Consider the following 114526-nt stretch of genomic DNA (forward strand, 5'->3'; position numbering starts at 1 on the left):
GCATCGGGCGGCTTTGCATTTTATGGCGTCTGACGCTTCGACACCCACATGTTGCGATCCGCACCGCTCCGCGCCTTCTCCCACGCGCAGCTCTGCAGCCCTCTGAATTGCTGTGCTAAAGCGCGTGGCGGGCGAGCCCGTTTGTGCATGGCCCGCCTTCCCAATTTCATCCTTTCGGGCAATCGACATCGATAAATTCCTGTGGCCTCATCGATAATCAGGCGCGACACGCGACAGATACCGTTCAGGCTTCGGCGAACACCGCGCCATCGGGGAAGCGCCATGAGGCAGAAATTGGTAGTGAGTTTACTGCGAGCCAGCCTGATCATGTTTGCACCGCTGGCATCGATCGACGCCGTCGGCGCCGCGCCGATGCATCCAGCCATACCGACAGTCACGGTCGCCTCGGACCAACTGCTGCAGGTCGCGCAGAAGAAGATACCTTCACTTAACGGATATCGCGGCTACAGCAGTGGCCGGCCCGGCTATATCAAGAGCGCCAATGGTTATTGGTATCCCTCACGCGCCTTCGACGATTATACCGGCTCAATTGGAAGACCGCAGAGCCTGGGCAATAGCTGCAGTTACGGCTTCGCGCCGACCAACGGATCGTCCAATTGCAATTATTGACTGAAGGCTGCATGCCTCCGTCAAGTGCGGCCGCCCGGGTGATCTCTCCTCCGGGGCGACCGCTGATGCCCTCGATAGTGCTCAGAAGGCGGCCGTCATCGGATCCGGTCCCATGCGGGCGCTGGCGCTGTCGAGCTTGGCGATCGCGGCCATGTCGTCGGCATCGAGCTTGAAGTCGAACACCTGGAAGTTCTCCTCGATGCGCGACGGCGTCACCGATTTCGGGATGGCGACAAGGCCGGTGTCGATGTGCCAGCGAATGATCACCTGAGCCGGCGTCTTCTGATGCTTTTTGGCGATCTCGCCTATATCAGCGTTCGAGATGAACTTGCCCTGGCCGAGCGGGCTCCAGGATTCGGTGGCGATACCAAGCTTCTGATGAGCCTCCTGCGCCGCCTTCTGCTGGAAATCGGGATGCAGCTCGATCTGGTTGATGACGGGAACGACGCCGGTTTCGCCGATGATACGCTCGAGATGTTCAGGATAGAAATTCGACACGCCGATCGAGCGGGCGCGACCCTCTTCCCGGATGCGCACGAAAGCCTTCCAGGTCTCGGTATAAAGGCCGCGATGCGGCGACGGCCAGTGAATGAGATAGAGGTCGACATATTCGGAACCGAGCTTCTTCAGGCTGCCGTCGAAGGCGCGCAGCGTATTGTCATAGCCCTGATCGGTATTTCTGAGCTTGGTGGTGACGAAGATGTCCTTGCGGTCGAGGCCGGAAGAACGGATGCCTTCGCCGACGCCCTCTTCGTTGTCGTAACCGGAAGCCGTATCGATGTGACGATAGCCGGCGGCGATCGCAGTGCGCACGGTGGGAGCGGCAATATCCTGCGGCGTCTGCCAGACGCCGAGGCCGACTTGTGGAATGGAATGTCCGTCATGGAAAGTGATGATAGGTTGAGCGGTCACAATATATCTCCGGGAGTTTGAAGAATTGGACGAGGCATGAATTGCGCCCGCGCTTGCGGACGTCCCTGAACGCATTTCAGCCGGAGCGTTCGGTCACCGGAAGCATATAGGCGACCGCATCCGGAAGACAATCAGACGACGCGGACAATCGTTCCCTTTCGAAGGTGGGGCAGCAGGCGGCGCATGTCACGCAGGCTTACCGCCACGCAGCCTGCCGTCGGCTCGTAGCCTGGCCGGATGAGATGGAAGAAGATCGCCGAGCCGCGATTGCGCGCACGCGAGGAAATGTTCCAGTCCATTACCAGGCAGATATCGTAGAGCCCGTCGCTGCGCCGCATCTCCTCATGACTTGCCCGGAACGGCGCCCTGACGAGGCGGTTGTAGCTGGCATTGCCAGACTGATCGCACCAGAGCATGTCAGGACGGATGCGGCGGATGGAAAGCGGGGTGACGAGCCGGCCGTTCCGCTCGCCGCGCCGGAAGCCTGATATCAGCCTCATCGAGGCGATTGGCGTAGCGCCGTCACCCTCGCGTTTCATCACCGTGCGGCCGGAGCGGCCGATCGCAGCGGGCACGGTGATGGCGCCGAGCCGGACGATCGCCCGGCTCTTGCGCCCCGGCGCAGGACGCACCACGATCGTCGACGCCGTCATACTCGGCCTCTGCCTTGCTTTTTCCATTTTTCTCGCATGTCGTGCCTTGTCTGGGGCTTCGATTGAAATCATATCGAAACTGGCCCGGCAACAGCCCGTTGCCCGATCCTTGCCAAACCAGGAATTTGGCGTAGGACTAGGGGACTTAACATGAGGACGCAAACGGCATGACCGCACGCACCATTCTTCTGGTGGATGACGACGATGACCTTCGGCAGACGCTGACGGAGCAATTGTCGCTGTATGAGGAATTCACGGTTCTGCAGGAAGCCAACGCCGGCAAAGGTGTCGCGACCGCCCGCTCGACCCCGATCGACCTGCTGATCATGGATGTCGGCCTGCCCGATATGGACGGCCGCGAGGCGGTGAAGCTGCTGCGCAAGGGCGGCTTCAAGGCGCCGATCATCATGCTGACCGGCCACGATACCGATTCGGACACGATCCTCGGTCTCGAAGCCGGCGCCAACGACTATGTCACCAAACCTTTCCGGTTCGCCGTGCTGCTCGCGCGCATCCGCGTGCAGTTGCGCCAGCATGAGCAGAGCGAGGACGCGACCTTCACCGTCGGCCCCTATCTCTTCAAGCCGAGCCAGAAGCTCCTGACCACCGATAATGGCCAGAAGATCCGGCTGACGGAAAAGGAAGCGGCGATCATCCGCTATCTCTACCGCGCCGAACAGAAGGTCGTCACCCGCGACGTGCTGCTCGAAGAGGTCTGGGGCTATAATTCCGGCGTGACGACGCATACGCTGGAAACCCACGTCTACCGCCTGCGCCAGAAGATCGAGCGCGATCCCTCCAATGCCGAAATCCTCGTTACGGAAAACGGCGGCTATAAGATCATACCCTAGAGCATTTCCGTTTTTCTCCGAATCACGGAAATGCTTTATCTCTTTGTTTTCACGCAATTCCCGGCAAAAACGCTTCACGCTTTGCCTGGCAAAACCGCTAGGCACTTTTGCTGGAATTGCTCTAAGGCGAAAAGCCCGCATGGCGCTGACCGACGACATCCACATGCTCGCGCAGCTTCCTCTGTTCAAGGACATGAACGAGGATCAACTGCGGTTGATTGCCTTCGGCGCCGACCGGCGCATGATCGCTGCCGGCCAGATGCTGTTTCGCCAGGGCTCACCCGCCGAGAGCGCCTATGTCATCCTCAGCGGCAGCCTGGAGCTGAGCGCGACGAGCAGCGACGGTATGCAGAGGACAGGGGGGATCGCCGGTCCCGGAACCCTGGTTTCCGAGCTGGCGCTGGTGACGCTGGTGGAGCGCAAGTTCACCGCGGTAGCGCGCGAGGACACCAGTATCATCCGCATTACCCGCGCCCTCTTCCACCGGCTGATCGAAGAATATCCAGACGCAGCCCGACTGATCGAGAACCGGATCCGCGACAATCTCGCCGAGCTTGCGGCAAAGGCCGCAAGCCAGTTCTACCGCTTCAGCTGATCTTGATAGAGGCCGCGCCTCCGAGAGGATGCGCTAGAAATCGAAATGCGCCGTCACCGGCACGTGGTCGGAAGGACGATCCCAGCCGCGCGCCTCCTTCAGGATCTCGATTCGCTTCAGGTGCGGCCCGAGATCCGATGACGACCAGATATGGTCGAGACGGCGGCCGCGATCGGCCGCCTCCCAGTCCTTGGCGCGGTAGCTCCACCAGGTGTAGAGCTTCTCGTTTTCGGGCACATGCTGACGCATCAGATCGAGCCAGGCGCCGCGCTTCATCACCTCGAGCAGCCCCTCGGTTTCGACAGGCGTATGGCTGACGATCTTCAGAAGCTGCTTGTGCGACCAGACATCATGCTCCAGCGGCGCGATGTTGAGGTCGCCGACGAGGATGGCTGAGGTGTTGGCCTCGCCGTTGGCTTTCAGCAGCTTCATCTCCTCGATGAAATCGAGCTTGTGGCCGAATTTCGGATTGATCGTGCGATCCGGTTCGTCGCCGCCGGCCGGGACGTAGAAATTATGCAGCCGGACGCGACGATTGCCGTGCTCGAAGATCGCCGAGATGTGGCGCGCATCGCCGACGCCGCAATAATCCTGCCGGTGATCCTCGGTCAACGGAATGCGCGAGGCGATCGCCACGCCGTGATAGCCCTTCTGGCCATGGATGATGATGTGATTGTAGCCCATCGCCCGCAGCGGTGCCGCCGGAAACAGCTCGTTCGTCACCTTGGTTTCCTGCAGGCAGAGGATATCGGGCCTGTGCTTGAGAACGAGCTGCTCGACGATCGGCATGCGCAGCCGCACCGAGTTGATGTTCCAGGTGGTGATCGAAAAGCCCATGCCCATACCCTCTCACGCTTTCATGAAAGGGCTTTAAAACAAAGGCGGACGCGAGGGAACCGGCCGCGTGCAAAAGCGGCCGGCGATCAACCGAAAAGGTTTCAGTCGCGCGACTGAGGCGTGCCTGGAATGGTCTCATAGGGCACGCGGAAGACGCGATCGTCGAACTGCACGCCGGTTTTGACGTTGAAGATCATCACCGAGGTGTCCTTGCCCTGATTGTCGGTGATCGTCCACTGACGCAGGTCGTAGGTCTTCGGGTCGAACATCATGGTGATGGTAGAGTTTCCGAACACCGTATTGTTGCCGAGCGCGATCGTCGTCAGATCAGACTCTTCCTTCACGCCCTTCACCATGCCGGCCGACAGGTCGATATGCTGCGCCAGGAGCAGGCTGAGCGGGGTCTTGGAGAGCGGATAGAGATCCCAGGTCTTGAGCTTCGTATTGCCGATGGCGACATTCTTGCCGTCGGCGATCACCCGCATCGGCGACGGATCGTCATAGTTGAAACGCAGCTTGCCGGGACGCTGGATGAAGAACTTGCCGCCGGTCTGTTCGCCGCGCGGGCCGAACTGCACGAATTCACCCTGCATCGTCGTGACGCCGGAGAAATGATCGGCGATCGCCTGCGCCGTGCCGGAGGCGGGAGCTGCCGCCTGCGCGTAAGCGCCGAGGGGAATGGCGCTCGCCATCGCAGCAACGGCGAAGGCGCCGAGAAGGTCGCGGCGCGTTACCGTCAGGCCGGAGAGGAAGGTATCGGAGTGACTCATCTAAATCTCCTTTATGCCATCTGCATGCTGCCGAAAGGCGGCGTCTTCAAGGCGTTGCGATCGGCCTGCGAGAGGTAACGGCTTCGATGCTATCAGGTTTCCGCAAAAGCGGCTGCATCGGAAATATATGCCTGTTCTGTCAGCGGTCGAGGATGTCGCCTTCGGTGGGAACGAGAATCTCGCGCTTGCCGGCGTGGTTGGCCGGCCCGATGATGCCCTCCTTCTCCATGCGCTCGACGAGCGAGGCGGCGCGGTTGTAGCCGATGCCGAGCCGGCGCTGGACATACGAGGTCGACGCCTTGCCGTCGCGCAGCACGATGGCGACTGCCTGGTCGTAGGGATCTTCCGATTCGGAAAGATTGGACGTGCCGGCCGGACCACCGCCACCGCCGCCATAATCGCCGTCCTCGTCGTCATCGGCGGTGATCGCGTCGAGATATTGCGGCGAGCCCTGGGTCTTCAGATAGGAGACGATCTCTTCCACCTCGACATCCGAAACGAACGGGCCGTGCACGCGCTGGATACGCCCGCCGCCCGCCATGTAGAGCATGTCGCCCATGCCGAGCAGCTGTTCGGCGCCCTGTTCACCGAGAATGGTGCGGCTGTCGATCTTCGACGTCACCTGGAAGGAGATGCGGGTCGGGAAGTTTGCCTTGATCGTGCCGGTGATGACGTCGACGGACGGACGCTGTGTCGCCATGATCACGTGGATGCCGGCCGCGCGCGCCATCTGCGCCAGACGCTGGACGGCGCCTTCGATATCCTTGCCGGCGACCATCATCAGGTCGGCCATCTCGTCGATGATCACGACGATATAGGGCATCGGCCTGAGATCGAATTCTTCGGTCTCATACATCGCCTCGCCGGTATGGCGGTCGAAGCCGGTCTGCACCGTGCGCGAGATCGCCTCGCCCTTCGACAGCGCCTGCTCGACGCGGGTGTTGAAGCCATCGATGTTGCGCACGCCGATCTTCGACATCTTCTTGTAGCGCTCTTCCATCTCGCGAACGGTCCATTTGAGCGCGACGACGGCCTTTTTCGGATCGGTGACGACAGGCGAAAGCAAATGCGGGATACCGTCATAGACGGAGAGTTCGAGCATCTTCGGGTCGATCATGATCAGCCGGCACTGTTCCGGCGTCATGCGATAGAGCAGCGACAGGATCATCGTATTGATGGCGACCGACTTGCCGGAGCCGGTGGTGCCGGCGACGAGCAGGTGTGGCATCTTGGCGAGATCGGCGATGACGGCTTCGCCGCCGATCGTCTTGCCGAGCGCCATGGCGAGCTTCGCCTTGCTGCCTTCGAAATCCCTGGAGGCGATGAGTTCACGCAGATAGACGGTCTCGCGCGTCTGGTTCGGCAATTCGATGCCGATCGCGTTGCGGCCGGGCACGACGGCAACACGGGCGGCAATGGCGCTCATCGAGCGGGCGATATCGTCGGCAAGGCCGATGACGCGCGACGACTTGATGCCGGGCGCCGGCTCCAGTTCGTAGAGCGTGACGACGGGGCCTGGACGGACGTGGATGATCTCGCCCTTGACGCCGAAATCTTCCAGCACGCCTTCGAGCATGCGGGCATTTTGTTCCAGCGCATCGGCCGAAAGCGTGGAGTCGCGCACGACATTCTTCGGCTCGGCGAGCAGATGCATCGACGGAAGCTGGAAACCCTCGGGACGGATGAACGAGCCCTGCGCTTCCCGTTCGATGCGGGCGCTGGGCTTTGGACGTGCGACCACCGGGACGACGCGCGGTTCCGGCTTGCCGGCCGCCTTTGCCGGCGCGCGGATCATCCAGTCGTCGTCATCGTCGTCGGGCAGGATATCGGCCGGGCGCGGCGGCATGTCGCTATCAAAGGGCAGGTCGTCGTCATTGTCGTCGTCGTCATCGATCGACAGCGACGGCGCGGAAACGATGCGCCGCGGCGAAGCCGTCCTTGACCCCATCGACGGTTCCATCGACGGCTCCATGCGCTCGCCGCGGACGGTCGGCGCCTTGGCGCGAACGGGTTCGTTCAGCGTCCCGAACTCGTCATCGTTGAAATCATAAGGTGATTCGTAATCGCCCTGACGGCGCTTGCGCGGTCCCATGCCGAAGAGCCGGCGCAGCCGGCCCTGGCTCATGTACCAGGCATGCGTCACGGCCCCGCTGAAAGCGACCCAGCGGGACTCATCCTCCTCCTCGTCCTCGTCTCCGACGACGCGAGCCTTGCTACGCGTATCGACGTAATCTTCCTCGATCTCCTCGTCGGCGTCGCTGCGACCGACGAGGCCGGAGGCAAAGAGCATCATCCAGGCGGTCGGCGCGGCAAAGATGCAGCCGACGATCATGGCGAAGGTGCCTGTCGGATAAGCGCCGACAAAGAGTGCCGGAAAACGCAGGATCATGTCGCCGACGACGCCGCCGATGCCGTTCGGAATCGGCCAGGTGAGTGGCGGCGGAAAACAGCCGATGACGGCGGAAGAGAGTACCGAACCGGCAAACCAGGCGCCGATGCGGGCAGGAATACGGCTGAAGCGGCGGCCCGAGATCAGCGTCAGCGCCCAGGCGACGATCGGCAGCATCGAAACAACGCTGGCAAGGCCGAGGAATTGCATGACGATATCGGCAAAGGCGGCACCGCTGTAACCGAGAATATTGGTCGGCAGATTGGCGGTCGCATAGGAATAGCTCGGATCCGCAACATTCCAAGTCGCCAGTGCCGCGACGCAGAACGCCAGCAGCAGAAAGATCGCAAAGCCGATGAGCGCCTGGATCTGCCGCAGCATGAATGCCGAGAAGGAGAACCGATCCGGACGGCCATCCATTGCCGGCGACGTGCTTCTTGCCATGTGTCTAACCCGTCCAATGCCTGAGGACACGCGAATCGCTAAAGCTTCGCCGTGCCAAAATGCGTCCGCTCTACCTAATCAGAGCCGGGTTAAAGCGATGTTAACCATGCATGCTAGGACGTGCATTCCGAACCGGGAAATGAAAAAAGCCCGAACCTTGGAAGGTCCGGGCCAAATGCGGTCTATGGTTAGATAGGCCGCGACGGGCCGTGCAGCGGCGCCCTTCTGCCGGGCGCCGCAAACCCTGTGATCAGGAAGAGTGATAGGCGGCTTCGCCGTGGGTCGAAAGGTCGAGACCTTCGCGTTCGGCTTCGACGGTCACACGCAGGCCGATGACGACGTCGACGATCTTGTAAAGGATCGCCGAGCCGATGCCCGACCACAGCAGCGTCGTCAGCACGCCCTTGGCCTGAGCCAAGACCTGCGTTGCCGTGCCGGCATAGGAGGCTGCGAAATCGGCTGTGGAATAATCGACGATGCCTGCACCGCCGAGCGCCGGGTTGACGAGGATACCGGTGCCGAGAGCGCCGATGATGCCGCCGACGCAATGGACGCCGAAGACATCGAGGCTGTCGTCGTAGTTGAACTTGTTCTTCACGACGTCGACGAAGAAGTAGCAAACCGGCGAGACGATGAGGCCGAGAACGATCGAGCCCATCGGACCGGCAAAGCCTGCCGCCGGGGTGATGGCAACGAGACCGGCGACGGCGCCAGAAGCACCACCCAGCATGGAAGCCTTGCCGCGGGTGAGGGTTTCGACGATGCACCAGGACACAGCGGCGGCAGCCGTTGCGACGAAGGTGTTGATAAAGGCAAGCGAGGCATAGGCATTGGCTTCGAGGTTGGAGCCGGCGTTGAAGCCGAACCAGCCGACCCAGAGCAGCGAGGCGCCGACCATGGTCAGCGTCATCGAGTGCGGAGCCATGATTTCCTTCTTATAGCCCGTGCGCTTGCCGAGCATGATGGCGCCGACGAGGCCCGCAATACCGGCATTGATGTGAACGACCGTGCCGCCGGCGAAGTCGATTGCGCCATAGGAGAAGATCAGGCCGGCCGGCGAAGTGTAGGAGCTCGGACCGCCCCAGAACCAGACCATGTGTGCCATCGGGAAGTAGATGAAGGTAACCCAGAGCACGACGAAGAGCATGACGGCCGAGAACTTGACGCGTTCGGCGAATGCGCCGACGATCAGGCCGGGCGTGATGCAGGCGAAGGTCATCTGGAACACGATGAAGGTGTATTCCGGAATGGCGACGCCCTTCGAGAAGGTCTCGGCGAGCGACGACGTGTTAACGCCGGCCAGGAACGCCTTGGAGAAGCCGCCGACGAAGCTGTTCAGCGAGCCGCCGTCGGTGAAGGCGAGCGAATAGCCATAGGTCACCCAGATCAGCGCCACGACGGCCGTGATCATGAAGACCTGCATCAGCACCGAGAGCATGTTCTTGGCGCGGACGAGACCGCCGTAGAAAAGCGCAAGGCCGGGGATGGTCATCAGAAGGACGAGCGCCGACGAGACGAGCATCCAGGTATTGTCACCCTTGTCCATGGTGAAAGCAGGAGCAGCAGCAGCGGTGGCGGCAGCTGGCGCAGCCTCCTGCGCGAAAGCGACGGCCGGCGCCAGAAGGGCGGCCGAAGCTGCGCAAAGCCGCGCAAAGGTGGAAGAAAACTTCGAAATTGACATTGGATAAAGCTCCTTGATCTGCCGTTCTTACAGCGCTTCTGAGTCGGTTTCGCCCGTACGGATGCGCACGGCATGGTCGATCGAATAGACGAAGATCTTGCCGTCACCGATCTGGCCGGTCTTGGCCGATGCCGCGATGGCCTCGACCGCCCTGTCGACGAGTTCCGATGCAACCGCGATTTCGATCTTGAGCTTCGGCAGGAAGCTGACTGCATATTCGGTGCCGCGATAGATTTCGGTGTGCCCCTTCTGGCGCCCGTAGCCCTTCACCTCGGTTACGGTCAGCCCCTGAATACCGATCGCCGTAAGGGCTTCGCGGACCTCATCGAGCTTGAACGGCTTGATAATGGCCATCACAATTTTCATCTGGTTTCCCATCCTTCGTTATCCTCGGCGCGGAGCCGACTCTCCTTGCCGCTGACGTTCCTGAACAGCGACCGGCGATACACATTCAAGGGGCGTGCCAGATTCGAGGCAGATCGTAAGTTATTGAAAAGTAAAGGTTATAATAAAGAGTGCCAATAAACAGGCAAATGATCGGCCAATAAGCGCACAAATAACGCGCAAATTTACAAAGTTGCACAATTTTTATTCATTTGCCTTTTTCCGAATCAGGCCTTCCTGCGCGACCGATGCGATTAGGCGGCCCGATCGCGTAAACAGGCTACCCCGGGTTAATCCTCTGGCACCTGAAGCCGACGGACTGTCCTGCGTATAAAGCAACCAGTCGTCGAGCTTGCAGGGTCGGTGGAACCACATGGAGTGATCGAGGCTCGCCACCTGCAGGCTCTGGTCGAAGATGGACGTTCCGTGCGCATAGAGCGACGTATCGAGCAGCGTCATGTCCGAAAGATAGGCAAGCACCGCCGCCTGATAGAGCCGGTCGTCGGGAACCGGGCCGGTGGCGCGCACCCAGACGTCCTGTTTGGGATCGAGCTTCCTGTCGGAAAAATAATGGGTCAGCGAGACGGGACGGATCTCGATCGGCCGCTCACGCTGCCAGTATTTTCGGATCGCCTCCGGCGCATGCGCGAGATACTGCTCCTTGATCTGCTGCTCGCCGAGCAGCGCCTCCGGCATCTCGACCTCGGGCATCGCAGTCTGGTGTTCGAAGCCCGGCTCCTCCACCTGGAAGGAGGCCGACAGCGCGAAGATTGCCTTGCCGTGCTGGATGGCGACGACACGCCGCGTATTGAAGCTCGATCCGTCGCGAATGCGCTCCGCCTGATAGATGATCGGCACCGAGGGATCGCCGGGACGCATGAAATAAGCATGCAGCGAATGGACGAAACGTTCGCCCTCGATGGTGCGCTGCGCCGCCATCAGCGCCTGGCCGATCACCTGGCCGCCGAAGACCCGCTGCCAGCCGACCTTGGGACTGCGGCCGCGGAAGATATCGACCTCGATCGGCTCGAGGTCGAGCGTCGAAAGCAGCGTCTCCATCGCCGAAGGCCCGGTCGTCTCGCCTGTCATTTCTATGTCTCCCAGCGGTAGGAAGTGAAGTTGCGATGATCTATATAGATCACATCTGAGGCATAAGGTACGGGAGCGGCGCGATGCTGGACATGCTGGTTGTGGGCGGGGGTTATGTCGGCCTTTCCGCCGCTGTCGCGGTCAAACAGGCGGCACCCCATCTGAATGTCGCCGTCGTCGAGGCCGCCCCCGAACATGTCTGGAAAAACGATACGCGCGCTTCCGCCATCATCGCGGCGGCGGCGAAGATGCTCGAGGTCTTCGGCATCTGGAACGAGATCGAACCGGAAGCCCAGCCGATCACCAAAATGATCGTCACCGACTCCAAGACCTCCGATCCGGTGCGTCCGGTTTTTCTGACCTTCGACGGCGAAGTGACTGAAGGCCGGCCCTTCGCCCACATGATCCCGAATGTTGCCATGGTCGCAGCACTGCGCGGCGCCTGCGAACGGCTCGGCATCGACATCCGCCACGGGCTCGGCGCCACGGAGCTGAAGACCCACGACACCCATGTCACCGTCACGCTTTCGGACGGCAGCGCGCTGGAAACGCGGCTGCTGGTTGCCTGCGACGGCGTGCGCTCGAAACTGCGTGATCTCGCCGGTATCAGGACCGTCACCTGGGACTACGGCCAGTCCGGCATCGTTGCAACAGTCGAACACGAGCGGCCGCATGACGGATGCGCCGAGGAACATTTCCTGCCGGCCGGCCCCTTCGCCATCCTGCCGCTCAAGAACAACCGCTCCTCGCTCGTCTGGACGGAGCGGACGCCGGATGCCAACCGTCTGGTTGCCGCCGACGACTTGATCTTCGAGGAAGAGCTCGAACGCCGCTTCGGCCACAAGCTTGGGAGCCTGAAAGTCATCGGCGACAAGCGCGCCTTCCCGCTTGACCTGACGCTGGCGCGCTCCTTCGTCGCGCCGCGTTTCGCGCTGGCCGGCGACGCCGCCCACGGCATTCACCCGATTTCCGGTCAGGGTCTCAATCTCGGCTTCAAGGATGTGGCGGCACTTGCCGAAACCATCGTGGACGCGGATCGCCTCGGCCTCGATATCGGCTCGATCAATATCCTCGAGCGCTACCAGACCTGGCGGCGCTTCGACACTTTCCGCATGGGGGTGACGACCGACGTGCTGAACCGGCTCTTCTCCAACGATGCGACGCCGGTCCGCATCGCCCGCGACGTCGGCCTCGGCATCGTCGACCGGCTGCCGCGCCTCAAATCCTTCTTCATCGGCCAGGCGGCCGGAACGACGGCAAAGGACAATCCGCGCCTGCTTGCCGGAGAGACGATTTAATCTTTGTTTTTACGCAATTCCCTGGAATTGCTTTAGTCGTCGAGGCGGCGGGCCTCGGACACCAGCATGATCGGTATGCCGTCGCGGATCGGATAGGCAAGTCGTGCCTTTTCCGAGACAAGCTCATTCTGCTCGCGATCATAGGAAAGCCGGCCCTTGGAGAGCGGGCAGACCAGGAGATCGAGCAGCTTTGGATCGACGCGGCTGAGTTTTTCATCCATGGCTGAAGTCTACTGCAGAACCGTGTCGGAGTCACCGAAGACGCGCGCCAGCACGATTTCGGTAATGGCGATCAGCGTCTCGGCCCGCGTCTTCAGGTCCGGCGCCTCCAGCAGCGCTTGCTTTTCTGCCGGCCCGAAGGGCGACATCATCGCCAGCGAATTGACGAGCGTCAGATTGCTCGCCCGTTCGACGCTCTCCCAGTCGGCCTCGAGCTTGTTGGCATCGAGATAGGCCTTGAAGGCGGTCAGAAGTGCTGCCCGGTCGACCGCCTCCTCCTCGTTCGCGGCCGAGAGGTCGGCGATGAACGGGGCGATACGGAAGATGCGGAAGGGATCGTTGGTCGTTTTCTCCTCCAGCAGCCGGAAGCGGCAGACGCCGGTCAGCGATACGATATAGCGCCCGTCGCCGGTCTCCGCGAAGGAGGTGATCCGACCGAGGCAGCCGACAGCGGCAAGGTTGGGCTCGCCGCCCTTGTCCTCATGTTCGCCAAGCGCCGGCTGCACCATGCCGATCAGCCGGTTTCCGGTCAGTGCTGCATCCAGCATCGCCAGGTAGCGCGGCTCGAAAATGTTGAGGGGAAGCTGCCCGGCCGGCAGCAGGAGGGCGCCGGTCAGGGGGAAGACAGCGATCGCATCAGGCAGATCGCCCGGCTTCAGGTATCTGGCATTCCCGACTTGCATGAAACCGTCCCGCATTCTTGTAACGGGCATGCCCGTTCTGACGAGAATGTGGTGCCCTCGTCCGAAAACGCAAGGGCAGATGCTCGAAACTTAACGCATACCCTGAAAATCAGGATCGATGTTCGAGCAGGATTATACGTGGATTGAATGCGATAGCGCGCGGTTAGCGCGTCCTGTTGGACGCGCGGAGCCGGGAGCAATTCCGGGAAAAGTGCGAAGCGGTTTTCCCGGAATTGCGTGAAAACAAAAGGCTAGAGCGGTGCTGCGCTTCCAGGAAAGCTGGATCGCTTTACGAGAACAGCATGGCTGAAAGCTTGCGGCGCGCTGCAACCGTCGCCGGATCCTTGAAGCCCCAGACTTCAAAGAATTGAAGCAATTGGCGGCGGGCGCCATCATCGTCGAAGGCACGGTCCTTGCGCATGATCAGAAGCAGATGGTCGGCCGCTTCGTCGCGCCGGCCTTCGACATTGCGAATCTTGGCGAGCTTCAGACGCGACTCGTGGTCATCGGGATTGGCAGCCAGCTCGCGCTCGAGCGCAACGGGATCGCCGAGCTTGCGGGCCTCTTCGATCTGCTCGAGCTTCATCAGCACGGCCTGGATGCCGGCGTCTTTCGCCAGCTCTTCCGGCAATTCCGTCAGGATTTCGCGCGCCCGTTGATGCTGGTTTGCGGCGATCATGCATTCGGCCATTCCGGCAAGCGCCTTGGCATTCTCGGGGTCGGCCTGCATGACGGCGCCATAGAGCTGAGCAGCCTCGTTGATATTCCCGGCAGCAAACAGTTCCGCCGCTTCCGCAAGCACGGCTTCGATTTCCGCCGCCTCGTCGGCGCCGGCCGGACCGGCGATCCGGTCGATGAACTGCAGGATCTGGCTTTCCGGCACCGCGCCCATGAAGCCGTCGGCGGGGCGGCCGTTGACGAAGGCGATGACGGCAGGGATCGACTGGATGCCGAGCTGGCCGGCGATCGAGGGATGATCGTCGATGTTCATCTTGACCAGCCGGACGCGGCCCTTGGCTTCGTTGACCACTTTCTCCAAGACCGGCGTCAGCTGTTTGCACGGACCGCACCAGGGTGCCCAGAAATCGACCAGCACCGGCTGCTTGCGCGATTCCTCGATCACATCCTTGCCGAAATTCGCGGTCGTTGTATCCGTGATGTAGCTGCCGGCCGCAGCCGCGGGTTCCGGTGCCCCGCCGAAGCTTGTCGTCGCCGTCATCTGATTTCCGAAGGAACCGCTATAGGGGTTGTCGCTGCCGCTCATAGGTATCTCCCGCCGCGCCGATCCTTCCGGCGTCTTTGCTAAAGCATCTCGCGCAAAACTGTGGTGCGGTTTTGCGATAAAGACATGCGCAAAACCAAAGACTAAAGCGCGGCAAGCGAATCTAAAAGATCGCCACGCGCTTTAGCGCTAAAATCGTATGTCAGGACGTCACTTTCAAGACAAGTGGCTTATGTCCCGTCGCTTCCATGAAACGGATGAGGTCGCTGCTCGCAATCGAGGTCGTCGCATCATTGGATAGCGGATGGCAGTTGACGATCTCCTCGCGCATCAGCTCGGCATCGAGCACGAAGGTGACATTCTCCGCAGTATCGTTGATCGCGCCGAACGCCGTGACCGAACCCGGAGCCACGCCGAGATACTCCATCAGCTTCTCCGGTCTGCCGAAAGAGACCCGGCCGGACCCGCCGATGGCATTATGCACCTGCTTGAGGTCGACGGCAGCATTTTCCTCCACCGTCAGCAGAAAATACTTGTCCTTCTTGTCCTTGACGAAGAGATTCTTGGTGTGGCCGCCGGGGATCTCGTCGCGCAGGGCCACCGATTCGGCGACAGTGAAGACCGGCGCATGGTCCACCGTCTTATGGGCGATGCCGAGCCCGTCGAGAAAGGCAAACAATTCTTCTCTGGTCTTGGGGGCATTTTCGGACATGGGGCAATCCATTGGACGGGAAGGGAAAAAAGCGAGGCGTCCTGATTAAGTCCGTCCACATCGTTTGGCAATCTTTGCGACCGACGCTTTGCCCCGCATTTGCGGCCTTTCCGCCCGAGCTCTGCGAACACCAGAATTTTTCTTCGCCTCACCGTCATTTCCCTGTTGCATTTGAAAACCCGTTAGGCCATATAGCGCCGGTCGCCGCGAGGCGGCGCCCACGGTCCAACAACTACCCCGGACCGATGCGGATTGAGCGGGTGTAGCTCAGGGGTAGAGCACAACCTTGCCAAGGTTGGGGTCGAGGGTTCGAATCCCTTCGCCCGCTCCAGTTTCCAAATTGCCCATACCGAAGACACAGGTAACAGATTGTTCCTCAGACATGGGTGACAACCTCGTGCCAAACGAATTGTCGGTGGTTTGCAAAGTCCTCTGCTCCAGGTCGATATATCCCAGATCATAGTCCACCGACAGCTTCGACAGGTTGTAGAGCCCGTTGGGGCTGGCAAAGGGCAGGCCGTTTAAGCCAGGGTCATACCGCCATCGACGTGAAGCTCGATCCCGTTGACAAAGCTTCCCGCGTCGGAGGCGAGGAAGAGTGCGGCGCGCGCCAACTCTTCCGGTCGGCCGAGACGGCCGGCAGGGATCAGGGAAGCCATGTAATCTTCGAATGCCGGCCGCTCGGCCTCCGATACGCCCAGCTTGGCGAGGATTTCCGTCTCGACCGGTCCCGGGCTCAGGATGTTGACGCGGATCCGCCGCGGCTTGAATTCGATCGCCCAGTTTTTCGCAAAGGCAGCGGTTGCTGCCTTTGAACCGGCATAGACAGTATGGTCCGGGAGGACCTTCGTGGCCGCGAGCGAGCTCGTAACGATGATGTTTCCGCCGTCGCGGATCAGAGGGGCGATCGTCTGCACGCCGAAGAACACGCCGCGCGTATTGATTGCGAAGTGCCCGTCATAGTCTGCCGGAGTCACTTCGGCGGAGGGGGTGAGGTTGATGATCCCGGCATTGGCCATGTAGATGTCGAGCCCGCCGAAGCGGCTCTTCACGGTGTCCGCCAGCCTGCGATGATCTTCCAGGTCGGCGGCATCACCCACGAAGCCGATGGCCGACGGACCGATTTCTTGCACGGCGCGGTCGACAGCATCCTGCCGGCGCCCGGAAATGATGACCTGCGCTCCTTCTTCCGCGAACAGCCGAGCGGTCGCCTTGCCGATGCCGCTATTGCCGCCGGTGATGACGGCGACCTTGTCTTTGAGGTGTTGCATTGCTTATCTCCTTTCAACGAGAAATGAGATAAACGCTGCCACCCTTCGTCATTAGATCATGGGCGGGCACATGATCTGTGCCGCGGAGGTGCAAATGCCGAATCTGCTCAACGAGATGCCCGGATTGATGGCTTTCGTGCGGACGGTAGAGGCCGGATCGTTCAGCGCCGCGGCCCGCGATCTGGCGACGACACCGTCAGCAGTGTCGAAGAGCGTGGCGCGGCTGGAAAAGAAGATTGGCGCCCGGCTGTTCCTGCGCTCCACGCGCGCGCTGATGCTTACCCAGGACGGGCAACTTTTCTTCGACCGCGTTGCGCCGCTGTTGCGGGACCTGGATGCAAGTGAAGAGGCGATCAGGTCCGACGTTGCGCCCTCGGGTCGCTTGCGCATCAGCATGCCTAGCGAAATGGCGCCTCTACTGCTGCCGCGCCTCTTCGGAAGCTTTGCAGCCGACTATCCGAACCTGCATTTCGAAGTCGGACTTACGGATCGGTTCGTCGACCTGATCAGGGAGGACTACGACGTTGTGCTGCGCGTTGGAAATCCCGCGCCGGGGGACCTCATGGTTCGTCACCTGGCCGACCTGCCGATGACGATCGTCGGGTCTCCGACCTTTCTGAAGACCTGGGGCAATCCTGCAACTGCCGAAGCGCTGGCGGCTTTGCCCTTTGCCCGCTATGCACTGGGTGGTGTCACGCTGCCTCTGCGCCTGCCGGACGGGACGAGCTTCATTCCCTTCGGGCGCGTCGATTGCGACTCAGGGGCCGCACTCATTCAAGCTGCGCTCAGTGGGCTGGGAGCGGCCTATCTTCTGCGATGTCTGGTCGCAAAAGACCTGGCAGACGGCACGCTTGTTACACTCGCGGCGGGGTTTGCGTTCCCTAGCGCTCCCTTTAATGCACTGCACGCCTTTGGTCGCACCGTGCCGTTGCGCGTAAAGCTGGTCTGCGATTTCATCGCCGGCGAGGCAAAAGCCCTCGAAGCCATCTGAGCTTGACCGTGACTTCGCTGATGCCGAGGTCGAAAGCGATCTGTTTGTTGAGGCGTCCGCGCGTCACCACTTCGCGTAGGATCTCGCGCTCGCGATGCGTCAGCATCCCTAAACATTCAAGATTGCGCCAGACGACGATAGCTTCCGTGCGCCGGGGCCATCCAACGCGATACCGGCCCCACTGCATCGAGCAGCGTCTGGTCTGACACCGGCTTGGTGAGGAAATCCATAGCGCCCGACTTCATCGTTTTGACCCCTCCGCCTACTTGGGAAAGCGCGCCGAGCTTCAATCAACGGCCCCGAGATGTTGATGGCGCGGCCTATTGGAAAGGCCGCAGCACCAGCTTGCCAGACGAGTAACGTCTCGTTGCTATCTCAGATGGGGCGATGGTGTTCCAACTCGATATTGGATGCCGACCCTAAGGTCGAAGCAGTCGAGAACCACGTAAACGACGATCCCGAAGGCCAGGATGTCTTTGAGGATCATTGCCGGACGTTTCTCTCGCGGCTGCATCCAACAAACCGGCGAAACCCCGGGCGACTGCCGCATGCGCATGCGTCAACAGCAATTGCTCTGCAGCGGCAGCAATCGTTCTGGCGCAGCCGCAGATCGGTTTCGCTAGATCATTAGAGGACACGCCAGCAGTGAGTGTGTCGCCGACCGCTAGAGACTTCACCCGCATTGACCGCGCTTCCCGTCCAGGAAGCGTAAGCCACCCAGGATTAGCACCAGGATAGAACACAGGAGTTTTCAAAGATGAACCAGATGATCAATGACACTCAGAAGGCAAGCATGAAACTGGACAACAGCTCACATCCCAGCAGACCGGCGCCCGAAGAGCTGGTTCCGTCGCGCTATGCGGTACGGATCGGCGAGATTGACGTGCTGGTGATCAGCGATGGGGTGCTACCGCTCCCAACCGCGATGTTGGGACACAACGCCGAGCCGGCCGCCCGGGCCGCCTGGCTGGGCGACATGTTCCTGCCGCCGGACGCCTTCGACTGGGCACTGAACGTGGTCGTGGTGCGCAGCGGCGGGCAGACCATACTCATCGACGCCGGGTTAGGATTAGACCCGGACTTGAACTTGCCGCGGGCCGGGCAGTTGATGAAGCGCCTGGAGGCCGCCGGCATCGATCTTGGATCCGTGACCGACGTGGTTCTTACACACATGCACATGGACCACGTTGGCGGGCTGCTCGTCGACGGGGTGAAGGAACAGTTGAATCCGGACCTGCGGATCCATGTGGCGGCTGCCGAGGTTAAATTTTGGGAGTCGCCCGATTTCTCCCACGTCTCGATGCCGGCGGGCTTCCCCGACGCGCTTCGGGCGGCCGCCAAGCGGTTCGCCAAAGAGTATCGCAGCCATCTCAGGCTGTTCGAGGATGAGCATGAAGTAGCGCCGGGCGTGGTCGTCTCTCGTACCGGCGGGCACACCCCTGGGCACAGCGTGGTCCGCGTGGCCTCAGGCAACGACCGTCTGATGTTTGCCGGCGACGCCGTGTTCGCGGTCGGGTTCGACCACCCCGACTGGTACAACGGTTTCGAACATGACCCCGAGGAGGCTGCCCGCGTTCGGGTCCGGCTTTTGCGGGAGCTTGCAGCGACCGGCGAACTGTTGGTGGCAACGCATATGCCGTTTCCTTCCGTTGGCCATGTTGCGGTCGACGGCGACGCCTTTCGTTGGGTCCCGGTCTTTTGGGACTACTGACCGCTTGTTGAATTAAGGCCGAACCAAAGGGTGCATCCTTGAAGGCCGTGCCCAGCCCGGCCTTCACCATCCAGCTATTGAACCACGCGCACCGCATGGGCGCGCAGCAAATGGAGCGTCTTATGAAAATCGTGATTATCGGCGGAACCGGCCTGATCGGTTCCAAGACCGCAGAGCGCCTGCGCAAGAAAGGGCATGAGGTCATTGCCGCTGCCCCGAAAACCGGCGTTAATACCCTTACCGGGGAGGGCTTGGCGGAAGCACTGAAGAATACCGACGTGGTGATCGACCTCGCGAACTCGCCATCCTTCGAGGATAAGGCCGTGCTTGAATTCTTTCAGACGGCGGGCAAGAACCTGATGGCAGCGGAAATCGCGGCCGGCGTGAAACACCACATCGCGCTTTCCATCGTCGGCACGGATCGGTTGCCGGATAGCGGCTATCTTCGAGCCAAGGTCGCCCAGGAAAAGATCATCCGGGAAGCCGGCATTCCCTACACCATCGTGCGTTCAACACAGTTCATGGAATTTCTTGGCGGCATCGCCCAGGAGGGCACGGTTGGCGACACGGCCCGCTTGTCGACAGGTTCCCTGCAGCCGATCGCGTCCGACGACGTCGCCGATTTCGTGACGGACGCGGCGCTTGCCGCGCCGGCTAACGGCATTATCGAAATCTGCGGCCCCGAGCGCGCGCGTCTCTGCGATTTCGCCGCGCGCTACCTCAAGGCGATCGGAGATTCCCGCACCGTTGTCGCAGATCCGGATGCCCGCTATTTCGGCACCAAACTGGAAGACGGTTCACTCGTCTCCGACAATCATCCTCGCATCGGCCGCATCGGTTTCGATGATTGGTTTGCGACAACGCCCAGAAAATAACGAGTTGCGCATTGGCCGCCTGATAAGCGGCCCATGCGCCCGCAGCATTACATTTTGATGGCCATGTCAAACATAAAAAAGATGTATAAAAACAATATGTTATATAGAAACCGCGATCGACTCCAAGTCATGAAAGGACGATAAACATGATCAAGTCATTGGCTTTTGCCGTCGCATTGACGGCTCTCCTGTCAGGTTCGGCTCTTGCGCATGATGCGCCCGGTGGCGGAGAGGGCGCAAAGGTTACGCTGGTCTATGACCACAAACTGCCGAACGTAGCCGGCAAGAGCATGAAGGGCGTTCTCGTCGAATATGCTCCGGGTGGTTTCTCGGAGGGCCATACACATCCAGCGTCCGCCTTCATATACGCGACCGTTCTCGAAGGCGCGATCCGCAGTCAGGTCAACGATGGCCCCGTCACTGTCTATAGCGCCGGTGAAAGCTTTTCGGAATTTCCGGGCGATCGTCACGGTGTCAGCGATAACGCCAGCAAGACTAAGCCGGCAAAGCTGCTTGCTGTCTTCGTGGTCGATACCACTGAGCAGGAACTGACCTTCCCGATCAAGAAATAGGCGATCTGGCCGGGCACGATGCCGTGCCCGGCAGTTCATTGGCACAAACCATGATCGGTGAACCTAGCTATGTCTAGTGATGACAACTTCCAGCCGGTCGTCCTGATCAACACTCTGGGAATCGCCGGGATCGTCGTGTGGCACACAGGGCGGAAACCGTCCGACAGGTCGCCTGATCGTCCAGATCCTTTTCTTTAACGGCATGAGTCTCGTGCCTTTTATGGCATGCATCGCGCCGCACCAGCCCGATGGTATCGCACACCTTCAAAGATTGCTTACGAGCCGAAAGCGCTCGGGAAGAAATGATCGATGAAAAATGAGTTGCGTCGGGAACAAGCCGGAATATGGCAAGCTGCGCTCTTATTCAGAGCGCAGCCTCATCGAGGGATCCGATCACAGTTTGGTCACATGCTCCGGATCAGCTGAGGCCAGCGCAGCGGCGCGCTCGGGCTTCGGCGGATAGATCCAGACGGTATTGATCTCCTGCTTGGTCGCCTTCGCTTTCTCGCCGACCATCTCCACCTTGCGATCCCATCCTCGCGTAAAGAGGGCTCCGGCATCGCCGAGGTCGAGGCAGGTGACATAGGCTTCCTGATGATATCGCCGTGCTGGCACGCCCAACAGTTCAGCGGCGGCGTTGTTGCCCGCGAAGGCGCCCATGCGTGTGGCGTGCTGGCACGACATCAGCGCGTAGTTGCCGCAGTCGTCGCAAGCGGCGCGCGCCGCATCCCCGGTGGCGAAGACGCCGGGTACGGACGGCACGCGCAGGCAGCCATCGACCAGCAGCCGGTCGAACTTGTCACGCTCGCCGGGAATTTTGGTGGTCAGCGGATTGGCCCGTATGCCTCCCGCCCAGATGACGGTCATGGTTTCGATATGCTCACCGGTACTCAGCGTAACTCCGGATTTATCCAGCGATGAAACGCCGGCATTGAGCCGCATTTCCACGCCGAGCTTGTGAAGTGCTTCCTCGATGATCGGGCGCGGACCTTCGCCCATGTCGGGGGCTACCGCGCTGCTGCGGTCGACGATGATGACACGCGGATTGGCCGCCTTGTCGAACAGGGTCCGCAGCCGCGAAGGCATCTCGGTCGCCGCCTCGATACCTGTGAAACCAGCGCCGGCAACAACGATTGTGTCGCGCGCGGCCGAGGCCGGCATCTTCGCAAGCTTGTGCAGGTGGCGATCAAGGGCAATGGCGTCATCGATGTTATCGACGCTGAAGGCGTAGTCGGCGAGGCCGGGAATATTCGGACGGAACAGTCGGCTGCCGGTGGCGAGCACAAGGCGATGATACTGAAGGGACTTTCGTTCGCCCTTGGCATTGACGACGTCTACGGTACCGGCCTTCGTGTCGACCGCTTCAACGCTGCCCTGCACGTAGGCGACATCGACGGCGTCAAATACATCCTGCAAAGGTGCCGACAGACTCTCAGGCTTCGGCTCATAAAGCCGGGGGCGGATGACAAGCGTCGGTTCCGGGGACACCAGCGCGATTTCGAGCTCTTGGGGCGAAACGCCTTCGATATCGCGCAGGCGGGCTGCGGAAAGTGCGGCGTACATGCCGGCGAACCCGGCGCCTACAATCACAAGTCTCATGTTATTCACTCCGTGGTTTGTAGTTTCAAAGGGCCGCGCGTCACCGTCGCCGCTCCCGATGGGCGGCGAGATGGTCGGTAACGATGGCGCGCGGATTGGTGAAGCGATGTCGCTCAGGCGGTGATGAAGGCCAGCATGTCGGCATTGACGACATCTGCATGGGTCGTGCACAACCCATGCGGCAGTTTCTCGTAGATTTTCAGCGTGCTTGCCTGCAGCAGCTTCGCCGACAATGGAGCGGCTGCACCGATGGGAACGATCTGGTCGTCATCCCCATGCAACACCAGCGTCGGCACGGTGATGCCCTTCAGGTCCTCGGTGAAATCCGTCTCCGAGAATGCCCTAATGCCTTCGTAATGCGCTTTCGCGCCGCCCATCATGCCCTGACGCCACCAATTCGAGATCACCGCCTGCGACGGCTCGGCACCCGGGCGGTTGTAACCGTAGAAGGGGCCGCTCGGAAAATCGCGATAGAACTGCGAACGGTTGGCAGCGAGCTGGCTGCGCAATCCGTCGAATGCCTCGATCGGCAGACCGCCGGGATTGGCGCCGGTCTTCAACATCAATGGCGGCACGGCCGCAATCAGGATCAGTTTGGCAACGCGACCTTTGCCGTGCCGCGCGACATACCGCGCGGCTTCACCGCCGCCGGTAGAGTGGCCGACATGGATCGCGTTGCGAAGATCGAGGTAGTCGATCATTGCGGCAACATCGGAGGCGTAGTGATCCATGTCATGACCGTCGCTCACCTGGCTCGATCGGCCGTGGCCACGGCGATCATGAGCGATCACGCGAAAACCTTTGCCGAGGAAGAAGAGCATTTGATTATCCCAATCGTCGGAGCTGAGGGGCCAGCCATGGTGAAAGACGATCGGCTGAGCAGACTTCGGTCCCCAGTCCTTGTAAAAAAGCTGAACACCGTCGCTGGTTGTAATAGAGGTCATTGTGCTGATCCTTTGTGGAATATTTGTTTCGGCGCCCGTCCTCGCCGGACGGACAGTTGCTAAAATCGGGTATGCAAGCCGCTACGGGTCGCTTCGTTGCGACCGACCCGTAATCGGTGTCCCAGACCATCCCTTGTCTCCGCAGGATCCTTTGGCATGGGCGCAATGGTGGTTTAGCGAAACACGTCTACAGCTGCGCCAGAGGGATTGGCACCGTTGCAGAGCAATTGCGGTTTAGCGGGTGCGCAGCAGTTCATCGCCCGGCGTTTTACCGGTCAGCTTTCGAAAAGTGGCGGCCAAGGCTGTTTGCGCAGTCAAGTGAGGCTGCGACCAACGCCATGCCCGGGGGGATTGCCCGGCAGGGTCGTCGCGTGCTCGAGCCGATGGCGTGGAAGCGAAGAACGGGACAGTCCGGAATCTGAGGCGAGGGCCAAGGGAGATTGCGGTCAGCCGTGGCGGCGGCGCCAATCAGTCGGTGTTTCACCGGTCAATTTTCGGAATGCCGCTGCAAATGCTGTTTGCGAGGCATAGCCGAGGGAGGCTGCAACCAACGCGATCGAATTTTGAGGATCGCGCAGCATGTTTATGGCTTGCTCGAGCCGATATTGACGCAGCCAGTTGTGAGGTGAAAGCCCCGTGCTTTCCTTGAAAGCACGGCAGAAATGAAAACGCGACAGCCCGGAATCGGCAGCGAGGGCCGCGAGGGAGACGTCCGCGTCGGCGTCCGACCGCAATCGTTCGATGGCCCGGCGCAGCACGCTCGGCGCGAGGCCGCCGAGCGCCGGCTGATAGCTCGGTGCCTTGCCTGTGTGCGCAGCCAGCAGGCGCGTGGCCAGAAGGTCGGTCAACTGCTGCCTGAATAGTGTATCCAGTGCCGTATTGCCTTCCAGGACATCGGCTGCGCTCAGGAGCAATCGGGATGTAATGAGGTCCGGATGCGCCGTTCGCTCCACGAGATCGGTCGGCGTGAAAGTATCGGTTTCGTCGGCGATGCGCGTCAGTGTCGAGCGGGGAAGATAGAGCTGAACGACATCAACCGGTTTTGGAATATCCCATCGGGAGCTTGATCCAGCCGGGATGATGATCACAACCCCGCGACGAAACGTTCCGCTCTCGACCGATCGTCCGGACCGCCGTTCCATGCGCTGTATCACGCCGTTGTAAGCCATGATGACGTGGTCGGTCATGGGCTCGACGACATCATGCAAGGGGTCGTGATTCCAGTGGGCGATTGCACCGCCGGAGGGGTCGGCCGCAAGATGAATTGGCGCTGTCCTCAGAACGCGCGACATCTCGTTTGCAGGATTGTGGTCAGCAGCCGGCATTTCGTCCCGGCGAGCCTCGATTGTCTCAGCCGGCGAGCTCTCGAGAGGATCGCTGGAGCAAGGCACGCTCATGGTCGCCCGCTCGTTGACGAGCGATGCTTATGTGCGGTCCCGGCAACAATCGCGGGATCACTAAGCATCCGCCTATGCTGGCCGACGTTGTCAGTCCTACTACCCATGACATGCCCCAATGTCGCGAGCGATTTCGCCGTTCTTTTGGTTATTCGCGGTGTCTGATGCAGGGTAAATATCAAAAGCTTTCGAGGGGGAAAACCTATTCTCCAGGATAGGTTGCCTTCGCCATTGGACCTCGTTCTCAACCGATTACATGTTTGCATGGCGCCACGATTGATGCCCTTGCGCCGTACGGCAAGGGACCATATTCGTTCCGAAACTCATGGCAGGAGCTGATTTGACGCCTTGCGCTACGTTTCCGAGGTCATTTTGGCAGGAATCCGTGAGCTGATAGCCATTCTCGAAGAATACGACGGATAGCCTCCGAGTGGGCAGGCGCATCGACTTCCTGTTCGCTGAACCTGTCGAGCGCTTCGCTGAATTCATCGGCCAGCCAGACCCCCACCATAATCTATATAGCACTTCGGAATCCCGAAATTGGTTGCGGCGTTGAAATCATTGGATGTTTCCCCGCGACGACGCCGCCCAAAACGCGACGAATTTCGGAATCCCGAAGCGGGGGAATTTCGGGATCCCGAAGTGGGATTTTTTCTTCATGGCGACGCTGACGCGTTTGTCGGCAGCAATCGGCCCGCAGCATCCGACGGAAAAAACCGAGTCGGTCGGAGGCTCATCGATTAAGGCACCTTCAACCTCGACGCCGGCTTAGAAGATCAAGTTTGTAATTATTTTGGTTGATTGGTTCGTTTGTAAACTTATTGTCGAGGCAAAAAGGACGCGTCTTCGGATCGGACCCTGAATGTTCAGTTTATCGCAGCACAAACGCCTTCGAGCGACACCGATCCGCACCCAGCGCGTCGATGCCGGCGCTCGGGCCAGGGTGCCAGCATCGCCGTCAACACCTTCCTGATCGCTCCCAACATCAACTGAGGTTTCCCATGCGCATCGCCGTCGGTGGCATTCATACCGAATGCAGCACATACAATCCCGTCCTGAACGAAGAGAAGGATTTTCGCGTGGTGCGTGGCGAGGCGCTGCTGGAAGCACCGTATTTCGCCTTCCTCAAGGATTATGACGCCGACTTCTTGCCGACGATCCATGCACGCGCCATTGCCGGCGGTCCGGTTTCGCGTGCCACCTACGAGGCCTTCAAGGGCGAATTCCTCGAGCGGCTGAAGCCGATGCTGCCGCTTGACGGTCTCTATCTCGCCATGCACGGCGCCATGTATGTCGAGGGCATGGAAGATGCCGAAGGCGACTGGATCAGTGCGGCCCGCGCGCTGGTCGGCGAAGATTGCACCGTTTCGGCAAGCTACGACCTGCACGGCAACGTCACGCAGCGCATCATCGATACGCTCGACATCTATTCCACCTATCGCACCGCGCCGCATATCGATGTCGAGGAGACGATGCGCCGCTCCGTCTTCATGCTGGTCAAGAGCCTGAAAACCGGCGTGAGGCCGACCCTTCTCTGGGCGCCGATCCCGGTCGTGCTGCCCGGCGAGCGCACCAGCACCGTCGATGAGCCGGCAAAGAGCCTCTATGACATGCTGCCCGGGATCGATGCGATTGATGGCGTCTGGGACGCATCGCTGATGGTCGGCTATGTCTGGGCCGACGAACCGCGCGCCACCGCCGCCGCCATCATGACCGGCACCGACCGCGCCGTGCTGGAGCGCGAGGCTAAACGCCTCGCCAAGGCCTATTGGGATGCGCGCCAAGACTTTGTCTTCGGCTGCGAGACCGGCTCGGTCGAAGAATGCGTCGAAAGGGCGATCGCCAGCCCGACCGCGCCAGTGGTACTTGCCGAATCCGGCGACAACCCCACAGGCGGCGGCGTCGGGGACCGGGCCGATGTACTGGCCGAACTGATCGCCAGGGATGCCACCGGCGTCGTCTTTGCTGGCATCGCCGACAAGGCGGCGACCGAGGCCTGTTATGCCGCAGGCATCGGCTCGGAACTGGAGCTCAGCGTCGGCGCCTCGCTCGATACCAAGGGCAGCAAGCCGGTCATCGCCCGCTTCACGGTCAAGTTTCTGCATGAGACATCAGATCCTGCCGACCGCCAGGCGGTGGTTTCGGTCAGTGGAATTGATCTGGTGCTCTCCGCCAAACGCCGGCCCTATCACAATATCGTCGATTTCACCCGGCTCGGCCTCGACCCGCACCGGGCGAAGATCATCGTCGTCAAATCGGGCTATCTCTCGCCGGAACTGGCCCCGATTGCCAATCCGAACCTGATGGCGCTGTCGACAGGTGTTGTCGACCAGTTCGTCGAGCGCCTGCCGCGGCTGCGCAAGCAGCATCCGACCTATCCCTTCGACAAGGATTTTGCCTTCGAGCCGCAGATCTTTCTCTCCGCACGCTCGACGCCGGCCTGAGCTTCACCTGAACCAATTGCATTTTTCTGAATAACATTGTCGATCGCGCCGCCCTGCCGCCGCGGTCGACTGTTTTCCCGTATCGCGGCAATCGCGGGAATTGAGCAAAAAACGAGCAGATTTGGATTTGCACAAAAAAGCGCTTGACGCTCGGCGCGATTTGGTTTGCACTGAACCAATAGAAAATTGGTACGGACCATTTCAGCGAATGCCGATGGATGAGACGCAGGGCAATTCGAATTATGCGCTGGAGAGGCTGAGGGCTCTCCTGCGGTCCGACAGTCTCGACGCCGACGGCAAGCTGCCGACCGAGCGCACCCTTTCGGAAATGCTTGGCGTCGGCCGCCGTGCCGTCCGTCGCGCCCTCGAAGTACTGGAGGCCGAGGGCCGCATCTGGCGCCGTCAAGGCTCCGGCACCTATGCCGGCCCGCGCCCCGACGGCTGGAGCGATCATGTCGGCTCGATCGTTGCCGGCACCGATCTCATGGAAGTCATGGAAGTGCGCCTGCGCATCGAGCCGCAGCTCGCCCAGCTTGCCGCCATGCGCGCCAAGGCCGCCGATATCGAGCGCATGTACGATCTGGTGAAGAAGATCTACGAAAGCACCGATGCCGACGGACGCGAACTCTGGGACGGGGCGCTGCACCGCCAGATCGCCCAATGCGCCGGCAACGGTTTCTTCCTCACCATCTTCGACGTCATCAACCGAGTGCGGCAGGACGAGGCCTGGCAGACTATCCGTGAGCGCGCCCGCAGCGCCAGCCGGACGCGGCCCGTCACCTTCGGCCAGCACACGGCAATCGTCGATGCGATCGCCGCTCGTGATCCTGCCAGGGCGGGCGAAGCCATGCGCCAGCATCTGCTGACACTGCAGGAAAGCCTCATCCGCATCACCTCGCTCGATCATAGCGAAACGGAGGTCGACAAGACCCTCGCCTGACCGGGGTGAGCAGGAGAAAAAACACGGACTGGCCATAACCGCCGGAATGGAAGCAAAAACCAAACAAAACAGAACAGAGGAGAATGGAATGAAGATCGCCAAATTGCTGACCGCCACCGTTGCCGGCGCGCTGTTTGCGCTTCCTGCCTTCGCCGTCGACCTGAAGATCGGCCTGCAGGACGATGCCGACGTGCTCGATCCCGCGCAGTCGCGTACCTTCGTCGGCCGCATCGTCTACACCGCGATGTGCGACAAGCTCGTCGACGTCTCACCGGATCTGAAGATCGTGCCGCAGCTCGCCACCGAATGGAGCTGGTCGGCGGACGGCAAAGAGCTGACCATGAAGCTGCGCCAAGGCGTCAAGTTCCATGACGAGACCCCCTTCAACGCCGAAGCCGTCGTCGCCACGATCGAGCGCAACATCACCCTGCCGGAATCACGCCGCAAGAGCGAGCTCAGCTCGGTCGCAAAGGTCGAGGCGACAAGCGAATACGAGGTCAAGTTCACCCTCAAGGCGCCTGACGTCACCCTCCTTGCCCAGCTTTCCGACCGCGCAGGCATGATCGTCTCGCCGAAGGCCGCCAAAGAACTCGGCGCCAAGTTCGGCGATCACCCGGTCTGCGCCGGTCCGTTCAAGTTCGTCGAGCGCGTCCAGCAGGACCGCATCGTGCTCGAAAAGTTCCAGGACTACTGGAACAAGGACAAGATCTTCATCGACAAGCTGACCTATCTGCCGATCCCGGATACGACGGTGCGCCTCGCCAATCTGCGGTCCGGCGATCTCGACATGATCGAGCGCCTGGCGGCGACCGACGCTGAAGCGGTGAAGGCGGATTCGAGCCTCGTCTATGCCGACGCCGTCGGCACCGGCTACATGGCGCTCTATACCAATATCGGCAACGGCGCCCGCGCCGACAATCCTTTCGGCAAGGACAAACGCCTGCGCCAGGCCTTCTCGCTGGCGATCGACCGCGATGCCGTCAACCAGATCGTCTATGAAGGCACAGCCGTCTCCGGCAACCAGCCCTTCCCGCCGAGCAGTCCATGGTTCGACAAGGATATTCCCGTCCCCGCCCGCGATCTCGACAAGGCCAAGGCCCTGATCAAGGAAGCCGGCTTCGACCGCGTGCCGATCGAGCTGCAGATCCCGAACAATCCCGTCGCCATGCAGATGATGCAGATCATCCAGTCGATGGTCGGTGAAGCTGGCTTTGACGTCAGCCTCAAATCGACGGAATTCGCAACACTGCTGAGCGAGCAGACCGCCGGCAACTATCAGCTGAGCCGTTCCGACTGGTCCGGCCGCGTCGATCCCGATGGCAACATCCATCAGTTCATCACCTGCAAGGGCGGCATCAACGACACGAAATACTGCAATCCCGAGGTGGACAAGCTGCTGAACGAAGCCCGCGCCTCGACCGACGATGCCGTGCGCAAGCAGAAATATGATGCCGCCGCCGTCATCCTGAACGATGATCTGCCGATCATCTATCTCGGCCATCAGTCCTGGATCTGGGCGCTGCACAAGAACATCACCGGCTTCATCCCGTCGCCGGATGGCATGATCCGCCTCGTCGGCGTCAAGAAAGCCGGCTGATCATAAGCAAAATCATGTGGCGGAAACCTCCGCCGCATGATTCTAAAGCGCGTCGCAATCTTCAGATTCGCTTCACGCGCTTTAGCTTTTTGTTTTACGCATGTCGTTATCGCAAAACCGCTGCACACTTTTGCGCGACATGCTTTGGTCGTGTCAGGATCGCCCATGTATACCTACATCGCCAAACGGCTATTGGTCGCCATACCGACGCTTTTGATCATTTCGGTCTTCGTCTTCTCGCTGCAGAAGCTGCTGCCCGGCGATCCGATCCTCGCCATGGCCGGTGAGGAACGCGATCCGCAGGTTCTCGAATTCCTGCGCGAGAAATACCGACTGAACGATCCCGTGCCCTATCAGTATGTCCGCTGGCTGGGTGCCGCCCTTCAGGGTGATCTCGGCATTTCGCTGCGCACCAACCAGCCGGTTCTGCAGCTCGTCGGCGAAAAGCTGCCGGTCACCATCCAGCTCGCCATCATGTCGATGATCTTCGCCTTTGCGATCGGCGTGCCGATGGGCATCCTGGCGGCCGTCAAGAAGAACACGATGATCGACTATCTCGCCAACATCATCGCGCTGACCGGTCTGTCGATCCCGAATTTCTGGCTCGGCATCATGTTGATCCTCCTGGTTTCGGTCAATCTCGGCTGGCTGCCGGCATCAGGCTACGAACCCTTCTTCAGCAACCCACTGCGGTCGCTGGAAACCATGCTGATGCCCTCCTTCGTGCTCGGCAACGCGCTGGCGGCGACCCTGATGCGGCATACCCGCTCGGCAATGCTCAGTGTGCTGAGCGCCGACTACATCCGCACCGCCCGCGCCAAGGGACTGCCGGAAAGCACCGTCGTGCTCGAACACAGCTTCCGCAATGCGGTGCTGCCGATCGTGACGCTGACCGCGCTGCTCTTCGGCGAACTGCTCGCCGGCGCCGTGCTGACAGAACAGATCTTCACCATTCCGGGTTTTGGAAAGCTCATCGTCGACGCCGTCTTCAACCGCGACTACGCCGTCGTCCAGGGCGTGGTGATCTGCACCGCGATCGGCTTCATTCTGATGAACCTCTTGGCCGACATCCTCTACGTCCTGCTCAATCCGCGCATGAGGGCCGCCCTATGACCGCGATCGGAGAGACCGGCATTCCCTCCGCGGTCGACCGCACGCCGAGCCGCGCCTGGCGCAAGCTGAAGGCCAACAAGGGCGCCCTCGTCGGCCTTGCGATCATCGCCTTCTTCGCGATCCTCGCGGTTGCCGCCCCCCTTCTTCCGATTCCCGATCCGAACGCCACAAGCTGGTCGGCGATCCGCAAGGCCCCCTCCGCCACCCATTGGCTCGGCACCGACGACATCGGCCGCGACATTCTTTCCCGGATGATCTGGGGCGCGCAGGCTTCGCTGATGGCAGGCGTCTTCTCGGTGGCGATCGCTGTTGTCATCGGCGTGCCCTTCGGCCTTATCTCCGGTTATTTCGGCGGCTGGATCGACATGGTCATCTCTCGCATCACCGAAGCCTTTCTGGCCATGCCTTTCCTCATCACCGCGATCGCACTCGCAGCCTTTCTCGGTCCCAGCCTGACCAATGCGATGATTGCGATCGGCCTTTCGGCCATGCCCGTCTTCGTGCGGCTGACGCGCGGCCAGGTGCTTTCGGTCAAGACCGAGGAATATGTCGAGGGCGCCCGCTCGATCGGCCTCCGGTCCTCGAGCATCATCACCCGCTATATCCTGCCGAATGTCTTTGCGCCGATCCTCGTGCAGGCGACGTTGACGATCGCAACCGCGATCATCGCCGAGGCGAGCCTCTCCTTTCTCGGCCTCGGACAGCAACCGCCGGCGCCGAGCTGGGGCTCGATGCTGAACGTCGCCAAGAATTTCCTCTCCCAGGCGCCATGGATGGCGATGTGGCCGGGTGCCGCGATCTTCCTCGTCGTCATCGGTTTCAATCTTTTGGGCGATGGCCTGCGCGATGCGCTCGATCCGCGCGAAGCATGATTTCTCGAAAGGACATTTGACATGACCGCTTTCACGACCCGTCCAGAAATCCTCGGCACCTTCGGCGTCGTTACCTCGACGCACTGGATCGCCTCGGCGGTCGGCATGAGCATTCTCGAAAAGGGCGGCAACGCCTTCGACGCGGCGGTGGCGACGGGCTTCGTGCTGCAGATCGTCGAGCCGCATCTTTGCGGCCCGGGCGGCGACCTGCCGGCGGTGATCTATTCGAAGAAGAAGGACAAGGTCGAGGTCATCTGCGCGCAGGGGCCTGCCCCCGCCGGCGCAACGATCGAACACTACACGGCGGAAGGCCTGAGCCTGATCCCCGGCGACGGGCTGCTTGCGACCGTCATCCCCGGCTCCTTCGACGGCTGGATGCTGATGCTGCGCGACTACGGCTCGATGAGCGTGCGCGAGGTGCTCGAGCCAGCAATCTACTACGCCGAACACGGCCATCCGATGCTGCCGCGCGTCTCTGCCACCATCAAGGGGCTCGCCGCCTTCTTCGAGAAGGAATGGCCGACCTCCTACAAGACATGGCTGCCCAATGGCAGCACGCCCGAAGCGCATGCGAATTTCAGAAATCCGGTGCTTGCCGAAACCTGGAAGCGCGTCATCGCCGAGGCCGAGGCGAAAAGCGGCCGGGAAGCGCAGGTCGAGGCGGCCCGCGACGCCTTCTATCGCGGCTTCGTCGCCGAGACGATCGATGACTATCTCAAAACTGCAGAGGTGATGGATGCGAGCGGCAACCGCCACAAGGGCGTTTTGACTGCCAACGACATGGCGAACTGGTCGGCAACCATCGAGGAGCCGCTGACCTATGATTATCATGGCTGGACCATCGCCAAGATCGGCCCCTGGGGCCAGGGTCCGGTCTTCCTGCAGACCCTGTCGATCCTCAAGGGCTTCGATCTCGCCGCGATGAACCCCGTTGGCGCCGATTTCGTCCATACCGTCGTCGAGGCGATGAAGCTCGCCTTCGCCGACCGCGAAGTCTATTACGGCGATCCTGATTTCTCGGAGATCCCTGTCGCGCACCTGCTGTCGGAGACCTATGCAGCCGCGCGCCGCAAGCTGGTCGGCGCAGACGCCTCCTTCGATCTTCGCCCCGGCATCGTGCCTGGCTTCGAGGCGCAGCATGATCTGACGATGACGATGCTCGGCGCGGATTCGAAAACCGGCGCCGTCTACGAGCCGACCATGGCGCATCTTTCCGAAAAGCGCGGCGACACCGTGCATATCGACGTGATCGACCGCGACGGCAACATGGTCTCCGTCACGCCATCAGGCGGCTGGCTGCAATCCTCGCCGACCGTGCCCGGTCTTGGCTTTTGCCTCAATTCCCGCGCCCAGATGTTCTGGCTGAAACCAGGCCTGCCGACGTCGCTTGCCCCCGGCAAACGGCCGCGCACGACGCTGACGCCGTCGCTCGGCCTCTACGAGGGCCGCCCGACGCTGGCCTTCGGCACACCGGGCGGCGACCAGCAGGAGCAGTGGCAGCTCTCCTTCTTCCTGCGTTATGCGCATCACCAGCTGAACCTGCAGGCGGCGATCGACCAGCCGCTGTTCCACACCTCGCATTTTCCAGGCTCCTTCTATCCCCGCACCCGCGAACCCGGCAGCCTGATGGCGGAGGCGAATTTCGGCCCCGAGGTCCTTGATGCCCTGCGCCGCAAGGGCCACAAGCTGACGGTCGCCGATCCCTGGACGATCGGCCGGCTGACCGCCGCGAGACGCGATAGCGACGGACTGTTGCGCGCCGCAGCCACCCCGCGCCTGATGCAGGCCTATGCGATCGGACGATAACCATGACCTGGTCCATCGTCGCCCGTGATCCCTCGACCGGTCATCTCGGCATCGCCGTCGCGACCCGCTTCTTCGCCGTCGGCGCCCTCGTGCCGTATATTCGCGGCGGCATCGGCGCCGTCGCCACGCAAGCCTTCGTCAGCCCGCTTTACGGCGTCGACGGCCTGTCGCTGCTGGCCGCCGGCAAGGCGCCGGAGGAAATCATCGCCGACCTGACCGCGCGTGACGCCGGCCGCGATCAACGGCAGCTGCACCTCATCGATGCGAAGGGGCGCAACGCCGCCTTCACCGGCACCGCGTGCATCGACTGGGCCGGGCATCTGATCGACGAAAACGTCTCGGTCGCCGGCAACATGCTCGCGGGTCCCGACGTCGTCGCCGAGACGCTTGCCACCTACAACAAGGCGATGGACAAGCCGCTGGCCGAACGCCTGCTGCTGGCCATGCAGGCAGGCGAGGATGCCGGCGGCGACAAGCGCGGCAGGCAGTCCGCCGCCCTCGTCATCCATCGCGATCAGGATTATCCCTGGCTGAGCATCCGCGCCGACGATCATCCCGATCCGCTTGCCGAACTTGTCCGCCTCCATGCGGTGGCGGGTGAACGTTACCTGCATGTCGCCGAGACGATGGCCACGCGGCAAAATCCGAACGGCATGACCGACAGGCGCGAGATCGATGAAAAGATCGCGACGCTGGAAGCGGCCCGCATCACGGCAGGCAGGCCTTCCGCCTCCTTCGCCACACCTTTGAAGACGTGAATCAGATAAAACTAAGGGAACGACATGCGTGATGTTTCTTCGGCCCCCGCCTCTCCGGTTCTCTCCGTCCGGAACCTGACAACCTCCTTCCTCGTCGATGGCGACTGGAAGCCGGTGGTGCGCGACGTCTCCTTCGACGTCATGCCTGGCGAGACGGTGGCGATCGTCGGCGAAAGCGGCTCGGGCAAGAGCGTCACCTCCCTTTCGATCATGCGGTTGCTCGCCAAGGGATCGAGCCGCATCGATGGCGCCATCACCTTGAACGGCAAGGATGTTCTCACCCTTTCGGAAAAGGAGATGCGCCAGGTGCGCGGCAACGACGCGGCCATGATCTTCCAGGAGCCGATGACATCCCTCAACCCGATCTTCACCATCGGCCGCCAGATCTCCGAAGCGCTCACCTGCCACGGCGAGATCAGCAAGGCCGAGGCGCGGGCCGAGACCGTGCGCCTGCTGGAAAAGGTCCGTATCCCCAACGCCGCTTCGCGCTTCGACGAATATCCGCACCAATTCTCCGGCGGCATGCGCCAGCGCGTGATGATCGCCATGGCGCTCGCCAGCCGGCCGAAACTGTTGATCGCCGACGAGCCGACGACGGCGCTCGATGTGACGATCCAGGGCCAGATCCTCGACCTGATCAAGATGCTGCAGGAAGAAGAGGGCATGTCCGTTCTCTTCATCACCCACGACATGGGCGTCGTTGCCGAAATCGCTGACCGCACCATCGTCATGTATCGCGGCGAAGCGGTGGAAACCGGCACGACCGATGACATCTTCCATCGCGGCAGGCATCCCTATACCCGCGCTTTGCTCTCGGCCGTGCCACGCCTCGGCTCGATGGCCGACCGGAAATGGCCGCTGCGTTTCCCCGTCGTCGATACCACGACCGGCGAACGCCGCGAGCCGGTCGAGGTGGCCGATACCGTCGACCGCCGCCGGACACCGATCCTCGAAGTCAAGAACCTCGTGACCCGTTTCGATATCCGCGGCGGGCTGCTCGGTCGCAAGACGGGCGCGATCCATGCGGTCGAGGACGTCTCCTTCGATCTCTTCCAGGGCGAGACGCTGTCGCTCGTCGGCGAATCCGGCTGCGGCAAGTCGACCACCGGCCGCTCGATCACCCGCCTCGTCCAGCCGAACGGCGGCAGCGTCAGCCTCGACGGCTATGACGTGCTGAGCCTTGACGCGGTCAGTCTCCGACGGATGCGCCGCAGCATCCAGATGATCTTTCAGGATCCCTTCGCCAGCCTCAACCCGCGCATGACCGTCGGCGCCGCCGTCGCCGAACCCATCACCGAACACGGCCTCGGCACCGGCGCCCAGGCCCGCGACAAGGCCGCCGATCTTCTCGAACGCGTCGGACTGAAACCCGACATGATGAAACGTTACCCGCACGAATTTTCCGGCGGTCAGCGCCAGCGCATCTGCATCGCCCGCGCGCTCGCGCTCGATCCGAAGGTGATCGTCGCCGACGAAAGCGTTTCGGCCCTCGATGTCTCGATCAAGGCACAGGTCTGCAATCTGCTGATGGACCTGCAGCAAAGCCTCAACCTCGCTTTCCTGTTCATTTCCCACGACATGGCTGTAGTCGAGCGCGTCAGTCACCGGGTCGCGGTGATGTATCTCGGCGAAATCGTCGAGATCGGCCCGCGCGCGGAATTGTTCAGCAACCCGCAGCACGCCTACACGAAGAAGCTGATGGCAGCCGTGCCTGTTCCCGACCCCTCACGTCGCGGCATCAAGCGCAACCTCGGAACCGACGAGCTCAAGAGCCCCGTTCGCCCGGTTGGCTACGTCGCGCCGCCGCGTCGATACCGGGAAGTGACGGCGGGCCATCTGGTGCGGGTCGATGAAGCCGCCTGAGCGTGAAATCCACTCGATAAACAAGTATTGCGGGAAAATAACCCGTCCTGGTGGCGCGCGGGCCGTCTTTTTTGCTGCACCGCTTATATGACTTCTGCTAGATATTATTTTACCGATAATTATTAACGACCGATTCCACCCTTTTGTGTTCTCTTATCCTTGCGAATCAAAAAGGTTTGATTTGCCCGGGGACGGCCCCCATGTTCAAGCATGGGGCGATGCAACAGTTGGGTAGGAGCCTATGCTGCAACGGATTGAAGACATTGATGCAGCGCTCGTCGACAGGCTGCAGCATTCGGCGTTCAAGTACTTCCTGAAATATACCAATCCCGAAAATGGCCTTGTGGCGGACACATCGATCGGCGGGGTTCCGTGCAGCATCGCAGCCGTCGGCTTTGCGCTTTCCTCCTATCCTGTTGGTGTCGAGCGTTTATGGATCAGCCGCGAGGAGGCAGCCGAACGCACGGTCAATACGCTGCGGTTCTTCGCCGAGGCGCGCCAGGGCGAGGAACGCCACGCCACCGGCTACCGCGGCTTCTTCTACCACTTCCTGCACATGGATACCGGCCATCGCGCCTGGAACAGCGAGCTTTCGACCATCGATACGGCGCTGCTCGTCGCCGGCATCCTCACGGCCGCACAGTATTTCAATCGCGAAGACGACGAGACGGAGACTGAAATCCGTGAACTCGCCACCTTCATCTACGAGCGCGTCGACTGGCGCTGGGCGCTGAACAAGGGTGACACCATTTCCATGGGTTGGAAGCCCTCATCCGGCTTCCTGCGTTGGCGCTATCACGGCTTCGACGAGGCGATCATTCTCTATACGCTGGCGCTCGCTTCGCCGACGCACCCGATCCCGCAATCGAGCTACGACGCCTTCACGTCAAGCTATTCCTGGATGCTGCATGGCGAGCAGTCCTATCTCTATGCCGGGCCGCTCTTCATCCACCTCTTCTCGCATGCCTGGATCGATTTCCGCACCATTCAGGACAAGCCGATGGCGGAGCGAAACTGGGACTATTTCCGCAACACGCAGGTGATGATCGACGTCCAGCGTGACTATGCCGAACGCAATCCCGGCCAGTTCGTCGGCTACAACAAGAATATCTGGGGTTTCTCTGCCTGTGACGGCCCCCCGCCGACACGGCGTATGCGCGGCGGCCGCCAGCCGAAGGTTCTGGGCTATGCTGCACGTGGCGCACCGCTCGGCCCGGATGACGGCACGATCGCACCTTGGGCAGCACTTGCCTGCCTGCCCTACGACCGGCAGGCGGCTCTCGACGGCACCAAGGCGCTTCTGACCACCTATCCGAACCTGCTCTTGGAAGGCGGCTTCCCTGGTGGCTTCAACCCGACCGTCAAGACCAAGCGGCCGGAAGGCTGGGTCGACGACCGCACCGTCGGCATCGACCAGGGTCTTGTCGTCATGACCATCGAGAACGAGCGCTCCGACTTCATCTGGAAGCTGATGCGGCAATCGCCGGTCATCCGTCTCGGCCTCGAGCGCGCCGGCTTTACCGGTGGCTGGCTCGAAGGCATCGAGCCGGAAGAAGTGGTGCGCAAGTTCGGCTAGCGCACAAGCCCGGAAATCGAAGCGGATTTCCGGAGAGGATGACGCGAAAACGAAAACAACAGAGCCCGCGCGTCCGATAGGAGGTGCGGGCTCTTGGTTTAGCTCTCGAAGACATGCGCCTTGCCGGCGATGTCGAGGCGAACGAGGTCGCCTCGCGCCGGAAGCGCGACGCTCGAGGTCTTGATCAGGATTGGCGGCAGGGCGACGCCGTCGAGCGAAACCGCAACAGTGCAGACCGCACCGCCGAACTCCACCTCGACGACACGTCCGCCATAGTTGCGATCGCCGTCATCGGCAACGACACGAATCTGCTCGGGCCGCAGCATGATCTCGGCCTTGCCCTGACGACTGCCCTCGACGGCGACGCGGCCGAGGGCGCAGTCGGCAAGGCCGTTTCGGATGATGGCGGGAAGCAGCACGGCATCGCCGAGAAACAGTGCCGTCTCGCGATCGCGCGGATGCAGATACAATGATTGCGGCGATCCGGCCTGGATCAGCCGTCCTTCCCTGAGCACTGCGACCTGATCGGCAAAGGTCAACGCCTCTTCCTGGTCATGGGTGACGAGAATGGTGGTGATGCCGGCCGCCTGCAGCACGCGCGCAACCGCCTTGCGCATGTTTTCTCGCAGGCCGGTATCGAGTGCCGAGAAAGGTTCGTCGAGCAGCATCAGCCGCGGCTTGCGGCCGAGCGCGCGGGCCAGCGCCACACGCTGCTGCTGCCCGCCGGAAAGCTGATGCGGGCGCCGCGCCAGCATGCCGCGGTCGAGCTCGACCATGTCGAGCAACTCGACGATGCGCTTCTCGCGATCGGCTGCGCCTCGTTCGAAGCCGAAGCCGATATTCTCGGCAACGCTTAAGTGCGGAAACAGCGCGCCGTCCTGCGAGACGATGCCGATACCGCGCTTGTGTGCCGGAACTGTCGCCGGACCGTCCGCGAGCAGGTCGCCATCCAGCGTCACTCTGCCGACATCGGGTTGCTCGAAGCCGGCAATGATGCGCAGCAGCGTCGTCTTGCCCGAACCGGACGGGCCGACGACGGCCGTGCGGCTTCCGGCCGAGACCTCGAGCGAAATATCCTTCAGCGCCTGGACGGGGCCATAGCGCTTGCTGATGTTCTCGATCGTGAGCAGCGTCATTGGCCGGCGGTCCGTTTCGATTGGGTATAGAGCATCAGGGTGAGCGGCAGCGACAGCACGACCATCATGAAGGCGTAAGGGGCGGCCGAGACATAGTCTATCTCGCTGGTCAGCGACCAGAATTTCGTCGCCAGCGTATCGACGCCGTTGGGCGACAGCATCAATGTTGCCGTGAGTTCATTGGTGATGCCGAGTGCGGCCAGCGCGACGCTGGCGGCCGCTCCGGGTGCGGCAAGCCGCATGGTGATCTGCCGCACCGCCTGGCCTGGGGTGCGGCCGAGGCCCATCGCGGCGCGCTCCAGCTCCACCGGGGCCTGGGCTATGCTGGCGCGCAGCCCGACCATGGCCCGCGGCAGGAAAAGCATCACATAGGCGACGAGCAGCGTTGCGAAGGTCTGATAGAGCGGCAGCACGAGACGCACGGTGATCGTCACCAGCGCCAGCGCCACGACGACGCCCGGCAGCGAGCCGACATAATAATGGCAGGCTTCGAGCACGCGCTGGAGGCGGCCGGGCGCCCGCACGGAAAGCCAGGCCATCGGTGCTGCGGCAATCGTCGCCAGCACGCCGCCGACAATGGCAAGCACGATCGTCTGCAGGAAAGCGTTGCCGACTTCGATGCGCCAGATATCGGTGCCGCCGAGATAGAGCCAGCGGCCAAGCGTCACCAGCGGCACGCCGAGCGTCAGTACCGCCAGGATGACAGGTAGCAAAACGGCGGGCACCACGAACCAGCCCAGCCGGCGGCGGTCCGTTGGACGTGGCGAGCCGGAGCCGACGCGGGCATAACGTTCGTTGCCGCGCACCAGTACCTCGAAGCCGAGCAGAAATAGACAGCAGGCGACGAGCACGCCGCCGAGCATGTTGGAAGCCGGGCTGTTGTAGGAGGATTGAAACTGGTCGACAATCGCCGTCGCGAACGTGTCGAACCGGATCATGACGAACAGGCCGTACTCCGAAAGCAGATGCAGCGCGATCAGCAACGAACCGCCGCAGATGGCGAGTCTGAGCTGCGGCAGCACGGCGCGGAAGAAGACTCGCCACGGATTGAGCCCCAGCGAAGCCGCGGCATCCTCGATGGCCGGATCGAGGCGGCGCAATGCTGCGGCGACCGGCAGGTAGAGGAAGGGATAGTATGCGATGACCGAGACGAAGACGCCGCTCTGCAGGCCGCGCATGCCGGGAACGAGGCTGACCCAGGCATAGCTGTGCACGAAAGCAGGCACGGCGAGCGGAGCGATCGCAAGCCAGGCCCAGAGCCGCGCGAATGGAATGTCCGTCCGTTCCGTCAGCCAGGCAAGCGTCACCGCAAGCACGATCGACAGCGGGATGGTGATCGATTCCAGGAGAACCGTATTGACGAGAAGTTCGCCGACGCGTGGCCGGAAGACCAGGGCCTTCACTGTTTCCCAGCCGACATCGTAGGTTACCCAGCCGATGAAGCCGAGCGGCACGAGACTGAAGATCGCGACGATGGTTGCGAGGAGGATCACGGAAGCGTGCGGCATGCGTCCGCGTGGCAAAGCCATTCGCGTGGCCCTCGGCGCGACCGGCGCCTGGTTGCCGGATGCGAGCAATCTGTTGTCCTGCAGCAAGGCCGATGCCTTTACACGCTGAAAAAGGAAGGCAACCGCCTTGGAAAGGCGGTTGCCGGATATCGTCATGCCCTAAGGTTTTCTTGAGCCAAATGCAATAGTTTTGGCCGGAAGACGCCTGCGGCAGAAAGGTTAGATCAAGCCGGCGGCCGTCATCAGCTCCACGACCTTCTTGCTGTCGAGGGTCGAAGCTTCGACCTTCGGAGCATTGAGATCGGCAAGCGGAGTGAGCTTGTCGTTGGAAGGCGCATCCTTGCCGATGGCATATTCATAGGAATCGCCGTCCTTGAGGACTGCCTGGCCGGCCTTGCTGGTTAGGAACTTCAGGAAAGCCTGGGCTTCCTTCATGTGCTGCGTGGACTTCAGGATGCCGCCGCCCGAAACGCTGACAAAAGCGCCCGGATCCTGGTTCTTGAAGTAGTGCAGGCCGACATTCTTGCTGTTCTCACCGGTTTTGGCCTGATCGCCGAACCAATAATAGTGATAGATGATCGCCCCTTCGACTTCGCCGGCGTTGACCGCCTTCATGGCGACGCTGTTGCCCTTGTAGGGCGTGGCATTTTCCTTGAGAGCCTTCAGCCAGTCGGCCGTCGACTGCTCGCCCTTGAGCTGCAGCAGGGCGGCGACGATGGCCTGGAAGTCGGCACCGGCAGGTGCTGCTCCCCAGCGGCCCTTCCAAGCCGGATCTGCGAGGTCGAGCATCGACTTCGGCAGCTTGTCTTCGGTGAGCTTGGTCTTGTCATAGGCAAAAACGGTGGTACGGGCGGCAATGCCGGTCCACATGCCGTCGGCCGGGCGATACTGATCCGGAACCTGATCCAGCGTTTCCTTTTCGATGGGGGCGAAGAGGCCCGCGCCATCGACCAGCGTCATCGCCGGCGAATTCTCGGTCAGGAAGACATCCGCGGGAGAGGCGTCGCCTTCCTGGATGATCTGGTTGGCGAATTGCATGTCGCTGCCCTGGCGCATGGTGACCTTGATGCCGGTCTCCTTGGTGAAGGCATCGATCCATTCACGGCCCAGGCTTTCGTGCTGGGCATTGTAAACGACGAGACCTTCGTCCTGCGCACTAGCGCTGCCAGCGAGCGCAGTGGCGGAGAGAAGCGAAGCGGCAAGCGCGAGGGAAAAACGGTTAAGAGCAATGTTCATGATGGCCTCCGTGACGATGTCACCCGAGCTCTCCAAGGGCGATGAGAGGCGTATATTTTTCCTGACTGCGGATTTCAAGTTTGGCTTGGCCAGAAAAGCCATCACAATATCTTGACTAAATATTTCATATTACAGGGGAATAAATCTCGATTTGGCAAAAAAGGCGACGCTTCCCGAGCGCCGCCTCTCTTTGCAGACTTTTGCAGCCGGCTTATTCGACGTCGAACTTGACGCCCTGCGCAAGCGGCAGCGTCCTGCCGTAATTGATCGTGTTGGTGGAGCGGCGCATATAGGCCTTCCAGGAATCCGAGCCGGATTCGCGGCCGCCGCCGGTTTCCTTCTCGCCACCGAAGGCGCCGCCGATCTCGGCACCGGATGGTCCGAGGTTGACGTTGGCGATGCCGCAATCCGAACCGCGGGCGGACACGAAGGTCTCGGCCTCGCGCATGTCGTTGGTGAAGATCGACGACGACAGTCCCTGCGGCACGGCATTGTGCAGCGCCAGCACGTCGTCGAAATCGCTGTATTTCATCACATAGAGGATCGGCGCGAAGGTCTCGTGCTCGACCGGCCCGGTCTGATCGGGCATTTCGACAAGCGCCGGACGAACGTAGAAGGCGTCAGCCGAACCGCTTTCGACGCGGTCACCGCCGGTCACCGTGCCGCCGGCCGACTTCGCCTCGCTCAGCGCAGCCTGCATCTTCTCGAAAGCCTGGCCGTCGATTAGCGGTCCCACAAGCGTACCGCTTTCCAACGGATTGCCGATGGTGACGGAGCCGTAGGCCTTCTGCAGGCGCGGCACCAGCTGGTCGTAGACGCTGTCATGGACGAAGAGACGGCGCAGCGTCGTGCAGCGCTGGCCGGCCGTGCCCATGGCGGAGAAGGCGACGCCGCGCAGCGTCAGGTCGAGATCGGCCGTCGGGCAGACGATCGCCGCATTGTTGCCGCCGAGCTCGAGAATGGCGCGGGCAAATCGCTGCGACAGGCGCGGACCGACGGCACGGCCCATGGCCGTCGAGCCTGTGGCAGAAACCAGTGGGATCTTCGGATGATCGACCAGCACTTCGCCGACCTCGCGGCCGCCGATGATCAGCGTCGACAGATTGGCCGGTGCGCTACCGCCCTCGGCGACGAAACGCTTCAGCGCTTTTTCGAACAGCGCCTGCACCGCAAGCGCCGTCAACGGCGTCTTTTCCGAAGGCTTCCAGACCGTGGAATTGCCGCAGACCATCGCAAGTGCCGCATTCCACGACCAGACGGCAACAGGGAAGTTGAAGGCGGAGATGATGCCGATCACGCCGAGTGGGTGCCAGCTTTCCATCATCCGGTGCTCGGAGCGCTCGGTGGCGATCGTCAGGCCGTAGAGCTGACGGGAAAGGCCGACGGCGAAATCGCAGATGTCGATCATCTCCTGCACTTCGCCGAGGCCTTCGGAGGTGATCTTGCCGACCTCGATCGAGACGAGACGGCCGAGCGCCGTCTTTGCGGCGCGCAGTTCCTCGCCGAGCAGGCGGACCAGTTCGCCGCGCTTCGGCGCCGGCACGGCACGCCATTCGAGGAAAGCCTGGTGCGCCGCTTCGATCGCCGCTTTCGTTTCGGAAACGGAATGTTCCTTGAGTTTGCCGATTTCCTTGCCGGTGACCGGCGAGGTGACGGAAAGCGTGCCGCCGTGATAGCGGCTGGCATCGACGCCGAGTTCGGCAAGCAGCTTGGCGGTTTCGGTGGCGAGATCGAGGACGGCGATGGTCATTGTCGTGTTTCCAATCTTATTGTGCTTAGAAGCGTGCATCGGCGAAATGGGCGACCTGAGCGCCGGCTTCGTACCATATTTCCTTGAGCGCACGGAAGCTCGGTTCGCTGGGCGCGGTCAGCGGCAGCGGCAGATCGGCTTCGCCAATCCGGCCGAGGATATGCTCTGCCAGCGTGCGGCCAAAGACCGTGCCGGGCGCAATGCCGCGGCCATTGTAACCCGAAAAGCCGACGACATTCGGGGCGAATTTGTGGAAGCGCGGCAGCGCATTGTCGGTCATGCCGATCTGGCCATACCATTCGCACTCGAATTCGACATCGCCGATAATAGGGAAGAGCCGCTTCAAGGCGCGTTTGGCCCAGCCCTTGTGTATGGCCAACCCGGTATTGCGCAGCGCCCCGACACTGCCGAAAACGAGCCGGCCGGCCTGGTCCATGCGGAAGGAGGAGAGGATTTCCTTGGTATCCCATGCGCCTTCGCGCCCCGGCAGGATCGACTGACGCAGATTGTGGCCGAGCGGCACGGTGGCAAAATTGAAATAGGGCAGATGCACCTGTTCGCTGCGCACCTGCTCCCACGGACCGGTGCTGTAGGCATCTGTCGCGACGATGATCCACTCGGCGCTGACTTCGCCGCTTGCCGTCTTCACGGTCCAGCGGCTGCCATTCTGCTCAGTAGCGATGACCGGACTGGATGTATGAATGGCGACGCCGGCCTTGACGGCGGCATGGGCAAGGCCGCGCGCATAGGCAAGCGGCTGCAGCGTGCCGGCGCGTTTGTCGAGCAGCGAACCGGTATAGGCATCGCTGCCGATGCGTTTTGCCGTTTCCGCCGCATCAAGCAGCGTCACGGCTGCGCCGCGGGCGGACCATTGCGCCGCGCGATCCTCGATCTCCTTCAGCCCGTCCGCGCCGACCGCGCAATGCAGCGTGCCGTTCCGTTCGAGTTCGCAGGCAATCTGATGCTTGTCGATCAGCTCCATGACGAGCTTCGGCGCATTGCCGAGCAGATCGAGCAGACGTTCGCCATGCACCGGGCCGAGCACGCTGGGCAGGTCGTTGGGCATCACCCACATGCCGGCATTGATCAGCCCGACATTGCGCCCGGCACCGCCGAAGCCGATCTCCTTGGCCTCCAGCAACACCACCTTCGACCCGGCTTCGGCAAGATGAAGGGCGGAAGAGAGGCCGGTGTAACCGCCGCCGACGATGACGACGTCGGCCGAAATCGCGCCGTCGAGAGGCGAGGTCGTCGGCGCTTCGGGCGCTGTCTTTTCCCAGAGGCCGTGGGAACGCGGATCATTCAGCATGGCTCAGTCCGATCAGAGCGAAATCGCGGATACTCTAATGTATAAGAGAAAGTGTTGAACCTACCATTTCACGCAACGGTCTTCAGCGGCAGGCCCGCAAGGCCGAGCGCAGTCAGTGCCGAATCCAGCGATGCAGCCTGGCGCTCGGCGTAAAGTGCCAACTCATCCTGAACGGTAGCACCCAGTGCTGCCTCGAAGGCGTCACGGTTCGAGCGGGTCGCGTAGTTCTGCTGCTGGTCGGTGCCGAGGTTCGACTGGAAGATGCCGGCCGCGCTGACGGGCAGGAAGTCTTCGTAGACGATCGGGGTGAAGGCAAGGTAACCCTTGGCGATCAGCGCCTCCGGAATGCCGGGCAGCATGCTGCCGGCCGCGGCGGCAATGCCCGCAGGCGTCGCGGCATAGCGGAAGAAGGCCAGTCCCTCGCTACGCAACTCATCCCAGCTATCCGGCAGTACCTTAAAACGCGCGGCGAGTTCGTCGTCGTAGGCGCCGGCCTTGGCGCCGCCGGCGCCGACCTGCACCTCGCCGCGAACCGAGGCGAGCAGCCGGTCGTAGAGCGCCCGGCCCTTCGCCGTCAGCGCCACGCCGCGCTGTTCGATCTCGCCGAAGCGGGCGGTATGCGTTCCTTGAATCGCACCGTCATCATCGGAAAAGGCGATCGTTTCCTCCAGCGCCTTGAAACTCGTCTGCCGCAGCAGGATATCGCAATGACGGCGCGGCGGCCCTTCGATGACAGCCTTCGGCGTGATGCCGCGTTCCGGCATGCGGGCCTGGACCGCGTCGATATCGAGCGTGCGCGGCGTCAAATGGTTGATATGCGGCCCCTTGAAGCTGACGACGTCGGCGATCAGCCGATGCGCCTCGTGCAGCCGCTTATAGGTGTCGGCGCTGACTGTCGCTTCGCCATGCCAGCGGAAGGTTTCCAGCGCCTCGGCGACGAATTCCGTCGCTTCCGCCTCGGTCAGGCCGCCGTTCTGCTCGTGGCGCTCGATCAGCGCGACGGCACGCGGCGTGTAGATCCGCCGTTTCGCCAGAATGGCTTCGGCCTCGCCACGCAATCCCTCGTCCTCGATCAGCTCCAATCGCAACAGCGAGGTGAAGACGCGGAATGGATTGACGTTGAGCGCTGCCTCGTCGATGGGCCGGAAGCTGGTGGAATGAACCGGCACGCCGGCGACCGAAAGATCGTAATAGCCGACCGGCTGCATGCCCATGACCGCAAACAGCCGGCGGATGGTGAAGAGCTCGTCGGCCGTACCGAGCCGGATGGCACCGTGGCGCTCGACATCGATGCGCTCCAGCTCGCCGGCTTGGGCCAGACGTTCGCGCAGATCGGGATCGTTTTCGAGGCAGCCGGCATTCACATCCGCCACCAGTTCGATCAGCGTGCCGTATTGCGGCACCTCCGCCCGGTACATCTGCGACATCGCCTCGGTGAACAGCGATCGGATGCGGTCTGGGGAAACGAGGGCTTGCGGCATTGGGAAACTCCGGCTCATTCCGTTTTTGCAGGATGAACCTCTTTACACGCGCAACAAAGCCGCAAATATCGCTATTTCGGAAATAGCCCATTCTGAAACGGAATGACCATGCTGACGTCAAGACGTTTTCTGCCATCGATTTCGCATCTCGCCGCCTTCGAGGCGGTTGCCCGCACCGGCAGCGTGACCGCAGCGGCGCGCGAACTCGATCTGACGCAGAGCGCCGTCAGCCGCCAGGTAAGTGCGCTGGAGGAGCAGCTTGGCGTCGAGCTCTTCCTGCGCGAACGCCAGACCATGCGGCTGACGCTAGCCGGCGACGGATATGCCCGCGAGATTCGCGAGGCGCTGCGGCGGATATCGAGCGCCTCGCTCAACCTGCGCGCCAATCCGCATGGCGGCACGCTCAATCTCGCCATCCTGCCGACCTTCGGCACGCGCTGGCTGGCGCCGCGCCTGGGGCGCTTTCTCGCCGCCAATCCCGGCGTGACCATCAATCTGGTGACCCGGCTTTCGCCGTTCGATTTCCGCCTCGATTCGATCGACGCCGCCATCCACTTCGGCCATCCGCACTGGCCGGGCGCCGAACTCGCCTTCCTGATGTCGGAGCGCACGGTGCCGGCCTGCAGTCCGGATTTTCTGCAGCGACACGCGATCAAAGCGCCAGAGGATCTGCTTGCCGTTCCGCTTCTGCATCTGACGACGCGCCCCGACGCCTGGGAGCAGTGGTTCGCCAGCAACGACGTTTCCTTCGAAAACGTCCACGGCATGCTCTTCGACCAGTTCGCCACGGCCGCGCAGGCGGCGATCGCCGGCCTCGGCGTCGCCCTGCTACCAACATTCCTGATGCAGGAGGAGATCAGGCGCGGCGATCTCGTCGCCGCTGTCGACCGTGAAATGGAAAGTCGCGAGCGCTATTATCTCGCCTTTCCACCCGAGCGCGCCGATTATGCGCCGCTTGCCGCCTTTCGTGACTGGATCGTCGCGGAAGCCACCACCAACCCGTCTGTGTGACGAACGGCTTGCATCGGCATGGCGCTTTCGACCATTATGCCTACCAAACAACATTGCAGGAAATCTCCATGAAGCCGATCTTCGTCCAGCTCCAATGCGCACCCGGCAAGACCTATGATGTCGCCGACGCCATCTACCAGACCGAACTGGTCTCGGAGCTCTATTCCACAAGCGGTGACTACGATCTGCTGCTGAAGGTCTATATCGAGGAAGGCCAGGATATCGGCAAATTCATCAACGACAACATCGCCAATATTCCCGGCATCGTCCGCTCGCTGACCACGCTGACCTTCAAGGCATTCTAGAGCAATTCCAGCAAAAGTGCGTCGCGGTTTTGCCAGGCAAAGCGTGAAACGCTTTTGCCGGGAATTGCGTGAAAACAAAAGAGATAGAGCGTTTCCGTGATTCGAGAAAAACGGAAACGCTCTAAATTCCCGTCAGACACGGTTAACCCTTTTCGCGAAGATTGGCCCTCGCAAGCGGTCGCCTAAACCGCGCCTTAACGCCGGGCATATCTGGTCGTTGTTATCACGGGCCCGCATCAGCGCGGGCCGGCACGTGCAGCGATAGGTGGAAAATGTCGATCGTCGAGGCAGATAGGGTGCGCGCGAAGCCGAAGTTGGAAACAGCTCCGCTAATCGTCCATGTCGTGCGCCAATTCCTGCCCAATCGCGGCGGCTTGGAAGACGTGGTCGCCAATCTCGCCCGCCAGACCGTGCGCCGCGGTTACCGCGTGCGCGTCGTCACGCTGGATTCGCTCTTCACCGCGCCTGAAGACAAGCTGCCGCTTCGCGAAGATATCGACGGCATCGAGGTGGTGCGCATTCCCTGGTCCGGCTCCAGCCGCTATCCGCTGGCACCGCAGGTTTTCCGCCATCTCGCCGATGCCGATCTCGTCCATGTCCACGCCATCGACTTCTTCTTCGACGCGCTCGCCTGGGGCCGGCTGCTGCACAGAAAACCGATGATCGTCACCACCCATGGCGGCTTCTTCCACACGCGGAAATACGCGGCAATCAAGAAGATCTGGTTCCGGACGCTGACCCGCGCTTCAGCGATGGCCTATCGCCGCGTCGTCTGCTGCAGCGCCTCCGACCTCAAGCAGTTTTCCGAGATCGTGCCAGACAGTCTCCTGATCGAAAACGGCGCCGATATCGGCAAGTTCGCCGACACCGCATCACGCCGGGCAAAGCGCCGCATCGTCACGATCGGCCGGTTCTCCGTGAACAAGCGCATCGACCATCTGCTCGATGCGATGGCCGCGCTGAAGACCCGCGACCCGGAATGGCATCTCGACATCGTCGGCGCCGAATCCGACCTGAACCGGGCGGATGTCGAAGGCGCAATTGAACGCCGTCATCTTTCCGGCCGCGTCACCCTGCATGTGTCGCCCGACAACGACACCATCCGGCGCATCATCGCAGAATCCTGGATTTTCGCCTCCGCCTCGGAATATGAAGGTTTCGGCCTGGTGGCGCTGGAGGCGATGAGCGCCGGCCTCCTGCCGGTGCTGAACGCCAACGATGCCTTTGCGACGCTTGCCGCCCGGCATCCCGTTCTCATGCTTGCCGATTTCACGAATCCTGAGACCGCCGCCACGGCGATCGAAACGGCCTATGAAGACCTTTCACGCCAACCGGACGTGGTGCGGGCCGGGCTTCTCGAAGCCGCGCGCGGCTATTCCTGGGATATCGTCGCCGAACGCTATATCGATCTCTACAGATCGCTTGATGTCGTCGCCGCGGAAAACATCTGATCCCCTGCCTAACGGGCATCGAGATCTTTCAGATTCGCTTACTGCACTTTAGGTCTTTGCTTTCCGCATGTCTTCGGCGCAAACCGCTGCACACTTTTGCGCGACATGCTTCAGAGCAATTCCAGGAAAAGTGCGAAGCGGTTTTCCGTCCGGAATTGCGTAAAAACAAAAGGCTAGAGCGGTCCTGCGCTTCCGTTAAAAGCTGAACCGCTTTAGCTGAAATCCCGGTCACGCTCTGGCGAGACGGATGATCTCGTCGAGCACGAATTTGCGCGATTGCGGCGGCGTCAGATTGTGGTCGGCATCCGGCAGCATCAGCAGCCGTACGTTCGGATAGCGAGAGAGCCTGGCGCCGCGCGGCCCGAAGTGGAAATAGACGTGGTCGAGCCCGACATCGCCCTCGCTGTAGATCAGCGTCAGCGGCACCCTGCGCTTGCCGAACAGCGCGAAGGAGTGCCGGACCTCGCGGGCGATATGGCGCCGGTCGGGAAGCAGCTCGAGCACCGGCGCGATCCACGGCGACAGCCGGCGGCCGGCGGCGATGACGATATTCTGCAGCGCCGCAACGACATCCACCTGGCCGCGCAGCAGCCGCTTCAGCGTGTCGAGCCGCGCCAGGCGCTGGCTGTAATCATCCAGACTGCGGGGAACGGAGACGACATGCTCCCTGCGCACCGGCATGTCAGGATCCCAGTAATAGACGAAGGGATTGATCGACACGACAGCCTTCAAGCGCTCGTCGGCGACGCCGGCGCGGAAGGCGACATAGCCGCCGCTGCATCGGCCGGCGACCATGACGGGGCCGGCGACGACGCCTTCGAGCAGATCGAGCGCGGCGACCGCATCTCCGGTCTGCGTATCCGAATACAGTACCTGTTCCGGTGCATCCGGCCGCGGCGGGCTGTCGCCGACATTGGCGGAATCGAAACGCAGCGAAACGACGCCTTGGCGGGCGAGCTCGCGCGCCATGTCAACCGTCGTCCGTCCCCAGCCGGCATGCCGGTCATAGGCTGTCGACAGGAAGAGCACGGCATTGCCCTTGATCTCACCGAGCGGCCGGCTGACGACGCCGACCAGATGATTATGGCTTCCGAAACGGACCGGCGTTTCCGCAAAATCATCGCCGGCAAGCAACGGGTTGTCGATCGCCGCCGGCGAATGGGCGGCGGATGTCTCTGTCGTCGTTGCCTCCAGCCACGTCGTCAGCAGCGCGACGACAGCCATCGGCGTCTTGGCAAACAGCGGATTGGTGGCGAGTTCGTCATAGCCTTCGAAGGCCTTCTGCTCGACATCGGCGCCAAGCGCTATCAGCGCATCGGCAAAGCCGGTATCCTCGGCCTTGGCAGGACGTTCGAGGATCAGATAGCGCGAGGCTGCGAGCCCCTGCGGCGAGGTGATGTTGAGCTTGCCGAGCTCGGCAGCGATTTCCTCGGGCATGACGAGCCCGGCGATCTGCACCTTCGCGGTCTGGACATGCTCCTTGCCGAGGCCGAGATCGGCATCGATGATCTTGGACCACATGTTGAGTTCGCGCAGATAGGCCCTGCCGCTCAGCACCGGCGCCAGCATGACGAGGCTGTCGACGCCTTCGATCGAAGAACCGACGCGGTGGGCAAGCGTCGCGCCGAGGCCCTGTGCGATGAGGATGATACGGTCGCAGCCGCTCAGCGACTTCAGCTTGTCAGCGGCCGCACGGATCGAGTTTTCCCAGGTTTCCAGCCTTGCCGGCAGCACCCCGAAATCGAGCGCGTCACCGGTGCCGCGATAGTCGAAGCGCAGGCTCGGCACGCCGATATCCGAGAAATGCTCGGCCGCGACGCGGAAGAATTTGCGGCTGCACATCTCCTCGAAACCCCAGGGGCTGACGAAGAGCACGGCGGCCGAACGTTTCTTCGTGAGAGGATTCTCAGGCATGAACAGCCCGATCGTGCCGTCGAAGACGACAGGCAGGGCAGCGTTGCGTCCCGCCCCCTCGGCCGGTTCCAGCGAGAATTCGCCGGGCGCGACTTTGGCGCGATCGGGATCGCCGGGAAGCCGCGGCGCGATGAAATTGATCGCGTGGCCAACCGGTCGCCGCAGCAGGGACGGCATCTTGGCGAGAATGGAGCGCATGACTTCGACATCCTCGCCCGGCACGGCGCGCAGCACACGGAGCGCCGCGAAATAGGCGAATGCGCCGGCGATGATCGCGCCGACCAATCCGGCCGGACCTTGGACGAATTCCAGCACGGAAATCGCTCCGCAAGCACAGAGGACGGAGGCGAGCGTCACCTTCGTCAGGCTTGCGTAAAGACCCGAAAGCTGGGATCCGAATCCTGTCTGTCTGATCATCATCACCGACATCGCAACGAATACGAGGATGCGCACAAGTGCAGCACCCTCGGCCGCAAGCCTAGGTACGATCAGTAAACAACCCGCTACCATCAGTAGGCCACCTATCACACTGATGTTCAGGCGGGAGCGGGCCCTGTCCATCGACAGCAGGTAGAGGCTGAGGATCTGCATGAAAGTATAGGCGGGAGCGACGAGCGCAAGCAGCGCCACCACCGTTCCGCTGCGGCGGAACGCTTCGCCGAACACCACGAGCACCAGTTCGCTGGAGATCGCGGCAAGCCCGAGGCTCATCGGCAGCACGATATAGGCCATGCTGCGGGTGACGGCGGCGAAGACCTCGACCGGCAATGTCGAATCGTCGCTGCTGTGGCGCCGCTCGGAATAATAGGGCAGCAGGCTGCCGGTCATCTGGATCGGCAATTGCAACGCGATATTCGCGATCGACAGGCCGACGGCATAATAACCGACCATCTCCACCGACCAGAACTGCTGCAGGAAGAGCAGCTCGAGCCGGTTGAGGAAAATGGAATCGATGATGAACTGGATCGACAGGATGACGGAGGAAGAGGCGAGATATTTCAGCGAGACCCCGCACCAGTCGCGCCGTGCAAGAAGGATCGGCAGCGTGGCGAAAAACAGCACCAGCTGGCCGAGCGCATAACCGACGAGAACACCCTCGACGCCATAGAAAACGGCACCGACGGCAACGCCGGCAAGCTGCACGATCGAGACGGCGACCGTCAGCTTAAAGAAAGCGCCAAGCTTCTTTTCGCCGATCAGGTAGAATTTGACGAAGGATCCGATCGCCTGGATGAAGAACAGCACGCCGGTGACCAGAGCGACGGATGGCGCGGTGTCGGCCCAGTGCATCTTTTCGGACGTCAGGAAGAACAGCGCGTAGAGCGCCAGCAGCACGACGGTCGAGAACATCATGAAGCTGACGAGGATGGCGGCAAAACCCCGCCGGCGGCGCGCATCGAAACCCTCCGCCGAAAGTTGCGGCAACGTCTTCAGCAGTGTGATGCTGGAGCCGAGCTCGGCAATCGAGGCGCCGGTCACCACCAGCCAGAGCGAAAAGGCGACGATGCCGTTGGCTTCCGGCCCGAGCAACCGCGCGGTTATGATCGAGGAAACGAAGCCCGTCAGAAGCAGCAGCATGCCTGCCGCCGCGTTCATCACCGAGTTTGCGATAATACCCTTCGACATCTGTCCATCCGTCAGGATCGGCCTACCGCCGCATACCCGCCATCTCTAATGCGAAAATGTTAAAATAAAGCGGAGTGACGACCTCAGCTTAGCTGGCCTGCATCGCCGTCAATGTCTGAAGCGCCTTCTCGTAGCTGTTTTCCGCAAGGTAGCGCAGCAGGAACTCCCGCGCCTTCCCGGCCTTCTCTCGTGCACGCTCGGGCGCGCGGAAAATTTCCCTCAAGTACCCGGCCGCCGCCTCGGGTGAGGGGTCGGCCCAGACTGCACCCTCGAGCCCGGCAAATTCGGGATGGGTATCGACCACAGGAATAAGGGGAGAGCCAACCAGCCAGCTATTGTCGGGATCGCAGAAATCTACTGTTCCCGACCAGGCCGTGGAAATGATGGGCGTATGCTGCATGATCGCCTCGGCAACCGTCAGCCCGAAACCTTCGGAACGATGCAGCGAAAGATAGGCGTCGGAACAGCGGATGAGGCCGTTGATATCGGAGTTCGATAACCTGTCGGTGACGATCCTGATCCGGTTGTCGCCCTTAACCGAAGCGACCAGTTCGCGCAGGCCTTCGTCCTTGCCGATATCGCCGCTAGCCTTCATCAACAGGAAGGCGCTGGGGCATTCGGCGGCGAATATCCGGAAGGTCTCGATGACGGCCTGCGGATTCTTCCGGTTGATCGAGGAGCCGGCGCTGAAGATGAAGCTGACGAGAAAGGCGTCTTCCTCGATGCCGAATTTCTGGCGCATGCCTTCGGTCGCCGGCTTCTCGGTGACGGGATGCGGAACGACGATGACGGGCGCCGTGGTGAGAGGCGCAATCGCCCGCCTGGTGAATTCCGACGGCACGAAGACGGCATTCATGTAATGCATCGCATTGCGCCACTCCGCCGGCACGACTTCGAGCTCCCAGGCGAAATAGCCGATGTTGAAAGCGCGGCTGAAATTCGCAACGCCCTTCTTCAGGATGGCGCGCGGCAGCATCGGCGGATTAAGATGCCAGATCCGGCTTCCCGCCGGTTCGGTGGAAACATGCGACGGCGTCCATCCGGCGAAGGAATTCTCGTCAGGATGCGTGCTGACGTCGGAGAGCGAAATCGCCCGCCCCGCCTCCGACAATGCGTCGGCGCAGAGCCTTGCCGACTCGCCGACACCGACCGCCATCGAGAGATAACCGACGACTTCCACCGGCCTGCGTGGGTTGAAGGCAAGACGCGACCGCGGGATCAGCCGCTGCAGGACATGGGCGCGCAGAAGGCGGTATATCGTTCTCAAATCACGGTCTTTCCCAATGGATCGGCATCATCCTTCGCAGGGGCATCAGCCCTCTATTGCGACGCGATGCGAGCTGCCTAGACTTCTGATCTCGCCCGCAGGCGGAATATCGCTTTCCGCGCCGGACAGCGGGTGGAGCTTCACGCGCCGCATCGCACCGGGGGCAAGGTGGAACCAGTCGTCGTCGGCTCGATAGCCTTCGACATCGATATGCACCGATTGCGCCAGCCGGTCGGTCCTGAGATCGACGAACCAGTCGCCGTCGTCTCTGCCGAATGATGCTTCGATCCCTGCGTCATGCAGCGCCTTCCCCCGTCCGCAGGGGAAGTGGAAGCTCTCGGCGAGAATGGCGCCGTCCGCCAGCGAGCGCAGGCGCGCGACACTTGCATCATGCGCCGGCGGCCCGAAACGGAAAGCATAGGTCGTATCGAAGAAGGCGCCGAACAGCGCGGTGCAGGCAAGGCGCTCCGTGTCCCTTGCCGCCAGCTTGAAGGCCCTGCTGCCGCTGACGACCTGCTGTTTTCCCCCGCGCAGGCAGACGACCTCGAGCTCGACGTCGAGCGCGGCATCCGTCTCGTTGACGACATGCACGTCGAGACCGTTCGTTCCCTCGTCGGTGAAGACGGCCTGAACCGGCCGGAATGCACGGCGCATCGCATACCAGACGGGCTTCGGCTCTCCGGTGGAATCGATCACCCCCCAACCGGGGCCGGGCAGCAGGTCCTGCAGCGTCCAGACGAGCGCGCCATTGCAGGCCGAGCCCTTGCGCCGCCATTCGGCAAAAGTCTCTTCGATCACCTCGCCGGTGACGGCGCGGGAGAGATCGAGATAGCGTTCCGGATCTTCGCGGCGCAGCTGGGCCGGATCGAAACCGTAGAGAAGCTGCAGGTAGAAGTCGCGAACATCCTCGAAATCCCATGATGCGCTGCGGTCGCGGGGCACACGGGCCTTCCATAGCGGGCTGTGGACGGCGGGCACGTCGAGATGACGTTGCAGCGTCCTTTGCTGCGGGACATGCGCGAAGGCGAGGCTTTCGGAGGCAAAACGCACATCGGCGCGGCGCGCATCGGCAATCGGCAGCATATAGGCGCCGACGCCGTAATAATGGGCGATACCGGCATTCGGCGAAAAGGGCATCGCTCCACCATAGGGCGAGTTCGGGACATAGGGCACGTCGGGGCGCATGCGCGCGACGACCGCCGGAATGATTTCATCGGTGACCGGTCCGCTCCAGAATTCCGCCGGCAGACCGAGCATTGCCGCCTGCTGGTGGATTTCGCTGCCGCCGCAGAGCACGGCCAGCGAAGGCGCCGCCTGCACGCCGTGCAGGAATTCCTCGACCTCCGCATGCACGTGGCCGAGAAAAGCCTTGTCGTTGCGCGGATAGTCGAAATTGGCGAACATGAAATCCTGCCAGACGAGCAGACCGAGTTCGTCGCAGAGCGCGAAGAAATCAGGCGTTTCGTAGGCCATGGTGCCGCCGATGCGGATCATGTTCATGCCGGCTCCAGCGGCAAGCCGCAGGAACGGCTCATAATCCACCCGCCCGCCCGGCAATCGCGCGATATCGGCCGTCGTCCACACCGCGCCGCGGCAGAAGATGCGTTCGCCGTTGACGAGGAGCGCGAAGTCATCGCCATCCGCACCGCGGTCGACGTCGATGCGGCGAAAACCGGTCCTGCCGAGCGGATATTCCACGCCGTCGGAAACCAGCGTCAGCTCATAGAGACGCGCAGCGCCATGCGTGTGCGGCCACCAGGGCTCGATGTCGGAAAGCTTGAGGATAGCCGAGTAATGACTGTCGCCGACCTTCTCGAAGGGCTGCTCCATCCCAGCGCAGCGCAGCAGCATTGAGGGATCCTCGGCATTGCTATGCAGGGAAACGCTGAGGCGGCCGACGCCACTCTCCTCGAATACGGCGCGGACGGAGACATTGTCGATCGAGACGGGATTGCGCCGCACCATCGAAATCGGCCGCCATGGCCCGACGGCATGGATATCGGGGCACCAGCCCGGCATATGGCCGAGCAGCGTCGTGCGGAAATTCTTCAAGCCCGCCGGCGTGATCATCTGCGGCCGCCAGCGCGCGCGCGGCCCCGGCTCCGACAGGCGGGGGCCGAGCGCCCGGAAGCACAAAGCCAGTTCATCGCCGCCCGAAAGCGTCACCGGAATCTCGTGCGCCGTGAACATGCTCTCGGAAAACAGGATTTCCTGGCCGTTCAGGAAGACATGGCAGAGCGTCGCCAGTCCTTCGAAACGCAGGATCGCGTCGCCGGGCTCGGCATCGAAAAGCCGGCAGAGATACCAGGCATCCCGCGTGTTCAGCGGCTCGGGATTTTCACGGTCGAAGAGCCCGGCTTTTTCAAGCGCTGCGGCGACGGTGCCGGGAACGGGTGCGGGAATGAGCTGTGCGGAGAGCGGGATGTCGTGCGGCACGGCGCAGGCGCCCGGCTCCGTCAGGATCAGGTTCCAGCCTTCGGAAAGTAAACTTTCCTCGGCACCGATGCTCGCCAAACGCCCCCGCATGGTCAGATCTCCGGCCTCAGATTCGCCCCGCAAGCGATGCCATCATGGAATCCCATGCATCGGCGGCCGGATCAAGTGCTGCCTGCAACGGCTCGAACCTCCTGCGGGTGACGGCGCGGGCAAGCTGGAACTGCACCGATTTCGCCACCTCCGAAATGCGCCTGGCATGCTCAGCGGCAGCCGTGAATTCATCCGGGGAGAGCCAGCTGAGGTGATCGGCCGCCAGCTCGAAATTGGCGCCGACCTGGCGAAGCGTGTTGAAGGCGTATTTGTGGAAGAAGCCGAACGGCCGTTCCGCCACCGCCTCGACCTGTTGCGGAAAAACGCTTGCAAAGGCGCGGATCGGGTTTTCGCGGGGACGCCTGATGAAGTGAAAGCCGGCCAGCCGCCGCGCGGTCGAACGCAGATGCGCTTCATCAGCCGGTTTTTCCGGGAATCGGGCAAATTCCGTGTAGGGCAGGAACGGCGGGTCGTTTTCCGTCAGTTGCAGCTGGAACAAACCGTCGAAATCTTCGCCTTCGAGACGGAAATAACCGGCATTGTGGAAATAATCGACGCGCTTGGCCGCAACGTCCAGCCGGTTGATTGCAACCGTCGTCTTGCCGTGCTCCTGCCGGTAGGCGGTGCCACGGGTATCCGGCATGTAGAAGGAATCCATTTCGATCAGGCAGAGACGGCCCCGCGCGATCTGAACCTCAACATGGCGTTCGACACGGTCGTAGATGGCAAGCTCGGTCGCACGAATGCCGTAGAGCGCTTCGAGATCCTCGAGCGGCACCTTGAAGAAGGTAAACTGGTCGCCCTCGAAATCCTGCGTCAGGGTAAAACCCAGCATCGCCTCGGGCGCAACGCCTGATGTCGCCAGAACCTCGATCCAGAGATCGACATAGCAATTGGTTTCCGGCCAGGCGCGCTCGCCGGAATGCAGCGCATGCGCCCGGTAGGTTTCCGGGTCGATTCCCGAAAATACCCCCGAAAATACCGATGTCATCGATTTGCTCAGCCCCACAACGCTTTCCGTACGCTGGCCGGCCATTGCTTCACATCGAGCCCATGATGATGGAAGAGGGCAAGGGCGATGCGCTCCAATCCGAAGCCGACGCAGGCGGTGTGCGCGACACTGCCGTCTTCGAGATTGAGACCCCATTTCGTGCCGAAGGCATCCTGATGGTAGTTGAAGCTCATGCAGGCGGTCGGATTGGCAGCTGAGGTAATCGGGATCAGCAGCTCGAACTTCAGGTTCTGGTCGCGCTGATTATTGGCGAGCATCTTGCCGGCGCGGCCGAAGAACGGATCATTGGCGACGTCGATCGTCACGTCGAGACCGACAGCCTTCATCATCTCGACGCCGCGATCCATCCAGCGCTGGCGGAAATCGGTGACGTGCAGCTCGGTGCCCATGCAGACATATTCACGCATGCGGAACAACTGCTGGCGGGCCGGGTCCTTCGACGGCTCATGGCGGAAGCAATAGGATTGCAGGTCGAAGAGGCCGCCCGACTTCGGCAGGTTGCCGCGTTTGGCGATCGTCGGATAGAGCGGATAGCAGGCAGCCGGCGTCAGCACGATGTCGGTCGCCTCCTGCCCCTTGGTCCAGTCCTCGCCGACTTCCATGCATTGCAGCAGGCTGACATGATCAAGCTCGCTGCCGCAGAAGCTGTGCACCGTGCCGGCGAGCTGCGGAAAGCTCTTCATGTAGCCGCTCTTTTCGAAGAAGGCGCGGTTCATGCCGGGCGGAAAGCGCATGGCTTCGGCACCATCGGCGCCGCCGAACGTGTCGATCAGGCGCTCGAAGGCAGCGATCACGTCTTCGAACTGGCCGCTACGGCCGTAGAGCCCGTCGATGCCGGTATCGATCAGCAGGCCGGATTCGAAAAGCCGGTCCAGAAACGAGGTCTGCATATCCATGACTGTCACCCCAGTAGGCTAGTGTCCTGCTTATGGACAAGAAGCATGCTCGACGTGTTGCCGAGGATGCGGTCATTCGAGATCATGAGCTGTGCGGAATGCGCGTCGCGCAGATGGCGTCCGAGGCTGAAGGGCGTGCCGTTCTTGTAGCCCATGATGCCGCAGATCAGCATCGCATGGTTGACGATCTCCAGGATCGTCTCGGACGAGGCGATTTTGACGTTGTTCATCGCCACCGCAAATCCCATCGAAGAGAGCCTGTCGGCATCCGCCTTGGCATCTTCATAGGCCTTGAGGCCGGCAACCACGTTGGATTTCACCATCTGCAGCAGGTTCGAAACCTCGGCAAGGCGCAGCGCGCCCGGCGGCTGGGCATCCGGCGCCTTGCGGGCAGCGGCGCGCACGAAAGCCTGGGCGCGCACAACGGCATCGACGGCGATGCCGTACCAGACGCCGCTCCACAAGAGGTGCGAGGAGGCAAGCATGGATTGCGCCGCGATCTCCGCGAAAGGCTTCGGCAGGATCTGATGCGCCGGCGCTTCGCCCTTGAACAGGAAGCCGTCGGAGCAGGTTCCGCGCATGCCGAGCGTATTCCAGACATGCGTTTTCTCGAGCGTGTACTGGTCCCTGAGGAAGGCCGTCAGCACCTGATCGGAAGAGGCCGCCTGCGCGTGGGCACGCGAGGTGATGAGAATGGCGTCGGCATGCGAGCCATAGGAAATGACGGTCGCATCCTTTTCGAGACGGCACGTGTCGCCATCGACCTCGACCGCACAGATGCTGTTGCGCAGGTTTCCGCCGATACCGCCTTCGGTGGTGGCGGATGCGATCAGCAACTGCTCGGCGGCGATGCGGCGCATGAAACCGCGATGCCATTCGCTGTCGGCGCCGTGTTCAACGAGGCTCGACAGCTTGATGTGGTGCATGGCGAAGACCATGGCGCTTGCGGCGCAAACCTGGCCGAGCAGCGAGCACAATTCGGCGATCTCGGTGATCGAGGCGGATTCGCCGCCGAGATGGCGCGGCACCTGGATGCCGAGCAGCCTTTCGGCCTTCATCGCATCGACGGCTTCCCGGGGGAAACGGGCTTCAGCATCAACGGCATCCGCGTGCTTCGCAGCGATTTCGGCGACGCGGGCCACCCTTGCGACAAGACCGTCCTGCATGATCTTGACGGGGAAATTCATCAGGCGACCTTCCGGCTGTCCCGGATGAGATCGACGGTCCTGGCGATGGCCGAGATGCTCGCGAAGGATTTGCGGTTCAGGAGATTGTCGGGAAATTCGATGTCGAAGGCCTCTTCGAGGCCAAGCATCAACTGCACAGAAGCAAAGGACGTCAAACCTGCCGCATAAAGATCAGCGTCGTCGGCGACCTGGTCGATCGACCCAGGAAGCTTGCCGAATTTGGCTACGAGGTCGCGGATTGCCTTATTCATCCCATCACTCCAAGATTCTCATGATCCCGAACCGGCGTTCATCGCCTTGTCATGAGCGTTCTTTTAGTGCGGAAAACAGAACATTCCGCTAATTAATTGAGTTAAATATGACTGAGGCTCATAGTTAGGATTTTAGCGATCCTTTCCGCACTGTCGTAAACAACCATTTTATATCAGTGACTTATGATAATTTCGACGCTGCGACACACTCTAGCGTCTGGCGTGGCGAGTACAGAAATGACACGCAAAACGCCGACTTTTGTCTCAATCGGCGGGCGGATAGGAATGCTCGCCACCGCGATAATCGGTGACGGAATAACATCCGTCGCCGGTCGCCCGGATCGCGCTCCCACTGACGACGGCCTTGCCGTGACCGCCTGGGATATCGAGGATGTAGGCCGGCTGGCAGAGACCGGAAATCCGCCCGCGCAGCGCCGCGACGATCTCCTGCCCCTCTTCGATCGTCACTCTGAAATGGCCGGTGCCAGGCGCCAGATCTGGATGATGCAGGTAATAGGGTTTGACGCGGATTTCGATGAAAGCCTTCATCAATTCCGCAAGCACGGCGGGATCGTCGTTGACACCCTTGAGCAGCACCGACTGGCTGACCATGGCGATGCCGGCATCGACGAGGCGGGCGCAGGCGGCCCGCGCTTCCGGCGTCAGTTCTCTCACATGATTGGCGTGCAGAGCCACATAGACCGTCTTGCCGCTTGCCCTCAGCGCGTCGATCAGCGCCGCATCGATCTTTTCGGGATCGACGACCGGAACGCGGGTGTGGAAACGCACGATCTTCACATGCGCGATCCCGGCAAGCGTCTCCATGATCTCGTGGAGCCGGCGCGGCGAAAGCACCAGCGGATCGCCGCCGGTGAGGATGACCTCCCAAATCTCCTCGTGACCGCGGATATAATCGAAAGCGGCCTGCATCGCCGCGGCATCGAGCGTGCCGAGGCCCTGCGGCCCGACCATTTCGCGCCGGAAGCAGAAGCGGCAATAGACCGGGCAGACATGCACGGCCTTGAGCAACACACGATCGGGATAGCGGTGAACGATCCCTTCGACGGGGCTGTGGGCATGATCGCCGATCGGATCGGCGCGTTCTTCGCGGGCGACCGTGAGTTCGGCTATATCAGGCACGAATTGCCGAGCGATCGGATCACTGGGATCGGTGCGGTCGATGAGCTTGCTGATCGCAGGCGTCAGGGCAATCGCGTAACGCGCGGCAACCTCCTCGAGACTTGCGCGATCGGCAGACGCGACCAGTCCTGCCTTTACAAGATCGTCGACGCTCTTGATCGGTTTGACGACATTCATCTTCCGTACTCCGCAACCGGCGCCCAGAGCACCTGGTCGATGCGTGATGCTCCCGTTGCGAGCATCACCAGCCGATCGAAGCCGAGCGCGATGCCGCTTGCCTCAGGCATCAGCGCCAGTGCGGCAAGGAAATCCTCGTCGATCGGATAGGTCTCGCCGTAGATCCGTGCCTTCTCGGTCATCTCGATCTCGAACCGTCGCCGTTGTTCGGCAGCGTTGGTAAGTTCGCCGAAGCCGTTCGCCAGCTCGACGCCGCAAGCATAGAGCTCGAAACGCTCGGCAACCCTGGGGTCGCGTGCCGAGGGACGCGCAAGTGCTGCCTCCGAGATCGGATATTCGTCGAGGATGGTGATACGGCCGAAGCCGAGATACGGCTCGATCTTTTCGACCAGCACCCGGCTGAAGAGATCGGCCCAGCCGTCGTCATCGGCAACACGCATGCCGACGCGCCTGAGCTCGGCCGCTAGATGGTCGCGATCGGTCGAACCGTCGGCGGCGACCGAGGCGAGAAGATCGATGCCGGCATGACGCTCAAACGCTTCGGCAACGCCGATCCGCTCCGGCCCGGCAAAGGGATCGCTCTCGGCGCCGCGATAGGCAAGCTTCCCGGTCTTCACCGTTTCGGCTGCAAGCGCCAGGATCCGCACGCAATCCATCATCAGGCTCTCGTAGCTTTCGCCGGCCCGATACCATTCGAGCATGGTGAATTCGGGATGGTGCAGCGGCCCGCGCTCGCGGTTGCGATAGACATGGGCAAAACACGAGATGCGTTCCTCGCCCGCCGCAAGCAGCTTCTTGCAGGCGAATTCCGGCGAGGTGTGCAGGTAGAATGGCGCCTTTTGCCCATCCGTCGTCAGTGCTTCCGTGGCGAAGGCATGCAGATGTGCCTCGTTGCCGGGCGATACCTGCAGCACAGCCGTATCCACCTCGACGAAGTCCTCGCGCGCGAAAAACCCGCGCAACGCCGCCTGGATCGCATTGCGCCCGATCAGGAACGGACGGCGGTCGGCATGCACGGACGGGGTCCACCAGGGGGACGCTTTCGCCGAAGAGTTCATTCCAAGCTTTCTTCGCCGGAGAAGCCGGTATAGGGGGTGGCTATTTCCCGGATTTTAGGTTAGTTGCGCCCCAAAGAAAAACATTTGCGTCTTCGGAGCGTCTCGGCAGTCATCTACGACGCCGAAAGCCGAGTTACAAGGAAGTCTTATGGTCAAGGTCATCGCCTCTTCTGTCCGCAAGGGCAACGTTCTCGATGTCGACGGCAAGCTTTACGTCGTTCTCACCGCCCAGAACTTTCATCCGGGCAAGGGCACACCGGTCACCCAGGTCGACATGCGCCGCATCGTCGACGGCGTGAAGGTTTCCGAGCGTTGGCGCACCACCGAACAGGTCGAGCGCGCCTTCGTCGAGGACGTGAACCATCAATTCCTCTACGAGGACGGCGAAGGCTTTCACTTCATGAACCCTGGAAACTACGATCAGGTCGTCGTCGATGTCGACACGATGGGGGACGACAAGGCTTATCTGCAGGAAGGAATGACCTGCGTTCTGTCAATGCATGAAGGCATTGCGCTGGCGATCCAGATGCCGCGCCACGTCACGCTCGAAATCATGGAGACGGAACCGGTCGTCAAGGGCCAGACGGCATCGTCCTCCTACAAGCCGGCCATGCTGTCGAATGGCGTGCGCACCCTGGTGCCGCCGCACATCAACGCCGGCACCCGCGTCGTTATCGCGACGGAAGACAATTCCTACGTCGAACGCGCCAAGGACTGATCCTGGTTTTCATCCGTTCAGGAGGCCGGCTCACACCGGCCTCTCACTGAGATGTGGAATTCAGGCAGGTGTCGATGCCGAGTCCACTCGCAGCACGAGATCGTTTCGGACGGCTCATTCTGCCGGAAATATCTTCGTTCAGCTGAAGCTGCATCCAATCCCCAGATCCGAATTCAGATTACCTTCCGGACCTCGCTCTCAAAGCTCATGACATGAGCCATCGCGATCTTTTCGGCCTCATCTGCGTCACCTCTGCACACCGCCTCAAGCATGAGGACCTGATCATGCAAGACGTCCTCAAGGCGCGGCACCAAACTTGGAAACCGTTTCATGGCGACGTACAGGATTCTCAGCGACAGATTGTGGTAGTGATCCAGCGTATCGGACAGGAAAGGGTTTTTCGCCACTTTGTAAATGAAGCGGTGAACCCGGCGATCGAGAGCAAGTATGTCCTCCAACGCCATCGGACCGGTTGTTTGCTTGAGCTCATCGATCAGTTGCCGCGCTTCTTGCCGCTCGAACTCGCGCAGCCTTTCCGCAGCTAGTCGGGTCGCCCAGGACTCGATCCGTGCTCGCGCCTCATAAACCGCAGTAAGATCATTGATATCGATCTTGCTCACAAATGTGCCGCGCCGCGCGCTGACGACAACGAAACCATCATATTGCAGACGCTGAATCGCCTCCCGGACCGGCGTGCGCCCGACGTCCATGCGTTTCATGATTTCGGCTTCGCGCAGAAGCGTGCCCGGAGGAAGCAGCGTCGTAATGATGTCGTCGCGCAGCCGAATGTACGTCCGTTCCGCCAGTGTCGATTCCGCCGCTTCGTAATCCACTTCGAATGCCGACATATTCAGCGTTTTCCTCTCTCTGCCCGTTTCCGCATAGCTAGACGCTTTTCCGCCTAGAAAAAAGCCGCTCAACGAATCTGCTTGACTCCATATCATGTCTGCATATTCTTAATATATCAGCAATATATAACCACAAAGAGGGGTTCCAATGAAACATGCTGAATTGACGAAAAAATCGCAGGCAAACGGGATTATTGCCTTGGCGGTCTTGGGTTTGGGGCTATTCGCGACGGCGGTGCCATCCACTGCAAACGCCGACGATCTGGAGCTGATGAAGCCGGGCACGCTCGTCGTTGCAGTGCAGCCTTACATGCCCTATACGGCGGTCAAGGATGGAAAGCTGGTCGGTCTCGACAGCGACATCCTGACAGCCGTGGCCGATAAGCTCGGCCTCAAAATGGAAATCAACGTCACCGACTTTCCAGGCATGCTGGCTTCCGTCCAGACGCAGCGGGCTGATATAACCATTGGCGGAATTGCATGGTCCGACGCTCGCCAGAAGGTCGGCCTGTTCACGGACCCTCCGTACTATTCGCCGCCGGCCATGGCGGTGAGCGGCAAGGCGAGCTTTCCGGATGTTGCGAGTCTGGAAGGCAAAAATCTCGGCACTGTGACGGGGTATGTCTGGGCGAAATCGATCGCGCAGGTCCCTAACGCATCACCACATACGTTCCCGAACGCCGAAGGTGTGTTCCAGGATATTTCTTCCGGACGTCTGGACGTTGGCTTTCTTGATCCGCTGCTGATCACCTATCAACAGCAGCAGCGCCCCGACATGAAGGTCCGCATCGAATATCTGAAGCCGCCGACAAACGAACAGGTGGCCGCACACCCCGATTACAAATATTTTCAAGCCTACATGACCGGATTCTACCTTCCCAAGCAGTCGCCGAAGCTGGCCAAGGCTGTATCCGATCAGATCGACGGCATGTACAAGGATGAATCCCTTGCGGCTTTGATCACGAAATGGGGCGGCGATCCCAAGCAGTTCCTGGTTCCATCGCCCGAGATGGCGGCACAGCGGCGCGGCGTTGACCGTCCCGCCGACTGGAACCCGCCTTCCATCGCGAAGTGAGATCGGGGCATGACGGCGCTGTCATCCTTCACCGATGTTTTCCAGGTTCCCTGGAATGACTACGTCGGAAGCATTGCCGGGGGTCTGCTCAGGACCCTCGGCTACACCGTGGCCAGCTTCATTGGCGCGACGATTCTTGGTCTTGCACTTGCGTTGATGAGGCTCAACCGGCTGCGGCTCGTCCGCGTCCCTGCAGCGTTCTATACCGAGCTCTTTAAAAACGTACCGCTTCTGGCGATCATATTCCTCACATACTTCGGCCTGCCTTCCGTAGGCATCAGGCTGGAGGTTTTCGAGGCTGGAGTGTTGAGCTTGGTGCTCTTCTACGCCGCTTACCTGTCCGAGATCTTTCGGGCCGCTATCGCCGGCGTACACCAAGGACAGCAAGAGGCGTCTCAAGCTCTCGGGCTAGGGCGCGGCAAAACGTTCACCCATGTCGTCCTGCCGCAGGCAGTGCGGCTCGCGCTTCCCGGTACGAACACAATGTTCGTCGACCTGATCAAGTCGACCTCGCTGCTTGTCACGATCTCCGCCGCCGAACTGATGACGCAGGCACAGTTGATAGCCTCGGAAACATTCCGAGCGCTTGAAGTGTATCTCGTGATCTCTACGGCCTATTTCGCTATCTGCTACCCGGTGTCACAATGTTTGCTTCTGCTGGAGCGCAAGATCCATGCGGGCGTGCCATTGTCCTTGGCCAGAAGGCGCCGGCTGAAATTAGCGAGGACCTACCTCGCCGAGGGGAAGATCTGCCCATGACGACCATCCCTGCCAAAACTCCTTTCGTGTCACGGCAGCCGGTCGGACGCCCGGCCGTCAAAATCAGCGGATTGCGCAAGTCTTTCGATGGGCGCCTGGTGCTTGACCGCGTCGATCTCGAGGTTCCCGCTGGCAAGATCGTGAGCATCATTGGCCAGAGCGGCGGAGGAAAGACCACCCTCATGCGCTGCGTCAATTTGCTTGAACGTCCCGATCAGGGAACGATCACTGTCGGCGATGAGACGATCTTCGCCAATGGCGAGGTGACCTGCCGCAACCTTGCAAAGCTTCGGCAACGTGTCGGCATGGTGTTTCAGCGCTTCAATCTGTTCCCGCATCTGACGGCCGTGGAGAACGTCGTTCTCGCTCAGATGCATGCAGCCGGGATCGGCGAGAGAGAGGCTGTGGAACGGGCCGTGGAACTTCTGACGAGAGTAGGCCTCGCCAAACGGGCGATGGCTTATCCGGAACAGATGTCGGGCGGCGAGCAGCAGCGTGTGGCGATCGCACGCGCCCTGGCGCTAGAACCAACGGTGTTGCTGTTCGACGAGCCGACATCGGCGCTCGATCCTGAATCGACCGGGGAAGTTCTACGCGTCATGCGGGAACTTGCGGCCAACGGCATGACGATGATCCTGGTCACGCATGAGCTGCCCTTCGCGAAGGAAGTGTCCGACTGGGTCGTGTTCATCGACAGTGGTCTTATCATCGAGCAGGGAACCGCCAGAGATGTCCTTGACCGTCCAACCGAAGCACGCACGGCGGCTTATGTCGCGCGCTACGCTTCGCCAGGCTAAAGCATGTCGCGCAAAAGTGTGCAGCGGTTTTGCGGCAACGACATGCGTAGAAATAAAGAGCTAAAGCGCAAGGAGCGAATCTGAAAGATCGCGACGCGCCTTAGTCCTCGATTGAACCGAACCGGCCCGGCGGCGCATGGCGCCGCCGGGTTGGCGAATTCACATAACGGATCGCGGCATCACAAGGCGCCGAGGTAGATACATAATTTCATGGACAAGCTAACGACAGATATCGCCGTCATCGGCGGCGGTGTGATCGGCGTGGCAACCGCGCTGCGGCTACGTGCAGACGGTCGCGATGTCGTAGTGATCGAACCTAACAAACCCGGTTCGGGAGCATCTTACGGCAATGCTGGAACGATCGCCGACTATGCAATCATTCCCGTCGGTACGCCCGCCATCCTCAAAAACCTGGCCTCGCTGCTTCTCAATTCCGACAGCCCGCTGTCCATCCGCAAAACGGCATTGCCCACGCTGTTTCCTTGGCTGATGCGTTTTGCCTACGAATCTCTCCCGCACAGATACAGAGACAATACGAGCCGCATCGCCAACCTTCTGTCCGACGCTTCATCGGAATGGCTCGAACTCGCGGCAGAGATCGGCGCATCCGATCTTTTGAGCGCGAAGGGATGCCTCTATCTCTACCAGACGCCCGAGGCCTTCAAGGCAGCCGCTTCGGATGTCGAGCTTCGCCGAACCTATGGGATAGCGCAGCAGCTTCTCACACCCGACCAGGTGCAAAGCCTGGAGCCTCGGCTGCCGCAGGTCCATGGCGGAGGGCTTTTCTTTCCGAAAGCGATAAACTTCACCGATCCCGGCCAGGTCATGAGCGTGATGGAAGCCGCCGCCAAACGAGCGGGCGTCGAGTTCGTTCGAGACTCGGTGACGACTATTTCGCGTGAGCGGAGCGGAGTGAGGATGATGGCTTCGGCCCACAGCATCCATGCTCGAGCGGCGGTGATCGCTGCCGGCGCCCATTCCCGCGGTCTGGCTCTGCAGCTCGGAGAGCGGGTCCCCCTGGATACCGAGCGGGGTTATCATCTCGAATTCGATATGGAAACATTGCCGGTGGAACGACCGGTATGCCCGACGCATCACGGATTTTATTTTTGCCCGATGCGCGGCCGCCTGCGGGTGGCCGGCACTGTGGAACTCGGAGGCATCACCGCGCCTTCGAACCCAAGGCGCCTCGAAGTGTTGTTGGCAAACGCTCGCAGGATTTTCCCGACGCTTGGCGAACCAAGCCGCAGTTGGATGGGCTTCCGCCCTTCCATGCCCGATTCCGTTCCGGTCATCCGGCCTTCAAGAGGAGGAAGGGACGTGGTGTTTGCTTTTGGACACGGGCATATCGGTTTGACGCTGGCACCGCGGACGGCTCGGATGGTCAGCTCCATTCTTGCCGCTTGATCGCGTCAGGAGCATGTCGTGACATACGGAACTGTGATTGCGACACCGCTTCGCTCCCATCATCAGAGATGCGGGTTGCGCGGCCGGTATTTCTTGACGAGTTTCTGGTTGATCTCGGCAGCGCCCGGCATATTGGCGCTGAGATAAATTGGCGCATCGCCGGATTTCGAAAGCTCCGAGGCGACTTCGGCGAAGATCGCATTGATGACCGTCACGCCGACTGCCGTCGAGACCGGCCCGACCCGAAGCCCCGTGCCTTCGAGATCGACAACGGCATCACCCGGCGGCAGCCCGTTATCGAGCACCACATCGGCCACGTCGGCGAGCCGCCGGCGGCCATTGGCGATCGCTGAGGAATAGGCGATCGAAGTGATGGCAATCACCTTTGCGCCGATTTCGCGCGCATAATCGGCGGCCTCGATCGGCGCGGCATTCACGCCCGAATTGGAGGCGATGATGATGACATCGCCCGGCTGCATGCCGTAACGCTCCAGCATTGGCCGCACCAGGCCCTGCGTGCGCTCATAAACCGAACTGATGACCGCACCCTCGTGCAGCATGGCCGAGCCGACGAGCACCGGCACGGTGAAAGCGAGCCCGCCGGCACGATAGTGCACCTCTTCCGCCAGCATGTGCGAATGGCCGGTGCCAAAGACATAGACGCGCTTGTCGCCGTGGGCAGCATCGAGGATGACGGCTGCTGCCTGCGCCATCGGCTCGGCAAGCACCTGCTTCAGCTCTTCCAGCCGGCCGATCAGGTTGGAGAAATAGGCATCGGTAATGTCGGTCATCCCGCTTCTCCTAGAGCATGTCGCGCAAAAGTGTGCCGCGGTTTTGCGATAACGACATGCGTAAAAACAAAGATCTAAAGCGCGAAGAGCGAATCTGAAAGATCGCGACGCGCCTTAGCGTTCAGGCCGCTTCGCCGCTGAGCCAGGTGGCGGTGACGGCAAGCGCATCGGTCAGATGCACGAGATCGGCGCGTGTCCCCGGCGAGAGATGGCCGCGATCAGCAAGCCGGAGGAAGCGGGCGGGATAAAGGGTCGCCATGCGCAACGCCTCGGCGAGCGTCAGATCGAGATAGGTGACGCCGTAACGGATCGTCGAGATCATATCGACATCGGAACCGGCCAGCGTGCCATCGGAAAGCACCAGCTTCGAGCAGAAGCCGCCTCTTTCGCGCCGGACGGTGCGCCCGTTCAGCGTGAACGAATCCTTCTCCGAGCCGACGAGCGACATCGCGTCGGTGACGAAGAACAGCTTGCCTTCGCCGCGCTTGGCGCGCAGTGCCGTGCGCAAGGCCTTCGGATCGACGTGATGGCCATCGGCGATGATGCCGCACCAGGTCGAGGGATGATCGATCGCCGCGCCGACGAGACCGGGCGCACGGTGTCCCAGCTGGCTCATGGCGTTGAAGAGATGCGTGACGCCCCGCGCGCCGGCATCGAAACGTTCTTCCGCCGCCTCGCTCGAACAATCGGAATGGCCGATGCTGATGGTGACACCGGCTTCCGCAAGCTCGCGCACCTGGGCAACCGTCACCTGCTCGGCCGCCATTGTGACGAGCAGCGTTCCGATCGCCTCGCGTGCCTGGATGAAGGCCTTGACGTCGCGGTCCTCCACCGGTCGCATCAGTTCGGCCAGATGCGCACCCTTCCTCGCAGGCGCCAGATGCGGACCTTCGAGATGCAGACCGGCAACGCCGCGGTTCGCCTTGACAGCCTCCTTGGCCGCCTCGATGGCGGCAATGGACGCTTCTGATGTATCGGTAATCAGTGTCGGCAGCAGCGACGTCGTGCCATAGGGCCGATGCCCGCCGGCGATAATGTCCATCGAGGCGGCGGAAGGCTCGTCGTTCAGCATCCGCCCGGCGCCGCCATTGACCTGCGCATCGATGAAGCCGGCCGACAGAATACCGCCCGCAAGCGTCACCACCTCGCCGTCCGGCAGATCATCTCTGGCAGCGATCGCTTCGACGCGGCCATCGGCAACGATGAGCGCCTTGTCGTCATGGAAGCGCTCGCCGTCGAAGATGCGGGCGCCGAGGAAGATCTTGCGGACCATCAGACCGTCTCCGTCACCTTGAGCAGGTTCGCCGGCTTGTCGGGATCAAAGCCCTTGCGGCGCGTCACCGACTCGATCAGCCTGTAATAGACGAGCAGCGACACCAGCGGATCGACGAGGCCGTTGCCCGTCGTCGGCACGCGCAGATGGACACCGGAAAGCGGTTGCGCCGAGAAGCCGACAGTGGTGGCGCCGAGCTTCTGCAGGCGCTCCAGCGCCTGGACATTGTTGGCGAAGGCCGCATCGTCGGGTGCGAAGGCGACGATCGGGAAGCCCGGCTGCACCAGGCGCATGGGGCCGTGCATCAGTTCCGCCAGCGAGAAGGCCTCGGCATGCAGGCCGGAGGTTTCCTTGGCCTTCAGCGCCGCTTCGAGCGCGATCGCAAAGGCCGGGCCGCGGCCGGCGGTATAGAGCGAGGTCGCGTTGAAGAGCACCTCCTCGGCTGCCGCCGTGTCAATCCCGGCGGTCGCCGAAAGCGCCTCCGGCAGCTCGTCGAGCGCCGCCTGCAGGTCGGACGCGCCGCCGATCGCAGCCGTCACGCCGGCAAGGGCGGCGACCGAGGCGATGAAGGATTTCGTCGCCGCGACGCTCTTTTCCGCGCCGGCATTGAGGCCGAGAACGATATCGGCCTGTTTCGCAAGCGGGCTGTCGGTGACGTTGACGACGGCGATCGTCGTCGCTCCGCCCTTCTTCGCCGCATCCTGCAACGCGACGATATCGGGGCTGGCACCCGACTGCGAGACGGTGAAATGGACGCCGCCCTTCAGATGCAGCGCCGCACCGTAGACGGAAGCGATCGACGGACCGACCGAGGCGACCGGTACGCCGCAGGTAATCTCGAAAAGATATTTGAAAAAGGTGGCGGCGTGGTCCGAGGAGCCGCGCGCCGCCGTCGTCACCACGCTCGGGCGGGCGGACGAAAACAGCCGGGCAATCTCGGCAAAGACCGGTTTTTCCTTTTCGAGAAGCGTGGCCACCACCTCTGGCGATTGGCCGGCTTCTTGCAACATCAGTGACTGGTTGTCATTCATAGGTCATCTCCGATTCTCAATTCGGCTACGAAATCATAGGCATCGCCGCGATAATGCGAGCGGGTGTATTCGACGACGCGCTGGTCTTCCAGGCGCGAGACACGTTCGATCAGGAGCGCCGGCGCGCCTGATTTGACGTTCAGGATTGCGGCGGAGGACGGGTCGAGCGTGACCGCCGTCAGCCGCTGCAGCGCGCGCACGGGCCTGTGGCCGCTGGCCGTCAGCGCATCGTAGAGCGATCCCTCGCCACCGGCATCGTGCCCCAGGAACTTGATCGGCACCACGGCGCGTTCAATCGCCAGCGGCAGGCCGTCGGCAAGGCGCAAGCGGTCGAGTCTCAGCACCGGCTCGTCGCCGCCGAGGCCGAGCAGGAAGGATTCCTCCGGCGACGGCGTATTGACCGCCCGCGACAATATCCGTGCGGCCGGCAGACGCCCGCGTGAACGCATGTCGGCGGAGAAGGAGGAAAGCCGCCAGAGCGACTGTTCCATGCGCTCCACTCTGCTCGACACGAAAGTACCGCTTCCGTGGCGCGATTCCAATGCGCCGGACGCCATCAGATCGCGATAGGCGGTGCGCACGGTCACACGGCCGAGCTTCAGAGCTTCGGCAAGGTCGCGCTCGCCCGGGAGTGCGGTGCCGGGCTTCAGCAGCCCTTCCTGAATGAGGCCGGTCAGCGTCTGCGCCAGCCGCTTGTAGAGCGGCCCGGTCAATGCCTCGTCACGCAGGCCGCGGCTATTCAATTCCGCTATCAGACTGGTTCTATCCATGGACGCACAATAGAACCTATATAGGACCAATCGGCAAGACAGAATCGAGTGCCGAAAGAAAAAACCCTCGCCGGCGGGCCGGCGAGGGTTTCATAGCGACCAAATCTGACAACCGTGCGTCGACAGCGCCCCGCGTTAGAAACGCGCGGCGCTGGAGGACGCTCAGTTCTTGGTGAAGATATAATCCGTCTCCTGGCGCAGCACTTCGCCGGGGCGCAGAACCGCATTCGGAAAACCTTGGTGATTGATGGCATCCGGCCAGACCTGCGTCTCCAGGCAGAAGCCGGCGAATGGACCGTATTTGCGCCCGCCGATGCCGGGAGCCCCGGTATCGAGCTTGAAGCCGGCATAGAACTGTACGCCTGGCTCGGTGCTGCGCACTTCCAGCGACACACCGGAATAAAGGCTGCGGGCGAGCGCGACGGTTCGTTTGGCGGTGCGCTCGGCGGACAGGCAGAAATTATGGTCGTAGAACACCTGTTCGCTGCCGACGAAACGCTTCATCGGCGCCATCTCGCGGAAATCGAATTCGGTGCCCTCGACGGAACGGATCTCGCCGGTTGGCACCTGCTTCTCATCGGTCGGCAGATAATGATCGGCGGCAATCATGATATCGTGGCCAAGCGCATCGTCGCGACCGTCGAGATTGAAATAGGCGTGCTGGCAGACATTGGCGAGCGTCGGCTGGTCGCTGGTCGATTCGTAGGTGATCGACAGTTCACCGTTGCCATGCACCCAGAAAGTCGCCTGGATGGTGCAATTGCCGGGATAGCCGGCGCGGCCATCGGGATCGACGATCTTCAGCACCACGCGGTCGACGTCATGCTCGACGATCGTCCAGTTGCGTTTGGCGATATTGTCGCTGCCGCCATGCAGATGCGTCACGCCGTTTTCATTCAGTTCGAGCTGATAGTCCTTGTCGTCAAGCGTAAACCTGCCGCCGCCGACGCGGTTGGCGCAGCGGCCGGGTGTCGCGCCAAAATAGGACGAATAGAGGGGGTAGCTGTCGAAATCGTCGAAGCCGAGCTGCAGCGGCGCGTCATGTCCCTCGAGGCGCAGATCCTGGATGACTGCGCCCCAGCTCATGATCTTGGCCGTCAGCCCACCGCCCTTGATCACGACGCGATAGACGGTCTCGCCCGCCTTCGTCTGCCCGAAAACGTCCCGCTCCAACTTATCCGACATCATCGACCGTCCATTCTATCTCTGCTGCAAATTCCTCAATTCGGAATCGATTTGAGGAATTTGCAGCGATTCAAACTGTGCATTGCACGTCCGATGAAGACGCGCGGTGTGGTAGGGTTCGGGACAGGAACCTGCCCGCATTTGCTTCAATCCGCAACCGGCGGATCAGAAAGAAAATGCCGCAGCAGTGAGGCGGCGGCACCGGCTCGGGGCGCGATCGGCAAGGTCAGATGTCCGTGCCGATCTCTTCCACATCAAAGGGCGTCGTCTGGTAGATTTCGTTGATCCAGTTGCCGAACAGGAGATGCGCATGGCTGCGCCAGCGGTTCTGCGGCGCAAGCGCCGGATCGTTATGCGGGAAGTAATTGTGCGGCATCTTGATCGGCACGCCGGTATCGACGTCGCGAAAATACTCGTCGGAAAGCGAGGTGGAATCATATTCGACATGGTTGAACATGTAGAGCCGCCGGCCCTTCTTCTCGTGCACGAGACACACGCCCATCTCGGGTGATTCCATCAGGATCTCCAGGTTTTCGGACTTCTCGATATCGGCGCGGCGCACTTCGGTCCAGCGCGACACCGGCACTTCGAAATTGTCGGAAAAGCCGTTGAGATAGATGGACGAAGGCTTCAGGTTGCGGTGGCGGTAAACCCCGAAGGCCTTCTCTTTGAGCTCGTATTTCGGAACGCCGTGGAAATGATAGATCGCCGCCATCGCGCCCCAGCAGACGTTCATCGTCGAATGGACATTCGTTTCCGTCCAGTCGAGAATCTGCTGCATCTCCGCCCAATAGGTGACGTCCTCATAGGGCAAGAGCTCGATCGGCGCCCCGGTGATGATGAAGCCGTCGAACTTGCGGTGTTTTACCTCCTCCCAGGTCTGGTAGAAGGCAAGCAGATGATCTTCTGACGTATTCTTCGCCTTGTGGCCGCCGATACGGATGAGCGACAGTTCCACCTGCAGCGGCGAGGCGCCGACGAGACGCGCCATCTGCAATTCGGTCTTGATCTTGTTCGGCATGAGGTTGAGCAGCCCGATCTGCAACGGTCGGATATCCTGACGGATCGCCAACGTCTCGGTCATCACCCGCACACCTTCCTGAACCAGGGTTTCGAAGGCGGGCAGCGTATCGGGGATCTTGATGGGCATTGCGGTCACTCGATCAAAAACAAAAACCGGCGGCGAAAAAAATCGCTACCGGTCCGCACGCGGCCCTTTAGCGATTTTTTTAACGTGGCTGCAAGCCGGCCGGCCAAATCACCACGGAGCGCTTTAATTAGACCCAGTCGGGTCGCGAATCAACTGTCGACTGCAGTCAAGTGACCTCTGCCGCATCATCACAGTTTAATGAATGATAGAATCTGTTGATAGACCCGTAACGCCACCATGTTATTTATAGGGGCATGGGCGATTTGGAAAAGCGTAATGGCAGATAAGATTGAGGGGAGGCCGGGCATCCGGAGGCAGGATAGGGTAGGGTATGATTTCAGCCTGACATATCGCCTCGGCGTCATGTTCTCAGCATTCTGGAATTCGGAAGTGCGTGGCAGGGTGCTGTTTCTGGCGACCGTGCTGATCCTCGTTATCCTGGCGACGTCCTACGGCCAGGTCATATTGAACGAGTGGAATGCGCCCTTCTATGACTCGCTGGAGCGCCGCGACCTCGGCGAATTCTTCCACCAACTCGAAATCTTCGCGATGATCGCCGGCACGCTGCTGCTGCTCAACGTGCTGCAGGCCTGGCTGAACCAGATGACGGCGCTCTATATGCGTGAAGGCCTGTCACGCGATCTCGTCGACCAGTGGCTGAAGCGCAAGCGGGCACTGCGGCTTGCCTCCAGCGGCCTGATCGGCGTCAATCCGGACCAGCGTCTGCACGAGGATTCCCGCAACCTTGCCGAAAGCACGACAGGGCTCGTTCTCGGCCTGCTGCAGTCGACCATCCTCCTGGTGAGCTTCATCGGCGTGCTCTGGGAGCTTTCGAGCGGCTTCATCTTCCGCATCAGCGGCCACAGCTTCTCCATTCCGGGCTACATGGTCTGGGCGGCGATTTTCTATGCCGCTTCCGCCTCGGTGCTGAGCCAGGTCGTCGGCCGCAAGCTGGTCAAGCTCAATGCCGACCGTTTTTCGAAAGAAGCCGAGCTTCGCTTCACGCTGATGCATGCCAATGAGAACATGCCGGCGATCACCGTTGCCCGCGGCGAGGAGAACGAGCGCCGACGTATCAACACCGACATCAGCTCGGTACTGACAGTCGTCAAGCGGCTCGCCATGGCCAATACCAATCTCACCTGGGTTTCGGCCGGCTACGGCTGGCTGGTAATCGTCATCCCGATCATCGTTGCCGCCCCAGCTTATTTCTCCGGCGGCCTCACCCTCGGCCAGCTGATGATGTCGGTCGGCGCCTTCAACCAGGTCAACACGGCGCTGCGCTGGTATGTCTCCAATTTCGGCCCGATCGCCGAGTGGCGCGCCACGCTGATGCGCGTCACCGATTTCCGCCAGGCGCTGCTCGACATGGACGAGGACTTCGACCTGAAGGACAGCATCGCCTATGAAAACGCCGCGCCCGACACACTGACGTTGAAGGATGTGGTGATCGTCGCCAAAGTCGGCGAAGATATCGAGGAATGCGGCGGTTTCCGACTGCGTGAAACCAATGTCGTGATCAAGGCCGGCGAAAGGATCATGATCAACGGCGATCACAGCGTCAACCGCAAGCTGCTGTTCCAGGCGATGGCCGGCCTCTGGCCGTGCGGTAGTGGCACGATGGGCCTGCCGCCAATCGACGACATGCTCTTCGTTCCGCAGGTTGCTTATGTTCCCGGCGGCACGCTGCGCGAGGCGCTGGCCTTTCCCGAACGTCCCGAAGCCTACGAGAAAGCCGCCGTCGAGGCGGCCCTCGACAAGGTTGGCCTGCATTCGCTGATCGCAAGGCTCGATACCCGCGCCCGCTGGGACAAGCTGCTCGACGGCGACCAGCAGAAAGCGATCGGATTTGCCCGCCTCCTGCTCGTGCGCCCGCGCTGGATCATCTTCGACGAAGTGCTGGAAGGCATGGAGCCGGAACTGCAGGAAACAATGGCCAACCTGCTCGTCTCCATGCCCGAAAGCGGCATGATCTATATCGGCCGCTCCGAGGCCTATCTCGAGGCGCTGAAGCCGCGCGTGCTGCATCTGCAAGCGCTGCCGTCAATTTCCGAGGAGCCGCCTGTCGCCCAGACCGGCGCCAGCGCCAGTGCGGGCGCTGCCGCCGTGCCCGCGCCGGCGCTTTAATACATGCCGCCCAAAAGTGTGGAGCTGTTTTGGGATGACGGCCTGCATAAGGTAAGGATTTGAGCCGCTGGTCACATCGGCGGCGTGATGCCGTTGAGGCCGACGGCGATCTGGCTGGCCGAGATGCTGCCGTCCGCCGCCTTTTCGCCGGTGACGACGACGCCGGCGCCGGGCTTCAGATCATCCTTGGTCGCAGGCGCCAACGTCACGATCGGCGTGCCATCGGCAATCGCGATCGTCTTTTCCTTGCCCTGATAAGTCAGCGTGATCGTGTGGCCGTCCACGGATTTGACGGCGTTGCTGACGGTCGCATTGGTCATCTGGCTGTTCGGCTGCGCATCCCAGGGACGGTTGCCCTCGCCGGTTCCCTTCATCGACGCCGGAAAGATCAGCACCTCGATCGCCCCGTCCGGGCCCGTGCCCTTCGGAAGTGAAGCGACGCCGACGAAATCGCCGGGCTTGATATCCTCGACCGAGGCTTTCTTGATGCCGCCGACCTTCCAGCCGGATTTCAGCGCGATCGTCGCATCGCTGCCCTCGCGCGTCTTGACGACGAGCGTATCGCCGCTGAGGCTTTCGATGGCGCCGCGAACACGAATGCGCTGGGCATCCTGCGCCTGCGCGGCTTGCGACAGGGCAAGGGTCACGAGGCTACCGGCGACAAACGCCGTGAAAATTCCGGAATAGGGCTTGCGAGACATCTGACTTTTCCTTGTCGCCGTTGCGATCGGCAATATCCCCGGCTGCCGGACGGCACCTTATGCCGCAGGACGACACACTGACGAATCAAGGAAAAGTGAGCCTTCAGCCTCGAGAAAATCTCAGCCTTCCAGCTCTTCCCGCAGCATTTCGAGCTCCAGCCACTCCTCTTCCATCTTTGTCAGGCCGGCGCGCAGTTTTTCCATCTCGCTGGCAAGTCGGTTGAAGGCGGCAGGATCGCGCGTGAAAAGATTGGGATCTGCCATCACCTGTTCGCGCTTGGCGATTTCGGCTTCGGCCTTCGCCATTTCCTTCGGCAGGTTTTCCAGTGCGAATTTCTGCTTGAAGGAGAGTTTGACCTTCGAGCTGCCTGGCGCTGGTGCCTCCGGCGTCTTCGGCTTCTCCGCCGCCTTCTCGGCTTTTCTGCGCTCCTCGAGCGCGCCCTTGCGTTGCACAAGCATGTCCGAGTAGCCGCCGGCATATTCGATCCAGCGGCCATCAGGCGCATCCGGCACGGCGGGTGCGATCGTCGAGGTCACGGTGCGGTCGAGGAAATCGCGGTCGTGGCTGACGAGAATGACGGTGCCGGGAAAGCCTGCGACAATCTCCTGCAGGAGATCGAGCGTTTCGATATCGAGATCGTTGGTCGGCTCGTCGAGGATCAAGAGATTCGTCGGGCGCGAAAGGATGCGCGCCAGTATCAGCCGGGCGCGTTCGCCGCCGGAGAGGTTTCTGATCGGCGTACGCGCCTGTTCCGGCTGGAATAGAAATTCCTTCATATAGCCGGTGACATGGCGCTGCTCGCCGTTGACGAGCAGGTTTTCGCCGCGCCCGTCCGCCAGATAATTGGCAAGCGTATCCTCGGGGTCGAGATCCTCGCGCTTCTGGTCGAGCGTCGCGATCTCCAGATTGGTGCCGAGCTTCACCGTGCCGCTGTCAGGCGCAAGCTGCCCGGTCAGCATCTTCAGCAGCGTCGTCTTGCCCGCGCCGTTCGGTCCCACGAGACCAATGCAGTCGCCGCGATGTACGCGGATCGAAAACGGCGTGACGATTGCCCGCTCGCCGAAGCTCTTGGTGATCTTGTCGGCCTCGATCACCAGCTTGCCGGATTCCTGCGCGTCCGAAACCGTCGCCTGTACCGTGCCCTGCGGCCCCTTGTGGCCGCGATAGTTCGAGCGCATCGTCTGCAGCTCGCCGAGACGGCGCATATTGCGCTTGCGCCGCGCCGTGACGCCATAGCGCAGCCAGTGCTCCTCGCGCTCGATCGACTTACCGAGCTTGTGCTGCTCCAGTTCCTCGGCCTCCAGCACTTGGTCGCGCCAGGCTTCGAAATGCGCAAAGCCGCGGTCGAGCCGGCGCGAGGTGCCGCGGTCGAGCCAGACGGTTGCCGTCGAGACCTTTTCGAGAAAACGCCGGTCGTGCGAGATCAGCACCAGGGCGCTGCGCGTCTTTTGCAGCTCGCCTTCCAGCCATTCGATCGTTGGCAGGTCGAGATGGTTGGTCGGTTCGTCGAGCAGAAGAATGTCTGGCTCCGGTGCCATAACCCGGGCAAGGGCAGCGCGCCGCGATTCGCCACCGGACAGCATTCTGGGGTCTTCTTCGCCGGTCAGCCCGAGATGCGACAGTAGATAGGTGACACGATAGGGGTCATCGCCCGGCCCGAGGCCGGCCTCGGCATAGGCCTGCACCGTGTTGAAGCCGGCAAAGTCCGGCGCCTGTTCGAGATAGCGCACCGTCGAGGACGGATGGCGGAAGACCGCGCCGGACTGTGCCTCGACCAGGCCGGCGGCAATCTTCAGCAGTGTCGATTTTCCCGAACCGTTACGCCCGACGAGACAGATTTTGTCACCGGCCTCGATCTGCAGGCTAGCACCCGCTAGCAGCGGTGCGCCGCCGAAGCTCAGGAAGATATCGTCGAGTTTTAGAATGGGAGGGGCCAAAAATCAGACTCCGGAAAGATCATAGGGCCGGGCGAGCACGATTGCCCGGCCGCTGCGGAGCGAAAAGCGAACGGTGCCTTCCGCAACATTGGAAATGGTGCGCGACGAGCCGAAAGGCAGATGGAAATCCGCCAGCGGATAACGCGCATTCTCGATGGAAAGCCCTCTCAGCTCGCTGAATCCGGGCACGGAAAACAGGCTGCCCTTGGGAAGGTCCAGTTCGATCGTACCCGCAACCAGCGGCACTGCCTCTTCCTTGCCCGAGGTCAGCAGCAGGTCGAAACCCTCTTCCGCCAGGCTGACGGCCGACAGCAGGTGCTGAAGCGCGTGGTCGGAGCGTTCACCGCCGAGCGCGCCGGCGAGGATGAGCCGCCGCGCGCCCCGCGCGATTGCTTCCGCCACGGCGATTTCGCCGTCCGTCGCCGCCTTCGCTGCCGGATAAGGCTGTTTCGGCACATTGGGAAATGCATCCGCGAGATCGGCCGGCGTGGAATCGAAATCACCGACCCAGAGCTCCGGCTCGATGCCGAGTGCTGCCGCATGCCGCATGCCGCCATCGGCCGCAATGAAGCGGCTGTCGGCGATGGCGTGGCGCAGGCGCTCCGTCAGGCTGAGTTCGCCGCCAAGGAGAATGGTGAAGGTGGATTGGCTCATGGGCATTGCCCTTAGCGCAAACGGGGGGTCGAGGGGAAGGGGCGCCGCGTGCCTGAAAGCGCCACGCGTCCAACACCAACAGGACGCTCGATCACTTTGAACTGCCGCCCTAGCCCGGCGTATCCTTGTCGCGCGACAGGAAGACCGCCTCGTAGCCGCCGATGAAGCGCTCGAAAAGCGCTGCGAAGCGCTCGACATCTTCCTGCGGCCAGTCGGAAACGATCTCGGAAATGATCGCAAGCTTCTGCGCGACGATCTCGGCAAGCAGGTCCTGGCCGACCTCGGTCATGACGACGACGATCCGCCGCGCATCGGCCTGCGAGGCCTCGCGGCGCAACACGTTACGCCCGACCATGTCGGCGACCACCCGGCTTGCCCGTGACGGATCGATGCGCAGCATCTCCGCGATCAGGCCGACCGTGACCTCGCCGGCAGGCTGCGCCCTCCGTACGGCATCGAGCACGTCGAGATGCGAAAGCTCAAGGCCTGGTGCAGCACTCTGGATCGCCAGTCGGCCGATCAGCCGCCGCCCGGTCATCAGCCGCATGCGTGCCATGCTCCGGCCGATACGCGGCACGTTTTCACGATCCGGCTCGGCCGGCTCCGCAGAAAGGGTTTTGGTCAGGACGTCGCTCATCACAGGACCATAACAGAGCCGATTCGAAAATTGAATATGCCGACGTCATTAATGTGCCATTGACAACTATATGCTGTTAGCACATAAAAGACACATCAACCCGAAACGATGCCTCCCATGGACATGCAACTCGCGCCTGCGCCGCTCGTGACGGATCCTCGTCGCCGGCTTATCCTCTTCCTTTTTCTGATGACCGCCATGTTCATGGCGACGCTTGATAATCAGATCGTCTCCACGGCTCTGCCGACGATCGTCGGTGAATTCGGCCATCTCGAGCGCTTCGGCTGGATCGGCTCGGCCTATCTCCTGTCGCTGAGCGCCGTCATGCCGCTCTACGGCAAGCTCGGCGACTTGTTCGGCCGAAAATACGTGATGATGACGGCGATCATGATCTTCACCGTCGGCTCGGCGGTCTGCGGCCTTGCGGTCTCGATGAATACGCTGATCGCCGCCCGCGTGCTGCAGGGCCTTGGCGGCGGCGGCATCATGGTGTCGATCTTCGCCGTCAACGCCGATCTGTTCGAGCCGCGCGAGCGGGCTCGCTACCAGAGCTATTCCAGCCTTGTGCTGATGGCATCGGGCGCGATCGGCCCTGTGCTTGGCGGCACGATGAGCGATCTCTTCGGCTGGCGCTCGATCTTCCTCGTCAACGTGCCGATCGGCTTCATCGTGCTCACCGGCCTTGCCTTCATGCTGCCCTACCGTAAACCGCATCGCCGCCCCAAGATCGATTATGCCGGCGCGCTCCTGCTTGCCATGACGACAACAAGCATCGTGCTTGCCACCGACAGCAGCGAACTGTTCGGCGCATTGATCTCGCCGCAGAGCATCGGCATCGTTACCTTCGGTGTGATCTGCGCCGTCACCTGGGTATTCACAGAGCGCCGCGCGCCGGAGCCGATCGTTCCCCTGCAGCTGTTTCGCAATTCGACCTTCAGCCTGCTCCTGGTGATCTCGATCATGGGCGGCGCCATCGCCATCGGCATGGTCAATTATCTCGCCCTCTTCCTGCAGACCACGACCGGCCTTTCGCCGTCGGCCGCCGGCCTGCTCTTCATCCTCCTGACCGGCGGCCTCGTCTGCGGATCGCTGACAGCAGGCCGGATCATCTCGAAGACGGGGCGCTACAAGCCCTTCGCCATCGCAAGCCTCACCTGCAGCGCCACCGCCTTTGCGCTGATGTCGCAGATCCACGCCGGAACGCCGATCGTCTTCATCGGCGCGATCATGATGCTGCACGGCATCGGCATCGGCCTTGCCCAGCAGGTTCCCGTCATCGGCGTACAGAATGCAGCGCCGGCCCGCGACGTCGGCGCCGCCACCGGCTCGGTGACGCTGTCGCGCATGGGCGGCGCCTCGATCGCTATTTCCATCTACGGCGCCATCATCGCCTCTGAGCTCGGCAAGGTCGGCGTCTCCATTCCCGGCGTCGCCGATATCGAGCAGTTGACGCCGAAAATGATGGCCGCCCTTCCCGAAGCGAGCCGCCAGGCCGTTGCCGATACCTATGCCGCCGCCTTCTCACCGCTCTTCATGACTTCCTGCGCCATTGCGCTGATCGGCCTTGCGGCCGCCATCATGCTGAAGCCGGTGCAACTGCCCCGCGCCGGCGAAACGACGAGGCCGCAACCGGCGACAGCGGAAGCTGCCGAATAGTCGAATCGCTCCGCGGAAATGCCTTACCAAGAGGCGTCTCCTCACCAAGAACATATTTCTGATTGTAATTTTCACGCATGGCTGTCGCTATCTGGCTGGTTATTTCAATCGGTCCGTTCTTTTTCTGCGCTGTCGACGAATCTCCGCTTTGTGACGGAACTTTCGCCATAATTTCATCCGAGCGAAGGGAGGCCTTAATGCCTGAGGCTTGCCAAAATGCAACGGCGCCACATTTAAGCAGAGTCTCGCTATGCAACCGATGCGTAAATCAGCTACAGCAAAGACTTGTATCGGCCGATTGTGCAGCGCGAGATCAGGGGTGCGCACCTGTTGAATTCCCTTTGCCATGGTCGGTCCGAATCTCAGGCAAACCGGCAAAACAGCGACATGATGCGGAGAAACAGACTGGATAGCTTGACGACGTGGAAATCGCCCGCGCTTTCCAGTGATGCCATCTCCACGCCGCGGCGCTTCGCGCGTCGCCTGATGCTGCTTTCGGCCGTCGCAATGGCGCTGAATGGCTGCCAAACGCTGATCGACCAATCCTATCAGCCGAGTGTTTCGCCTTCTTCCAATCCACAGATCGTCGACGAGGTGCAGAAGAACGACCCGCGCGCGGCGATGGGCGCTCGTGAGCATCCGCGCATCGTGGCAAGCTATGGCGGCGAATACAAGGACGCCAAAACCGAGCGCCTCGTCGCCCGCATCGCCGGCGCGCTGACGGCGGTGTCGGAAAATCCGAGCCAGTCCTACCGCATCACCATCCTGAATTCGCCGGCGATCAACGCCTTTGCGCTGCCGGGCGGTTATCTCTACGTCACCCGCGGCCTGCTCGCCCTTGCCAACGACGCCTCGGAAGTTGCCGCCGTGCTGTCGCACGAGATGGGCCATGTGACGGCAAACCACGGCATCGAGCGGCAGAAGCGCGAAGAGGCTGAGGTCATCGCCAGCCGCGTCGTCGCCGAAGTCCTTTCCAGCGACATCGCCGGCAAGCAGGCGCTTGCCCGCGGCAAGCTGCGGCTCGCCGCCTTCTCCCGCCAGCAGGAGCTGCAGGCCGATGTCATCGGTGTGCGCATGCTCGGCGAAGCCGGCTACGACCCCTATGCCGCTGCCCGTTTCCTCGATTCCATGGCCGCTTACAGCCGCTTCATGTCGGTTGATCCCGAAGCCGACCAGAGCCTCGACTTCCTGTCGAGCCATCCGAATTCGGCGCAGCGCATAGAGCTTGCCCGCACCCACGCCCGCGCCTTCGGCCAGGAAGGCTCTGTCGGCGACAAGGGCCGCGATTATTATCTCGATGGCATAGACGGACTGCTGTACGGCGACAGCCCGGAAGAAGGCTATGTGCGCGGCCAGACCTTCCTGCATGGCGGCCTCGGCATCCGCTTCGACGTGCCGCCGGATTTCCACATCGACAACAAGGTCGAGGCGGTGATGGCCACCGGTCCGAACGACATCGCCGTCCGTTTCGACGGCGTCGCCGACAATCAGAACCAGAGCCTCACCAATTATATCTCCAGCGGCTGGGTAACCGGCCTCGACCCGTCGACCATCCAGCCGATCACCATCAACGGCATGGAAGCAGCCACCGCGCGCGCCAGCGCCGACCGCTGGGATTTCGATGTCACCGTGATCCGCAACAATTCGCAGATCTTCCGTTTCCTGACCGCCGTACCGAAAGGCAGCGACGCCCTTGAGCCAACGGCCAATGTGCTACGCGCGAGTTTCCGCCGCATGACGCCGGCAGAGGCGGCATCGCTGAAGCCGCTGCGCATCCGCGTCGTCACCGTCCGGCCGGGTGAGAACATCTCGACGCTCGCCGCCCGCATGATGGGCACCGACCGCAAGCTCGATCTCTTCAAGCTCATCAACGCCCTGCCCACGGGTGCAGCCGTTTCAACGGGCGATCGCGTCAAGATCATCGCCGAATAAAAAAGGCCCGGCTTGCGCCGGGCCAGTCTGTGCTGCTGGAGGGGACAAGCATGTCGCGCAAAAGTGGGCAGCGGTTTTGCGATAACGACATGCGTAAAAAAACACCTAAAGCGCGACCGGCGAATCTGAAAGATCGCGACGCGCTTTCGGTTCAGGCGTAGGCCGCCATATGCGGATCGGCGCTGACGAGGGCGCTGCGGAGTTTTTCCATCGCCCGGCTTTCGATCTGACGCACACGTTCCTTGGAAATGCCGAGATCGGCACCGAGTTCTTCGAGCGTGGCACCGTCTTCCGCCAGACGCCGGGCGCTGATGATCTTCATCTCGCGTTCGTTGAGATGTTTCAGCGCCGAAGCGAGCCAGACGCGGCGACGCTCGCCGTCGATCATGTTTGAAACCTGCTCGTCCGGCAGGGGATCGTCGCTGACGAGGAAGTCCATCTTCTCTGCGCTCTCGGCATCGCCGGAGACCGAAGGCGCCTGCAGCGAAGCATCGTTACCGGAAAGCCTGGCATCCATCGTCTGCACATCGGCGAGGCTCACGCCGAGGGCCGCGGCGATTTCCTGGTGAATGGATTGCAGCGTCAGCTGTGTGTCACCCTTGGCGAGCTTGGCGCGCAGACGACGCAGATTGAAGAACAGCGCCTTTTGCGCTGAACTCGTGCCACCACGAACGATCGACCAGTTGCGCAGGATATAATCCTGGATCGAAGCCCGGATCCACCAGCTTGCATAGGTCGAAAAGCGCACGTCGCGTTCCGGCTCGAAGCGTGCCGCTGCCTCCAGCAGGCCGACATAGCCCTCCTGCACAAGATCGCTCATCGGCAGGCCGAAATTGCGGAACTTGCCGGCCATGGATATGACGAGGCGCATATGGGCCATGGCGATCTGGTTGCGCGCGCCGCGGTCGTCGTGATCCTTCCAGCGGGTGGCAAGATCATGCTCTTCCTGACGGGCAAGATAGGGGGCGGCCATCGCGATTTTGATCATGCGCCGATCTGCAGACATGTTCTTCATTTCGATCTCCCAAAGCAGGCCTCTCGCCCTGAAATGAACAATAAAACTCATGTTCCGGAACATCGCTGTCCGGATTGAATGGGTTCTGAATGCATAAAAGCCTCGCCCCTGGACTTTTCAGGGGGAGGCCCTATTTCTCATCATGTGCCGGTAAGACGGCTGGGCTGGACCTGTTTCTTCACTTTGCCGGATGGGCAATATAGAAAAGGCATGATCCGCTCCTCATCGAACATTGACGGAATAGCAGTTCGCTCGTTGAGGCTATTGCCTGACGAGCAGTCCGCAATTACGTGTGATAAACGCGGCAGTCGGGAAAAAGTTCCAATAAAAAAACCCGGCACGAAGGCCGGGTTTTTTGACAGAAAAACAGGGTCGCTTTACGCGGCTTCGTCCTGCGAATCGTCTTCTTCAATCGCCTTGCCGCGCTTCGGACCCTTGTTGAGATTGGTCTCGACGAGACGGACGGCTTCGGTTTCCGACATCTTGTTGACAGCGGCGATTTCGCGCGCCATGCGGTCGAGCGCAGCCTCATAGAGCTGGCGCTCGGAATAGGACTGTTCGGGCTGGTTCTCGGCACGATAGAGATCGCGCACAACTTCAGCGATGGAAATCAGGTCGCCGGAATTGATCTTGGCATCATATTCCTGGGCGCGGCGGGACCACATGGTGCGCTTGACGCGCGCCTTGCCCTGCACGACCTTCAATGCACGCTCGACGAAATCCGTTTCCGAAAGCTTGCGCATACCGATGCTCATGGCCTTCGCAACCGGAACCTTCAGACGCATCTTGTCCTTCTCGAAATCGATAACGAAAAGTTCGAGCTTCATGCCGGCAACTTCTTGCTCTTCGATAGCGGTGATGGTACCGACGCCATGAGCGGGGTAGACGATCGATTCACCGGTCTTGAAGCCGTGACGTGCTGTAGAAGGCTTTTTCTGCTGAGTCGTCATTCTATTCAAAAACTCCCTGTTACGCTTCCGGCGGCGGCCGGAGCCGGGTCAGTCAGGCCCGGGTGAGACGGTAGTATCCGTCGGGTGACTTCACTCTGGTCCCATCGGGCAAAAGCAAAGACTTCTTGCGCGCGATCTTGGGACCCGGCGCTCAAAGCGTTGATATGTCACGGAAACCGCGTACGGATTGGTTTTGCTTTCGTGATGGTTTTGGGCATGCGTCATGCCACAAATGGAACAGTAACCGAAACGTATCATAAAAATATGAGGAAATCAATAATTTGCTTCGCTTGAGTCATGCGGGCAACACATGTCACCCATATGCCTCACGCAGCTTTTACAACGTTTCGCCCCGCGGTCGCCCGAATGCGGCGACCGAATGTGGACACTGTTTCAATCGCCGGAACCAGGCTTCTCGGAAAAATATTTCTCGAATTTTCCGGCCTCGCCATCCATGTCCTTGGCCTCAGGCAACGGCTCCTTCTTGACCGTAATATTCGGCCAGATCGTCGCATATTCGGTGTTGATCTTCAGCCATTTGTCGAGGCCCGGCTCGGTATCGGGCTTAATCGCCTCGGCGGGACATTCCGGTTCGCAGACGCCGCAATCGATGCATTCGTCGGGGTGGATGACGAGGAAATTCTCGCCCTCATAGAAGCAGTCGACAGGGCAGACTTCCACGCAATCGGTGTATTTGCACTTGATGCAATTGTCGGTCACGACATAGGTCATGAAGAACTCCAGGATTTCCATGCGGATGGGGCCGGGCAACCTGGAACGTCGCGCCTATCCCCGTGCCGGAGGAAAAGCGTGAGCAGGCTTGGGAGGCAAGCACGCTTCCGGCAGGTTGTCAGTGACGTATCGGCTTTATCGCCGGATTTCAAGGATAAACGATCTGCAAAAGCCGCCGCCGCAGACAGAGTTTTCTAATCCTCGTCCGACATCAGCCTGTCGATTGCACGTCTTTCCTTTTTGGTCGGACGGCCGGTGCCGGTCGCCCGGATTGCCTGCTCGTAGGGCGTGAGACGTTTTGCCTCATCGGGCGGCGGGGATTGGTCGTCGTAAAGCAGGCGCGCCTGCTCGTAAGGCCCCCGCCGCTCGCCGGCAAGGCGCACGACGAGAACGACATCGCGCCGCTCCAGCGTCAGCTCGATACGGTCACCTGGCTTGACCATCTGGCTCGGCTGGCTGCAGCGCTCGCCGTTGATGCGCACATGGCCTGATTGGATATGGCTCTGCGCCACCGAGCGTGACTTCGCCATGCGCGCGAAGAACAGCCACTTGTCGATGCGCTGGCGCGAACCGCTTGTCGGCTGTGTCTCCCCGCTCATGACTACTTCTTCATCTGCTCCTTGAGGGCCGCGAGCTTGGCGAAAGGCGAATCCGGATCGATCGGCTTCTCCTTGCGCGGCGGCTTGGCCTCAAAGCGCAGCGGCTGCGAGCCGCCGCGATTGTTGTTGCGGTCGTTACGATCGTTGCGGTCACCGCGATCCTTGCGATCGCCACGGTCCTGCCGGTCGCCGCGCGGCTGGTCGCCCCGTGGTTGGTTGTTGCGGTCGCCCCTTGCCTGCTGCGGCCGGCCGCCATCGCGACCGCCGCCTTCCTTGCCGCGGTTCTGACGATTGTTGTCACGGCCGTCGCCGCCGCGATTGGCCTCGCCGCCTTCACCGCCGCCGGGCCGGCGATTGCGGTCGCCGCGTTCCTGGTTCTGACCGCGCTCCTGGCCCTGGCCGCCACGGCGATCGCCATGCCCGCCGCGCGCCTGGCGCTGATTGTCGTTGCGGCCGCCGAGACGCCACAGAAGAACCGGCTTCGGTTCCACCGGCTCGCCGGCTTCCCCAGCAGCAGGTACTGCTTCCCCAGCAGCAGGTGCTGCTTCCTCAGGAACGGACACCGCTTCCCCAGACGCTTCCACCGGAGCCGATGTCTCGATCGCTTCGACCGGAGCGGGGGTCTGGACCGCTTCGGCTACGGGCGCGTCAGCAACCGCCGGAACCGTCTCGGCAGCAGTCTCTTCCGCCGCTCCGTCGGCATCGTCGTGATCAGCCTTTTCGGCTGTCTCTTCCGCAGGCGTTTCCGCAGTGGCAGCAGGCACTGAGGCCGCATCCTGCGTCGCAAGATGTACTGATGCCTCCTCCGCCTTCACGGCATCGGCGCGATAGCCGAGACCCTTGAGGATTTCTTCCATGTCCTCGAGCGTCGCACCGAGGATCGACAGCATCGCCGTCGTCGTCGTGAAGCGGCGGCCGTCATAGGCGCCCTCCGGACGGTTGTTTTGACCAGGCTTCCATTGCAGCAGCGGCCGGATGATATCGGCAAGCCTTTCCAGAATGTCGATGCGCACGGCACGCTTGCCGAGGAAACGGAAGCCGGCGAGCTTGTAGAACATCCGCTCGAAGCTCGGATCGGTGACGACAGAAGTGCGGCCGGCGGCAAGCACCGGAATGAGATCGCCATAACCCGGCTTGTCGAGACCGTCATTCTTCAGCGCCCAGAGCAGCGTGATGAGCTCGGCCGGGGCCGGCTTCAGAAGCGCCGGAACGAAGATATGATAGGCACCGAAACGCACGCCGTAACGGCGCATGGAGGCACGGGCCTCCTGGTCCAGCGACTTCACCTCCTCGGTCACGTCGCGACGGAAGAGCACCCCGAGATTCTCGACGAGCTGGAAGGCAAGCCCCTTGGCGAGACCCTGCAGGTCCTCGGCGCGCGACAGATCATCGAGCGGCTTCAGCACCGTGCTGATATGATGATTGACGAAGCGCTCGATGCGGGCGGCGACGTGATCACGGGCATTGCCCGTCAGTTGTTCGTCGGCCAACAGGATCACGCGCGGACGCATGATGTGATCGCTGCCCGAAAGCCGCGCCACCGGGTCGCCCAGCCAACGGATCAAACCGTCCGAACCGATCACCAGATCGCTGTTGCCGGCGGCATGCATCCGGGCCGCGCGGGCTTCGAACTCGAGCCCGAGCGCCTTCTGCGACGCAGCCTGAACCGCCTTGGCATCCGGTCCGTCCGTTCCCGCCACCGGCGTGAAACGGAATCCGCTCAACTGCCCTACATGATGTCCTTCAACGAAGACATCGCCATTCACACTGATTTCAGCTTCCAGCATCGCATTCTCTCTCAGGCGCTTCATGAGCACAGATGTCCTGCGATCAACAAAGCGTTTCGTCAACCTTTCATGTAACGCGTCGGACAATCGATCTTCGATTTCCCGCGTCTTTTCCTGCCAGTGTGTCGGATCGGCAAGCCAACCGGGCCGATTCGAAACGTAGGTCCAGGTCCTTATCTGCGCGATTCGCGCCGAAAGCGTGTCAATTTCCCCATCTGTTCGATCGGAGCGATGAACCTGCTCCGCCAGAAACTGCTCGTTCACCGTGCCATAGCGGACGAGATCGGAAAAGAGGGTCGCGATAAGATCGGCATGTTGTGCTGGGGTGATACGCCGATAGTCGGGAAGCGCGCAAGCCTCCCAGAGTTTTTCGACGCGCGCCGGCCTGTCGGCGAGATCGATGACCTCGGGATAGCGCGAAAGCTGTTCCAGCGCCTGCTGGTCGACCGCAGGCAGCGCCCGCGTCAGCCCCGGTACGCGCGGTCCCACCTCAAGGCTGGCGCGCAGCGATGCGATTGAGGAGAAGTCCATCTCCGTCGTCCGCCACTGCAAAACCTTGACGTTGTCGAACTCGTGCCCCTCGATGCGCTGCACCAGCTCATCGTCGAAGGGCGAGACCTGTCCGGTGACGCCGAAGGTCCCGTCCCGCACGTGTCGCCCGGCGCGCCCGGCGACCTGGCCGAGTTCGCCAGGATTGAGATTGCGGAACTGGTAACCGTCGAATTTCCGGTCCTGGGCGAAGGCAACGTGATCGACATCGAGGTTGAGGCCCATGCCGATCGCATCGGTCGCCACCAGATATTCGACGTCGCCTGCCTGATAGAGCGCCACCTGCGCATTGCGGGTGCGCGGGCTGAGCGCGCCAAGCACGACCGCGGCGCCGCCGCGCTGCCGGCGGATGAGCTCGGCGATGGCATAGACCTCGTCGGCGGAGAAGGCGACGATGGCCGAACGCTGCGGCAGCCGGGTGATCTTCTTCTGCCCGGCGTAGAAAAGATGCGAAAGCCGCGGTCGCTCGACGATGTTGATGCCGGGCAGCAGCTGCAGCAGAATCGGCCGCATCGTCGCCGCACCGAGCAGCAGCGTTTCCTCTCGGCCGCGAAGATGCAGGATGCGGTCGGTGAAGATATGGCCGCGCTCGAGATCGCCGGCGAGTTGCACCTCGTCGATCGCGACGAAGGCGGCCTTGGTCTCGCGCGGCATCGCTTCGACGGTGCAGACGGAAAAACGCGCATTGGGCGGCGAAATCTTTTCCTCGCCGGTGACCAGCGCCACATTCTGCACGCCGACCTTCTCCACCACCCGCGTATAGACCTCGCGCGCTAGCAGCCGGAGCGGCAGGCCGATCACGCCCGTCCCGTGCGCAACCATGCGCTCGATGGCATAATGGGTCTTGCCGGTATTGGTCGGCCCGAGCACCGCGGTCACACCGCGCCCACTCAGAATCATCGGCTGCGAAGTCAGAGTCATGAGTCCATGCAAATGAGGCGGGTGGCCCCAGGAAAATCTCGGCTCCTCGATGGAAGCCAGTGAACACATGGACAGCTGCCGCCGCAAACGCAAGGGCAGATTTCAAAATGCCTCGGGGATTACGACCTTTGCGAGTCCCGTGGAGCGTCCGAATTGCCGATTCGGAACAGCGTGAGAACGAATCAGCGACGAATCGGTGACTCCAGCTGATTCAGCTTTTGTTCACGGCTAAGTATTGATTTTGAATCACTTTTTCCCACTAGATGCTGAATCATGAGACTCTCTCTTGTTCGTATTTTCGTTATCGTGAGTGACCGATTCCCGCCTGATCTTGAACAAGCGAAAATCCGCCCGAAATTAACCTCTCGACCAAAGCCGGAACGAATCGGAGACGAATCGCTGACTCTGTCGTTTTCGCCTTTCGTTCACGGCCACATCTGGTAGCAGCTTCAGGTCCGGGCGCTAGATGCGGATCGGCGGCAGGGGCTTCGTTCCACCTCATCGCACCGGCGTTAATCTTTCGGGAGCCGGATTCAGATCGCGTTAAACTGCGGCAGCCGATACGGGTGCCGAGTGCAGGCGTCGATCAAAGAGGGAACGAATCGCTGACGAATCGGCGACATCACGATTTTCCCGCTTTGTTCACCGCAACATATTGTATTTAAAGGAGTTTTTAACCATACGGGTGATTTCCCGGGATGGTCGAATTCGACCGATGCTGCCGACCGTTCGTGAAAGCGGCCATGCTCCTGAGAAAACCGCAAACAAGGTTTCGTCACATTTCGAGAGCTTAGCCGGGAACAAAAATCGCCAATAAGTGTTTCTCGTCCATTCGAATTGCAGATGAAATGAAGGGAACACACTATGCTCGGCACGATACTTCTTGTTATCCTTATTCTGCTTCTGATCGGAGCCCTGCCGAATTGGGGTTACAGCCGTGGCTGGGGCTATGGACCTTCTGGCGGTTTGGGGCTAGTTCTCGTCATTATCATTATCCTTGTACTCATGGGCCGCGTCTAAAGGCCTACAAACCTGGGGAGTTACGACATGATGAAGAAGATTGTTCTTATTGGTGCGCTCGTCGGCGCTCTGGCATCCTGCACGGCGACCGAGCAAGGTACGGCGATCGGCGCCGGCACCGGTGCGGTCATTGGCGGTGTCGTCACCAACAGCTGGGGCGGCGCAGCCGTCGGCGCCGTTGCAGGCGGTCTGACCGGTGCTCTGATCGGTCATTCGGTCGAACGCCGCGGCTACTGCGTCTATCGCGACCGCTACGGCCGCCGCTACGAGGCTCGTTGCCGCTAATCGGCAAAGGCATATCGGACTCCCGACGGGCGCTTCGGCGCCCGTTTTCTTTGCCGCTCACACCCGTCAACGAGTCGTTGACACTCGGTTGCGAAAGTCAAATCTACCGCCGCCCAACGGGCAGGCCCATATTTCCTTCACGAGCGCAACGGACAGGCAGAGCCGCCCGGCGCACCGGAAAGGAACGTTTCCATGATCCAGATTTTCCTGAATTCCCTCGTCGCCGCTCTCATCGCATCGGCTTTCCTGACGACCGCGATATCAGCCCTCAGCAGCGGAGACCGCTCGCTCGCCAAAGTCCCAGCCAGAGTTCGGAAACAGCGACATCCAAACACCGACCGCCGGTCTTGATCCAGCAAATGAAATAAGCGATGGCGCGTCTCCCGGCGCGTCATCGCTTTGAATCTGCCGATAATCCGTATTGCCGACTCGAGGAATGGAATTTCCTAGGCGAAGTATTGCCCACCATTGGCCGTCAGCGTCGAACCGGTGATGAAGCCGGCATCGTCGGAAACGAGGAAGGTGACGCAGCGCGCGATCTCTTCCGGTTCGCCGAGACGACCGACGGGGATCTGCGGAATGATGCGTTCATTCAGCACCTTCTCCGGCACGGCAAGCACCATTTCCGTTCCGATGTAACCGGGGCAAATGGCGTTGACGGTGATGTTCTTGTTTGCCCCTTCCTGGGCCAGCGCCTTGGTGAAGCCGAGATCGCCCGCCTTGGCCGCCGAATAATTCACCTGGCCCATCTGGCCCTTCTGCCCGTTGATCGACGATATATTGACGATACGGCCGAAGTTGCGGTCACGCATGCCGGTCCAGACCTGATGCGTCATGTTGAACAGGCCGGTGAGGTTGGTATTGATCACCTCGTGCCACTGCTGCTGCGTCATCTTGTGGAACATCGCGTCGCGGGTGATGCCGGCATTGTTGACGAGGATTTCGACAGGCCCGATCTCGCTTTCGATCCTGGCAATTCCCTCGCCGCAGGCGAGGTAATCCGAAACATCCCATTTGAACACCGGAACGCCGGTGACGTCATGGAAGGCTTTGGCCTTCTCGTCGTTGCCCGCATAGCTGGCCGCGACCCTGTATCCGGCGTTTTTAAGTGCCATGGATATTGCCGCGCCGATGCCGCGTGTACCCCCAGTGACCACAGCCACTCTGCTCATGTTCCGCTCCCCTTTTGTTTTTCGCCCCACCGCGTGGCGGGATCTTCAATCAAACATGGATCGTATGCTATTTAAAGCGCTTCAAAGCACATGGCCACACCCATGCCGCCCCCGATGCAAAGCGTGGCAAGACCTTTCTTCGCGCCGCGGCGCTTCATTTCGAACAGCAGCGTGTTGAGAACGCGCGCGCCGGAGGCGCCGATCGGGTGGCCGATCGCGATCGCCCCGCCGTTGACGTTGACGATCGACGGATCCCACCCGAGATCCTTGGTGACGGCGCAGGCTTGCGCCGCGAAGGCCTCGTTGGCTTCAACGAGATCGAGATCGTTCACCGACCAGCCGGCCTTCTCGAGCGCCTTGCGCGAAGCCGGGATCGGTCCGGTGCCCATGATCTGCGGATCAACACCTGCCGTTGCCCAGGAAACGATGCGAGCGAGCGGCTGGATGCCGCGCCGGACTGCCTCCGCTTCACTCATCAGCACCGCCACAGCGGCACCATCGTTGAGGCCGGACGCGTTCGCGGCCGTAACCGTGCCGTCCTTGTCGAAGGCCGGGCGCAATTTCCCCATCGCCTCGAGCGTGGCGCCATGACGGATATATTCGTCAGCATCGACCGTAACGTCGCCCTTACGTGTCTTGATGACGTAAGGGATGATTTCGTCGACAAAGCGGCCGGCCTTCTGCGCTGCCTCCGCCTTGTTCTGCGAGCTGACGGCGAGTTGATCCTGGTCGTCGCGCGAAAGCTGCCACTGGCGCGCAACATTCTCGGCGGTGATGCCCATGTGGTAGCCGTGGAAAGCGTCGGTCAAGCCGTCCTTGATCATCGTGTCGATCATCTTCATGTCGCCCATCTTGACGCCGCCGCGCAGATGCGCGGCATGCGGGGCCATCGACATGGATTCTTGGCCGCCGGCAACGATGATCTTGGCGTCGCCGGTGGCGATCTGCTGCATGCCGAGCGCAACCGCGCGCAGCCCCGAGCCGCAAAGCTGATTGACGCCCCAAGCGGTCGCCTCCTTCGGAATGCCGGCCTTCATCGCCGCCTGGCGGGCCGGGTTCTGGCCCTCGCCGGCGGAGAGCACCTGGCCGAGGATCACCTCGTCCACCTCGCCGGGATCGACGCCGGCGCGCTCGAGCGCGCCCTTGACGACGGCCGCCCCGAGCTCATGCGCGAGAACCGTCGCGAAAGCGCCGTTGAAAGCGCCGACTGCTGTTCGCCCTGCACTGGCGATGACGATGGATGGATTGCTCATGGGGACGCTCCTCGTTTTCGTCTCACTTACATAAGTGGAAACTGGCAAAGCTTGGAGCACAAGTCAAACGCGAAGACCGGCTGCCGTCATTTTTCGGCAGCAGCCCGCGAAAGCCCGATTCATCTGCTCTGTGAAAGGTTTGCCGCATCGCACAAAGAGATTGTCACCGGCCTTCTTTTGCGTTTACAGTCTCAACTGGAGGAATATCCATAAATCAGACGGGGGTTCAGGAGACTGATATGGCGAAGCATGAGGGTCAGATTGTTATCAAGAAATACGCCAATCGCCGCCTATACAACACGGGCACCAGCACTTACGTGACGCTGGAAGACCTGGCGGAGATGGTGAAGAAGGGCGAAGAATTTACCGTACAAGATGCAAAAAGCGGAGATGACATCACCCATTCGGTGCTGACCCAGATCATCTTCGAACAGGAATCAAAGACCGGAAACACACTGCTCCCCATCTCCTTCCTGCGCCAGCTCATCACCTATTACGGCGACCAGATGCAGATGGTCGTGCCGAGCTTTCTCGAACATTCGATGCGCTCCTTCACCGAACAACAAGCCCAGATGCGCGAGCAGGTGACCCGCGCTTTCGGCGAAACGCCGCTCGGCAAGAACCTGCAGTTGCCGATGCAGATGGTCGAGGACCATGTTCGCCGCAACACCGAGCTGTTTCAGCAGGCGATGCAGATGTTCTCGCCCTTCATGACGCCGCCTGCCAAGGAAAGCCGCAAGGCCGAGGCCAAGGATATCGACGAGCTGAAGGAACAGCTCCGCGCCCTTCAGAACAAGCTCGACAACCTATAGTCCGATCGAGACATCCCGCCCGGCGCTTCGGATCGACACGGCAAAACCGCCGATGACATCGATCAGAGCGATCGTCATCAAAATGAAGAATACCTGCGTCGCAGCATCCCGGACGAGCAAAAACTCGACCAGGAAGGCGATGAAGACCAGCATCGACAACATGTGGTTGACGAGATTGCCGGGACCGGTTCTGGTCGCTTTGAGAATTTCGAAGAACAGCACGACAAGTGCGATGACGATGAAAAGATCGCCGAGCGCCATGCTCCAGATCGCGCCCGAGATCATCGACAGCACGATGATATCATGCTGCAGTGCCGGAATGCCGCCATCGCCCATCAGGCCCAGCATCGCCAGATTGTAAAGAATAAACGGGATAATCATCAGGGGCATGGCGGCTATCATCGGCAATCTCCCAGCGCATCATGCTTTCCGAAAATCGGATGCGATTTTCGGAAAGCATGATGCGTAGCTTCAAAGTGCTACAGCGTCCTTTGCGCGTCTGAAAAGACGCGCGGCACAGTAGCGCGCAAGAAGAATACTGCCGCAAACCGTTGGCTGACTGCAAGTCATTGCAAATATTATATTGTCGAAATGCAAAAGGCCGGCATGACGCCGGCCTTGAAACTTCGATCGGACAAGCCGGATCGGGAAATTATGCGCTTTCCTTCGGCGTCAGGACCTGGCGGCCGCGATACATGCCGGTCTTCAGGTCGATATGATGCGGGCGGCGCAGTTCGCCGGAATTCTTGTCTTCGACGTAGGTCGGAGCCTTCAGTGCGTCTGCCGAACGGCGCATACCGCGCTTGGACGGGCTTGTTTTTCTCTTCGGTACAGCCATTTCACTTACTCCACTTGCGGGCAAAACATTCCCACGGCCAGACTGGCGGCCGAAACGGACATGTCGCGATTTCGGAATTTGGCGCGCTTATACATGCAAGGGGCGGCCTTGACCAGTCCCCATGCGTATTTTTTGCGAAGCCGATGATTCCAGGCTCAGACTTCGTCTTCCGGCACGATCCAAGGCTCGGCGCGGGCCGCCTCTTCCCATTTCCGCCAGGCCGGATGCGCCTTCATGGTCTCCATATAGGCCAGGATATCGTTTCGGCTGACGAGATCGTAGATGTCGAACCGGTTGACGACAGGCGCAAACATCGCATCCGCCCCGCTGAACGCGCCAAACAGAAATGGTCCGCCGGATTGCTGCAGCAGGTCGCGCCAGATCGTCTCGATGCGGCTGATATCGGCGTCGACACCATCCGGCAGCGCGATCTTGCCCTTCGGCCGGCGGATATTCATCGGGCAGGCGCTACGCAGCGCCCGGAAGCTCGAGAGCATTTCCATCGAAACCGAACGGGCGAGCGCCCGCTCGGCACGATCCCTCGGCAGAAGGCCGGCGTCCGGATAAAGCTCGGCGACATACTCGATGATCGCCAGCGATTCCCAGATCTTCAATGCGCCGTGCTGGAGGATCGGCACCCGCCCGGTCGGCGAAATCGCCTTGATATTGGGATTGCCACTGGGATAGTCGAAGGGGATCAGGACTTCCTCGAAATCGACGCCGGCGCCCGTCAGCGCCATCCAGGGCCGGAACGACCAGGAAGAGTAGTTCTTGTTGGCAATGTACAGCGTCGGTTTATCCATGGGCCTCTCCCGTTCAGGCTTCGAAATCGAAAATCAGCAATTCGTGAAAATGGTTCATGTCCTCGAACATGCATAATGCCGGCGGAGTCAGCTCGAGAACAGGGGCCTTGCGGCGGATATCGTCGGCCACCTCATCGAGCATCGCCTGCCAGCGCGGCAAGGCTTCATCCTCCAGCCGTTCGATCGCATAGGCAAAGGTCATGTGGAACTTGTATTCCTCATGGCTCGGCTGGCGATAGCCCAGAAGATCAGCCAGCGCATTGCGCCAGGCGCGCATGACCCTGCGGTCGTTCTCCGTCGCCCCGTCGACGAGCAGGCCCGATGGGCGAGCATCGACGATGGCGACCTTGAAGGGATCGAACATCGAGAAACCTTCGAGCCTGGCCGCCATCAGCGCGGTCATGTCTTCGATCGGCGTATCGAGTGGGAGGTCGCCCGGCCAGGAATCCTGCCGGCGCCTGGTCTCGATGACACCTTCGAAAAGCGTCATGTGAATGCTTGATATCGGCGTGAAGAGGAACTGCGGGGCCTCGGGCATCGCCAGATATTTCTCACGCGCCTCGATCAGCGCCGTCTGCGTCTGCGAGCCCTTCTCGAGATGGCAGACGATGGTGTTGCCGGCTTCCGGCAGAAAGCCGCCGACCTTGCGATAGCGGCTGCCGAGATGGACGGGCGGGGTCGGATTATGCCTCTTCGAATAAAGGAGGAGTTCGGGCGAAAACATCGTGGTGGTCATGGGCGACTCGGGGGCTCTGGTTGGACTGCATTCGCCCATATGGCAGAACCAAGAATGTCAGATGACACTTGCCGCTTCTAGAGCATGATGCCGAAAAGTGTGAGCGGTTTTCGGACGATATCATGCTCTAACTATATAACTTAGAACAGGATTCAGATTTCAGGCCGAACCCGGACTGAAATCTGAATCCTGCTCTAACGACAAGTTCTGATGTCAATCATAGATGCACCTGATGTAATCGCCTGAACCTTGCGCGCGTCTCTCGATGACGCCGGCGAGCCGGCGAAGGCCTCGTCCGGGCTTGCCGGCATTGCGGTCGATCGGGTTTGGCAGCGAGACGGCAAGCAGCGATGCCTGGCGCCGCGTTAGCTTCGAGGCCGGCACCTTGAAATGATGCTGGGCCGCGGCCTCGATGCCGTAGATGCCGGGACCCCATTCAGCAATGTTGAGATAGATTTCCATCAGCCGCCGTTTCGACAGGACGAAATCCGTGGTCACCGCGAGCGGAAGTTCCAGCGCCTTGCGCACGAAGGAACGGCTGTTCCAGAGGAAGAGGTTCTTCGCCGTCTGCATCGGAATGGTACTGCCGCCGCGTGTCGCCTGACCTTTCAGCGTATCCTCGACCAGCATGCGCATTTCCGCCCAGTCGACGCCGCCGTGAAAGCAATATTGCCCGTCCTCCGACATCATCACCGACTGCACCACAACCGGGGCGATGTCATCAAGCGACACCCATTGCCTGTCGTAACCACGCAGCAGCACGAGATCACGCAACATCAGCGTCGAGACGGGGTGAATGAAGGGCAGCAGATAGAAAAAGATCAGTGCATAGGGAAGGATCAGCAAGATCAGCACGGCAAGAACAATGCGTTTCAACACACGCCGGTCTTCGAACCATCGCCGACGAGCCGGCATGTCGACGCTGTCCTCTCTCTCTGGCGCTATATCCAATGTCCCCAAGTCCGATTTCGCTCCTGTCGTTCTCATAACGCCTGTGCAGAGCTTATGCCAGAGTGCGCGGCGAATCTTGCTGCCGCCATCGACAATTCCGTTGCAAGCCCGTGGGCGCTCATGCCAAACAGCGCCCATGGACGCGAACCGGGACACTTTCGAGACGAGGCTGAAGAACAACGCCCACGAGATCGAGGCGCTGCTCGACCTATTGCTCTCGCCGAGCACCCTTTCCGATGAAATCGCCAGGCCCGAGACGCTGCGCGATGCCATGCATTATGCCGTGCTGAACGGCGGCAAGCGGCTGCGCCCGTTTCTCGTCGTCGAAAGTGCAGCCCTTCTCGGCGGCGACGCAGAGGCGGCACTTCGCGTCGGCGCCGCCCTTGAATGTGTCCACTGCTATTCCCTCGTGCATGACGACCTGCCGGCCATGGACGATGACGACCTGCGCCGCGGCAAACCGACGGTACACATCAAGTTCGACGAAGCGACGGCAATCCTCGCAGGCGACAGCCTGCTGACCTACGCCTTCGACATCATCGCTGGGCCGGAAACGACCCTTCCCGATACGAGCAAGGCATCGCTGGTGCTCGCCCTTGCCCGCGCAGCCGGTCTTGGCGGCATGGCCGGCGGCCAGGCGCTCGACCTCGCGGCGGAAAAGCAGGCCCCCGACGAGGCCGCCATCATTCGCCTGCAGGCGATGAAAACCGGCGCGCTGATCCGCTTCGCCTGTGAAGCCGGCGCCGTCATCTCGGCAAGCCCGCCGGAAGATCGCCGCCGCCTGCGCGCCTTCGGCGAAAAGATCGGTCTTGCCTTCCAGCTTGCAGACGACATTCTCGACCTGACCTCGGACACCGCGACCATGGGCAAGGCAACCGGCAAGGATGCGGCCCGCGGCAAGGGAACACTTGTAGCTCTTCGCGGCATGGAATGGGCCGAAGCCCAGCTGCGTGAGCATGTCCGCGATGCCGAGGCGCTGCTTGCCCCCTACGGCCCTCGCGCCTCGATCCTCACCGCCGCGGCGCATTTCATCGCCGACCGGAAGAGCTGACATCCCCAGGCCCGCCTCCGGCGTTGGGGAGCTTTGACTGTTCCCCGACGCCGATGATCCGATCGTTCAGGCGCCGGCTAAAACAGGCGCCTGAACCGCAGCGGTTCGCCGCCCCAGGATCGCAACGATCATCAGACCGCCGACGACGCTCAGATGCTCGATCGCAAACAGCATCTCGAGAAAGGCGGCTTGGCCGCTCATCGACCAGAAGGCGTGCGCGATCGGGATCGTCAGCACGGTAAAGACGCCGAGAGCGCCCGCCCCGAGCCAGATATGCCGACCGGAGATGACAAGGGCGGAGCCGGCTAGCTGCACGAATATGACGGCAATCGCAGTCGGCGCAGCAGGCGCAAGGCCGTAGTGCTCCATCTCTGCGATCGCGGTCGGGAAGTCGAAGAGCTTCGCAAGCCCGCTCGACCAGAAGACCAGCGTCAGCAGAATGCGGGCAAAGATCCGAAAGCTGCTCGATGCCAGCAGGCGATCGACATGATGCATTCTCATTGTTGATTCCTCGATAGTCGAAAGGATTGGGATCGGCGTCGCAGCGCTTGCTCCCCGGGGCCGCGGGCTCACGCCTGCGGCGGCGGCGGAATGTCGATGCCGAAACGGGCGGCCGTCGCGACGATCTTCGGAACGTCGGGCGCGCTCATCGGCGCAAAGGCTGTCGTGCCGGGTGCGACCGGCTCGCCGATCGCCATGAAGAACTCCTCATGCAGATCGCCGGGGAAATTGATCAAAAGCAGCCTCGAGGGCGTCTCGGCAATATTCCGGAAGGAATGCAGCGTGCCCGGAGAGACGTGGACGAAATCGCCGGGGCCGCAATGCTTGGTCTCGTCGCCGACGACGATCTCGTAACGGCCTTCGAGGATGAGAAAGGCTTCCTGATCCGTCTGCGTGTGCGGCGGCGGGCCGGCGTTCGGAGCCGTATAGGCTTCGATGACGGTGAAGCTGCCTTTGGTATCCGCGTAGCGGGCACGAAAGGTGAGGATATTGCCAAGAAAATGGACGGTCATCGGCGCAGCGGCGTCGGACCGGCCGGAAAGGGGAGCGGAATTCATCGACTTGCGCCTTGATTTGATTGTGATACACTTAACTCTTAATGAGACATCAATCTCATAACGAGGCATGAATGGACAGTCAAGAAAAAAGATTCGAGAGGGTCAATCAAAAGCGTCGCACGCGTGTCGAGTTGCTGCGTGCCGCGCGCGAGATCATAGAGAAAGGCGGCCACCCCTCGGTCGCCGAAGTGGCCGATCTCGCTGGCATTTCGCGAGCGACGGCCTACCGATATTTCTCGACGCCGGATGAAATCATCCGCGAGGCGGTCCTCGATGGCGTTGCGGATGTGATCAAGATCCCGCCAGCGCGGAACGACATGGGCGATGCGGAGGTCGGCCATCGGCTCGACGACCTGGTCTCGCAGATCTTCAAGATGGTCATCGACAATGAGGGCGTCTTTCGCGCGCTTCTCGGCAGCTCGGCTGTCGGCCAAGCGCAGGTCCGCCGCGGTGGCCGCCGCATCGCATGGCTGAAAGAGGCGATGTCACCGCTGCAGGCAACCATGCCGCCGAAGAATTTTCAGCGTCTCGTCCACGCACTGTCGCTGGCGGTTGGCATAGAGGCACTGGTGGTGATGCGTGACATCTGCGAGCTGGAGCCCAAGGAAGCGGAGAAGGTTCTGCGCTGGACCGCAAAGACCTTGCTTGCCGGCGCCATGTCCGAAAGCTGAGGAAATCGGTGGGCTGCTCAGGCCGCCAGCATGTCCTTGAGAGCGGAAACCAGGCGCGCACTCCTCGTCCGCGCCGATGCTGATGCGCAGGAAATCCGAAATACGTGGCTTGGCGAAATGCCGGACGAGAATGTTCCGCTCCCGCAAGCCGGCTTGAAGCGCTACACCCGATTGTCTCTCGTGCCTGGCAAAAACGAAATTGGCCTGGGACGGCAGGACCTAGAAGTGCAGCGTTTCGAGTTCGGAGACGAGGCTTTCCCGGCTGGCGATGATTTTCCTCCGGCATGTCTGGAACCACGCCTCATCCTTGATCGCCGCCGTCGCGGCGAGCTGCGCCTGACGATCGAGCGGATAGGAATTGAAACTGTCCTTGACCCGCTCCAGCGCCTCGATCAGCGGCCGCAGCCCCAGCGCGAAGTCGATGCGCAGACCTGCAAGCGAACGGGATTTCGACAGGGTCTGAATGACAAGCAGATTGGGATGCGTGGATATCAGCGGGATGGCGCTTTCACCGCCGAAATCGATATAGGCCTCGTCCATGACGACGACTGCATCCGGATGGGCGGCAAGAAGTGCCTCGATGCCGGCAAACGGCAGGCCGATGCCGGTCGGCGCATTCGGATTGGGGATGGTGATTGCGCCGCATGGCCTGTCGTAATCCGCCAGCCGGACCTAGAACCTGTCGTCGACCGGCACCTCGATCGCCCCGACACAGTATAGCAGGCGCTGACGATTGGCGACCAGTACTGGCTCATCCGAACCTATGGGCGCTCATTCCGCCGCCGTCCGCTGGCCGAACCGTTTCTCGATATAGTCGACAACCAGAGCCTCGAAGTCGGCGGCGATATTGGGACCGCGCAGCGTCAGCGCCTTCCGCCCGTCGATGAAGACCGGGGCCGCCGGCGTCTCGCCGGTGCCGGGAAGCGAAATGCCGATATCGGCATGTTTGCTTTCGCCCGGCCCGTTGACGATGCAGCCCATGACGGCGACGTTCAGCGCCTCGACGCCAGGATATTTTTCGCGCCAGACCGGCATGTTCTTGCGGATGTCGTTCTGGATGTTCTGGGCAAGCTCCTGGAACACGGTCGACGTCGTGCGTCCGCAGCCCGGACAGGCCGCAACGACGGGTATGAACTGGCGGAAGCCCATGACCTGCAGGATTTCCTGCGCCACCTGGACTTCGCGCGTGCGGTCGCCCTTCGGTTCGGGCGTCAACGATACGCGGATCGTATCGCCGATGCCGTGCTGCAGCACGAAGCCCATCGCCGCCGACGAGGCGACGATGCCCTTGGTGCCCATGCCGGCTTCGGTCAGGCCGAGATGCAGCGCATGATTGGAGCGTTCGGCGAGCATGGAATTGACGGCGATCAGGTCCTGCACCTGGCTGACCTTGGCCGACAGGATGATGCGGTTGCGCGGCAGGCCGATCTCTTCGGCGAGGGCTGCAGAAAGCAGCGCCGATTGCACGATCGCCTCGCGTGTCACCTGCCGGGCCGAAAGCGGTGATCCGGCTTCGGCATTCTGGTCCATCAGCGCCGTCAGCAGATCCTGGTCGAGCGAACCCCAATTCACGCCGATGCGCACCGGCTTGTCATAGCGGATCGCCATCTCGATAATCTCGGCGAACTGCTTGTCCTTCTTGTCCTTGAAGCCGACATTGCCGGGGTTGATGCGGTATTTCGCCAGCGCCGCGGCACAATCAGGATGATCGGCGAGCAGCTTGTGGCCGATATAATGGAAGTCGCCGATCAAGGGCACGTCCATGCCGAGGCGCAGCAGCCGCTCGCGGATCTTCGGCACGGCGGCCGCACTCTCGTCGCGGTCGACGGTGATACGCACCAATTCCGAGCCTGCGCGGAACAGAGCGGCGACCTGCGCGACGGTCGAATCGATATCGGCCGTATCGGTATTCGTCATGGATTGCACGACGACCGGCGCCCCGCCGCCAACGATGACACCGCCGACATCGACGGCAACGGAAGCGCGGCGCGGTTTCGGATCAAAATCGGCGGCTGAAGACATGAAGAGTTCTTGCACCCCTATAAACAGTGCTTTTCAGGTGGATCAAGGCCGGCTGCTTGTCAACCGCCCCTGATATCACTTTTGTTGGGAGGCGGCTCAGTGACCGCCTCCGGAGGTCCCATCGGCATAGTGGGCCAGCTTGGAGAGCAGGAGAACGACGAGCAGCAGCACCGGCAGCGCCATGAAAACGACGGCAAAGCCGATATGCTCGGCGACGAAGCCGATCAACGATGGCGCAACCAGCATGCCGGAATACCCCATGGTCGTGACCACCGAGATGGCGATGCCGGGCTTGAGACCGGGTATGTTGCCCGCCGCCGAGAAGGCGATCGGCACCATGTTGGAAATGCCGATACCGCAAAAAGCAAAGCCCAGGATGGCAAGCTCGGCATTGGGCGCCAGGCCTGCAAGCAGCATGCCGACAATGGCAAACAGCGTGCAGATGCGCAGCGTCTTGACGCCGCCCAGACGGTCGCGCACCAGGTCGCCGGCAAAGCGCATGATTGCCATGGTCGCCGAAAAGGCTGCGAAACCAAGGCCGGAAAGTGCCACGGATGCATCCATTTCCTGCCGAAGATAAAGCGCACCCCAGTCCAGAACCGCACCTTCCGGCACCATGCTGAACAGCGCCATCAATCCGAGCAGCCACGGCAGCGGCACCATCGGCAACTTCGTCTTTTCCTTCTTGGTGTCGGGATGCGGCGGATCCGCAAGGACCATCGGCCAGGCGACGGCAACGAAGATTGCCGCCAGCAACGTCGCCAGTTGCGCATGGCCGAGAATGCCGAGCTTGGAGATCACGATGCCGCCGAGACCGGAACCGATCAGTCCGCCAAGGCTCCAGAAAGCGTGGCAGGACGACATGATGGCGCGGCGCATGGATTTCTCGACCGACACCGCATTGGCATTCATCGCCACGTCCATTGCGCCGATGAAGCCGCCGAACAGGAAGAGCGAGATTGCCCCGGTGAGCACATTTGGCGCGAGCGTCAATGCCAGAAGCAACGGCAACACGCAAAGAGCCAGTATCTGGACGACGACACGCGAGCCGTGTTTGGCGATCTGCGCACCGGCGAGCGGCATCATGACCAGCGAGCCGACGCCGAAGACGAGGATCATCAGCCCAAGCTCGAACTTCGTCAGCGCCAGACGCTCGGCAAAATCGGGGATCTTCGGCGCCCAGCAGCCGACGACAAAACCGTTCATGAGAAAGAGCAGAGAAACCGCCGCCCTGCTTCTGGTAACGAAGCCGCTCCGGGCTCCCGGCTTACTCACATGAGTATCCATTTTCCGATCTTTCCTCATTGCCGGGCTTGCTCGCGCCCGCTTTCCCTAAACTCTGTGATGGGGCCTCAGTTCGTTTTCTCGGCGAGAACAGTCCTGCATCCGCGCTCACGGTAACGGGCGAGAATGGTCGGATCGGCATCGTGCTCAACGACCAGGCATTCGCAATGCGCAACTGGCAGGATGCTATGGGGGGCAGCAGTGCCGAATTTCTCCGAGGTTGCAGCCACCAACACCCTCTTGCTCCTGGACGTCGCAAACCGCTTGAACTCCGCATCCTCGAAGCCGAACACCGTGATGCCGGCCTCGAGATCGACGCCGCAGGCGCCGAGAATGCAGAGATCTGGCGAAATCTGCTCCATATCCCGCAACGCCTTGGCGCCGAGCGCACCGCCCGTCTGTCGATCCACCATTCCGCCGATCAGGATGACGTTGACGGCCGGCTTGTCGATCAGCGCTGCGGCAATCGCCGGCGCATTCGTCGCAGCCGTCAGTGCAAGTTCGGCCGGCAATGCGTTGGCAATCGCCAGATTGGTGCTGCCAGCGTCGAAGAACACGGTCGAGCCGGCGGCAATCTGCTTTGCCGCAGCGCGCGCCAGCGCCTGTTTCCGGTCTGCGGCAAAGCCGATACGCTGCGTCAGGCTTCCATGCGCCGGCGAGACCGGCAATGCACCGCCATAGACCCGCTCGCAGAGCCCTGCCGCTGCCATCTCGCGCAGGTCCCGCCGCACCGTATCCTCGGAGACGCCGAATTCGAGCGCAAGCTCCGTCGCCAGTACGCGGCCATTGAGCCGCAGCCTCTCGGAAATCACGCCTTGGCGCTCTCGCAACAGAAAATCCTGCATGTTCCTACCGAGTTCGTAGCTTACAAATTAAAAACGTGCATAAACGCTTACGATCATGCAGGCAATATGCACGGTTACACGTTTTCTGACGTTTGGAAATAAGGCTCCACTACCGGAAGGAATAAGCCCTATTGACCGGTCCGAGAGGCGGGAATATCGATTGGTCATTCCCGATTCCCGCCGGCATATCCGCCACCTGGTGCGTTCCCCCGTGAAAAACTCCGTCAGCCTGGGCATCCTGCTCACGACCGTCGCCTATATGGCGTTCACCTTCCATGACGCGATCATCAAGATCCTGGCTTCCAGCATTCCCGTCTGGCAGATCCTGTTTTTCCGCAGTCTCACCATCCTCGTCGGTTGTCTTGCCTATGGCCGCGGCAAGCTCGTCCATCAGACGATGACATCGCCGATCATCAAGCCGATGATCGCCCGCAGTATCCTTCTGCTCTGCGCCTGGCTTTCCTATTATTCCGCCGCAAGCCGCCTGCAGCTTGCCGAAGTGACCACGCTTTATTACGCCGCCCCTGTCGTCGGCACCTTACTTGCTTGGCTCATCCTGAAGGAGAAGGTCACGCCGACACGTTGGCTGGCCGTCGGCGTCGGTTTCGTCGGCGTCCTTATCGCCTGCAATCCGATCGGCCTCACCATCTCCTGGCCGGTCTATCTGGCGCTGCAGGCGGCCGTGCTCTGGGCCTCTGCCATGGTGCTGCTGCGCAAGACCTCGCTGCACGAGAAGACCATTATCCAGCTCACCGTTTCCAACGTCTTTTTTCTTGCCATGACCGGCATTGCCGTGATCTGGACATGGCAGACCCCCGATATGACGCAGCTCGCGCTCCTCATTGCCACCGGCGTCGTTGCCGGCTGCGCGCAGTTCGCCCTTTTCGAAGGCATGCGTCAGGCGCCCGTCTCCGTGCTTGCGCCATTCGAATATACATCTCTCGTCTGGGCCTTCCTGTTGGGTTATCTGATCTGGGCCGACATCCCCACGCCCAATGTGGTTGTCGGCGCAGCGATGATCCTCGGCGCCGGATTGATCATCATCGTCAGCGAAAAACTGCGCCGCCGCATCACCGCCTGATGCCTGTTTCTGCAGGATTCTCGGTTCGAGCGGCCGTTTGAGAAAAATATTTGCAGTTGCTGCTTTTATTCGCAGTTTTCTACGCTTCCGGCGCCATGATTTTCTGCCAACTATCCCCATCCGAAACACCTCCCAAGGATGGATGAAACAATGAACTGGTTGAAAACCGCCGCTGCCGCCGCCCTCATTCAGGCTGCAGTCCTCCTGCCTGCTCATGCCGGTGAAAACCTCGCCGCCATCAAATCGGCCGGCGTCTTCAAGATCGGTACCGAAGGCACCTATGCGCCCTTCACCTATCATGACGAAAGCGGCAAGCTCGTCGGCTTCGACGTCGAGATCGGCGAAGCGATCGCCGCCAAGCTCGGCGTCAAAGCCGAGTTCGTCGAAGGCAAGTGGGACGGCCTGATCGCCGGCCTCGACGCCAAGCGCTACGACACCGTCATCAACCAGGTCGGCATCACCGAAACCCGCAAGCAGAAGTATGATTTCTCCGAGCCCTATATCGCCTCCAAGGCGGTGCTGATCGCCCGCGACGGCGACGACAGCATCAAATCCTTCGCCGATCTGAAGGGCAAAAAAGCCGCCCAGTCGCTGACCAGCAACTTCGGTAAGCTCGCAACCGAAGCCGGCGCCGAGCTCGTCGGCACCGATGGTTTCGATCAATCGATCCAGCTCGTATTGACCAAGCGCGCCGACGCCACGATCAACGACAGCCTCTCCTTCCTCGATTTCAAGAAGCACAAGCCGGACGCGCCGGTGAAGATCGTCGCCGAGCAGGAAAATGCCGATTACTCCGGCGTCATCATCCGCAAGAACGAACCGGAGCTTCTCGCCGAAATCAACAAGGCGCTTGCCGACATCAAGGCCGACGGCACCTATAAGAAGATCGCCGACAAGTATTTCGGCCAGGACGTTTCCAAGTAATTTGAACTGAAGAAAAGTCCCCTCCCCAACCCCTCCCCACAAGGGGGAGGGGCTTAGCCGGCGGACCGCCTCATCTCCAAATAATCGCGTCGGCCTGCCGCTCGGTCGCTATTTCTTGCGAGGCGACACCTAGATAAGTCCCTCCCCCTTGTGGGGAGGGGTTGGGGAGGGGTATTTCGAGTATCACGACCCAACCGACGAGAGAGAACTCCCTTGGCGCACTGGCTCCAACTGATGGCGGAATCACTGCCCTCGCTCCTGTGGGCGGGGCTGATCTTCACCATTCCTCTGACCCTGCTATCCTTCGTCTTCGGCCTGGCCCTCGGGCTCGCCACCGCAATCGCCCGGCTCTTCGGGCCGATGCCGCTTTCGGCCATCGCGCGCTTCTATGTCTGGGTCATCCGCGGCACGCCGCTGCTCGTGCAGCTCTTCGTCATCTTCTACGGCCTGCCGAGCCTCGGCATCCTGCTCGATGCCTTTCCGGCCGCCCTCATCGGCTTCACGCTGAATATCGGTGCCTATAGCTCCGAGATCATCCGCGCGGTCATTTCCTCAGTACCGAAGGGCCAGTGGGAAGCCGCCTATTCGATCGGCATGAGCTGGCGCCAGGCGATGAGCCGCACCATCCTGCCGCAGGCAGCCCGCGTCGCAGTGCCGCCTTTGTCGAACACCTTCATCTCGCTGGTCAAGGATACCTCGCTTGCCGCCGCCATCACCGTGCCCGAGCTCTTCCAGGCGGCGCAGCGCATCGTCGCCACCACTTATGAGCCCTTGATCCTCTATATTGAGGCGGCGCTGATCTATCTCGTCCTGAGCTCCGTCCTCTCGCAGCTGCAGGTGCGGCTGGAACGCCGCTTCGCGCGTTATGGCGGCATGCTGGAGGCAAACGCATGATCGAGCTTTCCAATATCGAAAAGCGCTTCGGCGATGCGGTCATCCTCAAGGATATCAGTATCCGCATCCCCGAAGGCAGCGTCACCGCGCTGGTCGGGCCTTCGGGCGGCGGCAAGAGCACGCTTCTGCGCTGCATCAACCTGCTCGAAATTCCGACCGCCGGTTCCATCCGCCTCGGAGAGGAAAGGCTGGCCTTCGCACCGGGCAAACGAACAAGCTGGTCGGCGATCCAGAAGATCCGCCGCCAGACCGGCATGGTCTTCCAGAATTTCCAGCTCTTCCCGCATCAGACCGCGATCGAGAATGTCATGGAAGGCCTGGTAACCGTACTGAGATGGCCGAGGGAAAAGGCACGCGAGCGTGCGATGGAATTGCTGACCAAGGTCGGCATGACCCATAAGGCCGATGCCTGGCCTTCGACACTGTCGGGCGGCCAGCAGCAGCGCGTCGCGATCGCCCGCGCACTGGCGCCGTCGCCGCGCGTGCTTCTCTGTGACGAGCCGACATCCGCCCTCGATCCCGAGCTTTCGGCCGAAGTGGTCGATGTGCTGGGCCAACTTGCCAGCGAAGGCACGACGATGGTGATGGCGACCCACGATCTCCGGCTCGCCTCGAAGATCGCCAATGACGTGGTTTTCCTGGAAGCCGGGAGCGTCGTCGAAACGGGCAGCGCCAGAGCGATCTTCAGTGCACCGGAGCGCGAACGCACCAAACGTTTCATTTCGACGATCAACGCCGCCCATACTTACGATATCTGAGCTAGAGCATGATGCCGAAAAGTGTGAGCGGTTTTCGGACGACATCATGCTCTATTTCTTTGATTTAGATCCGGATTCAGATTTTAGGCCAACCTGGCCTAAAATCATCCGGATCTAATGCCGGGATGCGAACATCCCGGCATTGCTGGAACTCCAATCAGGAGGCCGTGACGACCGAGCGCGCCGCCTTCAGCGCATTGCCCCACCAGGTGAGCTGGTCGAGCTGGTTCTTCGCCGCTTCGTTGAGATGCGCGTAGTCGCTGAGGCTCTTGCCTTCCTTCAGGACGCCGAGATATTCGCCGAGCGCGATATGCACGCCCGTTTTCACCGACGCCGCACCCATTTCCACGAAGATCAGGCGAAGATGCTCGACCGCACGTGCGCCGCCGACGCCGCCGTAACCGACGAAACCGACCGGCTTCTGGATGAACTCGCCGAGGTCGATGGCGTTCTTCAGAACCGCCGTCGGAGCGTGATTGTACTCGGCAGCGGTGAAGATGAAGCCGTCGAATTCACGCAGCTTCTTTTTCCAGCGCTCTGCCGTTTCGCTTTCAGCGGTCGTCGCACGCTGCTCACCGAAAAAATGCATGGGGTAGTCGAGCAGGTCGAGAACCTCGACCTCGATGTCCTGGCGCTCGGCGGCGATAGCGGCAATCCACTTGGCCGGATGCTCGGCAAAACGGCCGATACGCGTGCTGCCGACGATGACGGCAATCTTCAATTTGCTCATGGAGATGATTTCCTGATGGGTCTTGGGGGCAGGTGGTAAGAGTGCAAGTCTATGAGAAAGCCTCCGCGCCGGGCAAGGCGCGAAGGCTGCGGACATTCGAAAAATCAACTTTTTGACAGGCCGATCGTACACAATCGAGTGAATGGAGCCGGCTCGCAAAGTCGGCTGATGGGCGTCTTTGCGAGGACGGCAGCCATTCAACCTGCGTAAACGACGAGCAGGTCCTTGGCGTCGATCTGGTCGCCGGCGCGCACCAGCACCTCGGAAATGGTGCCGTCCTTTTCCGCATGCAGCGCCGTTTCCATCTTCATCGCCTCGATCGAGACGAGCACGTCGCCGGCATTGACGGCTTGGCCGGGTGAGACGAAGACACGGCTGATGACACCCGGCATCGGCGCGCCGACATGAACGGCATTGCCCGGCTCCGCCTTGCGGCGGACGGCCGCACCCGTCGCCCCATGCGCCCGGTCCGGCACCTTGATACGGCGCGGCTGGCCGTTGAGCTCGAAGAAGATGGTCACCATGCCCTGGCTGTCGGTGGCGCTCATCGCCTGATTGACGATGACGAGCGTCTTGCCGCGCTCGATATCGGCAAACAGTTCCTCGCCGTCCTTGAGACCGTAGAAATAGGCGGGTGTCGGCAGCACCGAGACCGGGCCGTAGGTATCGGAGGCGAGCGCGAAGTCGGTGAAGACCTTCGGATACATCAGGTAGGAAGCGAATTCGAAGTCGCTGATCTCGCGCTCCAGCTTCGTCTCGATGACTTTACGCTCCGCATCGAGATCGGCCTCCTTGAGCAGCGAGCCGGGACGCACGGTATAGGGCTTGTCGCCCTTCAGCGCCTTCTTCTGCAGCGCCTCGGGCCATCCTGAAGGCGGCTGACCGAGATCGCCCTTCAGCATCGAGACCACCGATTCCGGGAAGGAGACTTCCTTCTCGGGGCTGACGACGTCGGCAACCGTCAGGTCCTGGGACACCATCATCAGCGCCATGTCGCCGACGACCTTGGAAGACGGCGTCACCTTGACGATATCGCCGAACATCTGGTTGGCGTCGGCATAGGCCTGCGCCACCTGATGCCAGCGGGTTTCGAGGCCGAGCGAGCGGGCCTGTTCCTTGAGGTTGGTGAACTGGCCACCCGGCATTTCGTGCAGATAGACTTCGGATGCTGGTCCCTTCAGATCGCTTTCGAAGGCGGCATATTGGTTACGCGCCGCTTCCCAATAGAAGGAAATACGGCGGATCCATTCCGGATCGAGGCCCGGATCACGCTCCGTACCGCGCAACGCCTCGACGATCGAACCGAGACAGGGCTGCGAGGTATTGCCGGAAAGCGCATCCATGGCGGCATCGACGGCATCGACGCCGGCATCGACAGCGGCAAGAACGGTCGCGGCCGCAATACCCGATGTATCATGGGTGTGGAAATGGATCGGCAGGCTGGTCGCCTCGCGCAGCGCCTTGAACAGAACCTTCGCAGCCGCAGGCTTGAGGAGACCTGCCATATCCTTGAGCGCAATGATATGTGCCCCGGCCTTCTCAAGCTCGATCGCAAGGTCGGTATAGTATTTCAGATCGTATTTCGGACGGGCCGAGTTCAGGATATCGCCGGTGTAGCAGATCGCCGCCTCGCAGAGCTTGTTCTCCTCGGCAATGGCATCCATCGAGACACGCATGTTCTCGACCCAGTTCAGACAATCGAACACGCGGAAGAGATCAATACCGCCCCTGGCCGCCTGGCGGACAAAATATTTGACGACATTGTCGGGATAATTGGTGTAGCCGACGCCGTTGGCGCCGCGCAACAGCATCTGCAGCAGAAGGTTCGGCGCGCCCTCGCGGATCAGCGCCAGGCGCTCCCACGGGTCCTCGGTCAGAAAGCGCATGGAGACGTCGAAGGTCGCGCCGCCCCAGCATTCAAGCGACAAAAGGCCCGGCAGCGCATGCGCATAGGTGCCTGCAACACGGGCGATGTCATAGGTGCGCATACGGGTGGCGAGCAGCGACTGGTGGCCGTCGCGCATCGTCGTATCGGTCAAAAGCACGCGCTTTTCGTTGCGCATCCATTCGCCGAATTTCTTCGGGCCGAGCGTGTCGAGGAGCTGCTTCGTACCATCCTTGACCGTATTGCCATTGGCGTAGGGAACCACCGGCTCGGCAGCATTTTGCAACGGCTTCGGCCTGTCCTTGGCCTCGGGATGGCCATTGACGGTGACGTCGGCGAGATAGGTCAGGAGCTTCGTGGCGCGATCCTGGCGCTTCACCTGCTGGAAGAGCTCCGGCGTCGTGTCGATGAAGCGTGTCGTGTAGCTGTTATCCCGGAACTTCGGATGGCCGATGATCGCTTCGAGGAAGGTCAGGTTGGTGGCCACGCCGCGAATACGGAATTCGCGCAACGCACGATCCATGCGGGCGATCGCTTCGGACGGATTGGGCGCCCATGCCGTGACCTTGACGAGAAGGGGATCATAAAAACGGGTGATGATGGCGCCCGAATAGGAGGTGCCACCATCGAGGCGGATGCCGAAACCGGATGCCGAGCGATAGGCGGTGATACGGCCGTAATCCGGAATGAAATTATGCTCCGGATCCTCCGTGGTGATGCGGCACTGCAGCGCATGGCCGTTGAGGCGGATATCCTCCTGGCGCGGCACGCCCGATTCCGCGGTGCCGATCGCAAAGCCGTCGAGGATGTGGATCTGCGCCTTGACGATGTCGATGCCGGTGACGACCTCGGTCACCGTATGCTCGACCTGGATGCGAGGATTGACTTCGATGAAATAGAATTTCCCGGTATCGGCATCCATCAGATACTCGACGGTACCGGCGCCGATATAATTGGTCGCGGCGGCGATCTTCAATGAATAGGCGGCGAGTTCCTGGCGCTGCGCCTCCGAGAGATAGGGTGCCGGCGCGCGCTCGACGACTTTCTGGTTGCGGCGTTGGATCGAGCAGTCACGCTCGAAGAGATGCACGACATTGCCGTGCGTATCGCCGAGAACCTGGCTTTCGACATGGCGGGCGCGCTCGACGAGCTTTTCCAGATAGACCTCGTCCTTGCCGAAGGCGGCCATCGCCTCGCGTTTGGCTTCCGTCACCTCGCGGGCAAGATCCTTTGGATCGCGGATCGCGCGCATGCCGCGCCCGCCGCCACCCCAGGAAGCCTTCAGCATGACGGGGTAGCCGATTTCTTCCGCCATCTTCGCCACTTCAGCCATGTCCTCCGGCAGAGGCCCGGTGGCCGGGACTACAGGGACACCGACCGAAATCGCCAGGTTGCGCGCCGCGACCTTATTGCCGAGCTGGCGCATCGTATCGGCCTTCGGGCCAATGAAGATGATGCCGGCCTTGTTGCAGGCATCGACGAATTCGGGGCTTTCCGACAGCAGGCCGTAGCCAGGATGGATGGCATCGGCGCCGGAGAGTTTCGCGACGCGGATCACCTCCTCGATCGACAGATAACTCTCGATCGGACCCATGTCCTTGGAAAGATGCGGGCCGCGACCGACCTGGTAGCTCTCGTCCGCCTTGAAGCGATGCAGCGCCAGCTTGTCCTCTTCCGCCCAGATCGCCACGGTTTTTATTCCAAGCTCGTTGGCCGCGCGGAACACGCGAATGGCAATTTCGGAGCGATTGGCAACGAGAATCTTGGAAATGGGCAAAACGGTCTCCTCAGACGTTCAGGCGCGGGCAATGCTGCACCCGCGAAGAAAATTCTTAACTTCTTGTTACAGAAAGTTCAATTTCTCTTGCGACTGCGAAATGCAATTTCTCGCCATGCTGAGCAACTCCAGGAAAAGTGCGAAGCGGTTTTCCGTCTGGAGTTGCGTAAAAGTAAAAACCAGAGCGGTTCCGCTTCGATCAGAAGCGGAATTGCTCTAACTTATCAGGCCGTGGCGGAAGGCAAGCGCCACCGCCTGCTGCCTGTTTTTCGCCTTCAGTTTATCCTGCAGACCGTTCATATACCAATCGACCGTGTGGTTTGAGATCTTCAGCATCTTGCTGATCTCCATCGAAGTCATGCCTTCGGCGAGATAATGCAGGATTTCCATCTCGCGCCGCGTCAGCGGCGTGTCGGCCGGCAGGATGGTTTCCAGCGCCGGCGCCTCGCCTTTCAGATCGAGCAACCGCCAGAAGGCCTTGCGCGCCACCGCCTCCAACAATGCGATCTCCACCGGCGACAACTCGATCGGCTTGCCGGCGAGACTGAGGCTGGCGAGAGTACCGTTGCGTCCGTGGATCGGAAAGATGTAGCCGTCCTCCAGCCCGTGGCCAAAGGCATCGACCATCATCTGCTCCATGCGGCGCTGATGCGCATCCTTGTGGAAGGCCGCCATCGCCTCCCGCCAGCGGAAAGGCCGCTGCGCGTGGCCGAGATAGCGCACCATCGGATCGATCAGAGCATATTTTTTCGCGGCATATATCCGCGGCCAATGCTCCGGCCAGCGGCCGGCCAGCGCCGCAGCCCAGGACTCTGGATTCTGCTGCACCGGTTTCTGCGGCAAATGACGCAGCAGGCCGTAATATTCGAAACCGCAACCGTGGAGGATCTGCTCCAGCTCGGTGACGACAGCTTCAGGATTTGAGCATTCTTCCAGAATTACAAGCAATTGAATTAACGAATTAATATTCACAAAAATGCCCCTTGCCCGGACCTGTTGCCCGCATGAGGCCGTCGGCGGCTGGTCAAACTGGTCGCGAAACGGTCTTCTTTAATAAATGCAGTCTGTAATTTAATGCTGTGCTAAACATTTAATAAAATGCAAGCGCAAATTGTTGCGAGATATGGCCAGGCGACAATTTCGGCGTCATGGCCACTCGTCGCATCCTGCGATAATACGATCGCGGCAATCATCACATCGATCGAACCCTGACTACTCCGTTAATCGCCCGTTCAGGTAGGCTTTTGTAGCATCGCATTATCCCGTTTTCGCAGATGCACAAGAGGTTCGACGTGACGCTATTCAAGGTCTATGCAAGAGCTCTGCGCTATCTTGGCGCCTACAAGCTGCGCGTATCCCTGGTCGTTGTCGCAAACATTGTTCTTGCGACGATCACCATCGCGGAGCCGATCCTGTTCGGTCGCATTATCGATGCGATTTCGGGCAAGGGTGAGGTCAAGCCCATCCTCTTCATGTGGGCGACTTTCGCCGTCTTCAACACCATTGCCTTCGTCCTGGTGGCCCGCGAGGCCGACAGACTGGCCCATGGCCGGCGAGCGACACTGTTGACGGAAGCCTTCGGCCGCATCATTTCCATGCCGCTCGGCTGGCACCATCAGCGCGGCACCTCCAACGCGCTGCATACATTGCTGCGCGCCTGCGAGACGCTGTTCGGCCTCTGGCTGGAATTCATGCGCAACCATCTGTCGACGGTCATCGCGCTTGCCCTTCTGAT

The 114526-nt window shown here is 61.3% G+C and carries 100 protein-coding genes, 1 tRNA gene, 2 pseudogenes and 1 riboswitch (1 of these 104 running past the window's edge); of the genes and pseudogenes, 39 read left to right on the top strand and 64 right to left on the bottom strand.

Annotated features, from left to right (window positions below):
• Window positions 1-282: 282 nt before the first annotated feature.
• The gene (locus tag AB8B31_RS20715) at window positions 283-630 is read left to right on the top strand and encodes a hypothetical protein (RefSeq protein ID WP_026230958.1); all 348 of its coding nucleotides are present in this window, start codon (window positions 283-285) and stop codon (window positions 628-630) included.
• Between the two features lie 81 nt (window positions 631-711).
• Here AB8B31_RS20715 and AB8B31_RS20720 read toward each other — a convergent pair whose 3' ends face one another.
• Entirely contained in the window at window positions 712-1542 is an 831-nt protein-coding gene (locus AB8B31_RS20720; RefSeq protein WP_028733565.1) for an aldo/keto reductase, read from the bottom strand.
• A gap of 131 nt (window positions 1543-1673) precedes the next feature.
• A complete protein-coding gene (locus AB8B31_RS20725; RefSeq protein ID WP_018448267.1) occupies window positions 1674-2195 on the bottom strand; it encodes a L,D-transpeptidase family protein in 522 nt (173 codons plus the stop codon).
• Between the two features lie 167 nt (window positions 2196-2362).
• Here AB8B31_RS20725 and AB8B31_RS20730 point away from each other — a divergent pair, with 167 nt between their 5' ends.
• On the top strand, window positions 2363-3046 hold the full coding sequence (locus AB8B31_RS20730; RefSeq protein ID WP_011653914.1) for a response regulator transcription factor: 684 nt from the start codon (window positions 2363-2365) through the stop codon (window positions 3044-3046).
• 139 nt (window positions 3047-3185) lie between these two features.
• Window positions 3186-3641 carry a cyclic nucleotide-binding domain-containing protein gene (locus tag AB8B31_RS20735; protein ID WP_018448268.1) on the top strand — a complete coding sequence of 152 codons (456 nt, stop codon included), beginning with the start codon at window positions 3186-3188 and terminating at the stop codon, window positions 3639-3641.
• Window positions 3642-3674: 33 nt separating this feature from the next.
• Here AB8B31_RS20735 and AB8B31_RS20740 read toward each other — a convergent pair whose 3' ends face one another.
• From AB8B31_RS20740 to tesB, 6 genes are all read right to left on the bottom strand, one after another.
• The gene (locus AB8B31_RS20740; protein ID WP_026230959.1) at window positions 3675-4478 is read right to left on the bottom strand and encodes an exodeoxyribonuclease III; all 804 of its coding nucleotides are present in this window, start codon (window positions 4476-4478) and stop codon (window positions 3675-3677) included.
• 101 nt (window positions 4479-4579) lie between these two features.
• Window positions 4580-5248, bottom strand: a complete 669-nt coding sequence (locus tag AB8B31_RS20745) for an outer membrane lipoprotein carrier protein LolA (protein WP_018243993.1) — start codon at window positions 5246-5248, stop codon at window positions 4580-4582.
• A gap of 139 nt (window positions 5249-5387) precedes the next feature.
• Complete coding sequence (locus tag AB8B31_RS20750; RefSeq protein WP_026230960.1) at window positions 5388-8081, bottom strand: FtsK/SpoIIIE family DNA translocase; 2694 nt, start codon at window positions 8079-8081, stop codon at window positions 5388-5390.
• Between the two features lie 250 nt (window positions 8082-8331).
• Entirely contained in the window at window positions 8332-9762 is a 1431-nt protein-coding gene (locus AB8B31_RS20755) for an ammonium transporter (protein ID WP_018448272.1), read from the bottom strand.
• A gap of 27 nt (window positions 9763-9789) precedes the next feature.
• A complete protein-coding gene (locus AB8B31_RS20760) occupies window positions 9790-10140 on the bottom strand; it encodes a P-II family nitrogen regulator (RefSeq protein WP_003543684.1) in 351 nt (116 codons plus the stop codon).
• Between the two features lie 210 nt (window positions 10141-10350).
• Window positions 10351-11235: an acyl-CoA thioesterase II gene (gene tesB, locus AB8B31_RS20765; RefSeq protein ID WP_028733566.1), complete on the bottom strand. Its 885-nt coding sequence runs from the start codon at window positions 11233-11235 to the stop codon at window positions 10351-10353.
• 83 nt (window positions 11236-11318) lie between these two features.
• Here tesB and AB8B31_RS20770 point away from each other — a divergent pair, with 83 nt between their 5' ends.
• Window positions 11319-12533: a ubiquinone biosynthesis hydroxylase gene (locus AB8B31_RS20770; protein WP_439007502.1), complete on the top strand. Its 1215-nt coding sequence runs from the start codon at window positions 11319-11321 to the stop codon at window positions 12531-12533.
• Between the two features lie 32 nt (window positions 12534-12565).
• On the opposite strand, the gene AB8B31_RS20775 is transcribed toward AB8B31_RS20770, so the two are convergent.
• The 4 genes from AB8B31_RS20775 to AB8B31_RS20790 form a co-directional block, all read right to left on the bottom strand.
• Window positions 12566-12754, bottom strand: coding sequence for a Trm112 family protein (locus tag AB8B31_RS20775; RefSeq protein ID WP_017966162.1), 189 nt, complete (start codon window positions 12752-12754; stop codon window positions 12566-12568).
• Window positions 12755-12763: 9 nt separating this feature from the next.
• On the bottom strand, window positions 12764-13450 hold the full coding sequence (locus AB8B31_RS20780) for an LON peptidase substrate-binding domain-containing protein (protein WP_018448275.1): 687 nt from the start codon (window positions 13448-13450) through the stop codon (window positions 12764-12766).
• A 274-nt stretch (window positions 13451-13724) separates the two neighbouring features.
• A complete protein-coding gene (trxA, locus tag AB8B31_RS20785; RefSeq protein WP_028733567.1) occupies window positions 13725-14699 on the bottom strand; it encodes a thioredoxin in 975 nt (324 codons plus the stop codon).
• 160 nt (window positions 14700-14859) lie between these two features.
• Window positions 14860-15369, bottom strand: a complete 510-nt coding sequence (locus tag AB8B31_RS20790) for a prolyl-tRNA synthetase associated domain-containing protein (RefSeq protein ID WP_018448277.1) — start codon at window positions 15367-15369, stop codon at window positions 14860-14862.
• A gap of 256 nt (window positions 15370-15625) precedes the next feature.
• Between AB8B31_RS20790 and AB8B31_RS20795 the strand changes: the two genes are divergently transcribed.
• A tRNA-Gly gene (locus AB8B31_RS20795) sits at window positions 15626-15700 on the top strand.
• 190 nt (window positions 15701-15890) lie between these two features.
• Here AB8B31_RS20795 and AB8B31_RS20800 read toward each other — a convergent pair.
• Complete coding sequence (locus AB8B31_RS20800; protein WP_018448278.1) at window positions 15891-16640, bottom strand: SDR family NAD(P)-dependent oxidoreductase; 750 nt, start codon at window positions 16638-16640, stop codon at window positions 15891-15893.
• Between the two features lie 58 nt (window positions 16641-16698).
• Between AB8B31_RS20800 and AB8B31_RS20805 the strand changes: the two genes are divergently transcribed.
• A complete protein-coding gene (locus tag AB8B31_RS20805) occupies window positions 16699-17631 on the top strand; it encodes a LysR family transcriptional regulator (RefSeq protein ID WP_018448279.1) in 933 nt (310 codons plus the stop codon).
• On the opposite strand, the pseudogene AB8B31_RS20810 reads toward AB8B31_RS20805, so the two are convergent.
• Window positions 17594-17885, bottom strand: a pseudogene (locus AB8B31_RS20810) (response regulator transcription factor); the annotation flags it as partial. The gene AB8B31_RS20805 and the pseudogene AB8B31_RS20810 overlap by 38 nt on opposite strands.
• Window positions 17886-18388: 503 nt before the next feature.
• Between AB8B31_RS20810 and AB8B31_RS20815 the strand changes: the two are divergent.
• The 3 genes from AB8B31_RS20815 to AB8B31_RS20825 all read left to right on the top strand — a co-directional run bounded on the left by AB8B31_RS20815 (window position 18389) and on the right by AB8B31_RS20825 (window position 20789).
• Window positions 18389-19342, top strand: coding sequence for an MBL fold metallo-hydrolase (locus tag AB8B31_RS20815; protein WP_028733568.1), 954 nt, complete (start codon window positions 18389-18391; stop codon window positions 19340-19342).
• A 122-nt stretch (window positions 19343-19464) separates the two neighbouring features.
• The gene (locus tag AB8B31_RS20820; protein ID WP_018448281.1) at window positions 19465-20217 is read left to right on the top strand and encodes an SDR family oxidoreductase; all 753 of its coding nucleotides are present in this window, start codon (window positions 19465-19467) and stop codon (window positions 20215-20217) included.
• Between the two features lie 146 nt (window positions 20218-20363).
• The gene (locus AB8B31_RS20825; RefSeq protein ID WP_018448282.1) at window positions 20364-20789 is read left to right on the top strand and encodes a cupin domain-containing protein; all 426 of its coding nucleotides are present in this window, start codon (window positions 20364-20366) and stop codon (window positions 20787-20789) included.
• A 393-nt stretch (window positions 20790-21182) separates the two neighbouring features.
• On the opposite strand, the gene AB8B31_RS20830 is transcribed toward AB8B31_RS20825, so the two are convergent.
• The 3 genes from AB8B31_RS20830 to AB8B31_RS20840 all read right to left on the bottom strand — a co-directional run bounded on the left by AB8B31_RS20830 (window position 21183) and on the right by AB8B31_RS20840 (window position 24729).
• A complete protein-coding gene (locus AB8B31_RS20830; protein WP_028733569.1) occupies window positions 21183-22388 on the bottom strand; it encodes an NAD(P)/FAD-dependent oxidoreductase in 1206 nt (401 codons plus the stop codon).
• Between the two features lie 113 nt (window positions 22389-22501).
• Window positions 22502-23332, bottom strand: a complete 831-nt coding sequence (locus AB8B31_RS20835; protein WP_026230963.1) for an alpha/beta fold hydrolase — start codon at window positions 23330-23332, stop codon at window positions 22502-22504.
• 446 nt (window positions 23333-23778) lie between these two features.
• The gene (locus tag AB8B31_RS20840; protein WP_018448285.1) at window positions 23779-24729 is read right to left on the bottom strand and encodes a helix-turn-helix domain-containing protein; all 951 of its coding nucleotides are present in this window, start codon (window positions 24727-24729) and stop codon (window positions 23779-23781) included.
• 1001 nt (window positions 24730-25730) lie between these two features.
• On the opposite strand from AB8B31_RS20840, the gene AB8B31_RS20845 reads away from it, so the two are divergent.
• The 9 genes from AB8B31_RS20845 (at window position 25731) to AB8B31_RS20885 (ending at window position 37698) form a co-directional block, all read left to right on the top strand.
• A complete protein-coding gene (locus tag AB8B31_RS20845) occupies window positions 25731-27173 on the top strand; it encodes a M81 family metallopeptidase (RefSeq protein WP_018448287.1) in 1443 nt (480 codons plus the stop codon).
• A 208-nt stretch (window positions 27174-27381) separates the two neighbouring features.
• Window positions 27382-28113 carry a FadR/GntR family transcriptional regulator gene (locus AB8B31_RS20850; RefSeq protein WP_012759394.1) on the top strand — a complete coding sequence of 244 codons (732 nt, stop codon included), beginning with the start codon at window positions 27382-27384 and terminating at the stop codon, window positions 28111-28113.
• Window positions 28114-28201: 88 nt separating this feature from the next.
• Window positions 28202-29710, top strand: coding sequence for an ABC transporter substrate-binding protein (locus AB8B31_RS20855; RefSeq protein ID WP_018448288.1), 1509 nt, complete (start codon window positions 28202-28204; stop codon window positions 29708-29710).
• Between the two features lie 165 nt (window positions 29711-29875).
• Complete coding sequence (locus tag AB8B31_RS20860) at window positions 29876-30823, top strand: ABC transporter permease (RefSeq protein ID WP_018448289.1); 948 nt, start codon at window positions 29876-29878, stop codon at window positions 30821-30823.
• Complete coding sequence (locus AB8B31_RS20865) at window positions 30820-31695, top strand: ABC transporter permease (protein WP_018448290.1); 876 nt, start codon at window positions 30820-30822, stop codon at window positions 31693-31695. Before AB8B31_RS20860 ends, AB8B31_RS20865 begins: the two co-directional genes overlap by 4 nt.
• A 21-nt stretch (window positions 31696-31716) precedes the next feature.
• Window positions 31717-33501, top strand: coding sequence for a gamma-glutamyltransferase family protein (locus AB8B31_RS20870; protein ID WP_018448291.1), 1785 nt, complete (start codon window positions 31717-31719; stop codon window positions 33499-33501).
• Between the two features lie 2 nt (window positions 33502-33503).
• The gene (locus AB8B31_RS20875) at window positions 33504-34259 is read left to right on the top strand and encodes a DUF1028 domain-containing protein (protein WP_018244016.1); all 756 of its coding nucleotides are present in this window, start codon (window positions 33504-33506) and stop codon (window positions 34257-34259) included.
• A 24-nt stretch (window positions 34260-34283) separates the two neighbouring features.
• Window positions 34284-36122 carry an ABC transporter ATP-binding protein gene (locus AB8B31_RS20880; RefSeq protein ID WP_018448293.1) on the top strand — a complete coding sequence of 613 codons (1839 nt, stop codon included), beginning with the start codon at window positions 34284-34286 and terminating at the stop codon, window positions 36120-36122.
• A 241-nt stretch (window positions 36123-36363) separates the two neighbouring features.
• Window positions 36364-37698 (top strand): glucoamylase family protein, encoded by a 1335-nt coding sequence (locus AB8B31_RS20885; protein WP_018448294.1) that lies wholly within the window; start codon window positions 36364-36366, stop codon window positions 37696-37698.
• A 98-nt stretch (window positions 37699-37796) separates the two neighbouring features.
• On the opposite strand, the gene AB8B31_RS20890 is transcribed toward AB8B31_RS20885, so the two are convergent.
• The 6 genes from AB8B31_RS20890 to hglS form a co-directional block, all read right to left on the bottom strand.
• Window positions 37797-38834 carry an ABC transporter ATP-binding protein gene (locus AB8B31_RS20890; RefSeq protein ID WP_018244019.1) on the bottom strand — a complete coding sequence of 346 codons (1038 nt, stop codon included), beginning with the start codon at window positions 38832-38834 and terminating at the stop codon, window positions 37797-37799.
• Window positions 38831-40498: an ABC transporter permease gene (locus AB8B31_RS20895; protein ID WP_018448295.1), complete on the bottom strand. Its 1668-nt coding sequence runs from the start codon at window positions 40496-40498 to the stop codon at window positions 38831-38833. Before AB8B31_RS20895 ends, AB8B31_RS20890 begins: the two co-directional genes overlap by 4 nt.
• A 63-nt stretch (window positions 40499-40561) precedes the next feature.
• Window positions 40562-41578 carry an iron ABC transporter substrate-binding protein gene (locus AB8B31_RS20900; RefSeq protein ID WP_018448296.1) on the bottom strand — a complete coding sequence of 339 codons (1017 nt, stop codon included), beginning with the start codon at window positions 41576-41578 and terminating at the stop codon, window positions 40562-40564.
• A 211-nt stretch (window positions 41579-41789) separates the two neighbouring features.
• The gene (gene amaB, locus AB8B31_RS20905; protein WP_018448298.1) at window positions 41790-43328 is read right to left on the bottom strand and encodes an L-piperidine-6-carboxylate dehydrogenase; all 1539 of its coding nucleotides are present in this window, start codon (window positions 43326-43328) and stop codon (window positions 41790-41792) included.
• A 25-nt stretch (window positions 43329-43353) separates the two neighbouring features.
• Window positions 43354-44637 (bottom strand): NAD(P)/FAD-dependent oxidoreductase, encoded by a 1284-nt coding sequence (locus AB8B31_RS20910; RefSeq protein WP_018448299.1) that lies wholly within the window; start codon window positions 44635-44637, stop codon window positions 43354-43356.
• A 68-nt stretch (window positions 44638-44705) separates the two neighbouring features.
• The gene (gene hglS, locus AB8B31_RS20915; protein WP_026230964.1) at window positions 44706-46136 is read right to left on the bottom strand and encodes a 2-oxoadipate dioxygenase/decarboxylase HglS; all 1431 of its coding nucleotides are present in this window, start codon (window positions 46134-46136) and stop codon (window positions 44706-44708) included.
• Between the two features lie 84 nt (window positions 46137-46220).
• On the opposite strand from hglS, the gene AB8B31_RS20920 reads away from it, so the two are divergent.
• From AB8B31_RS20920 to AB8B31_RS20930, 3 genes are all read left to right on the top strand, one after another.
• Complete coding sequence (locus AB8B31_RS20920; RefSeq protein ID WP_018448301.1) at window positions 46221-47129, top strand: LysR family transcriptional regulator; 909 nt, start codon at window positions 46221-46223, stop codon at window positions 47127-47129.
• 68 nt (window positions 47130-47197) lie between these two features.
• The gene (locus AB8B31_RS20925; protein WP_003543721.1) at window positions 47198-47434 is read left to right on the top strand and encodes an Lrp/AsnC ligand binding domain-containing protein; all 237 of its coding nucleotides are present in this window, start codon (window positions 47198-47200) and stop codon (window positions 47432-47434) included.
• A 272-nt stretch (window positions 47435-47706) separates the two neighbouring features.
• A complete protein-coding gene (locus AB8B31_RS20930; protein ID WP_028733570.1) occupies window positions 47707-48885 on the top strand; it encodes a glycosyltransferase family 4 protein in 1179 nt (392 codons plus the stop codon).
• Window positions 48886-49113: 228 nt separating this feature from the next.
• Here AB8B31_RS20930 and AB8B31_RS20935 read toward each other — a convergent pair whose 3' ends face one another.
• From AB8B31_RS20935 to epmA, 9 genes are all read right to left on the bottom strand, one after another.
• The gene (locus tag AB8B31_RS20935) at window positions 49114-52425 is read right to left on the bottom strand and encodes an oligosaccharide flippase family protein (RefSeq protein ID WP_018448303.1); all 3312 of its coding nucleotides are present in this window, start codon (window positions 52423-52425) and stop codon (window positions 49114-49116) included.
• A gap of 88 nt (window positions 52426-52513) precedes the next feature.
• Window positions 52514-53692 (bottom strand): glycosyltransferase family 4 protein, encoded by a 1179-nt coding sequence (locus AB8B31_RS20940; protein ID WP_028733571.1) that lies wholly within the window; start codon window positions 53690-53692, stop codon window positions 52514-52516.
• Between the two features lie 45 nt (window positions 53693-53737).
• Entirely contained in the window at window positions 53738-56218 is a 2481-nt protein-coding gene (locus tag AB8B31_RS20945) for a glycoside hydrolase family 2 protein (protein ID WP_028733572.1), read from the bottom strand.
• 16 nt (window positions 56219-56234) lie between these two features.
• On the bottom strand, window positions 56235-57227 hold the full coding sequence (locus AB8B31_RS20950) for a DUF1839 family protein (protein ID WP_028733573.1): 993 nt from the start codon (window positions 57225-57227) through the stop codon (window positions 56235-56237).
• Window positions 57218-58126: an amino acid--[acyl-carrier-protein] ligase gene (locus AB8B31_RS20955; RefSeq protein ID WP_018448307.1), complete on the bottom strand. Its 909-nt coding sequence runs from the start codon at window positions 58124-58126 to the stop codon at window positions 57218-57220. Before AB8B31_RS20955 ends, AB8B31_RS20950 begins: the two co-directional genes overlap by 10 nt.
• Window positions 58127-58131: 5 nt before the next feature.
• Entirely contained in the window at window positions 58132-59313 is a 1182-nt protein-coding gene (locus tag AB8B31_RS20960; protein WP_028733574.1) for an acyl-CoA dehydrogenase family protein, read from the bottom strand.
• Complete coding sequence (locus tag AB8B31_RS20965) at window positions 59313-59564, bottom strand: acyl carrier protein (RefSeq protein WP_003543737.1); 252 nt, start codon at window positions 59562-59564, stop codon at window positions 59313-59315. The genes AB8B31_RS20960 and AB8B31_RS20965 overlap by 1 nt, the downstream gene beginning before the upstream one ends.
• Window positions 59565-59828: 264 nt before the next feature.
• Complete coding sequence (locus AB8B31_RS20970) at window positions 59829-60881, bottom strand: lysine-2,3-aminomutase-like protein (RefSeq protein ID WP_028733575.1); 1053 nt, start codon at window positions 60879-60881, stop codon at window positions 59829-59831.
• Window positions 60878-61939, bottom strand: coding sequence for an EF-P lysine aminoacylase EpmA (gene epmA / locus AB8B31_RS20975; RefSeq protein WP_018244035.1), 1062 nt, complete (start codon window positions 61937-61939; stop codon window positions 60878-60880). Before epmA ends, AB8B31_RS20970 begins: the two co-directional genes overlap by 4 nt.
• Window positions 61940-62087: 148 nt before the next feature.
• Between epmA and efp the strand changes: the two genes are divergently transcribed.
• On the top strand, window positions 62088-62657 hold the full coding sequence (gene efp, locus AB8B31_RS20980) for an elongation factor P (RefSeq protein WP_018244036.1): 570 nt from the start codon (window positions 62088-62090) through the stop codon (window positions 62655-62657).
• Between the two features lie 173 nt (window positions 62658-62830).
• Here efp and AB8B31_RS20985 read toward each other — a convergent pair whose 3' ends face one another.
• Entirely contained in the window at window positions 62831-63505 is a 675-nt protein-coding gene (locus AB8B31_RS20985) for a GntR family transcriptional regulator (protein ID WP_018244037.1), read from the bottom strand.
• Window positions 63506-63653: 148 nt separating this feature from the next.
• On the opposite strand from AB8B31_RS20985, the gene AB8B31_RS20990 reads away from it, so the two are divergent.
• From AB8B31_RS20990 to AB8B31_RS21005, 4 genes are all read left to right on the top strand, one after another.
• Window positions 63654-64580: a substrate-binding periplasmic protein gene (locus tag AB8B31_RS20990; RefSeq protein ID WP_028733576.1), complete on the top strand. Its 927-nt coding sequence runs from the start codon at window positions 63654-63656 to the stop codon at window positions 64578-64580.
• A gap of 9 nt (window positions 64581-64589) precedes the next feature.
• A complete protein-coding gene (locus tag AB8B31_RS20995; protein WP_018244039.1) occupies window positions 64590-65339 on the top strand; it encodes an amino acid ABC transporter permease in 750 nt (249 codons plus the stop codon).
• The gene (locus AB8B31_RS21000; protein WP_028733577.1) at window positions 65336-66136 is read left to right on the top strand and encodes an amino acid ABC transporter ATP-binding protein; all 801 of its coding nucleotides are present in this window, start codon (window positions 65336-65338) and stop codon (window positions 66134-66136) included. Before AB8B31_RS20995 ends, AB8B31_RS21000 begins: the two co-directional genes overlap by 4 nt.
• Window positions 66137-66346: 210 nt before the next feature.
• Complete coding sequence (locus AB8B31_RS21005) at window positions 66347-67543, top strand: NAD(P)/FAD-dependent oxidoreductase (protein ID WP_028733578.1); 1197 nt, start codon at window positions 66347-66349, stop codon at window positions 67541-67543.
• Window positions 67544-67605: 62 nt separating this feature from the next.
• On the opposite strand, the gene AB8B31_RS21010 is transcribed toward AB8B31_RS21005, so the two are convergent.
• From AB8B31_RS21010 to metA, 6 genes are all read right to left on the bottom strand, one after another.
• Complete coding sequence (locus tag AB8B31_RS21010) at window positions 67606-68334, bottom strand: SIS domain-containing protein (protein ID WP_028733579.1); 729 nt, start codon at window positions 68332-68334, stop codon at window positions 67606-67608.
• A gap of 121 nt (window positions 68335-68455) precedes the next feature.
• Window positions 68456-69607 carry an N-acetylglucosamine-6-phosphate deacetylase gene (nagA, locus tag AB8B31_RS21015; RefSeq protein ID WP_028733580.1) on the bottom strand — a complete coding sequence of 384 codons (1152 nt, stop codon included), beginning with the start codon at window positions 69605-69607 and terminating at the stop codon, window positions 68456-68458.
• Window positions 69607-70638 carry an SIS domain-containing protein gene (locus AB8B31_RS21020; protein WP_028733581.1) on the bottom strand — a complete coding sequence of 344 codons (1032 nt, stop codon included), beginning with the start codon at window positions 70636-70638 and terminating at the stop codon, window positions 69607-69609. The genes nagA and AB8B31_RS21020 overlap by 1 nt, the downstream gene beginning before the upstream one ends.
• Window positions 70635-71408 carry a GntR family transcriptional regulator gene (locus AB8B31_RS21025; RefSeq protein ID WP_003543751.1) on the bottom strand — a complete coding sequence of 258 codons (774 nt, stop codon included), beginning with the start codon at window positions 71406-71408 and terminating at the stop codon, window positions 70635-70637. The genes AB8B31_RS21020 and AB8B31_RS21025 overlap by 4 nt, the downstream gene beginning before the upstream one ends.
• Before the next feature lie 162 nt (window positions 71409-71570).
• Window positions 71571-72593, bottom strand: a complete 1023-nt coding sequence (locus tag AB8B31_RS21030) for an aldose epimerase family protein (RefSeq protein ID WP_026230966.1) — start codon at window positions 72591-72593, stop codon at window positions 71571-71573.
• Window positions 72594-72819: 226 nt separating this feature from the next.
• The gene (metA, locus tag AB8B31_RS21035; RefSeq protein WP_028733582.1) at window positions 72820-73743 is read right to left on the bottom strand and encodes a homoserine O-acetyltransferase MetA; all 924 of its coding nucleotides are present in this window, start codon (window positions 73741-73743) and stop codon (window positions 72820-72822) included.
• A gap of 47 nt (window positions 73744-73790) precedes the next feature.
• A riboswitch (SAM riboswitch) is annotated at window positions 73791-73868 on the bottom strand.
• A 112-nt stretch (window positions 73869-73980) separates the two neighbouring features.
• Between metA and AB8B31_RS21040 the strand changes: the two genes are divergently transcribed.
• The gene (locus AB8B31_RS21040; protein WP_018244047.1) at window positions 73981-75870 is read left to right on the top strand and encodes an ABC transporter ATP-binding protein/permease; all 1890 of its coding nucleotides are present in this window, start codon (window positions 73981-73983) and stop codon (window positions 75868-75870) included.
• 71 nt (window positions 75871-75941) lie between these two features.
• Here AB8B31_RS21040 and AB8B31_RS21045 read toward each other — a convergent pair whose 3' ends face one another.
• The 4 genes from AB8B31_RS21045 to AB8B31_RS21060 all read right to left on the bottom strand — a co-directional run bounded on the left by AB8B31_RS21045 (window position 75942) and on the right by AB8B31_RS21060 (window position 79800).
• Window positions 75942-76571, bottom strand: coding sequence for a hypothetical protein (locus AB8B31_RS21045; RefSeq protein WP_032980592.1), 630 nt, complete (start codon window positions 76569-76571; stop codon window positions 75942-75944).
• Between the two features lie 120 nt (window positions 76572-76691).
• The gene (locus AB8B31_RS21050; protein ID WP_439007503.1) at window positions 76692-78509 is read right to left on the bottom strand and encodes an ABC-F family ATP-binding cassette domain-containing protein; all 1818 of its coding nucleotides are present in this window, start codon (window positions 78507-78509) and stop codon (window positions 76692-76694) included.
• 3 nt (window positions 78510-78512) lie between these two features.
• Complete coding sequence (locus AB8B31_RS21055) at window positions 78513-79169, bottom strand: thiamine diphosphokinase (protein ID WP_028733584.1); 657 nt, start codon at window positions 79167-79169, stop codon at window positions 78513-78515.
• A gap of 103 nt (window positions 79170-79272) precedes the next feature.
• The gene (locus tag AB8B31_RS21060) at window positions 79273-79800 is read right to left on the bottom strand and encodes a MarR family winged helix-turn-helix transcriptional regulator (protein WP_026188553.1); all 528 of its coding nucleotides are present in this window, start codon (window positions 79798-79800) and stop codon (window positions 79273-79275) included.
• 117 nt (window positions 79801-79917) lie between these two features.
• Here AB8B31_RS21060 and AB8B31_RS21065 point away from each other — a divergent pair, with 117 nt between their 5' ends.
• Together AB8B31_RS21065 and AB8B31_RS21070 are read left to right on the top strand one after the other, a co-directional pair.
• Window positions 79918-81456 (top strand): MDR family MFS transporter, encoded by a 1539-nt coding sequence (locus AB8B31_RS21065; RefSeq protein WP_028733585.1) that lies wholly within the window; start codon window positions 79918-79920, stop codon window positions 81454-81456.
• 387 nt (window positions 81457-81843) lie between these two features.
• Window positions 81844-83388: a M48 family metalloprotease gene (locus AB8B31_RS21070; protein WP_028733586.1), complete on the top strand. Its 1545-nt coding sequence runs from the start codon at window positions 81844-81846 to the stop codon at window positions 83386-83388.
• A 151-nt stretch (window positions 83389-83539) separates the two neighbouring features.
• Here the strand turns inward: AB8B31_RS21070 and AB8B31_RS21075 are convergent, their stop codons facing one another.
• From AB8B31_RS21075 to AB8B31_RS21095, 5 genes are all read right to left on the bottom strand, one after another.
• A complete protein-coding gene (locus AB8B31_RS21075; RefSeq protein WP_018244054.1) occupies window positions 83540-84403 on the bottom strand; it encodes an RNA polymerase factor sigma-32 in 864 nt (287 codons plus the stop codon).
• Between the two features lie 377 nt (window positions 84404-84780).
• On the bottom strand, window positions 84781-85353 hold the full coding sequence (locus tag AB8B31_RS21080; protein WP_003543775.1) for a CarD family transcriptional regulator: 573 nt from the start codon (window positions 85351-85353) through the stop codon (window positions 84781-84783).
• 393 nt (window positions 85354-85746) lie between these two features.
• Window positions 85747-86085, bottom strand: a complete 339-nt coding sequence (gene fdxA, locus AB8B31_RS21085; RefSeq protein WP_028733587.1) for a ferredoxin FdxA — start codon at window positions 86083-86085, stop codon at window positions 85747-85749.
• 194 nt (window positions 86086-86279) lie between these two features.
• Window positions 86280-86684 carry an RNA-binding S4 domain-containing protein gene (locus AB8B31_RS21090; RefSeq protein WP_012759434.1) on the bottom strand — a complete coding sequence of 135 codons (405 nt, stop codon included), beginning with the start codon at window positions 86682-86684 and terminating at the stop codon, window positions 86280-86282.
• Between the two features lie 2 nt (window positions 86685-86686).
• Entirely contained in the window at window positions 86687-89941 is a 3255-nt protein-coding gene (locus AB8B31_RS21095) for a helicase-related protein (protein WP_028733588.1), read from the bottom strand.
• Window positions 89942-90805: 864 nt separating this feature from the next.
• Here AB8B31_RS21095 and AB8B31_RS21100 point away from each other — a divergent pair.
• Window positions 90806-90961 (top strand): DUF3309 family protein, encoded by a 156-nt coding sequence (locus tag AB8B31_RS21100; RefSeq protein WP_007632343.1) that lies wholly within the window; start codon window positions 90806-90808, stop codon window positions 90959-90961.
• A 27-nt stretch (window positions 90962-90988) separates the two neighbouring features.
• Complete coding sequence (locus AB8B31_RS21105; RefSeq protein ID WP_018244057.1) at window positions 90989-91246, top strand: YMGG-like glycine zipper-containing protein; 258 nt, start codon at window positions 90989-90991, stop codon at window positions 91244-91246.
• Window positions 91247-91692: 446 nt separating this feature from the next.
• Here the strand turns inward: AB8B31_RS21105 and AB8B31_RS21110 are convergent, their stop codons facing one another.
• A complete protein-coding gene (locus AB8B31_RS21110; RefSeq protein ID WP_026230971.1) occupies window positions 91693-92418 on the bottom strand; it encodes a beta-ketoacyl-ACP reductase in 726 nt (241 codons plus the stop codon).
• Between the two features lie 71 nt (window positions 92419-92489).
• On the bottom strand, window positions 92490-93671 hold the full coding sequence (locus tag AB8B31_RS21115; RefSeq protein ID WP_439007504.1) for an acetyl-CoA C-acetyltransferase: 1182 nt from the start codon (window positions 93669-93671) through the stop codon (window positions 92490-92492).
• Between the two features lie 239 nt (window positions 93672-93910).
• On the opposite strand from AB8B31_RS21115, the gene phaR reads away from it, so the two are divergent.
• Window positions 93911-94483 carry a polyhydroxyalkanoate synthesis repressor PhaR gene (phaR, locus tag AB8B31_RS21120; protein ID WP_003543798.1) on the top strand — a complete coding sequence of 191 codons (573 nt, stop codon included), beginning with the start codon at window positions 93911-93913 and terminating at the stop codon, window positions 94481-94483.
• Here the strand turns inward: phaR and AB8B31_RS21125 are convergent.
• The 5 genes from AB8B31_RS21125 to mtgA form a co-directional block, all read right to left on the bottom strand.
• Window positions 94478-94885 carry a hypothetical protein gene (locus AB8B31_RS21125; protein ID WP_003543801.1) on the bottom strand — a complete coding sequence of 136 codons (408 nt, stop codon included), beginning with the start codon at window positions 94883-94885 and terminating at the stop codon, window positions 94478-94480. The two genes, phaR and AB8B31_RS21125, sit on opposite strands and share 6 nt — an antisense overlap.
• Before the next feature lie 250 nt (window positions 94886-95135).
• On the bottom strand, window positions 95136-95321 hold the full coding sequence (gene rpmF, locus AB8B31_RS21130; protein ID WP_003543812.1) for a 50S ribosomal protein L32: 186 nt from the start codon (window positions 95319-95321) through the stop codon (window positions 95136-95138).
• Window positions 95322-95476: 155 nt separating this feature from the next.
• The gene (locus tag AB8B31_RS21135) at window positions 95477-96124 is read right to left on the bottom strand and encodes a glutathione S-transferase family protein (protein ID WP_028733589.1); all 648 of its coding nucleotides are present in this window, start codon (window positions 96122-96124) and stop codon (window positions 95477-95479) included.
• A gap of 13 nt (window positions 96125-96137) precedes the next feature.
• Window positions 96138-96860 (bottom strand): DUF1868 domain-containing protein, encoded by a 723-nt coding sequence (locus tag AB8B31_RS21140; protein WP_028733590.1) that lies wholly within the window; start codon window positions 96858-96860, stop codon window positions 96138-96140.
• Window positions 96861-97073: 213 nt separating this feature from the next.
• Window positions 97074-97811, bottom strand: coding sequence for a monofunctional biosynthetic peptidoglycan transglycosylase (mtgA, locus tag AB8B31_RS21145; protein WP_018244063.1), 738 nt, complete (start codon window positions 97809-97811; stop codon window positions 97074-97076).
• Window positions 97812-97947: 136 nt separating this feature from the next.
• Here mtgA and AB8B31_RS21150 point away from each other — a divergent pair, with 136 nt between their 5' ends.
• Window positions 97948-98862 carry a polyprenyl synthetase family protein gene (locus tag AB8B31_RS21150; RefSeq protein ID WP_028733591.1) on the top strand — a complete coding sequence of 305 codons (915 nt, stop codon included), beginning with the start codon at window positions 97948-97950 and terminating at the stop codon, window positions 98860-98862.
• Window positions 98863-98928: 66 nt separating this feature from the next.
• On the opposite strand, the gene AB8B31_RS21155 is transcribed toward AB8B31_RS21150, so the two are convergent.
• Window positions 98929-99363, bottom strand: coding sequence for a DoxX family protein (locus AB8B31_RS21155; protein ID WP_018244065.1), 435 nt, complete (start codon window positions 99361-99363; stop codon window positions 98929-98931).
• A 68-nt stretch (window positions 99364-99431) separates the two neighbouring features.
• Window positions 99432-99920, bottom strand: coding sequence for a cupin domain-containing protein (locus tag AB8B31_RS21160; RefSeq protein ID WP_028733592.1), 489 nt, complete (start codon window positions 99918-99920; stop codon window positions 99432-99434).
• A gap of 71 nt (window positions 99921-99991) precedes the next feature.
• Between AB8B31_RS21160 and AB8B31_RS21165 the strand changes: the two genes are divergently transcribed.
• Complete coding sequence (locus tag AB8B31_RS21165; RefSeq protein ID WP_028733593.1) at window positions 99992-100591, top strand: TetR/AcrR family transcriptional regulator; 600 nt, start codon at window positions 99992-99994, stop codon at window positions 100589-100591.
• 17 nt (window positions 100592-100608) lie between these two features.
• On the opposite strand, the pseudogene AB8B31_RS21170 reads toward AB8B31_RS21165, so the two are convergent.
• The 4 genes and pseudogenes from AB8B31_RS21170 to AB8B31_RS21185 all read right to left on the bottom strand — a co-directional run.
• A pseudogene (locus tag AB8B31_RS21170) lies at window positions 100609-101314 on the bottom strand (pyridoxal phosphate-dependent aminotransferase); the annotation flags it as partial.
• 48 nt (window positions 101315-101362) lie between these two features.
• Window positions 101363-102613 carry a flavodoxin-dependent (E)-4-hydroxy-3-methylbut-2-enyl-diphosphate synthase gene (ispG, locus tag AB8B31_RS21175; RefSeq protein WP_028733594.1) on the bottom strand — a complete coding sequence of 417 codons (1251 nt, stop codon included), beginning with the start codon at window positions 102611-102613 and terminating at the stop codon, window positions 101363-101365.
• A gap of 96 nt (window positions 102614-102709) precedes the next feature.
• Window positions 102710-103900, bottom strand: coding sequence for an MFS transporter (locus AB8B31_RS21180; RefSeq protein ID WP_028733595.1), 1191 nt, complete (start codon window positions 103898-103900; stop codon window positions 102710-102712).
• 65 nt (window positions 103901-103965) lie between these two features.
• Window positions 103966-104742: a DeoR/GlpR family DNA-binding transcription regulator gene (locus tag AB8B31_RS21185; RefSeq protein WP_028733596.1), complete on the bottom strand. Its 777-nt coding sequence runs from the start codon at window positions 104740-104742 to the stop codon at window positions 103966-103968.
• A gap of 211 nt (window positions 104743-104953) precedes the next feature.
• Between AB8B31_RS21185 and AB8B31_RS21190 the strand changes: the two genes are divergently transcribed.
• The 4 genes from AB8B31_RS21190 (at window position 104954) to AB8B31_RS21205 (ending at window position 108399) form a co-directional block, all read left to right on the top strand.
• Entirely contained in the window at window positions 104954-105823 is an 870-nt protein-coding gene (locus AB8B31_RS21190; RefSeq protein ID WP_026188555.1) for a DMT family transporter, read from the top strand.
• A gap of 150 nt (window positions 105824-105973) precedes the next feature.
• Window positions 105974-106747 (top strand): amino acid ABC transporter substrate-binding protein, encoded by a 774-nt coding sequence (locus AB8B31_RS21195; RefSeq protein ID WP_018244072.1) that lies wholly within the window; start codon window positions 105974-105976, stop codon window positions 106745-106747.
• A 213-nt stretch (window positions 106748-106960) separates the two neighbouring features.
• Window positions 106961-107641 (top strand): amino acid ABC transporter permease, encoded by a 681-nt coding sequence (locus AB8B31_RS21200; RefSeq protein WP_018244073.1) that lies wholly within the window; start codon window positions 106961-106963, stop codon window positions 107639-107641.
• The gene (locus AB8B31_RS21205) at window positions 107638-108399 is read left to right on the top strand and encodes an amino acid ABC transporter ATP-binding protein (RefSeq protein WP_131605698.1); all 762 of its coding nucleotides are present in this window, start codon (window positions 107638-107640) and stop codon (window positions 108397-108399) included. Before AB8B31_RS21200 ends, AB8B31_RS21205 begins: the two co-directional genes overlap by 4 nt.
• 157 nt (window positions 108400-108556) lie before the next feature.
• Here the strand turns inward: AB8B31_RS21205 and AB8B31_RS21210 are convergent, their stop codons facing one another.
• The 3 genes from AB8B31_RS21210 to AB8B31_RS21220 form a co-directional block, all read right to left on the bottom strand.
• Complete coding sequence (locus tag AB8B31_RS21210) at window positions 108557-109129, bottom strand: NADPH-dependent FMN reductase (RefSeq protein ID WP_130653291.1); 573 nt, start codon at window positions 109127-109129, stop codon at window positions 108557-108559.
• Between the two features lie 197 nt (window positions 109130-109326).
• The gene (gene pyc, locus AB8B31_RS21215) at window positions 109327-112791 is read right to left on the bottom strand and encodes a pyruvate carboxylase (protein WP_113542544.1); all 3465 of its coding nucleotides are present in this window, start codon (window positions 112789-112791) and stop codon (window positions 109327-109329) included.
• A gap of 216 nt (window positions 112792-113007) precedes the next feature.
• Window positions 113008-113763: a helix-turn-helix transcriptional regulator gene (locus AB8B31_RS21220; RefSeq protein WP_131605699.1), complete on the bottom strand. Its 756-nt coding sequence runs from the start codon at window positions 113761-113763 to the stop codon at window positions 113008-113010.
• Window positions 113764-114083: 320 nt separating this feature from the next.
• On the opposite strand from AB8B31_RS21220, the gene AB8B31_RS21225 reads away from it, so the two are divergent.
• Window positions 114084-114526, top strand: the 5' portion of a protein-coding gene (locus AB8B31_RS21225) for a glucan ABC transporter ATP-binding protein/ permease (protein WP_113542554.1). Its footprint extends 1321 nt past the window's final position; only the first 443 of its 1764 coding nucleotides appear in the window; the start codon lies at window positions 114084-114086; its stop codon lies off the right edge, out of view.

This window comes from Rhizobium sp. 62_C5_N11_2, from assembly GCF_051811185.1.
Classification (GTDB): domain Bacteria; phylum Pseudomonadota; class Alphaproteobacteria; order Rhizobiales; family Rhizobiaceae; genus Rhizobium; species Rhizobium leguminosarum.

Excerpts from the sequence above, each read along its gene's own strand:
- AB8B31_RS20715 (WP_026230958.1), top strand. The coding sequence starts at position 283 with ATGAGGCAGAAATTGGTAGTGAGTTTACTGCGAGCCAGCCTGATCATG.
- AB8B31_RS20725 (WP_018448267.1), bottom strand. The coding sequence starts at position 2,195 with ATGACGGCGTCGACGATCGTGGTGCGTCCTGCGCCGGGGCGCAAGAGC.
- AB8B31_RS20730 (WP_011653914.1), top strand. The coding sequence starts at position 2,363 with ATGACCGCACGCACCATTCTTCTGGTGGATGACGACGATGACCTTCGG.
- AB8B31_RS20735 (WP_018448268.1), top strand. The coding sequence starts at position 3,186 with ATGGCGCTGACCGACGACATCCACATGCTCGCGCAGCTTCCTCTGTTC.
- AB8B31_RS20740 (WP_026230959.1), bottom strand. The coding sequence starts at position 4,478 with ATGGGCTTTTCGATCACCACCTGGAACATCAACTCGGTGCGGCTGCGC.
- AB8B31_RS20745 (WP_018243993.1), bottom strand. The coding sequence starts at position 5,248 with ATGAGTCACTCCGATACCTTCCTCTCCGGCCTGACGGTAACGCGCCGC.
- AB8B31_RS20750 (WP_026230960.1), bottom strand. The coding sequence starts at position 8,081 with ATGGCAAGAAGCACGTCGCCGGCAATGGATGGCCGTCCGGATCGGTTC.
- AB8B31_RS20755 (WP_018448272.1), bottom strand. The coding sequence starts at position 9,762 with ATGTCAATTTCGAAGTTTTCTTCCACCTTTGCGCGGCTTTGCGCAGCT.
- AB8B31_RS20760 (WP_003543684.1), bottom strand. The coding sequence starts at position 10,140 with ATGGGAAACCAGATGAAAATTGTGATGGCCATTATCAAGCCGTTCAAG.
- tesB (WP_028733566.1), bottom strand. The coding sequence starts at position 11,235 with ATGACAGGCGAGACGACCGGGCCTTCGGCGATGGAGACGCTGCTTTCG.
- AB8B31_RS20770 (WP_439007502.1), top strand. The coding sequence starts at position 11,319 with ATGCTGGACATGCTGGTTGTGGGCGGGGGTTATGTCGGCCTTTCCGCC.
- AB8B31_RS20775 (WP_017966162.1), bottom strand. The coding sequence starts at position 12,754 with ATGGATGAAAAACTCAGCCGCGTCGATCCAAAGCTGCTCGATCTCCTG.
- AB8B31_RS20780 (WP_018448275.1), bottom strand. The coding sequence starts at position 13,450 with ATGCGGGACGGTTTCATGCAAGTCGGGAATGCCAGATACCTGAAGCCG.
- trxA (WP_028733567.1), bottom strand. The coding sequence starts at position 14,699 with ATGAGCGGCAGCGACAACCCCTATAGCGGTTCCTTCGGAAATCAGATG.
- AB8B31_RS20790 (WP_018448277.1), bottom strand. The coding sequence starts at position 15,369 with ATGTCCGAAAATGCCCCCAAGACCAGAGAAGAATTGTTTGCCTTTCTC.
- AB8B31_RS20800 (WP_018448278.1), bottom strand. The coding sequence starts at position 16,640 with ATGCAACACCTCAAAGACAAGGTCGCCGTCATCACCGGCGGCAATAGC.
- AB8B31_RS20805 (WP_018448279.1), top strand. The coding sequence starts at position 16,699 with ATGGGCGGGCACATGATCTGTGCCGCGGAGGTGCAAATGCCGAATCTG.
- AB8B31_RS20815 (WP_028733568.1), top strand. The coding sequence starts at position 18,389 with ATGAACCAGATGATCAATGACACTCAGAAGGCAAGCATGAAACTGGAC.
- AB8B31_RS20820 (WP_018448281.1), top strand. The coding sequence starts at position 19,465 with ATGAAAATCGTGATTATCGGCGGAACCGGCCTGATCGGTTCCAAGACC.
- AB8B31_RS20825 (WP_018448282.1), top strand. The coding sequence starts at position 20,364 with ATGATCAAGTCATTGGCTTTTGCCGTCGCATTGACGGCTCTCCTGTCA.
- AB8B31_RS20830 (WP_028733569.1), bottom strand. The coding sequence starts at position 22,388 with ATGAGACTTGTGATTGTAGGCGCCGGGTTCGCCGGCATGTACGCCGCA.
- AB8B31_RS20835 (WP_026230963.1), bottom strand. The coding sequence starts at position 23,332 with ATGACCTCTATTACAACCAGCGACGGTGTTCAGCTTTTTTACAAGGAC.
- AB8B31_RS20840 (WP_018448285.1), bottom strand. The coding sequence starts at position 24,729 with ATGAGCGTGCCTTGCTCCAGCGATCCTCTCGAGAGCTCGCCGGCTGAG.
- AB8B31_RS20845 (WP_018448287.1), top strand. The coding sequence starts at position 25,731 with ATGCGCATCGCCGTCGGTGGCATTCATACCGAATGCAGCACATACAAT.
- AB8B31_RS20850 (WP_012759394.1), top strand. The coding sequence starts at position 27,382 with ATGCCGATGGATGAGACGCAGGGCAATTCGAATTATGCGCTGGAGAGG.
- AB8B31_RS20855 (WP_018448288.1), top strand. The coding sequence starts at position 28,202 with ATGAAGATCGCCAAATTGCTGACCGCCACCGTTGCCGGCGCGCTGTTT.
- AB8B31_RS20860 (WP_018448289.1), top strand. The coding sequence starts at position 29,876 with ATGTATACCTACATCGCCAAACGGCTATTGGTCGCCATACCGACGCTT.
- AB8B31_RS20865 (WP_018448290.1), top strand. The coding sequence starts at position 30,820 with ATGACCGCGATCGGAGAGACCGGCATTCCCTCCGCGGTCGACCGCACG.
- AB8B31_RS20870 (WP_018448291.1), top strand. The coding sequence starts at position 31,717 with ATGACCGCTTTCACGACCCGTCCAGAAATCCTCGGCACCTTCGGCGTC.
- AB8B31_RS20875 (WP_018244016.1), top strand. The coding sequence starts at position 33,504 with ATGACCTGGTCCATCGTCGCCCGTGATCCCTCGACCGGTCATCTCGGC.
- AB8B31_RS20880 (WP_018448293.1), top strand. The coding sequence starts at position 34,284 with ATGCGTGATGTTTCTTCGGCCCCCGCCTCTCCGGTTCTCTCCGTCCGG.
- AB8B31_RS20885 (WP_018448294.1), top strand. The coding sequence starts at position 36,364 with ATGCTGCAACGGATTGAAGACATTGATGCAGCGCTCGTCGACAGGCTG.
- AB8B31_RS20890 (WP_018244019.1), bottom strand. The coding sequence starts at position 38,834 with ATGACGCTGCTCACGATCGAGAACATCAGCAAGCGCTATGGCCCCGTC.
- AB8B31_RS20895 (WP_018448295.1), bottom strand. The coding sequence starts at position 40,498 with ATGACGATATCCGGCAACCGCCTTTCCAAGGCGGTTGCCTTCCTTTTT.
- AB8B31_RS20900 (WP_018448296.1), bottom strand. The coding sequence starts at position 41,578 with ATGAACATTGCTCTTAACCGTTTTTCCCTCGCGCTTGCCGCTTCGCTT.
- amaB (WP_018448298.1), bottom strand. The coding sequence starts at position 43,328 with ATGACCATCGCCGTCCTCGATCTCGCCACCGAAACCGCCAAGCTGCTT.
- AB8B31_RS20910 (WP_018448299.1), bottom strand. The coding sequence starts at position 44,637 with ATGCTGAATGATCCGCGTTCCCACGGCCTCTGGGAAAAGACAGCGCCC.
- hglS (WP_026230964.1), bottom strand. The coding sequence starts at position 46,136 with ATGAGCCGGAGTTTCCCAATGCCGCAAGCCCTCGTTTCCCCAGACCGC.
- AB8B31_RS20920 (WP_018448301.1), top strand. The coding sequence starts at position 46,221 with ATGACCATGCTGACGTCAAGACGTTTTCTGCCATCGATTTCGCATCTC.
- AB8B31_RS20925 (WP_003543721.1), top strand. The coding sequence starts at position 47,198 with ATGAAGCCGATCTTCGTCCAGCTCCAATGCGCACCCGGCAAGACCTAT.
- AB8B31_RS20930 (WP_028733570.1), top strand. The coding sequence starts at position 47,707 with ATGTCGATCGTCGAGGCAGATAGGGTGCGCGCGAAGCCGAAGTTGGAA.
- AB8B31_RS20935 (WP_018448303.1), bottom strand. The coding sequence starts at position 52,425 with ATGTCGAAGGGTATTATCGCAAACTCGGTGATGAACGCGGCGGCAGGC.
- AB8B31_RS20945 (WP_028733572.1), bottom strand. The coding sequence starts at position 56,218 with ATGCGGGGGCGTTTGGCGAGCATCGGTGCCGAGGAAAGTTTACTTTCC.
- AB8B31_RS20955 (WP_018448307.1), bottom strand. The coding sequence starts at position 58,126 with ATGGATATGCAGACCTCGTTTCTGGACCGGCTTTTCGAATCCGGCCTG.
- AB8B31_RS20960 (WP_028733574.1), bottom strand. The coding sequence starts at position 59,313 with ATGAATTTCCCCGTCAAGATCATGCAGGACGGTCTTGTCGCAAGGGTG.
- AB8B31_RS20965 (WP_003543737.1), bottom strand. The coding sequence starts at position 59,564 with ATGAATAAGGCAATCCGCGACCTCGTAGCCAAATTCGGCAAGCTTCCT.
- AB8B31_RS20970 (WP_028733575.1), bottom strand. The coding sequence starts at position 60,881 with ATGAATGTCGTCAAACCGATCAAGAGCGTCGACGATCTTGTAAAGGCA.
- epmA (WP_018244035.1), bottom strand. The coding sequence starts at position 61,939 with ATGAACTCTTCGGCGAAAGCGTCCCCCTGGTGGACCCCGTCCGTGCAT.
- efp (WP_018244036.1), top strand. The coding sequence starts at position 62,088 with ATGGTCAAGGTCATCGCCTCTTCTGTCCGCAAGGGCAACGTTCTCGAT.
- AB8B31_RS20985 (WP_018244037.1), bottom strand. The coding sequence starts at position 63,505 with ATGTCGGCATTCGAAGTGGATTACGAAGCGGCGGAATCGACACTGGCG.
- AB8B31_RS20990 (WP_028733576.1), top strand. The coding sequence starts at position 63,654 with ATGAAACATGCTGAATTGACGAAAAAATCGCAGGCAAACGGGATTATT.
- AB8B31_RS20995 (WP_018244039.1), top strand. The coding sequence starts at position 64,590 with ATGACGGCGCTGTCATCCTTCACCGATGTTTTCCAGGTTCCCTGGAAT.
- AB8B31_RS21000 (WP_028733577.1), top strand. The coding sequence starts at position 65,336 with ATGACGACCATCCCTGCCAAAACTCCTTTCGTGTCACGGCAGCCGGTC.
- AB8B31_RS21005 (WP_028733578.1), top strand. The coding sequence starts at position 66,347 with ATGGACAAGCTAACGACAGATATCGCCGTCATCGGCGGCGGTGTGATC.
- AB8B31_RS21010 (WP_028733579.1), bottom strand. The coding sequence starts at position 68,334 with ATGACCGACATTACCGATGCCTATTTCTCCAACCTGATCGGCCGGCTG.
- nagA (WP_028733580.1), bottom strand. The coding sequence starts at position 69,607 with ATGGTCCGCAAGATCTTCCTCGGCGCCCGCATCTTCGACGGCGAGCGC.
- AB8B31_RS21020 (WP_028733581.1), bottom strand. The coding sequence starts at position 70,638 with ATGAATGACAACCAGTCACTGATGTTGCAAGAAGCCGGCCAATCGCCA.
- AB8B31_RS21025 (WP_003543751.1), bottom strand. The coding sequence starts at position 71,408 with ATGGATAGAACCAGTCTGATAGCGGAATTGAATAGCCGCGGCCTGCGT.
- AB8B31_RS21030 (WP_026230966.1), bottom strand. The coding sequence starts at position 72,593 with ATGTCGGATAAGTTGGAGCGGGACGTTTTCGGGCAGACGAAGGCGGGC.
- metA (WP_028733582.1), bottom strand. The coding sequence starts at position 73,743 with ATGCCCATCAAGATCCCCGATACGCTGCCCGCCTTCGAAACCCTGGTT.
- AB8B31_RS21040 (WP_018244047.1), top strand. The coding sequence starts at position 73,981 with ATGTTATTTATAGGGGCATGGGCGATTTGGAAAAGCGTAATGGCAGAT.
- AB8B31_RS21045 (WP_032980592.1), bottom strand. The coding sequence starts at position 76,571 with ATGTCTCGCAAGCCCTATTCCGGAATTTTCACGGCGTTTGTCGCCGGT.
- AB8B31_RS21055 (WP_028733584.1), bottom strand. The coding sequence starts at position 79,169 with ATGCCCATGAGCCAATCCACCTTCACCATTCTCCTTGGCGGCGAACTC.
- AB8B31_RS21060 (WP_026188553.1), bottom strand. The coding sequence starts at position 79,800 with ATGAGCGACGTCCTGACCAAAACCCTTTCTGCGGAGCCGGCCGAGCCG.
- AB8B31_RS21065 (WP_028733585.1), top strand. The coding sequence starts at position 79,918 with ATGGACATGCAACTCGCGCCTGCGCCGCTCGTGACGGATCCTCGTCGC.
- AB8B31_RS21070 (WP_028733586.1), top strand. The coding sequence starts at position 81,844 with ATGATGCGGAGAAACAGACTGGATAGCTTGACGACGTGGAAATCGCCC.
- AB8B31_RS21075 (WP_018244054.1), bottom strand. The coding sequence starts at position 84,403 with ATGAAGAACATGTCTGCAGATCGGCGCATGATCAAAATCGCGATGGCC.
- AB8B31_RS21080 (WP_003543775.1), bottom strand. The coding sequence starts at position 85,353 with ATGACGACTCAGCAGAAAAAGCCTTCTACAGCACGTCACGGCTTCAAG.
- fdxA (WP_028733587.1), bottom strand. The coding sequence starts at position 86,085 with ATGACCTATGTCGTGACCGACAATTGCATCAAGTGCAAATACACCGAT.
- AB8B31_RS21090 (WP_012759434.1), bottom strand. The coding sequence starts at position 86,684 with ATGAGCGGGGAGACACAGCCGACAAGCGGTTCGCGCCAGCGCATCGAC.
- AB8B31_RS21095 (WP_028733588.1), bottom strand. The coding sequence starts at position 89,941 with ATGACTCTGACTTCGCAGCCGATGATTCTGAGTGGGCGCGGTGTGACC.
- AB8B31_RS21100 (WP_007632343.1), top strand. The coding sequence starts at position 90,806 with ATGCTCGGCACGATACTTCTTGTTATCCTTATTCTGCTTCTGATCGGA.
- AB8B31_RS21105 (WP_018244057.1), top strand. The coding sequence starts at position 90,989 with ATGATGAAGAAGATTGTTCTTATTGGTGCGCTCGTCGGCGCTCTGGCA.
- AB8B31_RS21110 (WP_026230971.1), bottom strand. The coding sequence starts at position 92,418 with ATGAGCAGAGTGGCTGTGGTCACTGGGGGTACACGCGGCATCGGCGCG.
- AB8B31_RS21115 (WP_439007504.1), bottom strand. The coding sequence starts at position 93,671 with ATGAGCAATCCATCCATCGTCATCGCCAGTGCAGGGCGAACAGCAGTC.
- phaR (WP_003543798.1), top strand. The coding sequence starts at position 93,911 with ATGGCGAAGCATGAGGGTCAGATTGTTATCAAGAAATACGCCAATCGC.
- AB8B31_RS21125 (WP_003543801.1), bottom strand. The coding sequence starts at position 94,885 with ATGATAGCCGCCATGCCCCTGATGATTATCCCGTTTATTCTTTACAAT.
- rpmF (WP_003543812.1), bottom strand. The coding sequence starts at position 95,321 with ATGGCTGTACCGAAGAGAAAAACAAGCCCGTCCAAGCGCGGTATGCGC.
- AB8B31_RS21135 (WP_028733589.1), bottom strand. The coding sequence starts at position 96,124 with ATGGATAAACCGACGCTGTACATTGCCAACAAGAACTACTCTTCCTGG.
- AB8B31_RS21140 (WP_028733590.1), bottom strand. The coding sequence starts at position 96,860 with ATGACCACCACGATGTTTTCGCCCGAACTCCTCCTTTATTCGAAGAGG.
- AB8B31_RS21150 (WP_028733591.1), top strand. The coding sequence starts at position 97,948 with ATGGACGCGAACCGGGACACTTTCGAGACGAGGCTGAAGAACAACGCC.
- AB8B31_RS21155 (WP_018244065.1), bottom strand. The coding sequence starts at position 99,363 with ATGAGAATGCATCATGTCGATCGCCTGCTGGCATCGAGCAGCTTTCGG.
- AB8B31_RS21160 (WP_028733592.1), bottom strand. The coding sequence starts at position 99,920 with ATGAATTCCGCTCCCCTTTCCGGCCGGTCCGACGCCGCTGCGCCGATG.
- AB8B31_RS21165 (WP_028733593.1), top strand. The coding sequence starts at position 99,992 with ATGGACAGTCAAGAAAAAAGATTCGAGAGGGTCAATCAAAAGCGTCGC.
- ispG (WP_028733594.1), bottom strand. The coding sequence starts at position 102,613 with ATGTCTTCAGCCGCCGATTTTGATCCGAAACCGCGCCGCGCTTCCGTT.
- AB8B31_RS21180 (WP_028733595.1), bottom strand. The coding sequence starts at position 103,900 with ATGGATACTCATGTGAGTAAGCCGGGAGCCCGGAGCGGCTTCGTTACC.
- AB8B31_RS21185 (WP_028733596.1), bottom strand. The coding sequence starts at position 104,742 with ATGCAGGATTTTCTGTTGCGAGAGCGCCAAGGCGTGATTTCCGAGAGG.
- AB8B31_RS21195 (WP_018244072.1), top strand. The coding sequence starts at position 105,974 with ATGAACTGGTTGAAAACCGCCGCTGCCGCCGCCCTCATTCAGGCTGCA.
- AB8B31_RS21205 (WP_131605698.1), top strand. The coding sequence starts at position 107,638 with ATGATCGAGCTTTCCAATATCGAAAAGCGCTTCGGCGATGCGGTCATC.
- AB8B31_RS21210 (WP_130653291.1), bottom strand. The coding sequence starts at position 109,129 with ATGAGCAAATTGAAGATTGCCGTCATCGTCGGCAGCACGCGTATCGGC.